Below are 88,750 nucleotides of genomic sequence, written 5' to 3'. Positions count from 1 at the left end.
CAATTATCACTCCAAGTAGTCGCTAAACTCGTTGGCCATGCTTCATTACATTCATCTAACTTATAATCTGGTATTGCTACAATGATTGGAGCCGTTTCATCAGGTGTAATAGTAAATGTTTTTTCACACACTTTTACTTGTTCACACTCATCAGAAACTTCGTATTTTAAAATTACACTGCCGCCACAAGTTAATGGAGCTGTTAAATTATTTATATTTATTTCAACTTCATCTATAAAATACTTTTCTACAACTGTTCCATTCCCCCCTGAATAAGAAAAACCTGCTAGCCAATTACTAAAAGCAGTATTTATATCTTCTTGAGAAGTACAAGCATCTATTATTTGATCACCTGGACAAACTTGATTTAAAGGAATTAATGGCTCTCCGTTAACTTCAAACACTTCTTCTGCAGTACACCCAACAACTCCAGGTGCAAATTGTAATGTAGCAGAAACTTTATAAGCACCTGCTTCTGTTACATCTAGTTGATTTGTTGTTTCTCCAATAATTTCAACTCCGTTTTTATACCATTTATAACTAAAAGTATTCCCTACTGGTGAAGCTGTTGCTGTTAATGTTATACTATCTTCTGTACAGGCTATATCTTCTCCTTCAATTACAACAGCAACTTCTGGAGTATCCGCCAAACTGAATGGCCCAGCTAAATCTTTTAACTCAGCTGTAAATGAATCTGAAGATCTAGTTTTTACAATTACACTACCTAATGGACTCACACAATCTATACCAGGTGAACTACTTGAATCAAAACCTAAAGCAGTAGAATTAATCGCTATTTCAGCAAAAGTAGTTTCTCCATAATTTGCAACTATATCACCACCTTTACTTATAGTTCCCCAAGGTCCTGCTGGAACATCCCCTCCATCATTTACTTGTGCAAATATTGCTTGAGAACCTGGTGGTAAATCACTTCTTAACTGTATTTCGGCATATCCATAATTCCCTGCTCCATTACCTCCTGAATACTGAACATATCCATTATTGTCCTGCTTAAATTCAAAAGGCCTAAATGGCAATCCATTATGAGTATCAAAATAACTATCAGGAACACCTACTAACTCTACCCAAACATAAAGTTTAATTATAGCATTCGCCCCCCCATTAGCATAATTAACAGATAAAATAATATCCCCATGTTGCTCTACAGAACCATCTGGCTTAAATAAATAAGGTGTACGACCGCCGGTTGCAGATAAATCTACAACTGATTCAATTGTACCTCCTACTAAATTAACTTTCTCTCTAAAATATTCAAAATCTAAATAACTATCACCACTATCATTTCTTGTTGATGCTCCTAATAAAGCCCATTGGTCAGTACCAACAGTCGCTCCTTCTCTTCTTAAATGCCCAAACACATCTATAATATCATTTTTTTGAGGTACGGAAGCGTCAGTAATTGTCCAAGTATCTGGATTATCATTATTTTTATCTGAACCTCCTGTAAATACATTTGAATCAGAATTATTACCTTGAGCATTTTGATCTCTAATAAACACTGCATCAATCCATAATCTACCATCTACCACCGAGTATATAGGAACACTCATTCTTATTTCTGCTGAAGCATTATCATCTACTAATAAAGCAGCAGTTGTAGCTGTTGGTGTTTCATCTATAACTCCTTTTCCTGAGGCACCGAGAAACCAATCATCAGTCGCAGAAGGAAAGACTCCTCCATTTGGAAATGAAACAATTCCAGAGAAAACATCTGCATCGATTCCGAAATTGGCATGTACAGATGTCTCTGTGTTTATATTTTGCGACTGCGCTACATTCATTGAAAATAAAAAAAGCACAACAAGAAAACCTGTTATACTTTTTAAGTATTCATTTTTATTTTTAACAATGCAGTCTTTTAACGTAATTAACGCTGTTTTCCCCAAAACAGCTTTTTTGTTATTAAGCAACATAATGTAATGTTTTACATACTATTATTTTTTTGATTTTTTATTAAAAGGGCTGACCTCATACTAACATAACATGTTAGCTGTAAAAACATCTAAACGAGAGATTAAAGGTAAGAGGTTAAAAACGAGAGGTAATAGTAGTAGCTATATAAATAACTTTAGTTCAATAAGAGGAAATCTTTTTAAGAGGTGAATTTGAGAAGTTTGATTAGTTAATTCACTTACACAAATTTAAGAAATTATTTAATACACAGAACATTAACCAAATACTAACAAAGTAAAAAGGGGGATTTTCCTTATAAATAAATGTAGCTTATTTTATGTTTTTATCTACCCAATTTTGGGTTCTTAAAAGGCTATTTTTTTTTATATCTAACCAAAATAAATTAATGTCACCAGCATGATAATTTTTAAGAAATGACATAAAGAAGCGTAGTGGAAATTGGGGATTAGTTGACCAAACTAATCCATCAGTAATTTGAACTTTTAAAGCTTGAGAATACATTTTACCATTGCTATATAAAAAGCCTTTATGTTGCTGTAACTCTGTTGTCGTTTTCTTATCCCATGAAATAGGATTATTCGTTACACTTCCATTATACCAATTTTTATTTTTAGGGGTATTCCCCTTTTTAAAAGTATTCCAAGCTACAAAACCTCCTGTTACATTAGGCGAATACATAGGTTTAATACTTTTAAACTCGTTTGGTTTTACTCTTATTCCTGGAATATAAGCTGCTATTAGTTTTTTAGCTAACGGTTTTTCATCAAAAAAATCTTTTACTAACTGAACTGCATGCCTTGTTCCTTGACTATGTCCTACAAGAATAATCGGACGCTTGTTATTATATTTTTTTAAATAAACTTTGAAAGCGTTTTTAACATCACTATAAGCTAATTTTAATGCTTCTTTACCTTCTTTTTTATACCCTTTAACAAAAGAGCGGTAATGTGCTTGTCTATAAAAAGGTACATACATTTTACCTGTTTCAGCAAATGCGGATGATTGATACAAAACTGCTTTAGCAAGTACCTTTTTATTTTGCTCAACATCATCTATCGGTACATTCCAGCGATTATCTTTTTTACTCGTATTTAATGTCGGATATACATAAAACACATCAGCCTTTAAAGTATCTGGTTTTAAAGATGCGTATTTCTTAAACTCATTCGTATATTTTGTAGGCAATACAGCCCATGAATTTTCTAATTCGTAATTAGGCTGTGAAGGAATTTTCTTAGATGAAAAAGATTGTGTTTTGTAGGTAGATTTACAATTACTTAATAGAATGAAAGCAAGGGATAATATTATAATTTTTAAAAACCTTGCTCTCATATTAACTATGTATTTATTCTCTTTTAAATCGAATATAAACTAAGCGAATCTTCTTTCAATAATTTCGAATAATCGTGTTTCGTATTCTTCTTTTTCAGTCCAATTATAGTCTGGTTTTATCATTTTATTGATAAATTTCTTCGCTTCTTTTTCTGTTTTAAAAGTATTTAACTGCGAAACCACTCTATTAAAATCATTTTGATCTCCATTAAATAAATGTTTTACAAAAGCAATTCTATCATTCAATCCTATTTGAATAGAATTTTGTAGTTTATCGTTTAATGATTTTTTAGATTCAACTTTCTCAAATAAATCAGCCATAACATCTACCGAAATAGTGTCTTGTAATTCATCTTCAAGCGTTGGTGTTTTTTTATCACCAACATCTTTTACATCGCTTTTAACATCATCTGAGTTTTCAAAAATTAATGATTCTAATTCATCAAAAGGTTGCTCGGTAATTTCTTCAACTACTTTTAAATCTATTTCTTCTTCGATTATTTCATTAATCACATCATCTGCAATATCTTCAGCTTCTAACTCAATTGCCTCCTCTAAATCATCTAATTGATGTACAACTTTAACCTCTTCTACTATAGGTTCTTCTATTTTGTTTTTTTCAATTCTATTTTCCTCAGCCAACAAAATATCTTGCAATAACTCATTCTTTGTCTTAGACGGATTCGGAGTGTTATTAATATACTCTTCTACATAAGCTAAAACCGAAAGCTTTTCATAAACCTCGTATGCTTTCTGTTTTAACTCAAACACATCTTCCTTATTTTTCATCTGTAAAATACTGTGTGCTAAACTGGTTAAATCTGATGCGAGTTTTTTGTGCATAAGTTGTTGTTTGATTTTAATTTTTGCTGCTAAATTTTAATAAATTTGTTCCTTGTTCGAAAGTAACACAAAAATCAATAATTAGAGCTTAAAATTACAAAATGTTTCTTGAAAATACAGTAAATCATACAGAACAATTTGGTTGGATTGAGGTAATTTGCGGCTCAATGTTTTCGGGTAAAACCGAAGAATTAATTCGTAGACTAAAACGTGCGCAGTTTGCAAAACAACGCGTTGAAATTTTTAAACCATCGGTAGATACTCGTTACGACGATGAAGAAGTAGTATCTCACAATGATAGTAGAATTCGTTCTACACCAGTACCAGCATCGTCTAATATTCGTTTATTAGCCAATGATGTTGATGTTGTTGGAATTGATGAAGCTCAGTTTTTTGATGATGAAATCGTAGCAGTTTGTAACGATTTAGCCAACAGAGGCATTCGTGTTATTGTTGCTGGTTTAGATATGGATTTTAAAGGAAAACCTTTCGGTCCAATGCCGGCTTTAATGGCTACTGCTGAATATGTAACTAAAGTACATGCTGTTTGTACCCACACTGGTAACTTAGCACATTACAGTTATAGAAAAGCTCAAAGTGACGACTTAGTTTTATTAGGTGAAACTCAAGAATACGAACCTTTAAGTAGAGCTGCTTATTATAAAGCTATGCAAGAGCAAAACAACAAGAAAGAATCTTTATCAGATGAATAACCACGTAACTGTTTTAGAAATTAGCGCAGATGCTTTACAGCACAATCTTGATTATTTTAAACAAAAACTTGACTCTAAAACTAAAATTTTAGCAGTTGTTAAAGCTTTTGGATACGGAAGTGAATCTGTTGAAATTGCAAAATTGCTTCAAGATAAAGTTGATTATTTTGCTGTAGCATATGCTAATGAAGGAATTGTTTTACGTGAAGCAGGAGTTAAAACTCCTATCCTAGTTTTACACCCACAAATTCAAAACTTAAAAGAAATTGTAAAACATAGGTTAGAACCTAACTTATATAATTTTAAAATATTAGATGCTTTTTTACAATTAGCCGATGAAGCACCTTTAATGAACTATCCTGTTCATATAAAATTTAACACCGGTTTAAACAGACTAGGTTTTTGGCATACGGATGTACCTGTGCTTCTTACACAATTAAAGCAATCTAACAATATAAAAGTAGCCTCAGTTTTTTCTCACTTAGCTGCTAGCGAAGATGCTAATGAACAAGAATTCACCGTAGCTCAAATTAACAACTTTGCCTACATTGTAAAACAGATATATGAACATTTAGGATATGAGCCAATGATTCATATTTTAAATACTTCTGGAATTGTAAATTATCCTCAAGCACAATTTGACATGGTTCGTTTAGGAATTGGCTTATATGGTTTCGGAAATAACGAACAAGAGACATCTCAATTAAAAAATACGCATACATTAAAATCTATCATTTCTCAAATAAACATAGTTCAACCAGGAGAAACTGTTGGTTATAATAGAGCTTTTACCGCCAATAAAGAAACTCGTAGTGCAACTATACCAATTGGACATGCAGACGGAATATCAAGAAAACTAGGTAATGAAAATGGTTTTGTTATCATTAACAACCAAGCTGCTCCTATTATTGGTAATGTTTGTATGGATATGATTATGGTAGATGTTACAAAAATAGATTGCAAAGAAGGTGATGACGTAATTCTTTTCAATCATCAACAGCACATAGAATTTATGGCGCATAAATGTGAAACTATTCCTTATGAAATACTTACCGCCATATCGCAACGTGTAAAAAGATTGGTTAATAATTAATTTTTTTATATTTTTCAACTCAATTAACTATTAAAAATCAAATACATGGGAATGCTCAAAGAGTTTAAAGACTTTGCAATGAAAGGCAATTTAGTCGACATTGCAGTAGGTTTTGTTATGGGTGCTGCTTTTAACAAAGTAGTTGCTTCATTTACAGGAGGAATTGTTTCTCCTTTAATCGGACTTATATTTAACGCCGACTTTAAAGATTTAAAATATGTACTTAAAGAAGGTGTTGCTGATGAAGCTGGGAAAATTACTGGTGAAGTAGCAATGCTTTACGGTGAATTTTTAACTAACGTTATCGATTTTATTATCGTTGCTTTCGTAATGTTTATGGTAGTAAAAGCTGTTAACAAGATGAAGAAAAAAGAAGAACCTGCTCCAGAAGCACCAAAAGGGCCAAGTCAAGAAGATTTATTAGCTGAAATTAGAGATTTGTTAAAAAAACAATAACTAATTAATCTAATCGATTATAAAAAAAGGAGATGAATAATTCATCTCCTTTTTCTTTGTTTTTATTTTACATTAAATATGTTTTCCTTTTTCCCAACCGTGCTTTCCAAGGTACTGCTCTCCAGATTCTACTGCTCCATCTTCGATAGAAGTTCCCATAGAATCATTCCAACGATTCAAGTATCCAAAAAGAGAAATTACACCTAACATTTCAACAATTTCTCCTTCATTCCAATGCTTATATAATTCAGTTTTAATCTTCTCATCAACCATATTTGGTACCATTGAAGCAGCTAGCGAAAAATCTAACGCAGCACGTTCAGCATCAGAAAAAGCTGTATGCGTTTTATATTCCCAAATATTATCTAATTGTTCTTGTTCTGCTCCATAACGCTCAGCAGCTCGAATTGCATGTGCTTGACAATATCTACAACCTGTAGCATTACTCGACACCCAAGCAATCATTCTTTTTAAAGCAGAAGTTACTCTTCCTTCGTTTGCCATCACTGCTTTATTCAAATTAATAAATGCTTTTGAAATGGCTGGACGACGTTGCATAGTTAATACCGAATTAGGACAAAACCCTAATGTTTCATTAAAAAATTCTGCTAATTCTTTTGTTTCTAAATCATGATCTGCAGATAGTGGCGTTACTAATGGCATAGTTTTATATTTTAGTTTTTATTAATCGCTTTTTATAGTAAGTTTGTGTAAGTGTTCGATAAATTTTGTCGACAAACTCAAAACAACTTACGCAAGAAACAAAAAAAATATGGCATCACATACAGTTACCACAGTTTGGAAAGAAAATATGCAATTTGAGACAGACAATCCAAGCGGGCATAAAGTATTAATTGACACTTCTGAAGAAAACGGAGGAAACAATTCTGGCTTAGGACCAAAAGCAATGATGTTATCTGCGCTTGCTGGCTGCTCAGGATTAGATGTAGTTTCTCTATTTAAAAAGATGAGAATTAATATTGATGATTTTAAAATGGAAGCATCTGGAGAATTAACCGAAGAACATCCTAAATACTACCACACTGTAACTTTAGATTATCATTTCTACGGAACAAATTTAAACGAAGAAAAAATTAAAAAGGCAGTTGATTTATCCATAGAAAAATACTGTGGAGTAATGGAAATGTTTAGAAAATTTGCTGATGTAAAAACTGCAATTTATTTTCATAATAAATAAAGAGTTTAATTGCTATGCGCTGGAAATTAAAACCAGAACCCAATAAAGAAAAAGTAACTCAATTAGCTAAAGATTTATCGATCGATAAAACTTTGGCTAAAATTTTAGTGCAACGTAATATTGATACGTTTGATAAAGCAAAACAGTTTTTTCGTCCATCTTTAGAAGATTTACACGATCCATTTTTAATGAAGGATATGGATATTGCTGTAAGACGAATAGAAGAAGCAATTTCCAACAACGAAAACATTTTAGTTTTTGGTGATTATGATGTTGATGGAACCACAGCTGTTTCTTTAATGTCATCATATTTAAAAACAATACATCCAAATATAGCTACTTATATTCCGGATAGATACGAAGAGGGATATGGAGTTTCTTATATGGGAATTGACTACGCAGAAGACAATGATTTTTCTTTAATTATAGCATTAGATTGTGGTATAAAAGCAATTGATAAAGTAACCTATGCATCAGAAAAAAACATCGATTTTATTATTTGTGATCACCACAAACCTGGAACTGAAATTCCGAAAGCTATTGCGGTTTTAAATCCAAAACAAGCTGATTGTAATTATCCGTACGATGAATTATGTGGTTGTGGAGTTGGATTTAAATTGATTCAGGCTTTAGCTTCAAAAAGAAATCAAACTATAGATGATTTAACTGAGTATTTAGATTTAGTGGCAACAGCAATTGCCGCTGATATTGTTCCGATGACTGGAGAAAATAGAACACTTGCTTATTTCGGATTACAAGTTATTAATTCGCAACCAAGAAACGGAATTAAAGCTATTATTCATCAATTACAGAAAAAAGAATTAACGATTACTGATGTTGTTTTCATTATAGCTCCACGAATAAATGCAGCTGGTAGAATGAAGCATGGAAATTACGCTGTAGAACTACTAACAGAAATGGATTTTGACTCTGCAGTCGAATTTGCCTCCTCTATCGAAAAATTTAATTCTGACAGAAAAGAATTAGATAAAAAAATAACTCAAGAAGCCTTACTTCAAATTAAGAACAATGAAGAAACTGAAAAATTCACCTCAGTAGTTTTTGATGAGAGCTGGCACAAAGGAGTTATAGGTATTGTTGCATCAAGATTAATAGAAACTTACTACAGGCCTACGTTAGTATTTACTAAAAGTGGCGATAAATTAGCAGCATCAGCAAGATCGGTAAAAGGGTTTGATGTGTACAATGCTTTAGAACAATGTTCTGAGTTTATTGAGCAATTTGGCGGACACAAATACGCAGCAGGTTTAACCTTACTTCCTGAGCAATACGATAATTTTAAAAACAAATTTGAAGAAGTAGTTGCATTAACTATTGATAAACAGTTATTGATTCCTGAAATCACTATTGACACAGAAATAGATTTATCAGAGATTACCCCAAAGTTTTACAGAATTATACAACAGATGGCTCCTTTTGGTCCACAGAATATGAAGCCTACTTTTTCTACAACTTCTGTAAGAGATAATGGTTATGGAAAACAGGTAGGTGTTGATAAAAGTCATTTAAAACTAAATATCATCTATGGCTCCGATAGAAAAACATATGGAGCTATTGGCTTTGGACTAGGTAACAAAATTTCTTCTATCCAAAATGATTTTGACATCGCATATACTTTAGATGAAAATACTTGGAACAACCACACATCAATTCAGCTTTCTTTAAAAGATCTAAAATAACTATTTAGAATAAATCTAAATAATTTTTATATTTGTCTCCATATCAAAAACATTATGGAAGGCATTAAAAAAATATATTCTAATGGTATTGGAATTTCATTTGAATGGAAAAATTCAAGCTCTAATCTGACTCAAATTATTTTTAGAGATACAGGTTTTCATTTAAAAGAAAGTGAAATAGAAGAGTTTTTAGAAAAAATTTCTGATTCTAAAAAACAAAAAAAATGCGCCACTTGTACTAAGGGGGATGACTGCAAATCTATCTTATTACAAACCCCTTCAAATAAAGTGAGCATGGCAGTTTCTAAAGTAGAACTAGGTCAAATAGACGATTTAATAAAAGGAACTTTATTTCAAATAAGATTAAACAACTACTTAAATAGCTTGTGTAAAAATTAAAAGAGCTTGCATAATTTGCAAGCTCTTTTAATTTTATTTTTCTTTAATCAAATACATATAAACTGGATAGTGATCACTGTATCCTCCTGTATATTTACCCCATGAAAAACTTCTAAAGGGATACCCTTTATAACGTCCTTTCTTTTGAGTTAAAAAACGCTTGTTAAAGATTCCAGATTTAAACATTTTAAAAGAAGAAAAATCTTTTTCTCCTTTATCTAGTAATGGCGAAGTAATTAAAATTTGATCAAATAAATTGATATTATCTCTATATCCTAAAGTATTAAATCCACGACGAAACATGTTTTCATAAGGATTATAAATATCTCCTTCTTTTACATTTTTCTTTTTCGCTTTAGCTTTCAAAACAGTTTTAAAACTAGAGTTGATAGGATCATCATTAAAATCACCCATAACAATTACTTTAGCATTTGGATCATCTTCTTTGATCTTCTCGATAATCTGAGTAACCTTATAAGCTGCTTTTTCACGCAAAGGTCTACTTTTAGCTTCACCTCCTCTTCGAGATGGCCAGTGATTTACAATTACATGTACCAATTCGTCATCTAAGTATCCCGAAACCCATAAAATATCACGAGTATACACTTTTCTATTCTCACTATATATATTAGGATTGAAAGCTTCAAAATGAATTGGTTTAAAATATCTTTTCTGATATAACAATGCTACATCAATACCTCTTTTATCAGGAGAATCGAAATGAATAATTCCATAATTCTTCTTTTTTAACTTATCTGTAGCTATAAGATCTTCTAATACTTTTTTATTCTCTACTTCAACTACACCTAATAAAGCTGGACTAGTTTTAGCTTTATCTGAACCTAATTGAAGAATAACATTAGATAATTTATCCAATTTATCTTTATAAACTTTCTCTCTACCACTCTTCATTTCCATTATAGGACTTTTCTCATCCTCTTTTTCTGGATCATTTATAGGATCAAAAAGATTTTCTAAATTGTAAAACCCAACAGTTCTTATTTTATATTGCTTTTGTTGAGCGAATGATGAAAACACTACAAAAACCACTACTAAAATTGATATTACTTTTTTCATTTAATAAAATTTACGCGGCAAAAATAAAACAAAATTTAAGCCAAAAAATTATTACATGTTAAAATAACACATTTCATAATGTTAATTTAACATTGAATCAGTTAAAAATTTATTAATTTTGCGTCCCTTTTCTCATATATTGTTGAGAACAAGGATTAACTTAATTAAATATTTTATAAACAAACATTTATGAGAAATTTTACATTAACAATATTACTGATGTTTTCAAGCATACTTGCTATGAATGCGCAGAATATTGTAAAAGGAATCGTAATAAACAACGATTCTGAAAAACCTCTACCAGGTGTTTCTGTAAGTGTAAAAAGCGCCAATATTAATAGTACAACTGATGCTAATGGAGCTTTTACATTAAACGGTTTACCTAACGGAAGACAAGTTGTAGTTGTATCTTTTAATGGGTTTGAAATCCAAAATTTTCCAGTTCAATTATCAGGAAAGGAAGTTGATTTAGGGACTATCTTAATGTATGAAGATGTATCTGAAGACCAAGACTTAAGCACAATTACTATTACTGATGATGAATTAAGTGATGATGCAAGTGCTGCAGATAACATTTCTGGTCTTTTACAAGCCTCTAGAGACATTTACTCTAGAACAGCTGCCTTTGAATGGAGTGGATCTTTTTACAGAATTCGTGGTTTAGATTCTGAAAATGGTAAAGTTTTGATCAATGGTATTGAAATGAACAAATTATACAACGGTCGCCCACAATGGAGTAACTGGGGTGGTCTAAATGATGTATTAAGAAATCAAGAATTTAGCAATGGTTTAACTCCTTCTAATTATACTTTTGGTGGTGTTTTAGGTTCAACTAACATCAATACTAGAGCCTCTGAATATAGAAAAGGAGGAAGAATATCTTATGCTAGTTCTAACAGAAGTTATTCTCATCGTTTAATGGCTACCTACTCCAGTGGTTTATTAGAAAATGGATGGGCAATTACTGCATCAGGTAGTAGAAGAGCAGGTAACGAAGGTTATGTAGATGGAACTTTTTATGATGCAAATTCTATTTTCTTATCTATAGAGAAGCAATTAAACGACAAGCATGCCTTAAACTTAACTGTAATTGCTGCAGAAAACGAAAGAGGTAAATCATCTCCAAATACTCAAGAAGTTTTTGATATAAGAGATATAAAATATAATTCATACTGGGGTTACCAAAATGGTAAAATGAGAAACTCTCGTGTTAAAAGGTTATACGAACCTATTATCATGTTAAACCATTACTGGGACATCTCAGACAACAGCACATTAAACACCAATGTTAGCTATCAATTTGGAGAAATAGGAAATAGCCGTTTAGATTATAATGGTGCAAATAACCCTGATCCAACATATTATAGAAAACTTCCAAGTTGGGCTTTATCAGATCCTAATGGACCTGATTACGAAAAAGCATATAAATCTTTAATCAACTTCCAAGAGAATGGACAAATTGATTGGGATGAATTAATTATAGGTAACTTAGGTTCTCCTGAAAATGCTAGAGTTATTTTATACGAAGATAGAAATGACGATAAACAATTTACTGCTAACACTATCTTTTCTTCAGAATTAACAGATAACATTACATTAACTGCTAGTGCTGAATATAGAAAATTAGAGTCTGAAAATTTCGCAACTCCAATCGATATGTTGGGTGGAACAGGATATAGAGATGTTAATACATTTGGAAATACTTTCGATCAACAACAAAGTAACATTTTAACACCTAACAGAACTATAGGACTTGGAGATAGATTCAAGTACAACTATATTTTTGATTCTGAAATCTATGGAGGTTTTGCTCAATTACAATTTAAATACAACAAGGTTGATTTTTATGTAGCTGGTCAAGCAAGCCAAACAAGTCACCAAAGAGAAGGTTTATATCAAAATGGATATTTCCCAAATAACTCTTTAGGTAAATCTAAAAAATTAGACTTTTTTAATTACGGTGCTAAAGGAGGTTTAACTTATAAAGCTTCTGGTCGTCATTTAATTGATTTTAATGGAGCCTACATTACAAAAGCTCCTTCTTTAAGAAACTCATTTTCTAACTCAAGAGCTAACAACATTTCTGTAGCTGATGTAGCAGAATTAAATAGTGAAAAAATCTTAACTGGAGATATTAGTTATATTTTTAGAAGCCCAATGATTACTTCAAAAGTAACTGGTTATTTTACTGATATTTATGACGCTACTGAAATTTCTTTCTTCTTTGCAGATGGTATTGGTGGAGACAATTCTGCTTTTATCCAAGAAATATTAACTGGTATTGATAAAAGACACTTTGGAGTTGAATTAGGTATTGAAGCTAAAGTAACTTCTACATTAACTTTAAAAGGAGCTGCTAACATCGGTCAATATACTTATAACAATAACCCCAACTTGGTTATTACAACTGAAAACGCTTCTACTCCTGGTTTTACAAACGGTAAAAGAGATTTAGGTCAATCTTCTCTTAAAGATTATCGTTTAGCTGCTGGACCACAAAAAGCATATTCTTTCGGGTTTGATTATAGAGACCCTGACTACTGGTGGTTTGGTGCAACTGTGAATTATTTAGACCAAGCTTTTGTTGATGTTTCTCCAATTAGAAGAACAACAAACTTTATCGCAGATGTAGATGGACAACCTTTCCCTGGTTATGACCCTGTGGTAGCTAGACAATTATTGCAACAAGAACAATTTGATGACTACTTTGTTGTAAATGTTATTGGAGGTAAATCTTGGAAAGTAGGAAATAACAAATACATAGGCCTTTTCGCTAGTGTAACAAACCTTCTTAACGAAGAATATAAAACAGGTGGTTTTGAACAAGGAAGAAATGCCAACTATATTGAACTTCGTGATGACAACGCTAACGGTCAACCTTCTTTTGGTAACAAATATTGGCACGGAAGAGGAACAACTTATTTTATTAATGTAAATTACAGATTCTAAAAACTTTCTAAAATGAAAAAAATAAATTTATATAAAATATTTGCAATTTTATTTATTGCACTATCTACTGGTTCTTGTGTAGATAACAACGATTTTGAACTACCTATGGTAGGTGAAGATAAACAATACGAAAACTTAAAAACCTTAAGTGAAATTGCTGCTCTTTACAATGGAGACAATATCGTATTTAACGAAGAAATTAACACATTTGGTTATGTTATTTCTGATGATAGAGAAGGAAACTTCTTTAAAACATTAATCATTCAAGATAAACCTGAAGACCCAACTATTGGTTTTGAGATTAGAATAGATGCCACTAATGTAAATGCAATTTATAATGTTGGTAGAAAAGTTTATATTAAACTTAATGGGTTAGTATTAGGAAAATATTTCGAAAATTTCCAAATAGGCGCTAACGACAATGGAAATGTTGATAGAATCGATGAATTAGACTATAGAAAACACATTGAGCGTTCTTCAGAAATTGTTGATATTGTCCCTACAAAACTTACAATTGGTGAATTAACAGAAAGCCATATTAACACTCTTGTAGAGATTGATGATGTTCAATCAGAAGAAAGAGGTGTTAGTTACGCAAACCCAGACAATACTTTTTCTGTAAACAGAAATTTTAAAAGTTGTGCTACTTTCGAAACTATTATTATGAGAACTAGTGGATTTGCTAATTTTAAATCTAACTTAATTCCTGACATGAAAGGTAATATTACTGGTATTGTTGGTAAATTTAGAAACGATTATCAAATTTACATTAGAGACACTGAAGATGTAGACTTAACTCAAGAATACGGTTGTAACAACAACCCTACAGCTGCAACTTTAGCTGAAATTAAAGATTTATATACCGGAAGTGAAACTACAATTACTCAAAATTCTAAAATTAAAATTGTAATCACTTCAGATTTATCTAAAGCTAATACTTCAAACCAAAATGCTTTTGGACAAGATGCTACTGCTGGTATAGCTTTACGTTTTAGCAGTGCTTACGATTTAAACTTAGGAGATGAGATTGAAGTTGCTGTAGGAGGATTAAAATTAAGTGAGTTTAGAGGTTTATTACAATTAAACTTATCTACTAGCGATATTCTAGGTAAAACTACTGGTACTTTACCAACCCCAGAAGTTATTACAATTGCACAAGCGTTAACTGGAGATTACCAAGGTAAACTAGTTTCTATTGAAGGTGTACAATTTAAAGATATTACTAAAACATACTCAGGAAATAATGAATTAACTTCAGACTGTGATGATGTCTTAACTACATTTGTAAGTAGCTCTGCTACTTTTGCTGGAGATCAAGTAAGTGATAAAAAAGGTACTATAACAGGTGTTATGTCTGCATATAATACTCCTCAAATTTATATTAGAGATACTACTGATGTGAATTTTACTGAAGATTATGCTTGTGGTTCAACCACTCCTACAGGTCCAGTAAAATTATTCTTCTCTGAATATGCAGAAGGAAGTAGCAACAATAAGTATTTAGAAATTTATAATCCATCTACAGAAAATGTAGATTTAACTGCATACGCATATCCTAATGTTTCTAATGCTCCAACAACTGTTGGTGAGCATGAATTCTGGAATGAATTCCCAGCTGGGGCTACAATTGCTCCAGGAGGAGTTTATATTATTGCTCATGGATCTGCAAATGCTGAGATTTTAGGAAAAGCTAACCACACTTTTAATTTCTTAAGTAATGGTGATGATGGTTTTGCTTTAGTACATGGAACTGAAACTAGCTTTACTGTATTAGATAGAGTAGGTGATTGGAATGGTGATCCAGGTACTGGATGGGAAGTTGCAGGAATTGCAAATGCAACACAAAACCATACTTTAGTTCGTAAATCTTCTATTACTGAAGGAAACGCAGATTGGACTGCTAGTGCGGGTACTAATACAACAGATTCTGAATGGGAAGTAAAAGACATAGATGATTTTACTTCATTAGGTTCTAGATAATCTCTTGATTACAAAACATTAAAAACCCAAGTTTTAAAACTTGGGTTTTTTTATGCATCTTTATATCGTAAATAGTAATTATGTTTTCAAATAAGAGGATCACAAGAGCCTTCAATCAAGCAAAAAAACTTCCTTTAAATAAAGAGTCAAAATACATTTTGTTTTCTGACTGCCATCGAGGGGATAACAGTTTCGCTGATGATTTTTCTCATAACAGAAAAATATTTCATCATGCTTTATCTCAGTATCTTCAAAAGGGTTTTACGTATATAGAACTAGGTGATGGTGACGAGCTTTGGGAAAACAAATTCGCCAATATCTTTAATGCAAATAAAGATGTGTATTTATTATTAAAAGAGTTTCACGAAAAAAACAGATTACATTTTATTTGGGGAAATCACGATATGGATTATCGAAATCCAAAAAAAATTGCAAAAAACTTGCATTACTATTACGACACTGCAGATGGTAAAGAAAAAGAACTAATGATAGGAGTTTCATTTTCTGAAGCTATTCGATTAGAACAAGAAGATTGTAAATCAGTTTTTTTATTACATGGGCATCAAGCAGATTGGTTTAACTACATTTTTTGGCGTTTTAGCAAGTTTCTTGTTAAAATTCTTTGGCGTCCATTACAATTAATAGGAATAGATGATCCTACGAGTCCAGCTAAAAACTTTAAAGAATTAATAAAAGTTGAAGGTCGACTCGAAAAATGGATTAAAAACAACAACAATCAAATGATTGTTACTGGACATACACACCGCCCTCGTTTTCCTTCACCTAATGAGTTACCACATTTTAACGACGGTAGCTGTGTACATCCACGATGTATTACTGGGCTTGAAATTGAAAACAATAAAATAACACTTATTAAATGGCATGTAGTAACCAATGAAAACGGAACCATGCAAATAATAAGAAAAATTCTTGAAGGTCCTGAGGATATTTCTCAGTATATTTAATTTTTTAACACTTCATTAACACCTATAACCTTTAAGCATTGTTCCTTTCAAACGACAACATTTGTCAAATTACTTTATGAATGAAATTTAAACTATTCTCTTTACTTTTTACAATTATATCTTTTACTAGTTTTTCTCAAGAAAAAATAAATCCTAAATTCGGTAATGGCCTTTTTAATTTAATAGGAAAAGACAGTACTTGGTCTATGAATATTTCAGCGAGAATGCAGTTTTTAACGGTTGCTCAATGGGGTTCAGATTCTAACGGTTTATCAAACCCTTCCTCTTCTTTTTTAGTTAGAAGAGCTAGGTTAAAATTTAATGGTTTTGCTTTATCTCCTAAACTACAATATAAAATAGAATTAGGCTTATCAAATAACGATATAGGTAACCCTTCAGAACATACCAATAACGCACCAAGATATATTTTAGATGCTTTTATTAAATGGAATTTTCACAAAAACTTCGAACTATGGATAGGACAAACCAAACTACCTGGAAATCGTGAACGAGTAGTTTCTTCTGGAAATTTACAATTTGTCGAGCGTTCTTTATTAAATAGTGAATTTAACATTGATAGAGATTTAGGGATACAATTACGTCATCACTTTAATTTATCAGACAAATTTATCGTTCGTGAAGCTTTATCTATTGGTCAAGGAGAAGGAAGAAATATAACTACGGGTAATTTAGGAGGACATCAATATACTGGTCGAATTGAGTTTTTACCATTTGGTCTTTTTAAAGATTTTGGTGATTATAGTGGTAGTGACTTAATTAATGAGCAAAAGCCTAAACTTGCAGTAGGTTTTACATTTGATCTTAATCAAAACGCTGTAAAAAACAGAAGTAATCTCGGAGAATATATGAAAAGTGATGTTGGTTTTTATAGAACTAATATTTCTACTGTATTTGTTGATGCAATGTTTAAGTATAAAGGTTTTTCATTTATGGGAGAATATGCACATAGAGATGCTAAAGACCCTATTGCAAAAAACTCTGATGGGACACCAACTGGAGACATCGTACAGATAGGTAATGGTCTTAACCTGCAAACAGGATATTTATTCTCAAAAAAATGGGAGATATCTGGTAGATATACAAATATAAACCTTGACAAAAACATTACTGTAAAAGGAGCTGAGAATCAATACACATTAGGTTTATCTAAATACATTGTTGGTCATAAATTAAAAGTACAAACAGATCTAAGTTACTTAGATATAGTTAATAATACAAACGAATTAATGTACCGTTTACAGGTAGATATTCATTTTTAAAAAAATAACGTAAACCTAACATAAACACTCGAATAGTGTTTGTAGATTTGCAAATCTTAAACAAAACTATAAAATGGGAGATCCATATATTTTAATGCTTGTTGCCTTAGCTATTTTAGCCATTGTTGATTTAGTTGTAGGTGTTAGTAATGATGCTGTTAACTTTTTAAATTCAGCAATTGGTTCTAAAGCTATTAAGGTTAGAAACATCATGATAATTGCCAGTGTGGGTGTATTCTTCGGAGCAATTACATCAAGTGGAATGATGGAGGTAGCACGTAAAGGTATTTTTAATCCTAATATGTTCATGTTTCAAGACATCATGTTCATATTTATGGCGGTAATGATTACTGATATTTTACTATTAGATATCTTTAACTCGTTAGGGATGCCTACTTCAACTACGGTATCAATTGTATTTGAACTACTGGGTGCAGCTGTATGTATTTCTTTAATTAAAATATCATCAAACGATTCTCAGTCAATTTCAGACATTTGGAACTATATCAATCACAAGAAAGCTGTTGAAATTATAAATGGAATTCTACTTTCTGTTGTGGTTGCTTTTTCTGTAGGTGCTATTGTTCAGTTTATTTCAAGATTAATTTATTCTTTTAATTTTGAAAAAAGAGCAAATTATATCAATGCTTTGTTTGGTGGTTTTGCTATCACTGCAATTACTTATTTCATCATTATAAAAGGAATGAAAGGAACTCCTTTTTATAAAGACATTAAACATTTAATTGAAGGAAATACCTTAGCAATTATTACAGGAAGTTTTGTTGTTTGGAGTTTAATTTCTCAAGCATTAATCAGCTTCTTTAAAATAAATATTTTAAAATTAATTATTGGAGTAGGTACCTTCTCTTTAGCGATGGCTTTTTCTGGTAACGACTTGGTAAATTTTGTTGGTGTACCAATCGCAGCATGGAACTCATACCAAGCATGGGAAGTTTCTGGAGTATCTGCAGATGCCTTCTCAATGGGGATTTTAGCTAAAAAAGTACCATCTAATGTTTGGTTATTATTAATGGCTGGTGCCATAATGGTAGTTACTTTATGGACTTCTAGTAAAGCACAAAACGTAATCAAAACAGGTATCGATTTATCTCGTCAAGGTGAAGGTCATGAGAAATTTAAACCAAACCCTTTATCTAGAGTTGTAGTAAGAGCCGCTATGGGAATTAACGCTGGTATTAGCGCTATCGTTCCTGCAAAAACATTAGCTTTTGTAGATTCAAAATTTCAAAAACCAGTAATCGAGTTACCAAAAGATAAAACCTACGAAATGCCTGCTTTCGATTTAGTAAGAGCAGCTGTTAACTTAATTGTAGCCGGTATCTTAATTTCTATTGCAACTTCAATGAAATTACCTTTATCTACCACCTATGTAACATTTATGGTGGCAATGGGTACTTCTTTAGCTGATAGAGCTTGGGGACGTGAAAGTGCTGTATATAGAGTTGCTGGTGTAATTAATGTTGTTGGTGGTTGGTTCTTAACTGCTATTACTGCTTTTGTAGCTGCTGCTATTGTAGCTTACTTAATTAGCTGGAACATGGTAATGATTCCTGTAATGTTATTAGTAGTTGCATTATTAATTGGAAGAAATACTTTAATCCACAGAAAAAAATCGAAAGAAGTTAAAAAGCAAATTCATATTGAAAGAGCTGAATTAATTACGATTAATGGAGTAATTGAAGAAAGTGCTGATCATATTGCTGAAGTTGCAACTCGTGTTAACAAGTTATACACAAATGTTGTTAACGATTTAGCTAATCACGACTTAAATAAGCTACGTAAAACTGATAAACACGTTGGTAAGTTAAACGATGAAATTGATGGCTTAAAAGATGGTGTTTTCTACTTTATTAAATCGTTAGATGATACTTCTGTACAAGCAAGTAGATTCTATATTTTAGTTTTAGGTTACTTACAAGATGTTGCACAATCTATTAGTTATATTTCTAGAGCAAGTTTTAAACATGTTAACAATAACCATAAAGCTCTTAAAAAAGGACAATTAAAAGATTTAAAACATATTGATAATACTTTATCTAAATTATTAGAAGACATCAGTAGTGCATTTGAAAATAGAAGCTTCGATAATTTAGAAGATATTATAAACGAAAAGAAAGAATTATTAAAAGATGTTTCTGCTTCTATCGAAAAACAAGTTGCTCGTATTAGAACAGACGAAACAAGTCCAAAAAATACTACATTATACTTTAGTATTTTAATTGAAACACAAGATTTAGTTTCTGGTCTTATGAGTTTATTAGAAACGTATGAGGAATTTCATATTAGTACTAAAAACATTTAAGATTACTATATAAAAACAAAAACCGAGCTTTAAAAGCTCGGTTTTTTTTATACGTTATATTTTTTCTCCTTGACTATTTTTTCATTGGTCTCATTAAACCTTCTTGAGCAACCGAAGCAACTAATTTTCCATCTCTTGTGTAAATGTTTCCACAAGCAAAACCACGTGCTCCAAACGAGTTCGGACTTTCTACTGAAAATAACATCCAGTCATTAAAATCGAAATCACGATAAAACCACATCGAATGATCTAAACTTGCCATCTGTGTGTTTCCGAAATTGGCAACACTAGCATTCGGATTTAAACAAGCTGTTAAAATATTGTAATCAGATATATAGGTTAAAATTTGTTGTTTAATCGCTAACTCTAAATTTGAAGAATCTCCTTTTAATTTAAACCAAACATCAACAACTGGAGGCAAATCTTTCATATCTAAAGGATTTGCAATTTGCACGGGTTTAAAATCTATTGGACGCTCAATACTTAAAAAGGCTTTCATTTTCTTAGGTAGAAAATCGCCAAACTGATCTAACATATCTGTCCAACTAAACAATTCTTCAGGTTGTTTAATATCTTTTTTAATTGGCATTTGATGTTCGTGTCCTTCTTCTTTCTTATGAAAAGAACAAGCCAAGATAAAAATCGTTTTATCGTTTTGATGTGCCGTTACTCTTCGCGTAGAAAAACTGCCTCCATCACGAATTGTTTGTACATTATATGTAATCGGAATTTCAAGGTTTCCAGCCTCTAAAAAATAAGAATGTAACGAATGTAGTGTTCTTTCTTTTGGAACCGTTCTATACGCTGCATTTAACGATTGCGCCAATACTTGACCTCCAAAAACATTCGGACTACCAATATCTTTACTAACTCCGTTATAATTATTATCTCCTATATCATCAAGGGTGAGTATTTTTAATAACTCTTGTGTGTTTTTCATTTTTAACTAAGCTTTTTTAGTTTTAAAAGGAAGCTTCTGCTTAAATTCAGAAGGTTGAATTCTTTTTAAAAACAATTTTAAAATACCATTTGGTATCGATTTTTTATGACGTAAATAGATTGTTAAATCCTGAGGAATAGCGCCAACCGAACTTTTTATTTCGCTTGCAGTTCTACCAAAATTAATTGCTTTTACTTTTTTACTAATTCCTAAAGAAATATAATCATATAGCATTCTTTGGTACACAGCATAATCTCTGTTGTACTTATAATCTATACCTACAAAATGAGCATCTAACGAATTCTGATTAATAATTCCTGACAAGAAACCTACCACCTCATCTTCTAACCAATAAACTTTTAAAATATAATCTTCTCCTAAGTTTTCTTTTAACGATTTATAGGTTTGTAAATCAAAGTCTCCTAAATTAAAACTTGCTTTGTTAGACACCGTCTTATAAAGCTTCGTCATTTTAGGCAACAATTCGTCTAAGTTCTCTACTTTAATTTCTTCAATTCTTAAATGAGAACTTAGTTTTAAAGCTTTTCTTGCTTTTACTCTAAACTTTGTTTTAAGTGCAGCTAAATAATCATCAAAAGTATCCCAATCCTCATCTAAATGAAGCATCATGTTAGGTTCTACTTTAAACGAATTGTATCCTTCTTCGTAAAGTTCATCGGTAATGTAAAGTGACTCTTTTTCAAAATCTTTTAACATGAAGGCGTCTGCAGAATTTTGAATACTGGTATTAGAAAATTCTACAACAGCTTTTGCTATTTGTCGAATTACTTCTTTTTTATCTTGACCATCTTTAATAAAAACTCCGTGTTCTCCGCTTACAAAAGTGTTACCACAAGTAAGTACTTTAAATGGTTTTTCAGGAGAAATAATTCGTAGTTTTCTTCCCATACATTTCACCCATTCTACAATAGATTGCATGTCGTTTTGAACGCTATCTAAAAAGAAATTTACAATTTGAACTGTAGCTAAAGCTATTGCCTTATTATCTTCATCGAACAACACAACATAGGCAAATTGTATGTCAGAATTATGCTTTTCGAGCGATTTTAAATATTTTGGATGAAAGTATAAATTATTAATACAATCTAACTGAGTCCATACCGTATTGGGTATTTCTTGTATCGAAGAATAGTATTGAGTATTAAGTGTATGGTTATTACAAGATAAAAAATTCACAGATCCCCTTCTAATTTGAGTGTAAATTAGTGAATATTTTGCAATCTGTATAGTTATTCATCTTTTCATAAAAACAAAAAACCGACACCTAATTATAGGTGTCGGTTTTTATAATTGTTTTAAATTAAAAACTATCCTACAATATTGATAATTTTACCTGGTACAATAATTACCTTCTTTGGCTCTCGTCCAGCGAGTTGTGCCTGTGTTTTTTCATTCGCCATAACCACTTTTTCTATTTCTTCTTTACTCATATCTAATGGTAGCTCTAAGGTAAAACGCATTTTACCGTTGAATGAAACTGGATAATTTTTAGAACTTTCTACTAAATATGAAGCTTCAAACTTTGGAAAAGCTACTGTAGCAATAGACTCTGTGTGACCTAACTGACTCCATAATTCTTCTGCAATATGTGGTGCATATGGAGAAATTAACACTAATAATGGCTCTAAAACAGCACGTTTATTACACTTCTGAGCTGTTAACTCATTTACAGCAATCATAAACGTAGAAACTGATGTATTGAAAGAGAAATTCTCAATATCTTCTTCTACTTTTTTGATTGTTTTATGTAATGTTTTTAATTCTTCTTTTGTTGGTTCAACGTCAGAAACATTTACTCCGTTTTCGCCAATGTATAACTTCCATAATTTTTTAAGGAAAGAATATACTCCCGAAATACCTGATGTTTTCCAAGGTTTTGTTTGCTCTAATGGCCCTAAGAACATTTCGAATAAACGTAAACTATCTGCTCCGTATTCTTCACAAATTAAATCTGGATTTACAACATTGTATTTCGATTTCGACATCTTTTCAACCTCACGACCTACAATATATTTACCATCTTCTAAAATAAATTCAGCGTCTTTAAAATCTATATTTAAAGGATGGTTTTTAAATCCTTCAATATCTAATTCATCTGAAGCATTTACTAAAGAAACATCTGTATGAATAGGTTGTACCTTCTTATCCTCTATTAAACCTTTTGACACAAAAGAATTTGTTCCTTCTACTCTATAAACAAAAGCAGAAGTTCCTAAAATCATTCCTTGGTTAATCAGTTTTTTAGCAAACTCATCCACTGGTAATAAACCTCTATCAAATAAGAACTTTTGCCAAAAACGTGCATATAATAAGTGTCCTGTTGCATGCTCAGAGCCACCAATGTATAAATCTACTTCTTTCCAGTAATCAACCGCTTCTTTACTTACAAATTCTCCTTCGTTATTCGAATCCATGTAACGGTTAAAATACCAAGAACTTCCTGCCCACCCAGGCATTGTGTTTAGCTCTAAAGGAAAGATACTAGTGTCATTTATTAAATTATTTGAAACTACTTTACTATTAATGGTGTCCCAAGCCCATTCTGTTGAGTTTCCTAATGGTGGTTTTCCATCTTCAGTAGGCAAATATTTCTCTACTTCTGGTAACTCAATCGGTAAATGCTCTGCGTCAATCATTTTCGGAATTCCGTCTTTGTAATATACTGGGAATGGCTCTCCCCAATAACGTTGACGACTAAATACTGCATCGCGTAAACGATAATTTATTTTTCCAAAACCAAAACCTCTTTTTTCTAGTTCATAGATTACGGTTTTCATTCCCTTTTTATAATTTAAACCATCTAAGAAATCAGAGTTTACTAACTTAATTCCGTCTTTTGCATCGTTTGCTTTTTCAGAAATATCAACATCAGCAAAAATATTTGGAATCTCTAATCCGAAGTGTTTTGCAAAATCATAATCACGTTGATCACCGCAAGGTACTGCCATAACCGCTCCTGTTCCGTAGCTTGCTAATACGTAATCTCCAATCCAAATTGGTACTTGCTTACCTGTAAACGGATGTAAAGCATAGGCTCCTGTAAATACACCAGAAATGGTTTTTACATCTGCCATACGATCACGCTCAGAACGTTTTGAAGTAGCTTCAACATAAGCTTCTACAGCTTCTCGTTGTTCATCAGTTGTAATTTGCGCCACTAAATCATGTTCTGGAGCTAGGGTCATAAAAGACACTCCAAAAATTGTATCAGGACGTGTTGTAAACACATCTATTTTAGCATCGTAATTCTCAACATCAAAAGAAACCATTGCTCCTTGTGAGCGACCAATCCAATTGGTTTGAGAATCTTTTAACGGCTGTGGCCAATCTATATTTTGTAATCCATCTAATAAACGTTGTGCATAGGCAGAAATTCGCATAGACCATTGAGTCATTTTTTTACGAACCACAGGATGCCCTCCACGTTCTGAAACTCCGTTTACAATTTCATCATTTGCTAATACTGTTCCTAATGCCGGACACCAGTTTACTTCTGTATCCGATAAAAATGTTAAACGATATTGTAATAATATTTCTTGTTGTTCTTTGGTTGAAAAAGATTTCCATCCTTCTGCAGTAAATTCAACAATATCTTCATCAGAAACTGCATTTATGTTTGCATTTCCTTCTGCTTCAAATTTTGAAATTAACGTTGAAACATCTTCTGCCTTATCGGTATCTTTATTATACCAAGAGTTGAATAATTGAATGAAAATCCACTGCGTCCATTTATAATATTCTGGACTTGATGTACGTACTTCACGAGACCAATCGAAAGAAAATCCGATATTATCTAACTGACGACGGTATGTTTTAATATTTGTCTCTGTAGTAATTGCAGGATGCTGCCCTGTTTGAATCGCATATTGTTCTGCTGGTAAACCAAAAGAATCATACCCTTGTGGATGCAATACATTGAATCCTTTATGACGCTTGTAACGTGCATAAATATCAGAAGCAATATAACCTAACGGATGCCCTACATGTAACCCCGCTCCCGATGGATAAGGAAACATATCTAACACATAATATTTAGGTTTCTCAGATTCATTACTGGCTTTAAAAGTTTGGTTATCTGCCCAAAACTGTTGCCATCTCTTTTCTATCTCTTGATGATTGTATTGCATTGTATCTCTTTTAAGAAGCTGCAAATTTACGGTTATTGTTTGGAAGTAGAAAGCGTCGTTTATAGGAATTTACTGCCACAAAAAAGCCTCTTCAAATGAAGAGGCTTTTATAATATTTTATACTACTTTTTAAAATTGATATCCTAAAGATAATTGAAAGTTACCATTTCTCAAAACTGGATTAGAACTTAAAGTACTCGTGCCAAAAGTATATCTACTTTGTAAAAATAATCCAGATTTTAACTCATAACCTAAACCTACGTTAATTCCTAAATCAAAATTTTCTGCATCAGTATCTAAGTCTGACTTATTCTCATAATCATATACATCATTTACCAAAAATGAAAACTGAGGACCTGCCTCTATGCTAAAGCCTTCAATCAAGTAGTATTTAGCAGAGATAGGAAGAGATAAATAGTCTAATTTTATTGTAGAATAATCTTGAATTGTAGCTCCATTTGTAGAATATAACACCTCCGGTTGAACAGAGAACTTGTTGTTAATTTTAACGTCTATAACTACACCTAAATGAAACCCTATTCTAGAATCTGGATTTGAAATAACCTCTTGAGTTGGGTCAAAAAACTCTCCTGCTTTATTTCCTTTTAACGAGGAAATGTTTAAACCTCCTTTAACTCCAATTTTAACTTTTTGAGCATTTGCATTTGATAATAATGCTACACTAAACAATACTGTAAGTAATACTTTTTTCATAATAATAGTTTTTAGTTTTTATACTGTGGCGAATAAAAACAACCATTATGCCAAAAGTTATTTTTTTGTTAAAAAAATCAACATAAAAAAACAACTCACTGTATATCAGATAAATATTTCATAAAAAAACTACAATTATAACTATATCTTTTTTATTTATTATATTTTTTAATACTACTATCCTTTTACAGAAACAGATACAAGTGTATCTCCCCATCCTAAATACATCGTTGCATTGTTATCTTCACCATCAAAAGCAATTGAAAAAGCTTCAATAGGCTTTTCTGATTTAGATACTTTTCCAGTTACACGAACTACATCTTCAGAGTCTTTATAAAAATAAGAACCCCATACATTTTTAGCTGTACTTAAAATTACAGTCCATTCATTATCTCCAGGAATTGTGAATAATGTATAGGTTCCAGCTTTTACATCTTTACCTCCGAATTTTGCATCTTTATAAAATGTAATTTCAGCTGCTTCATTTGCTCCTGTTCTCCAAACTTTTCCAGCAGGTGCTAATTTAGCTACACTACGTCCTTTTAATTGCGGACGGCTATAGATTACTTTTACTAATTTATCTGAAACTCTATAACTACTAGGAAATGCAGCTGCATCCATAGGACTTTTATCTAATGGCTGAAATTTTTGTGCAACGATTTCATTCGAAAATAATACTGCTACCATTAAAATTGCTAACGCGAATATTCTTTTTTTCATTTTTATATTTCTTTTAAGTGAGTAATTAAACTTCTTCGTCTTTTAAATTACAAATCCTTACGCTAAACTTTATTAAAGTTATGTGAAAATCATTAAAAGCACTGTAATCCTATAGTAATTACTAATGTAGTTTCTCAAGCTATAACCTATTTAATTATCAGCAATTTACTTCAAGAAAATTAAAAAATTATTATTTTAATTTATTCTAAATAAATTATTATATTTGCCGCAGATTTTAGAAAAATGATTGTCTTTTACACTGAAAATAAAAAGATTACTCCTATTGTTCCTATACAAAAAGAAACTGTGTGTTCTTCTGTTTGTTCGTCAAATTGTATAAAACCAAAAAGTAAGTGCTGCAATAAATACCAAAAAAAAGGCATCAACTGTAAGCGATGCCCTTTAACTTTTGATATTAAAATAGCTTCTTAAGCTATTTTTAATAAGAAATAACTCTTTTTTCCGCGCTGTAACAATACATATTTATCAGCAATTAAATCTTTTGTAGTAATTACAAAATCTTCTTTTACCTTTTCTTTATTTACTGAAATTGCATTTTCTTTTAATGCTCTTCGTGCATCTCCATTAGACTTCAGAAAACCTGTTTTACCAGCTAAAGCATCAATCATAGTCAATCCTTCTGAAACATCAGACTGAGAAACCTCTGCTTGAGGAACTCCGTCAAACACATCTAAAAATGTTTGTTCATCTAAAGATTTTAAATCATCTGAAGTAGATTTTCCAAATAAAATATTAGAAGCTGCAATTGCTTTATCCAATTCTTCTTTTGAATGCACAAAAGTAATTACCTCTTCCGCTAACTTCTTCTGTAAAGCTCTTTGATGAGGAGCTTCTTTGTGTTCTACAATTAAAGCATCAATAGTTTCTTTATCTAAGAAAGTAAAAATCTTAATATATTTTTCAGCATCTTCATCAGAAGTATTTAACCAGAATTGGTAAAACTTATATACTGATGTTTTATCAGCATCTAACCAAACATTTCCACCTTCAGATTTTCCAAACTTAGAACCATCTGCTTTTGTGATTAACGGACAGGTAGCAGCATAAGCTTTCGCTTCTTTACCTACATTCATTCTACGCACTAACTCTGTACCTGTGGTAATATTTCCCCACTGATCAGAACCTCCCATTTGTAGTAAACAGTTGTGTGTTTTGTGTAGATGATAAAAATCGTACCCTTGAATTAATTGGTAAGTAAATTCAGTAAAACTCATACCTCCCCCTGATTCACCAGAAATACGTTTCTTAACAGAATCTTTTGCCATCATGTAATTAACCGTAATTCTCTTACCAACATCACGCGCAAATTCTATAAATGAAAAATCTTTCATCCAGTCGTAGTTATTTACTAAAATTGGAGAATTATCAGCTCCATTATCAAAGTTTAAAAAACGAGCTAATGTTCTTTTTATTCCAGCAACATTATGAGCTAATGCTTCTTCATTTAACAAATTACGCTCATCAGACTTTCCTGATGGATCACCAATCATTCCTGTAGCTCCACCAACTAATGCAATAGGTTTATGACCTGCTTTTTCAATATGAACCAATAAAATTATAGGAACCAAACTACCAATATGTAAAGAATCTGATGTAGGATCAAAACCAATATACGCCGGAGTCATTTCTTTTTGTAATTGCTCTTCTGTTCCCGGCATAATATCGTGTATCATACCTCTCCATTGTAATTCTTCTACTAAATTCTTAGTCATTTTCTTTGATTTTAAAGAGGCAAAGATAACTTTATCAATGAAAAAAAACTAAATTCGCTTTATGATTTTAGTTACCGGTGGAACAGGTTTAGTAGGCTCTCATTTATTATATCATTTAACTTTAAAAAATGATAAAATTCGAGCAATTTATAGAACTGAACAAAAACGTGAGCACGTAAAAAAAATATTCTCTTATTACACCGATGATGTTCTCCATTACTTCTCAAAAATTGAATGGATACAAGCCGATATTACTGATACCCCTTCTTTAGAACCTGTTTTTGATGCTATTTCAGAAGTCTATCATTGTGCCGCATTAGTTTCTTTCAATCCTAAAGATTATCGAAAAATGCGACAAGTGAATATTGATGGCACTGCAAATATTGTGAATTTTTCTATTGAAGCTAAAGTTAAGAAACTCTGTTTTGTAAGTTCTATAGCTGCTGTTGGTGACTCTATTAACGGGAAAGTAATTACTGAAGAAAATGAATGGAATGATAATGATGAAAATCATGGATATGCGATTACCAAATATGGTGCTGAAATGGAGGTTTGGAGAGGAAGTCAAGAAGGATTAGATGTCGTAATTGTAAATCCCGGAGTAATTCTTGGAAGTGGGTTTTGGCAGGAAGGATCTGGTAAACTTTTTACTCAAATTAATAATGGATTTAAGTTTTATACTGAAGGGGTTACTGGCTTTGTAAGTGTACAAGATGTTGTAAAGCCGATGATGCTGTTAATGAAGTCTGACATTAAAAACGAACGATTCATTTTAGTTTCTGAAAACAAATCATTCAAAGAAATTTTATTTGCTATTGCTGATAGATTAGGTAAAAAGAGACCTTCTATAAAAACAGGGAAACTACTAACTTCTATTGTTTGGAGGATCGATTGGTTTTTAACAAAAACTACTAGAAAAGAGCCACTATTAACTAAGAATTCTGCAAGGTCCTCACATAATAAATCGTATTATTCTTCTGAAAAAATCACTCAAGAATTAAACTTTAATTTTACGTCAATAAACGACAGTATTGAACAAATATCTAGAGAATATAAAAGCTAATTTACTTTCGTTCTTTTAACTCAATTTTTTTCTTCTACTGTAATTTTGTGTTTTTCCTTTCTAATTTTTCTATAATAATTTCATCATCTAATAATAGCTTTTTCTTTGAGTTAATTGAATCTTTTACCTCTTTTCTTTCTTCATATATCTCTTGAATAGAATCAATATTAGATTTAACTTTATTAAGCACCTCAGTATAATCTTCTATTTTTGAGGTGTAGTATGCGTTACTCACATCAAATCGTGCGCTATCAATTTTATACTTTTTATACACATACATTACATAATTTTTCTCTTTTCTTAGAAACTTATTCTTAATGTTTTTAGCAGAAGATGCAATATACATTTCTGTTAAAAAAGAAACCATTGTGTCTTTCGGAATTAAGTTTTCAGGCTTTTTGTACATAGTATTACTTGTACAAGAAACTAAAAAAATTAATACTGCTATTATGTATATGTGTTTTCTCATTTAACTATTAAAAAGTAGTCTTTCTCCTTTAACGCTCTCATTAAATTTTCCTTTATTATACATCAAGTTACCATTAACAAAAGTATGCGTAATTTTATTAGAAAATTCAACTCCTTCAAACGGAGACCATCCGCATTTGTATAACACATTTCCTTTATTTACCTCCCAAGAATCATTTGGATCTACCAAAACTAAATCTGCAAAATAACCTTCTTTTATAAACCCACGTTTTTCTACTCTAAATAACTTTGCAGGGTTATGACACATTTTCTCTACTGCTTTCTCAATCGGTAAAACTCCACCTTTTACCTTCTCTAAAACAGCAATAACTGCATGTTGTACTAAAGGGCCTCCACTTGGCGCTTTCGTATAAACATTTGATTTTTCTTCTAAAGTATGAGGTGCATGGTCGGTAGCAATTACGTCAATTCGATCATCTAATAAAGCTTTCCATAAACCATCTTTATCTTTTTGTGATTTCACTGCTGGATTCCATTTAATATGAGTTCCTTTTTTATCATAATCTGCATCAGTAAACCACAAATGATGTACACAAACTTCAGCTGTTATTTTCTTTTCTTCTAACGGAATATCATTTCTAAACAAATGCGTCTCTTTTTCTGTTGATAAATGAAAAACATGTAATCTAGCTCCAGTTTTCTTAGCTAACTCTATGGCTTTTGATGATGATAAATAACAAGCTTCTTCACTCCTAATGATTGGATGATATTTTACTGGAATATCATCTCCGAATTTAGCTTTATATTCTTCAGTATTCTTTCTAATGGTTGCTTCATCTTCGCAATGCACTGAAATCAGCATATCTGTTGATGAAAATATTTTTTCTAAAGTCTCCTCATTATCAACCAACATATTTCCTGTTGATGAACCTAAAAACAATTTTATTCCTGCTACGTTTTTTGGATTCGTTTTCAACAACTCTTCTAAGTTGTCGTTTGTTCCTCCAAACATAAATGAATAATTTGCATAAGAAGTCTTACTAGCAACCTCAAATTTATCTTCTAATAATTCTTGAGTAGTTGCTTGCGGAACAGTATTAGGCATTTCGATAAAAGAAGTTATTCCACCTGCTATAGCAGCTTTACTTTCTGTGGCAATATTGGCTTTATGAGTTAAGCCTGGTTCACGGAAATGCACTTGATCATCAATCATCCCAGGAATTAAGTATTTTCCTTCAGCGTTAATCACCTCAACATTATCAGTTACTGTAATCTCTTCAGAAATCTGTTTAATATACTTTCCTTCAATTAAAACATCGCCTTTAAAAACGTTGTTTTCGTTAACAATTGTAGCTCCTTTTATTAGTGTGTTGTTGTTCATTGTTATTTTGGTAAACCGTTTAATCGCATTTTAATTACTCCAAATATAGCCTCTTTTATGATTCCTGAACTTAATTTAGACTCTCCAAGAACTCTATCAGTAAAAATAACTGAAACTTCTTTTACATTAAATTTGTGTTTCCATGCTTTATATTTCATTTCAATCTGAAATGCATATCCCACAAATTTTACTTTATCTAATTGAATTGTTTCTAGAACTTTTCTCTTATAGCAAACAAAACCAGCTGTGGTATCGTGAATTGGCATTCTAGTGATGAATCGAACATATTTCGATGCAAAATACGACAACAACACTCTACTCATTGGCCAATTTACTACATTAACTCCCACAGAATATCGAGAACCTATAGCTACATCTGCTCCTTCTTTATCACAAGAAGTGTATAACTTAATTAAGTCGTTTGGGTTGTGAGAAAAATCAGCATCCATTTCTATGATATAATCGTACTTTTTGTCAATTGCCCATTTAAACCCGTGAATATAAGCTGTACCTAAACCATTTTTCCCAACTCTCTTCTCAATAAAAAGTTGATCTGGAAATTCGTTTTGCAATTTTTCTACAATCGTAGCAGTACCATCAGGAGAATTATCATCTACAACTAAAACATCAAATTCTTTATCTTGATTAAAAGTTGCTCGGATAATCGCTTCGATGTTTTCTTTTTCGTTATAAGTAGGAATTATAACTAAAGCGTCTGATTTCATTTAATTTTCATATAAAACAAAGCAAAGATACACTAAATTATCACTAATTTTGTGTTAATTAAAGCATAAACAAATTAGAATTGCAAGCAGTTGAGCGTATAATAAATTATGATAATTGGATTACACTTGTAGTTCTATTTTCTGTTATTTTACTAGCTATAATGAAGCTTATAAAGCCCAACAAATTACTTGGACATACTTTAGCTTTTTTTACTCCGGGTTATTTTCAAAAAAAAGCAGACGATAATGTTTCTTTTTATAGTCCTTTTAATCTGACATTGTTTTTATTCACTTCTATTACCATTTCATTATTTTTCTTTCTAACCTTCTTACCTAAATACTACGAAAAGAGTTTTTTTAATTACATCGTTATACTCTCTTCAATTATAATTTATTTGTTTGGAAGACAAGTATTAGATCGTACTTTTTCTAACATATTAGGACTATCAATTATCACAAACTACTTTGTTATATCAAAGTCTGGTTACCTTAGTTCGTTGAGTTTACTATTATTTCCTTTCATTATTTTATACCAATACGCAATTAATAACACCTCTTTTCTAATTAGTGTTTTTGCTATCTTATTTGTTTTCAGAGCCTTTTTAATTCTGTATAATAACAAAAAACTAGTATTAAGGAAGTTATTTTATTTTATTTTGTATTTTTGCACCCTTGAAATAGCACCGCTATTAATTCTTTACAAAACAACAACTACGCAATAAAGAGAAAGTTTATGAAAGTGAAAACTATTTTAGTATCTCAACCCGCTCCTAAAACAGAGACATCACCTTATTTTGATTTAGCCGAAAAACAAAAAGTAAAAATTGATTTTCGTTCTTTTATTCATGTTGAAGGGATTCCTGTAAAAGAAGTAAGGACTCAAAAAATAGATTTAAACAATTACACAGCAATTATTTTAACAAGTAGAAATGCTGTAGACCATTTCTTTAGAATCGCTGAAGAAATGCGTTTTACGGTTCCTGATGACATGAAGTATTTCTGTCAATCTGAAGCTGTTGCATTTTACTTACAAAAATATGTAGTGTATAGAAAACGTAAAATTTATGTTGGCAACAGAACGTTTCCTGAGTTAACAAAGTTAATTAAGAAGCATAAAGACGAGAAGTTCTTATTACCATCTTCTGATAAATTAAAACCTTTAATTCCTAATGAATTAGACAAGTTAGGAGTAGATTGGAAAAGAGCTGATTTATACAGAACAGTTGTAAGTGATTTATCTGATTTAGAAAATGTTTTCTACGATGTATTAGTATTCTTTAGTCCTTCAGGAATTGATAGTTTATTTAAAAATTTCCCGAACTTTAAACAAAATGATACTCGTTTAGCTGTTTTCGGAAACTCAACCATAAAAGCTGTTGAAGATAGAGGTTTGCGTGTAGATATTGCTGCACCAACACCAGAAACACCATCAATGACAATGGCTTTAGAAAAATATATTAAAGATGTAAGTAATAAAAAATAATTACTTTTTTATAAATTAAAACCGCTAATTAAATTAGCGGTTTTTTTATTTTATAATGTTACTCAAGTAACATTTCACAATACATTATTTAATTATTTTTACGTAAAAGATTAACGCTTACAAAATGAATAAATATTTAGACATTATAAAAAGCTCTTATTCCAATTATTGGAACTACATTAAACAATCTGTTTTAATGGAGTTAAATTGGGAGAATTATTTTTATGGCTTAATTATTATTTCTCTGATTGTTTGGGTATTAGAAATAATTTTTCCTTGGCGTAAAAATCAATCTATTTTTAGGAAAGATTTTTGGTTGGACACTTTTTATATGTTCTTCAATTTTTTCCTTTTAAACCTCATCGTTTTAATCGCACTTTCCAATACAGCTGCAGAAGTCTTTAACGATATTCTAGGAATAGTCGGTTTGTCAATTACCAACTTTAAAGTATTCGACATCAATACTTTTCCCTATTGGGCTAGACTACTTGTCTTTTTTATCATTATTGATTTTGTACAATGGTTTACGCATACCTTATTGCATAAATATGAATTCTTGTGGAACTTTCACAAAGTGCATCATTCCGTAAAGCAAATGGGGTTTGCTGCACATCTACGTTATCATTGGATGGAACCTGTGGTGTATAATTCTATGAAATATATTCCGTTAGCTATTATGGGCGGATTTACAGCACAAGATGTGGCTATTGTTCATTTTTTCAATATTACCATTGGTCACTTAAACCACGCAAATATTAATTGGGACTATGGCTGGTTAAAGTATATTTTAAACAATCCGAGAATGCATATTTGGCATCATGCAAAAGAACTTCCAAAAGAAAGGCAGCATGGTGTAAACTTTGGAATTACCTTAAGTATTTGGGACTACATATTTAAAACCATTTACATACCTCATAACGGGCGCGATATTGAAATTGGTTTTGAAGGAGACGAACATTTCCCAAAAGGTTTTATTGGTCAAGAAATGTATCCGCTTAACAAAAAATAGCTTTAGAAAAGCACTCACGTAGAATATCATTCCTATAAAGATAGGGACGATAAATTTTAAAATAGTTTTAACTTTCCTATTTGTATCTTTATCCGATAAATAACAAAATCAGATGAAGTATATAAAAATTCTATTCCTTTTTATTGTTGTCCAAGTTTCAGCACAGCAAGGCGGAATGTGGATTCCTTCTCTTTTAGAAGGAATGAACGAACAAGAAATGAAATCTTTAGGAAGTAAACTAACTGCTAAGGATATTTACGATGTAAATAATTCAAGCTTAAAAGATGCTATCGGGCATTTTAATGGTGGATGTACCAGTGAAGTAATCTCTCCTAAAGGACTAATCTTAACCAACCACCACTGTGGTTTTGGACAAATTCAATCACATTCTTCTTTAGAAAACGATTATTTAAAAGATGGTTTCTGGGCGATGAATCAAAATGAAGAATTACCAAACGAAGGATTATATGTAGAATTTATTGTTCGTATTGACGATGTTACCAAACATGCGTTAACAGGAGTTACTGAGGCAATGACAGAACGTGAAAAACAATCTTCGATTGACAAAAACATCAACGCCTTAAAAAAGACTGTAAAAAAAGAAGATTGGCAAGATGTAAAAGTACGTCCGTTTTATAAAGGAAATCAATATTTCTTATTTGTTACTGAAAAATTCGAAGATGTACGTTTAGTTGGAGCTCCTCCAAGTAGTATTGGTAAATTTGGTAGTGATACCGATAACTGGGTATTTCCACGTCATACAGGGGATTTTTCTTTATTCAGAATTTATGCTGATAAAAACAATCGTCCAGCTAAGTACAGTAAAGACAACGTACCTTACAAACCAAAGCATTTCTTACCTGTTTCTTTAGACGGTGTAGAAGAAGGAGATTTTACAATGGTTTTTGGTTTCCCTGGTCGTACAAACGAATATTTACCTGCAGCCGCTATACAACATATTACTCAAGAGTTTAATCCAAGTAATATCGCCATTAGAGAAGCTGCTTTAAAGGAAATAGACGCACAAATGAAATCTAGTGATGCGATTAGAATTAAATATGCTTCTAAACAAGCACGTATTGCGAATGCATGGAAAAAATGGATTGGTGAAAACTTAGGAATTAAAAAAAGTAATGCTATTGCTCAACGTAAAGCTTTTGAAAAGACTTTTAAGAAGGCTCTAAAAGAAAAAGGATTAGAAGACAAGTACGGTAATATCTTACCTGAATTTGAAAAGCTGTATAAAGACTTTGCTGCCATTAATATTAAAAGAAGAAACTTTATCGAAGCTTTCTTAGTTACCAATGAGTTAATGCAAATGGCTTTTAGAGCATATCAATTAGAGCAAGTAGCTTTAAACAAACCAGAAAATTTTGAAAAAGCTAAAACCTCATACATCGCTCGTTTGAAAAGAATACATAAAAACTACGATGCTGCTGTAGATAAAGGTGTTTTTAAAAATGTGATGCCTTTATATACCAATAAAGTAGATGCTACTATTTATGATAAAACTAGCTTTACTGATTTAGACAAAGCCTTAAAATTAGTACATGGTGATGCAAAACAAGTAGTTGAAAACTTAAATAAAGATGCCGCTTACCAATATGCTAAACCAATGGTCGAGGAATTTTACACAAAAATAAACCCTGAATTCCAACAAAAAAACCAGCCAATAATAGCTTTACAAAAGAAATATATGAAAGCTTTAATGGAAGCTTTACCTAACGCACGTTATTTCCCAGATGCTAATAGTACCTTACGTGTTACTTACGGAAAAGTACAAGGCTATTCTCCAAGAGATGCAGTGTACTACAACCCTGTAAGTTATTTAGACGGAGTTATTGAAAAATACGTGCCTGGTGACTATGAATTCGACGTACCTAAAAAACTACGTGACTTATATGACGCAAAAGATTACGGACAATATGCCGATAAAAACGGAAAAGTCCCTGTATGTTTCTTAGGAACGAACCATACAACTGGTGGAAATTCTGGAAGTCCTGCAATTGATGCAGAAGGAAATTTAGTTGGATTAAACTTCGATCGTGTTTGGGAAGGAACAATGAGTGATATTAACTACGATCCAGAAATTTGTAGAAATATTATGGTAGACCTTCGTTATGTTTTATTTATTGTAGATAAATATGCTGGAGCAAAGCATTTAATTGATGAAATGAAATTGGTACATCCAAAGAAATAATAATAAAAAAGGCGAGGAAAATTCCTCGCCTTTTTTACTAGAAGTATTGCCCTATTCCAAATACGAAACCTCTAGAAGCATTTTTGGTTAAACCATAACCATAATCGATTCTAAAAACAGCATTGAATATTTTTTTGCTAATAAATCGCAAGCCAACCCCAGAATATACTCTTGCGTTTTTACCGTCTATGAAATCGCTAAAACTTCCTCCTGGGTTTCTCCAAGTTCCAGCATCAACAAAAGCATTTCCTTGAATAACTAACCAGTTTTTTTCATACAAAGTATGTCGGTATTCGGTATTCCAAACAACACTTCCTGTTCCTCTGTCAACTAATATTCCTACTCCTCTTAAATTTACATTATTATCTAATGCAAATGGTGCAAATGGCGTATTATCATTAGAAGCCAAACCTATTCGTAAACGATTCGCCCAATTTCCCTTTTCACCTATTCGTTTATAATAAAAAAAATCGTTCCAAAAGATTAAAAAATCATCTTGATATTCATTTTCAGAAGTTACATACTGCCCATAAAACTGACTTTTAAACCCGTTTATATATTGATAGTAATAATCTAATTTATCGTACGTATAAACCAATTTTAATAAGCGCTTATTTACATTTAGCTTCTGTGGAATAGTAGGTGAAGTCGCTCCACTTAAATAATCGTATTTTTCTTTAAAAAAATTAATTCCGAATTGTAATTGGTGCTTAAAATTTATTTGATATAAAGCTAGAGCCTCGTATGAAATGTTCTGGTACTTATAATTTGCTGTTTGATTATCAAAATACAAAGGTTCTTCGCTCACCCAATTTTGATGATGTAATGCAATTCCCCATTTTCTTGAAAATAGTGTTGGAGCTCTAAAATTGATTCCATAAGAATCAAATCCATTATTTTGATAAAATCCTCCAAAAGCAATATTTCTTCCTAAAAAATTATAATCATTTAAACCTATTTTGTAAGCAAACTTCCTATTGGTTGTTGTCCAAAAATTTACTTCTGGTATAATTGTAAAGTTCTCTTCTACATTAATAAATACATTGTATTTGTTTTCATAAGAACGAAAAAATTGAAAATAGGCATGAGATATGGCCGGTAAACGTTTTAACCGTATAATATCATTTTTTAAAACTAAAGAATCTAAAACGACATTTTCTTTGGTTTCTATTATTTTCTTTATTTCAGAAGTCTTTGTTTTTTTTACACCTCTAATTTTTATAGCAACAACAATATTTTCTTGTGAAAAAGAAAAAATACTATAACTAGTTAATAAGATAAGTAATAGTATCTTTTTCATCTATTTTATCGTTAATGTTTTTTGTATCACCAAATTTACCCAATTATCTTCACTAACTCCCATCATTGTAAAATCGTAATTATTTTCTTTTATTAAATTTGGTGGTGTTTCTCTCGTTATATTTAAAACAACGTTCGATAATTTATAATATTGAAACCATTTATCATAAGTATAAGTTCCTGAAAGTAAATTATTATCAGCATCAGTGATTACTTGAAAATAAATTCTATTTTCTTTGACAATTCCATCATCCCATAAAAACTTTGGGGTTAGACTTTCTGATTCATCTATAGTAACTTTATCCGTCCACTCCGTTGGTTTCGATTGACTTTTTAATCGAATGGGATTCGATTTATGAAACTTTCCTGATGATTTGTAAGTAACAATACACCACACATCCTCTGTACTATTCCTCACAAATCTTCCTAAATAGCCATTAAAAAACATCTTCTTTTTCAAGGTTCTTTTCTTTATAAAAAGAATAATCATCCTTATCAATATCAATGCTTGAAGTTTCAAAATATCTTATATCAGTTGCATTAGGCATTGGGTAATAATATACAAAAGATGTATTTACATCTCCTTTCTTACTTGCAGCACAAGCAATCACTTCATCCAAATTTAAATTTGAATTAACCTTTATATAATCTTGTAACGTTTCTAATTGCTGTTCCTGTTTATCAGTTGCACAAGCTAAAAAGCAAATACATACCACGGCAAAAAGTATTATCCTATTGACCATACAACATTCGTATTAATTCTTCAGTTGGTTTATTCTGAGGAGTAAATCGATTATTATTGTTTCCTCCAACTTTTTCATGATCTACAAACCATTTCCAAATAAAACCACCAGCAAACCAATCTTCATTCCAAAACTGGTTGTATAATGCTTGAGTTGCATTCTTTTGATTTTCTAAATTCACATTTCCTTCTACTCTGTTAGAATCCCAAGGTTGCTTTCCTGTATAATGAACACTTCTATAACCGTATTCTGTAAATAAAATAGGTTTATTTACCTCGTTTTTAATTTTAATAATCTCTTGCTTGTGCTTTTGCCAACCTATTTCAAATTCTTCTTTAGTTGGTGATTTTTTATCACTCAAAGGAAAATATGCATCAATACCAATATAATCTAATTGGTTCCAAAAAGGCACGCGTTTGAATTCATCCCAGTTAGCAGCATAGGTTAATTTTCCTGAATATATTTTTCTTATTTTTTCAATTAAACTTTTCCAATATTCAGGGCGGTTTTCAATAAATTTTTCCAACTCTGTACCGATACATAAAATCGGTGCTTCTATAGTTTCTGCTGTTTTAGAAAAATTTAAAATAAATTCTTCATAAGTATCTTCTAGTATCTTCCAATTCTCTTCAGAAGTCATTTCGATTGTTCCCGTATATTCACCATTCCAAACCCAAATTTGAGGCTTCACCATTACTTTGATTCCTCCTTTTTCAAACTCACTAGCATATTGCTGTAACCCTTCATTGGTTTCCCCAAACCACTGTCCCTTCGCATTAAACCTTACTTCTGGTGATGATATGCTTTTTATAAAACCAAAAGGCATCAACGCAACATAGTTCGCTGATACCTTTTTTACAGGATTAATATGTTTTTCGTTTATTGCCTTTCCAGCAGCAACAAAACTAACACCGTTAATTTTTTTTGTTTGACTTGTACAAGAAAAACACAATAAGAAAACACTAAGGAGTTTAATTAATTTCATAACTCCTAATTTACATCTTTTTAAAATAATGCTCTTAAACCTAAATTAAAGCTTTGTCCTAAACCATTATCTGTTCCTCTTACAAATTTACTATATAACACTTCTAAGTTTAATACTTTTGACAGTTGATACTTCCCTCCTAACCCTAAAGCTGTATAATCTTGTGTGAATTCTCCGAAACGTTGAGAATGCTGTACAAAACCTAAGACCGTAGATTTATCAGATGGAAAATAACTTAAAAACAATCCAGGTGCTAATAAAAATGTATTGTTTGCAAAACTTGTTTCTTCACCAAAGCTATATTCAGTATTTAATTCTGTAAATAATTGCCAATCACCACTATCAAAAGTATAATCGTAGAAAAATCTATTTTGAAAGATCCAAGAAGATTGGTCTAAAAACACGCCATTCTCTGATTCATTTTCTACTAAAGGAATATGAACTGCAGATTGAATAGAAAAATTTGCTACATCCTTTAAAGGCTGGAATTTAATTGCCGGAGCAATAGAGGTAATTCCTTTTCTATCAGTATTTGTATCTTCTAAACTAAAAACCGATAATGCTTGTCTACCTCCAATTGTATTAGAACGAAACTCAATAATGGCTCCAACATTTATTCTGTTATTATCAGAAACTCCTGTAAAAGCTTCAATAGTAGAAGTGAAAAAGTTTTCTCTAGCTTTATCTTGAGAATCTCCATTACTATCAGCAAATTTTGTTTCTGTATATAAATTGTTAAAGAATTTTATATCCCATTGGTCTTTGTTTAAAAGCTTAGAAGGTGTATAAGTTTGAATATTTGATTTTTCTTCTGTTTTTTCTTCTTGAGCAGAAGAATTTAAACCAATAAATAAGGCTATAAAAAAAAGGCCTTTAAAATTATTTTTCATAATGATTAATTTTCGATTAAAACTTACGTCGATAAAAAGCAGAGAGACTTACTTTTCTTTTTTATTTAAAATGATTCTAAATTCATAACACCTCTTAAGTTCTTAACTTTAACAACGACATAACTCGCAAATCAACTTTTATGGAACACGTTGTTATTATTGGTAATGGAATTTCTGGTGTTACAGCTGCAAGGCATATCAGAAAATTATCAGATAAAAAAATCACTATCGTATCGGCCGAAACCGATTTTTTCTTTTCAAGAACTGCTTTAATGTATGTTTACATGGGGCATATGAAATTTGAACACACACAACCATACGAGCCTTGGTTTTGGAAGAAAAACAATATTAATTTAAAAAAGGGATACGTTTCTGAAATCAACACAGATAAAAAGGAGTTGTTTTTTGCTGAAGGAGACACACTTTCTTACGATAAACTAATCATAGCTACGGGTTCAAAACCTAATAAATTTGGTTGGCCAGGACAAGATTTAGACGGCGTTATGGGTATGTATCATAAACAGGATTTAGAAAATCTTGAAAAATATGCTCCAGATAATACAACATGTAAAAGAGCTGTAATTGTGGGTGGTGGATTAATTGGTATTGAATTAGCCGAAATGCTTCATAGTAGAAATATCCCTGTTACTTTTTTAGTTCGTGAAAGTAGTTTTTGGAATGGTGTTTTACCCGCCCAAGAATCAGCAATGATTAATCGTGAGATTATAGAAAATCATATCGATTTACGTTTAGGTGTAAACTTAAAAGAGATTAAATCTGATAATAACGGACAAGTAAAATCAGTTGTAATTGCAGAAACTGGTGAAGAAATAGAATGTAATGTAGTTGGTTTAACTACTGGCGTTTCACCTAACATCGATTTTATAAAAGATGCTGATATTGAAACTGGACGTGGTGTAAAAGTAAATCGCTATTTAGAAACAAATATTAAAGACGTATATGCTATTGGTGATTGTGCCGAACAACATGAAGCTATTGGTCAGCGTCGACCAATAGAAGCGGTTTGGTACACAGGAAGAATGATGGGAGAAACTGTGGCACAAACAATTTGTGGTAATAAAATTGAATACAAACCTGGACATTGGTTTAATTCAGCTAAATTTATTGATATCGAATATCAAACGTACGGTTGGGTTTGGGCACAACCTAAAGAAAATGAAGCTCGTTTTTATTGGGAACACGAAAGTGGTAAAAAATGCATTCATATCAACTACGATAAAAAGACGCACGAATTTATTGGAATAAATAATTTCGGAATTAGAATGCGTCACGAGTTTTTTGATAAAATACTCACAGAAAAAAGGTCGGTAGAATATGTTTTAGAACATTTAGCAGATGCAAACTTCGATCCTGAATTTTACAAACTTCACGAACCAGAAATCGTAGCGAAATTCAACAAAGAAAATAACACTAATATTCAACTTAAAAAGAAAAGCTGGAAACGAATTTTTAGCGCGTAAAATATATGAAAGCAATAAAACACACCGGTTTAGTAATCTTTTTGATTGGGTTATTAATATTTACAGCATCTATTTTTACAGGTAATTTCAGTTTAACTCAAACCGAAGTTGATAATTTCATAGCTGAAAAGGGCTATAAAAGTGAAATTATTAAAACAGAACTTTCTAAAGCTGTTGTAGGGAAAGAATTAAACATTTTTGAGTTTTCTTCTAACGTTAGAAATGCTTTTGATACATCAAACAAACATTATGATGATTTAATTGCTAAATACGATGCAGAAAAAAACTGGGATGCTAAAGGTCAGCAATACCAATATAAAATCTACGGGAAGCCACATACATTAAGCTACAATTTAGCTAAAAAAGCAGGTAGTGGCTTTATCAAAGAAAATGCAGGATTGATGTGGTTTTTAACCTTCGGACTAGGAATCATAGGTGCTTTATTATTTATAATTCCAAATCTTATTTTATTAGGACAACCAGGTATAAAAAATAACGGAATTTATTTAGAATCTCCTACCAATAAAGGTTTGATTGCTTGGTTAGTTTTAATCTTTTTAGTTTCTTTTTATTTGGTATTATATTTTATGCCAGATTACATTGTAAACTGGACTTATATTTTAGATCCAATTAGTAAAGCGTTAAACGGAGGAGAAGCATCGCAATGGTTTGTATACGGATTCTTGTATTGTGTTATCATGCTTGTTATGGGAGTTAGAATGTATATCAAATACAGGCACAATAAGTATCAAATTATAAGAACTACATCGGTTTTATTCTTCCAAATTGTATTTGCATTTTTAATCCCGGAAATCATGACCAGTTTAAACATGCCTGGGTATGATTTTAAAAATGCTTTCCCTTTAGATTACGATTTCTTTTTTGAATGGAATTTAGACAGCTTACGAAATAGTGGAGGAATTGGTTTATTTATTTTAGTATGGGGAATTGTACTTACCTTAATTATAGTTCCGGTAATGGTATATTTCTTTGGAAAAAGATGGTACTGTTCTTGGGTTTGTGGTTGTGGTGGATTAGCCGAAACTTTAGGTGATCCATATCGTCAACATTCAGATAAAAGTTTAAATGCATGGAAATTAGAAAGATGGTTAATCCACTCTGTTCTAGTATTCTCTTTAGTAATGACTTTGGTTACTTTGTATTGTTATTTTACAGGAGCAGAATCGTTTATTGGCATTAAATCTCAATGGATAAAAGACACATACAGTTTCTTAATCGGAGCGTGGTTTGCTGGAGTTATCGGAACTGGATTTTATCCAATTTTTGGAAATAGAGTTTGGTGTCGTTTTGGTTGCCCACTGGCAGCATATTTAGGATTAGTACAACGTTTTAAATCTCGCTTTAGAATTACAACTAACGGAGGTCAATGTATTTCTTGCGGAAACTGCTCTACTTACTGTGAGCAAGGAATAGACGTACGTGCTTATGCTCAAAAAGGAGAAAACATTGTTCGCTCTAGTTGTGTTGGTTGTGGAATTTGTTCTGCTGTTTGTCCTCGTGGAGTATTAAAACTAGAAAATGGTCCTGAAAAAGGGCGTATCAACCCTACAGATATTTTATTAGGAAATGATGTAGATTTGATGAAATTAGTCAATGAAAAATAGGTTATTTATAGTCATTTTTATTATTTCAACTTCTTTGTTTTCACAAAAAGAATATCATAAAGTATTTTTTGAAAATGGAAATTTAAAAGAAGAAGGATGGAAAACCAACAATCAAAAAAATGGTTACTGGAAGTTTTATTATAAAAACGGTCAACTAAAAAAAGAAGGTCGTTTTAAAAAGAATCTTCCCAATAAATATTGGTATTTTTATCGCAAAGATGCTTCTAAAGAAAAAGAAGGACATTTTGTTAACGGTAAACAAAACAAGTGGTGGCTGTTTTATGATAAAAAAGGAAACGTTAATCATAAATGTCAACTAAAAAACAACAAAAAAAACGGATATTGTTTATTGTATAAAAAACAAAAACTAATAAAAGCTGTTCGATTTAAAGACGGGAAAAAAATTAACGAATGGTCGAGTTTTTCCTCTTTTAAAGAAGAGAACAGTCTTAAGGATTTAAAATAACCAATGAGCCAAACTATTAAAGTTATTATTCCTGCTTACAATGAGCAAGATTCAATTGCTAACGTAATTAATGACATCCCCTCTATTGTAGATGAAGTAATTGTTATAAGTAATAATTCAACAGACAACACAGAGGTTAATGCTAAGGATGCTGGAGCTACTGTCTTACAAGAAAACAGAAAAGGTTACGGATATGCTTGTTTAAAAGGAATGGAATATATTTCTAAGCAAGAAAATAAACCAAATATTATTGTTTTTTTAGATGGCGATTACTCTGATTACCCTGAACAACTTACCGAATTAGTAGAACCAATTATAAATGATGATATCGATTTTGTAATAGGTGCTCGTGTAAAACGACTACGTGAGCAAGGTTCAATGACTCCACAACAAATTTTTGGTAATTGGTTAGCTACCTTTTTAATGAAGTTATTTTTTGGAGCTAAGTTTACAGATTTAGGTCCTTTTAGAGCTATAAAGTATGATAAATTACTAGCTTTAAACATGGAAGACAAAACCTACGGATGGACAGTTGAAATGCAATTAAAAGCTTTAAAACAAAAACTATCGTATACAGAAATCTCTATGAAATACAGAAATCGAATAGGTGTTTCAAAGGTTTCTGGAACCGTAAAAGGTAGTATCTTAGCCGGCGTAAAAATTTTAGGTTGGATCTTTAAATACAGTTTTAAATAATGGTGGTAGAATATATTATAATTGCAGTATACACAATATCATTAGTACTTATTTTACTATATGCATTAGCGCAATTAAACCTATTGTTTAATTACTTAAAGGCGCAAAAAAAAGAAGACAACTCACCTAAGTTCGATTTATTAAATCCACAAGAAATTCCATACGTAACCATACAATTACCTGTGTATAATGAGTTATATGTAATGGAGCGTTTGCTGGATAATATTTCAAAAATTGAATACCCCAGAGAAAAATTAGAAATACAAGTTTTAGATGATTCTACTGATGAATCTGTAGTTTCTACTCGTAAACAAATCGAAGAACTTCAAAAAACTGGATTAGATATTCAACATATTCGAAGAGAGAATCGTCAAGGTTTTAAAGCTGGTGCATTAAAAGAAGGTTTAAAAATAGCCAAAGGTGAGTTTATTGCCATTTTTGATGCTGATTTTTTACCTCAAACAGATTGGTTGTTACAAACAATACCATATTTCAAAGATGATGAAATTGGAGTCGTACAAACTCGCTGGGGGCACATCAATAGAAATTATTCTACACTAACTAAAATTCAAGCATTTGCTTTAGATGCTCATTTTACTTTAGAGCAAGTTGGTCGTAACAGCCAAGGACATTTTATCAATTTTAATGGAACTGCTGGTGTATGGCGTAAAGAATGTGTTTATGATGCTGGAAATTGGGAAGGTGATACTTTAACTGAAGACTTAGATTTAAGCTATAGAGCACAATTAAAAAATTGGAAATTTAAATATTTAGAAAATGTTGAAACTCCTGCTGAATTACCTGTAGTAATTAGTGCTGCAAGATCTCAGCAATTTCGTTGGAATAAAGGTGGAGCTGAAAATTTTCAGAAAATGCTTAGTCGTATTGTTACTAGCAATAACATCTCTTTTAAAACCAAGATTCATGGAGTTTTACATTTACTAAACAGCTCTATGTTTACTTGTATCTTTTTGGTAGCAATATTAAGCATTCCAATGTTGTATATAAAAAATGAGTATGCTCATTTAAAAATGTACTTTTTAGTGATGAGCTTTTTCATCATTAGTACATTAATATTCTTTATCTGTTATTGGTTTATGTACAAACGTACCTATGGTGGTGGTTTTGTTAATTTTATTAAATACATAGGTGCTTTTCTCTCTTTTTTCTCAATAGCAATGGGATTTTCTTTACACAATACAATTGCTGTTTTAGAAGGTCATTTTGGTAAAAAAAGTGAATTTGTAAGAACCCCTAAATTCAATATAAAATCATTAAAAGACGGCTGGAAAAACAACAAATATATAAACAATAACATTTCTGCAAACGTTATTATTGAAGGCTTGTTAGCTATCTATTTTGCTTTTGGTATGTATAGTGCTTTTATCGTTGGGAATCAAGGAGGTGACTTTGGTTTATTCCCTTTTCATTTAATGCTATTTGTAGGCTTTGGTTATGTGTTTTTTAAATCGATATTTTCAAAAGCTTAATGAGTTTCATTAGAAAATATAGCAATCCGTTAATCGTATTCTTTAGCTTATTACTATATTTTTATTTTGCTTATTTTCTAGAACGGACCGAGTTTTCAAAACTACTTTTCTTATGGTTTTCTCTCTTTGTTTTAGCTTACTTTTTATGGAAAAAAAATACTGACAATTTTAAGTTATTAGTTGGAGCTGCAATTTTATTTCGATTAGTTTTCCTGTTTGCAACCCCTAATTTATCACAAGATTTTTATCGATTTATTTGGGATGGAAGAATGTTATTTGAAGGATTTAATCCTTATTTATCTTTACCAGAATCTTTTATTGAACAACTTAAAAACCCCGTAAATCAATCGGTAGATTTATATAATGGTATGGGTAAAATGAACGGTAGTCATTATACTAATTATCCTCCTATAAATCAATTCTGTTTTTTTATTGCTGCATTATTTTCAAACAACAGTATTTTAGGTTCTGTAATAGTAATGCGAATTATTATCCTCCTCGCTGATATTGGAATTATATATTTCGGAAAAAAACTTTTAGAAAACTTAAACCTATCGGTTCATAACATCTTTTTATACGCTTTAAACCCGTTTATAATAATTGAAATGACAGGTAATCTACACTTTGAATCTGTAATGCTTTTCTTCTTATTATGGAGCTTATATAAACTTCATCAAGAAAAATGGATTTGGGCAGCAATATTATTAGCTTGCTCAGTATCTGTAAAATTGATTCCTTTATTGTTCTTACCACTGTTTTATCAACTGTTTATTAAAAGTGAACCATCTTTTTTTAAAGGGTTAAAAAAACTAATCAGTTTTTACGTAATTGTTTTCTCAACAATACTTTTGTTATTTCTTCCTTTTTACTCGTCTGAATTGATTGCTAATTATACTAATTCGGTCGGATTGTGGTTTCGTAATTTCGAATTTAATGCTAGCTTTTATTATATCGCTAGAGAAATAGGATACCTGTTTAGAGGTTATAACGAGATTGCTATTATTGGTAAAATAACACCAGTCTTAACCATCTTTTATTTAGCAGGAATTACATTTTTTAGAAAAAATAAGTCTATTAAAGAACTCATCACAGCTATGCTATTTGGGTTATCTTTTTATTACTTTACCACTACTACAATGCATCCATGGTACATAGCTACTATATTAATTTTATCTGTTTTTACTAAATACAGATTCCCTTTAGTTTGGAGTATTGTTATTATTCTAAGCTATCAAGCTTATGCAAATACTCCATGGAAAGAAAATTTATGGTTTGTAGGAATAGAATATGTTTTTGTTTACGGATTTTTAATCTGGGAATTATTCATAAAAAAACCCACTCAAAAATCTGAGTGGGAAAAATTGCTATGAAAAAGAAAAAGAAGTGGTTGAAAAACCACTTCTCAAATATAAATAACATTTTGTTATCTGCAAATAATCTTTAAAAAAAGATTAAATATTTTTTAACCTATTAGAAACGATTAGTTAACACCTAACTACTTTATTATCTTTTAATAAATATTTTTGATTGCTTTCAGCACAAGTTGCTTCTCCGTCCTCATCAAAATTTAAACGATGACCATACTCACTAACCCATCCTATTTGTTTTGATGGATTACCGACAACCAAGGCATAAGGCAGAATTTCTTTGGTTACTACAGCTCCTGCACCAACAAAGGCATATTCACCAATATTGTTACCACATACTATAGTTGCATTTGCACCAATACTTGCTCCTCTTTTAACGATAGTTTTTAAATATTGATCTTGTCTTTTTATTGCACTTCTGGGATTAATCACATTCGTAAAAACCATTGAAGGCCCTAAAAAAACATCATCTTCACAAATTACACCTGTATAAATAGAAACATTATTTTGAACCTTTACATTCTTACCTAATTCTACCTTAGGAGATATAACTACATTTTGACCAATATTACATTCTTCACCAATAACACTGTTTGGCATTATATGGCTAAAATGCCAAATTTTGGTTCCCTTACCAATAATACAATTTTCATCTATTACTGCTGTTGCATGTGCAAAAAACTCTTTTATTGTTTTATTCATAGTAAACAAAAATAAAAAACTCAACCTAAATGGTTGAGTTTTTAAAATTATTCTACTTTAAAAGTAATAGGTAAAGTATATTTAACCTTTACTGCTTTATTATTTTGTTTACCAGGAGTAAACTTTGGTATTTTATTTACAACCTTATTTGTTTCTTTTTCTAATCTTTTATGTGGGGCTCTAATTTTTATATCAGTTACATTTCCATTCTTATCGATTATAAACTGAGTTAAGATTCTGTATTTACCAGAATTTAACCCGACATCTTGCGCTAATTCTGAATCGAAATAACGCTGTACATGCTTTTGAATTTTCTCCTCAAAACAAATTCTATTTTCCTCTTCAGATAATCCTTCACAACCTTTAAAAACAGGTGTGTTCTGTACATTATTAATTGATATTGTAGTGTTATTTTCAACAATTACTGGCTCCTCCTTTTTTATTGGCTTATCAATTATTGGTTTATCATCAATAGGAGTTTTAATAATTGTTTCTGTAACATTATCATCATTCACAATTTTAGGTTTAATAATTGATGATGCAATTACTCTTTTCTTAGGTTGTTCAACTTTCTTTACTGGCTTTTCAACTCTTTTAACAACGATTGGTTTTGTAAAAGTAAAAACACATTCAGTCATATCATCATTGTACGGAACATCTATGGTCGCTAAATCTTTTTCTGTTGCATGCTCTAAAGAAATAAAAACGATGAATAGGGTAAGTACTAAACCTAATTGTGTGAAAATTGATGAAAATTTTTCTAGCTGTTTTCTTGGGTTCTTTTTTTGTGCTTTCATAGTAATTAATTTTTAAGTTAATACTATTTTTAAAAACAAGAAACATGCCAATAAAAAAAGCAATCCATTTTGGATTGCTTTTTTTATTTTTATAACTAAAGATATAAACTACTCTACATTAAAAGTAATAGGTAATGTATATCCTACTCTTACTGCTCTACCTCTTTGTCTACCTGGTTTCATTTTAGGAATTTTTCTTGCTACTCTAATAGCCTCCTTTTTTAACCTTGGGTGTGGTGCTCTAGCGTTTATACTTGTAATTGAACCATCTTTATCAATTTTAAACTGAACATAGATTCTTTTTTTACCAGGTGCTAAACCTAACTCATTAGCTAATTCTGAATCGAAATAACGTTGAACGTGTTTGGTTAATTTTTTATTTAAACACTCTTTTTTCTGAGCTTTTGTTCCAGTACATCCTGGAAAAACAGGAACTTCCTCAATAATAGCAAAAGGTACATCTTCTACTACTTCTTCCTCTTCTTCAACCTCAACGATCTCTTCAACTTCTACCGCTTCAGATTCATCAGTTTCTGTAGACTCAATAATAGTCTCTTCTACTTCTTTTTCATCTTCTACAACTTCAATTTTTTCTGGAGCTGGTGGTGGTGGTGTATTTGGTTTTGGTTTTGGTGGCTCTATTTGAAGCTCTATAGTCTCCTCATCAATATCAGAAGCCATATTAGCAGTTCCTAATTCACCATACTCTTTATCATATGTTTTATTTTCAATTGCAACATATGTTATAAATAAAGCTAAAACCAAACCTAACTGCATAAACAGTTTACTATAATTCTCTAAGTTTGATTTTGGATTTTTCTTAATTTCCATCCTAAATGTTTTTTAATAGTTCGCTAATTTAATTAATTTATTTCAACTTTTACAAGCTAATTCTTTAAATAGCTTCATTTTTCTTAAAAAAAGAAAGGTAACATATATAAGCTATTAAAATACCCGTCGTATTTGCGACAACATCTAAAATTTCACCTAATCGGTAGGATGTTGTTGTAACTTGAAGAGCCTCAATAATTATGCCGTAAAGAAAACAACATAAAACTATGAGTTTTGCATTAATCTTTGACTTTCTTAAGGCTAATAACCAAGCAAATGTTAAAACAAAATAAGCTATAGCGTGCTCTATTTTATCTAAACCATTTATTTGAATTGGTTGTTTTCCAACCTTCATTAAACTAAGAATAGCAATACTTATTGTTAGAAGTATTGCTATTATGTTTAAATTATCCTTTAATAAGTTCTTGATACGCTTCAGCACTTAATAAATCTGCTATTTGTGAATCGTCTGAAATTTGAACCTTAATCATCCATCCTGCTTCGTAAGGATCAGAATTTACTAATTCAGGTTCATCTTCTAAAGCTTCATTGAATTCAATTACTTCCCCTGATAAAGGCATAAAAAGGTCTGAAACTGTTTTTACAGCTTCTACCGAACCGAATACATCTTCGATCGCTAAATTTTCATCTAAAGTATCTACATCAACATAAACGATATCACCTAATTCTCCTTGTGCAAAATCTGTAATACCAATTGTTGCTACACCGTCTTCAATTTTTACCCATTCGTGGTCTTTAGTGTATTTTAATTCTGATGGAATGTTCATTGTATTGTTGTTTTATATTCTTTGTTTTAGTTTCCTAAGTTATATATTAAATTAATTCCTGCGTTAATTGATTGCCTTGGAAAAGTAGTAGAAACAGCATATTGGAATGTTTGATGATTGTAATAAAACGACGCAGTTAAATTACTACTCAGATTATAATCGGCAATAAACTTTAAACCGAATAATTTCTCTCCTCCTGTTATCTGGTTATTCTCTGTATCTACACTTCTTATTAAGGTTAAATTATCTCTTAACGAAATATCTGCTCTTAAATTAATATCTCCTTTTAACGTTTCTTTCTTTCCTGTAAAATGTGTTACAAATTTAACATCTCTAATTTTATATCCAAACCCTACAACATATTCTGTTCCTTTAATATCTGTTAAAGTATTGTTGTTAAAGTTTAATGTTAAACTTCGATCTCTTCTTATTTCTCCTTTAAAAGAAAAAGAATTCTTCATTCTGAAATCAACTTTCATTAATGGTGAAAACTCATCAATTAATGTTGCCGACGAAATTAAGTGTTCTGGTTGATAATTCCCAGAAGTATTTGTATTTGTTAAATTATCTGAATCATATTGTAAATTATTGGTGTAATTACCAATTGTATATGATGATTTATAACCGTGCGATAAAGTGAATGATGAGAAATTCTTTTTAAACCATTTATACTTCATTAACCCATTAAAACGTAAAGTCCAATTAGGAATTGGAATGTTTTTAAAGATTCCTGTATCTACAGAATTAGGACTATTACCTGAATAAGCTGCTATAAATGCTGGTAACATTACTTGCTGACCACTTTCTTTAAAACCAGCTATTGGTTGACTTGTTGTAGCCAATCTATTAGCGATTGTACTTCTGTAGTCTAAGAAATTCTGGTACAAAGTTTCATTATCAGTAAAAATAGTTCCTAACATAAAGTGGCTAATACTATAATTTCCTGTCTCGAATGGCTTTATAAAAGGATCTTGGTGATAATCTGTTGGATCGTTAGGATCTCCTCCAGTTTTTAAAATTACATCTAACTGTTGATTTAAGTTACTAGTTTGAATTCTAGTTCCTATTAAATCTATCGTTAAGCTTTTAAATGGTTTTACAGAGATATTATAATCTAATTTCTTATAACTAGTTTTCCCGTAATTCTTACTATAATAAGGTTGGTTTGGATCGTCTTGACTTGTTCTTGTAACTAACCAATTGTTTTCAATAGCTCTATTTAAAATATCTGTTTGACTACCAAATACAAATCCGAAGGTAGGTGCTAAACTTCCTGCCGAATTACTTCTTCCTAAGAAACCAACAGATGGTTTATACCCTTGTAATAAAGTTCCGTTATTTTGAGAATAGCTAATTTTTGCTCTTTTTACCGATGTTAGCACATCATAAAAACCTTTCATTACTTTTTGTCCGAAAGAAGCATTCTTTTTTAGTTTAGCTTTTTGAGTTCCTTTTTTAGCACCTAGAGCTACTGATCCTTTTTTAACTGGCTTCTTTCTTGTTCCTTTTAATAATAATTTATCAAGCCCTAAAATTTTATAAAAACGCCCAAAATCAATATTTGTATTTAAATTATGTGTGTTCGCATTCTGAATCATATTACCTACAGCATCGGTATAGCTAAGTTCTTCTCCGTTAGGTAATATTAAATTACTTTGCGCACTTGACTTCCAATCGAAATCTGCTGTATAACCATAATCAGCAGAGATAAAACTTAAGAAAGGAAATTTATTTAACGGCAACTTGTAGGTTGCATTTAACTTTTGATGATAATTATCTGGTCTACCAGTGGTAAAGAATTTATCATAAATTTCTAACTCTTCGTCCTGTCCAAAACTATCGTAAATATTATTATTTGTTGCGTTAAAGTTTAACTGTAATGACTTTGTTAAATCAAATCCAATTGTATAATCCCAATTAAACAAGAATCTTCTTTGAGTTAATTCTGGTTGTGCAACTGGTAAATCGATAAGGTTTCTTGACTGTTGCGAATTAAAATTTCTATTAATTCTTGAGTTAATTGCAATCGTTTTTGGTACCGGATTAATATTTAAATCTTTTATGAATTTTAAATATTTACTACTTAGTTTTTTTGATTTCTTAAATGGCTCAATAACAAATGGCTTAAAAGTAAAATTATAACTAGCACCAGCCATTACATTTTTATTTACATACTTCTGTATGTTATAATCTTTATGAAACTCTTCATTATGCGCATAAGAAACCGAGAAGTTTTCTACATCGTAAAACTTTGGTTTTTTCTTACTCTCCGGATTACGATTCTTCTTTACATTAATAAAACTAATACTCTTTCTACTTGTATAATCTTGAGCATTTTTGCTGTTTGGGTTTTTATCTAATGCATCCTTTAATTCAACATCCTGAAATTGAGGGTCGTACTTAGGATCTCTAAACTCTTCACCGTAACTATAGCTCATAGGCACTTGCATGTTCCATTTTTTAGGCATCATTTTACCTAATTGAACATTAGTTGCTACACTATATTGTTTTATTTCTTCTATACTTCTTTGCTGTACGCGATCTTCTACATTACCAAAACCAATGGTAGACATTCTACCAGCTATAGAAACATCCATTACATCGGCAAGATTTGCATCTGCGTTTAATACTGCCGCCCATCCTCCTTTATTATCAAAACCTACAGCACGTAACTCATTAAACCAAACCTCTATAGTATTTGTCTCTGTAGTAGAAGTGTTTTTTACCCCTAACATAACGGTGTTAATTTGGGCTAAAGTAGGATTCCCTCTAACAAAAATTTTAAGTCCGTTTGAGGTTTCTCCAGGAAATACTTCTGTAATACTTGTTCCTGCCCCAGTCGGTCTTTCTATTTTTAAGTTTGCTAGTTCTTGTAAAGGCACTTCTAAATCATTGGTTTCTGGCCAAACTTTTTCTCCTTGTGGAGTTTCTCCAGGATTCTGCACACTATAAGTTAATGGCTTGTGGATTTCGTAATAGTTATCATTTAAATCGGTTCCTAAACGAATAATTGCTACTGCGTTTGTTGGGTCTTCTTCTTTTGCAAGTCTTTCAGGATCTTCAGCATGCAAAAACATACGCATTTTTTTATACCTACGCATATCAATACTAATGTTTTTATAAATAGTTCTTATGTCACCAGCTGGTAAGTCTGTAACTTTTAATGTAACCGATTGTTCATTTTGACGCTGAATTCTATTTGTTCCTTGTAATTGTTCTCTTTGAATTCCTGGAGGAAGGGCGTATCGTTCTTGATTTTGCTCAATACTTACTACTCCTACTTCAAATTTATTTAACTCTTCTGGGTCTAAATTCACAGGAGTTGTCGTACTTGGCAACACTTTTGTATATCGTCTCCAATCACCACGCACTAATTCTAACTCTCCAAAACGTAATACAACTGGCATTTTAAACTGCGTAAGAAACATTCTGATAAAACGTATACTATTAAAATCAGTAATTCCATTAATTGCTTTAGCACCATTTACACCTACATTTCGAACAGGAATTCTAAACTGATACCATGTAGTATTTCTTGTTGCACCATTTGATAATGTTATTGGTGTGCTTTTTACATCAATAATATGGTTTTGACCTACTTGTAAATCTGCTTTATTAAATGAAACCTCGTATTCAAAATAGCTATTTACAGGATTCATGGTTTGATCCTTATTAATATCCTCTACATCTGGATATGCAGTTGAAGAGGTTGGGAAAGCTTCATTTGACTGACTTACTGTTGGCGAATTACCTTCTGTTCCGTTAAAATCTTTATAACGTGATAAAACTGATGGATTTGAATCCTCAATTGCTCCACCTCTAAAAAATTGAAAGTTATCTCCTGCAGGATCATCTAAAGATGCAAATGCTGGGTACTTTGCTCTTTCTTCCTCATCTGTTAAACCATCTAACCCAATATCTTGGTTTGTTCTTGCATCGTTGCTAGAATCGAAAGCATATAGTATTGATGGGTTAATTGGGATATTACCCCAATCAGTTGAATTAACATTAGTTCCGTCTATTTTATTACCATCAGCTGGTAAACCATTCTCATATTGTTTTCTACCATCCTTTAAAATATCCTCAGAAACATTACCTAAATTAATAAATAATTTCCCCACTTGATTTGATGGATCTTGAGGATTTAATCCTGCTGGTAAACCTTCAGCTTCTGTGATCGAATAATCTTCATAAGGATCCATAACCCAAAACTGAATATATTCTACATTGGCCTGTTCAAAATTATTTGTTGTTAAAGGACGCATTATACCTCCCCAACGTTCTTCAGGAAGAACTGTACTTGCATTCTGATTATAATTATAAGGTCCTCTTTCTGATGGATAATACGCTAAATCTAAAGTTCTAACTAAATTTTGCTGTGTAATATCTAGATCAGTATCTGGAAATAGTTCGTTATAACGAATTTGACGAACTTCGTTTCTTGACAATTCATTCTCATCAATATTACTAGGTCTATTACCTGTACCATAAAAAAGTTGATCGATATTATACCAAGCTATTTTCCCTCTTTTATAATTGTATGATAAATCAAAAGTTCCTCCATCAAACCCTTGAGATTCTGGCGTACTCGCTAAAAACCATTGCTGTGGTGAACTTAAGTTTATAGGTATTTGTGATGCTTCAAAGTCATCTAGATAAGAAGTGGCTGTACCATCTACATTAATTCCGCTTGGTGCTCCTGGTAACAGGTACGCAAAATCTGCTCTTACCGATACATTAGACGGCGCATCAGTTTCAACAAAAGGTAATTTATTTGCTAGCTTTGTTAAGTAAGGAACTTCGGCAGAATAATCTACATTTAAACCTAACATTACATTATCAATCGGTTCTCCTCCAAGATTTACTTTTGGTGTTATTGGTCTCTCACTTACATTTAAAAATGTACCTCCTAAAATAAACTTATCTGAAAAACGATGTTCTACATCAACACCAAAAAATGTTTTTCTTTGTTGATTAAAGAACGTATTATTCTCAACTGTTGCATTAATTGGAATACCAGAAGCTTCCAATCCTGGATCTAAAACTTGTACACGTCCTAGTTGATAATCTACAACGTAATCTATTCCCTCTACTAATTGTCTACCACCTGCGGTAACACGAACAGAACCTCTAGGCACATTAAATGCTCCTAAAGAAATACCTCTGCTTGTTTCAGATTTAAAGTATCCTTTTAAAAAGAACTTATCTAAATTTTGATATTCGTTTTTTGCTTGAATTTTAGTCGTTAAATATAGTTCTTCAAACACATATTTTTCCTCATCAGTAGCAGATGATAATTGACTTTTAAGATCTGCTCCAAAAGGTTCTGGCTCTGGAAATAACACATAACCTCTTTGAGAATTTACTGTAACTCCATCTACATAATCGAAAAAACCATCTCCATTAGGTACAGCATACTGACTCTGATCTAACTTATCAAGATTTAAAATTCGTAATAAAGGTTTATCTGCAATCCCCGGTGTTAAAGCATTCTGTAATGTGTTTAGTAATGTCCCTGTTTCATCATCTCTATATAATAACTCAAAACGAAAACCATCACGCTGTAATGGAAAAGCTCCTAACGCATACACATTTTTCATCATTAAACGCCATGTTGGAAAAGGTTCTCCAAGACTTGTTGGTGTGGAAGTATTTGGACGTACCGTATTTAAAATTTCACTGCGTAATAATTTTACTACAATGTTTGCTGGTGCTACAATACCATCATTCGAAAATTCTCCAACTTTAAATACCGTTTCACTATTTGACGCTCCAACCACCGTATATTCATAAGCTACAGCTAAAACTTCTCCATCATTTAACCTTCTATTTAAAGAAATAAATCCTAATTGTGGATGCAATGTAAATTCATTTGCTTGTAATTTACGAGCATTTTGCAAGTATGAATAATTAAACCCTTGTTGAGGCGGAACTTCTGTTCCAATAGCTGTATCTACAGATGCTACATCTCTAATACCTCCTACTGTCGCGCTTAATAAATTATTTAAGTTATTAACCTCATTGTATGGTAACCTCTTCATATTTACAGTTACCGCTCCTCCTACTGTAGTAATTTCTGTAGGGTTCACCTCATTTGTATCGCTAGACTCACCTAAATCGGCAAGTGCTACAATACTACGATAATCAGTTACATTTTGGTTTCTGTTAGTTACCCAAACTTCGACTCTTGTAATATTTATTGGACTATTAATTAAAGGGTAATTATTTAACGATTCTTTATAATTTTCTCTAAAATATTGTGATAAAAAGAAGTGACGATCATTATCATAATCAGATGCTCTTAATTCAAAAGGTTCAATAGTTGCGCCACCCTCTGCAATTACTGTTCTGGATTGAGAGTTTTGTTGAGAAAAAGCAGCGGTTATATATGTTTTTCCAAACTGTAATTCTGTTTTTACACCAAATAAAGCCTGTGCTCCATTAATTAACGAGTTTTTAATGGGCATACTAATATTACCTGCTTCAATATTTCTAATAATATCGTCTTCGGTAGGCGTATATTCTAATTTAATAATATTTTGAAAATCGAAAGTCGATTGTGTGTCGTAATTCGCAGTTACTTTTAGTCGTTTACCAACTTTAGCCTGTAAACTTGCACTTATTTGCTGATCAAAATCGAAAGTAAAACTACTTTGGTTTTCGATTGAAATTTGAGGATTCTCATTTTTCTGATAAATCCCTCCTAATTTAATATTTACTTGTCCTGAAGGAATAACTTCAACTGTATTTCCTCCAAAAACCGATTCGAAAAACTTAGAGTTTACATAATACTTCGGTAATAAATTTCTTTTGGCGTTTCTATTCCCTTTTTTCTTAGGATTTGAAGCATCTACCTTTTCTTTAAAATAGCCTTTTAAGTCGTTTTTTAATCGATACTTATCATACTCTTCTGGAGTCATAAAAATTGGCGTACCCACATAATAGTCTCCAATTTTTTCTACAAGAACAAATTTATTTAATGCTTTATCGTAGGTAACAACTTTCTCTGTTGGATTTTGTAAAAATAAGCTTCCGTTTTGGTTGTACTTAAAATTATATTTTAGAGGTGTTACGGTATCATTTTTTACAGCATTTACACTGTTAGTTTGCGTATTTTGTGAAAACGAAACAACACTTACTAAGATAGCAAGTGTTGTAAACAATTTATTCATAACTGTTTTCTCCAACCTTTTTATAAGTTTTTCAACGCCTGTTTTATTAGCTTTTCAACACTAGCATCAGGTGTTTCTTTTAGTATATTCCCTATTACTTTATCTGCTTGTTTACGAGCAAAACCAAGTACTTCTAAAGCAGATAACGCTTCTTCTTTATTTGTATTGTTTTGCACAACCGAAACTTCATCTAAATCAAAGGTTTTAAGTATTTTGTCTTTTAAATCAACTATTACTCTTTGAGCAGTTTTAGCACCAATACCTTTAACTGATTGAATTAGCTTTACATCTTCAGATGCTATTGCTTGTTGTATTTCTTTAGAAGTCATTGATGATAACATTGTTCGAGCTGTACTTGGACCAACTCCGGATACCGAAGTTAACAAACGAAACACTTCTCGTTCAATTTTATTTGCGAAACCAAATAAAGTATGCGCATCTTCTCTAACAGATAAGTGAGTGTACAACAATACACTTTCATCATCTGGTAATGCTGAATATGTATTTAAAGAAATATGCATTAAATATCCTACTCCGTTGCAATCAACTACTGCATAGGTAGGATTTTTCTCCACAAGTTTCCCCTTTATTTGTGTTATCATTTAATTGATTTTCTATTTGTCTAAAGTAGACAAAATATTTCTTTTCAAAAACCTAACTTAAAAGGATTTAAAAGGCGTATTATTTCTTTGCTTTTCTTGCTTTATTTTGCGCATCAACAACTGCAACAGCAGCCATATTTACCATTTCATCTACACTTGCTCCTAACTGTAAAATATGAACAGGCTTACTCATTCCTAATAAAATTGGACCAATAGATTCTACTCCATCAACCTGCTTCATTAGTTTATAAGTAATATTTGCTGATTCTAAATTTGGGAAAATTAAAATATTTGCTCTTTTACCATTCAGTTTAGAGAAAGGGAATTCTTTAGCTAACAACTCAGGATTTAACGCAAAATCTGCCTGTAATTCTCCATCTACAATTACATGAGGATGATGACGATGTATATAAGAAACTGCTTCTCTTATTTTTACTGAACTTTCAGACTTTGAAGATCCGAAGTTAGAAAAACCTAACATCGCAATGTGAGGTTTCATACCAAACATTTTTGCCAACACAGATGTTAACTGAGAAATCTTTGCTAAATCTTTCGCTGTAGGATTAATATTAATTGTAGTATCTGCTAAAAACATTGGTCCTTGTTTAGTCAACATCATATTTGTTGCTGCTACACGAGTAACTCCTTTGTCCTTTTCGATTAATTCTAACATTGGTTTTACAACCGATGGATAAGGTCTAGAATATCCAGTAATTAAAGCATCTGCTTCTCCAGTATTTACCATCATTGCAGCAAAATAGTTACGTTCACGCATCCATTTTTGAGACTCTAATAATGTAATTCCTTTTCTTCTTCTAGATTCCCAAAAAGTTTGTGCAAATCGTATTCTTCTTTCTTTTTCTTCAGAAGTTTTAGGGTCAATAATTAACACATCAGCATCAAATCCTAATTCTTCTTTTAACTCAAGAATTATCTCCTTTTTTCCTAATAAAATAGGAATCCCTATTTTCTCTTCATAAACTCTTTGAGCCGCTTTTAACACATCTAAATGATCTGCTTCAGCAAACACTACTCTTTTAGGGTCTTTCTTAGCACGGTTATGCAATAAACGCACCTCCTTGCTTCCCGTTCCTGAACGATCCATTAACTCTTCACGGTATTTATCCCAATCAGTTATTGGTTCTTTTGCTACTCCAGAATCCATAGCGGCTTTTGCAATCGCTGGTGGAATCTCATAAATTAATCTTGGATCAAAAGGCTTTGGAATAATGTATTCTTTTCCGAAAGAAAGACTTACCTCGTCATAAACAATATTTACTTGTTCTGGTACCGACTGTTTAGCTAGATCTGCTAAAGCATGAACGGCTGCCATCTTCATTTCTTCATTAATTTTTGTAGAACGTACATCTAATGCTCCTCTAAAAATAAATGGAAAACCAAGTACATTATTTACTTGATTAGGGTGATCTGACCTACCAGTAGCCATAATAATATCATCACGAGTTGCTATCGCTAAATCGTATCCTATTTCTGGCTCTGGATTTGCCATTGCAAACACAATAGGGTCTTTAGCCATCGACAACAACATCTCTGGTGTAACAACATTTCCTTTAGAAAGTCCTATAAACACATCTGCATTATGCATTGCTTCTTCTAAAGTATTTACATCTTTATCGGTTGCAAACTCTGCTTTTTGTGAAGTTAAATTATCTCTATCTTCTCTAATAACACCCTTACTATCACACATTACTACGTTTTCGCGTTTAGCGCCTAATGCTAAATACAAACGAGTACATGAAATTGCTGCTGCACCAGCTCCGTTAACTACAATTTGAACTTTAGAAATATCTTTTTTAATAATTTCTAATGCGTTTTTTAACGCTGCTGCAGAGATGATAGCTGTTCCATGCTGATCATCATGCATTACAGGAATATCTAATTCTTCTTTTAATCTTCTTTCAATCTCAAAAGCCTCTGGTGCTTTAATATCCTCAAGGTTTATTCCTCCAAAAGTGGGAGCAATTGCTTTTACCGTTTCAACAAATTTATCAACATCGGTAGCGTCAACTTCAATATCAAAAACATCAATATCTGCGAAGATTTTAAACAACAACCCTTTACCTTCCATTACTGGTTTTGAGGCTTCAGGACCGATATCCCCAAGACCTAAAACTGCTGTTCCATTAGAGATCACTGCTACTAAGTTACTTTTAGCTGTATATTTATAAACGTTGTTTTTATCTTTTGCTATTTCTAAACAAGGCTCTGCTACCCCAGGAGAATATGCCAACGATAAATCATGTTGTGTTGCATATTTTTTGGTAGGTACTACTGCAATTTTCCCTGGTTTTGGTTTTGCATGATATAGTAAAGCTTCGTGCCTCTTTCTAGAATCACTCATAGGTTTGTTGTTTGTTTGAACCTACAAATATACGCTTTTCATGGAAAGGATTTTCTTATGTTTTAATCTTGGAGAAATTGAATATTTCTTGTTAATCCAGAAAACTTAGTTCTTTTAACTGCCGATTTCTTAAACACCTTACTAAAAGTATCTTGCGTTAATTCTTGCCAATCTCTTTGTGTCATTTCTAACAAGTTTTCTTGTGGTTTAAACAACGGTTCTGAATGTGGTTTTGAAAAACGATTCCACGGACAAACATCTTGGCAAGTGTCGCAACCAAACATCCAATCGTCTGTTTTCCCTTTAAATTCAGTTGGAATAGCATCTTTTAATTCAATAGTAAAATACGATATACATTTACTACCATCAACAGTATTATTCGGTAAAATTGCTTGAGTAGGACAAGCATCTATACAACGAGTACATTCACCACAATGATCTGTTTTAAAAGGTTGATCATACTCAAGTTCTAAATCTATAATTAGCTCTGCTAAAAAAAAGAATGAACCTTGTTGTTTTTGTATTAACAGTGTATGCTTTCCATTCCATCCCAAACCTGCTTTTTCTGCCCAAGCGCGTTCTAAAACCGGTGCTGAATCAACAAAACACCTTCCTGAAACTTCTCCAATCTCGTCATTAATTAACTGTAACAACTCTCGTAGTTTTTCTTTTATTACATGATGATAATCTTGTCCGTAGGCATATTTAGAAACTTTATAAGTTCCTTCTTGTTGAACTTCTTCTGGAAAATAATTATAGGATAATGAAATCACTGATTTTGCTCCATCAACCAACAAACGAGGATCTAAGCGTTTGTCAAAATGATTTTCCATATAACGCATTTCGCCATGATAATCATTCTTTAGCCACTCCTCTAATCTAGGTGCTTCATCTTCTAAAAAATCAGCTTTTGCAATACCACATTCTAAAAAACCCAAACGTTTCGCTTGAGCTTTTATAAAACTTGAATATTGCTGTTTCTGAATCAAAACCTGTGTTTTTAGCAAAACAAAATTACCAAACTTTTATTTTATAATTTTATTCACTCTTACTTAACAAATAATTATAGAACTTTGTTCGTTAGTATATAAAGTTAACTTTCTTATTTCATGAAAAAGATTTACAAAATAGCCATTGGTATTCTTATCGCATTTTTTGTTGTATTAATAAGCGTGCCACTATTATTTCAAGATAAAATTATTGGTTTAGTAAAACAAACCATTAACAATAATGTAAATGCGCAAGTTGACTTTAGCGACTCTAACTTGAGTTTACTAAGAAATTTTCCTAATGCTTCGGTGCAATTATCAAATTTAACTTTAATTAACAACGAACCTTTTAAAAATGACACTTTGTTATTTGCAAAAGAAATCAACCTTAGCTTAAAACTCACCGAGCTATTTAAAAAAACTTCAGAACAATTAAATATAAAATCATTTGCTATTGATGAAGCTTTGGTAAATGTATTGGTTGATGAAAAAGGGAATGCAAATTATGATATTGCTAAACCTGAAGAGGTTAAAAAAGATGCAAATCTTGATGATGAAACTCCTTCTAATTTCGGATTATCAATCGATTCTTATGAAATTACAAACTCAACCATAAAATACAATGATAAAAAAGGTAAAACAAACCTTGTCTTAAACAACTTTAACCACTCTGGAAGTGGTGATTTTTCTCAATCTAATTCAGAACTAAATACTAAAACTTCTGCAATAGTTTCCTTTGGAATGGACGGAATTTCTTATGCTAAAAATCAAAAAATTGAATTGGATGCTATCTTAGGCATGAACTTAATAAATCAAAAATTTTCTTTCCTAAAAAATGAAGCAAAACTGAACAACTTACCTTTAGTTTTTGATGGCTTTGTTCAAATCAATGAAAAGAATCAAGAAGTACACCTTAATTTTAAAACTCCCTCTTCAGATTTTAAAAACTTCTTAGGGTTGATTCCTGAAACATATACTAAAAATATATCCAATGTAACTACCTCTGGTGATTTTAGTGTTAACGGGAAAATAGACGGGATTATTGACGATAATACGATTCCGAAATTAGATATTGCTGTTAAATCTAACAATGCTTCTTTTAAATACCCTGATTTACCAAAAACTGTTAGAAACATCAACATTAATGCACAGATAAAAAATACAACAGGAAAAACCGCCAATACTTATATAAATATTGCTGGTTTATCTTTTAAAATTGATGAAGATACTTTTTCTGGAAAAGGAACTGTTTCTAATATCACCACAAACCCTTTGGTAAATGCTAACGTAAACGGAACGCTAAATCTTGCCCATATAAACCAAGCTTACCCTATTAATTTAAAAAATGAGTTAAGTGGTATTTTAAAAGCTAATTTACACACCAAGTTTGATGTAAAAGCTATACAAAACAACGTCTTAAATCGTATAAAAAATGATGGTCATATTGAAGTAAGCGATTTTGTTTTTTCTTCTAAAGACATTGTAAACCCTATCAATATAAAAAACACTAAAGTAGATTTTACCCCATCAACTGTTTCGCTTACTAAGTTTAATGTCAAAACAGGAAAGAGTGATTTAAACGCTACTGGGAAAATTCAAAATTTATTAGGATTCTTACTTTCAAACAAAAAGCTTCAAGGAACATTTAACGTAAACTCTAATTCGTTTCATGTGAGTGATTTTATGCAAGAGAACACAAGCTCAACTGAAAATAAAGAAGATATTTCACAGCAAGAGCAACCAACTGAATCTTTAAAAATTCCTGCTTTTTTAGATTGTAAAATTTTAGCAGATGCTAAAACGGTGTATTATGACAATCTTACTTTAAAAAACGTAAAAGGAACTTTGTATTTAAAAGATGAAAAAGCAACTTTACAGAATGTAAATGCAGGTATATTTAATGGTCAAATCGCCATGAATGGTGAAGTGAACACCCAACAAAACCAACCAACCTTTGCGCTTAAACTTGGTATAAAATCGTTTGACATTGCACAATCTTTTAATGGCTTAGATTTACTGCAATCGTTGGGACCTATTGCTGGTGCTATGAACGGAAAACTAAATTCCGACATTAATTTATCCGGAAATTTAAATAAAGATTTTACACCTAACTTAACCTCTGTTTCTGGTAAAGCTTTAGCAGAATTATTAGCCACTAATATAAATCCTGAAAAAACTAAAGCCTTAGGCTTATTAAATAATAAACTTTCTTTTATTGACTTAACAAAGTTAGATTTAACAGACATTAAAACACATTTATCTTTTAAAGAAGGAAAAGTAGAGGTATCTCCTTTCAAACTAAAATACAAAGATATTGGTATTAATATCGGGGGTAGTCATGGGTTCGATCAAAGCATGAGCTATAATGTAACTTTTGATGTTCCTGCTAAATATTTAGGAAATGAAGTTCTAGGTTTATTATCTAAACTTAATACAAAAGACCAAAACGTTACAGTGCCAGTTACCGCAAACATAACAGGAAACATGTCTAACCCTTCTGTAAAAACAGACTTATCATCATCTGTTACTAGATTAACTCAAAAGTTGGTTCAACAACAAAAAGACAACCTTATTAAAAACACTTTAGGAGGTTTATTAGATAATAAAAAGAAAGACTCTACAAAGACTTCTAATAAAACTGAAAATACCGTGAAAAAAGTAACCGATGTTTTAGGCGGATTATTTGGAAAGAAAAAGAAGAAAACGGTAAAAAAAGACACTGTTCATTAAATAAAAAAGCAACCTTTTTTACTTTTTATTAGTCTAATGATTTAAGAATTCTTTGCAACTTATTTAACAGCTTTTAAACATTTATTACGATGTACTTGATTTATGTTTGTCTTTGAATATGAAAAACCAACTATGAAAAAAACAATTACGTTACTATGCTTCGTATTTACTACCATTAACTTTGCTCAAGTAAAAGGAAAAGTAACTACGAACAACAACAAACCATTATCTTTTGTAAGTATCTATTTAGAAAATAGTATTACAGGAACTACGACTAATGATAATGGAGATTATGAATTAGCAATAACTAAAAAAGGAGAGCACACAATTGTCTATCAAATTTTAGGATTTAAAACCGTAAAGAAAAAAGTTGACATCTCTTCATTTCCGTTTATTTTAAATGTAAGTCTTTCTGAAGAACAAGTTGCTTTAGATGAAGTTTTAATTTCTTCTAAAGAAAATCCTGCCAATGCAATTATTAGAAATGCTATTGCCAATAAAGCAAAAAACACAGATAAATTTGCTCAGTATAAAGCTGATTTTTATTCTCGTGGATTATTTAAAGTTAAAAACTTACCTAAGAAATTTTTAGGTCAAGAAATTGGTGATATGGGCGGTGGCTTAGATTCTACGAGAACCGGTATTGTATATCTCTCTGAAACCATTTCAAAGATCTCCTTTCAGAAAAAACCTAAAAACTTTAAAGAACATATTATTGCCTCAAAAGTTTCTGGTAGTGATAACGGAATTAGTTTTAATCAAGCAGAAGAAGTGGATTTTAATTTTTATGAAAATTCATTTAATCTAGCAGAGTCCCAAATGATTTCTCCTATTTCTAATGGAGCTTTTAGTTATTACAACTATAAATTAACAGGTACTTTTTACGACAAAAATGCTCGATTGATTAATAAAATTCAATTATTACCTAAACGAAAAAATGATCGCGTATTTAGCGGCTTTATTTATATTGTTGAAGATGATTGGGCTATTTACGGAGCTGATGTTATTGTAACTGGAAATCAAGTAAGCATGCCAATGATTGATACACTTCACATAAAACAAAACTATAATTTCTCTCCTAAAAACAAAGCTTGGGTTCCTGTTACTCAAACCATCGATTTTAAAGCGGGTATGTTTGGATTTAATTTTAATGGAAGATTCTCAGCCGCATATTCAAACTATAACTTCTCTCCTAATTATACCGAAAAATCATTTGGAAGTGAAATTTTATCATTCGCTGAAAATGCTACCGAAAAAGACTCTGTGTATTGGAATAAAATTCGTCCTGTAGCTCTAACTAAAGAAGAAGTTTCTGATTATAAATTGAAAGATAGTATTAAAACGGTAAGAAAATCTAAAAAATATTTAGACTCAATAGACAGCAAAAAAAATAAGTTTAGAATCATGGATATTGTTTCTGGTTACTCATACCGAGATTCTTACAATAAATGGTCGATTAACCTATCATCTCCTATAGAAGATTTAAGCTTTAATACCGTTCAAGGTTGGAATACTTCGGTAGGATTAAGTTACTACAAAACACTTAATAAAAAAGGAAAGAATTTTGGCTTTGGCACTAATGTAAACTATGGTTTTTCTGATAAAGAAATAAGACCTACAGGTTATTTTTATTACAAATGGAATAATACAACAAGACCTATTTTAAATATATCAGGAGGTGTTACTACGGCTCAATTTAATGCAAAACAACCTATTTCAAAATTTTGGAACACTATAAGCTCTGTTTTATTTGAAAGAAACTATATGAAGATTTATGAAAAGGCTTTTGCTAAAGTTTCTTTTTCTCAAGAAGTAACTAACGGATTACACATGTCATCTTCTTTAGAATTTGCCGATAGAAAGCCTTTATTTAACACTGCAGATTATGTAATGTTTCCTAAAAAAGATGTAAGCTATACCTCTAACAATCCGCAAGAACCTAATAATTTCACCTCATCTTTTACACCTCATAAAATGTGGTCGTTTACTGTTGGTGCCAACATCAATTTTGGTCAAAAATATTTATCATATCCAAACGGAAAATATAACGTAGGTAATAAAAAATATCCATCATTATTTATCGGTTATAAAAAGAATTTTGGCTCTGGTAATTCTGAGTGGAACTCAGACGTTGTGTATTCTCAATTAAATCAACGTATTTCCCTCAGTAACTGGGGTGAATTCAAATACAAAGCCAAAGGTGGAGTGTTTTTAAAAAAGAAAGATATTCCTTTTATAGATTATGCGCACTTTAACGGAAACCGTTTATTAGTTGCTCCAAAAGATAATTATTTAGACAATTTTTATATGCTGCCATACTATCAATTAAGTACAAACGATAAATATGGCGAATTGCATGGAGAGTATAATTTTAAAGGAGCTCTTTTAAGTAAGATTCCTTTATTAAATAAATTAAACTTTCATTTAGTTACTGGAGCAAAAGGGTTGTTTACTGTAGGTAATAAACCATACACTGAATTTGCGGTTGGTTTAGACAATATTGGCTTTGGTAAATGGCGTTTTTTACGTGTAGATTTTGCTCGTTCTAACTTTAACGGAAGAAATGAAAATCGAGTAGTATTCGGAATTAAATTGTAATTTCGTAGTATGAATATTAATGTACTGCTTTTTGGTATTGCAACAGATTTAGCAGGTAGTTCTTCTATTAAAATAGAACTACCTGTTAATTCTACTATTGCAAGTTTTAAGGAAATAATTTCTCAACATTCTCAATTGAAAAATATGAGCACTTATGCAGTAGCCGTCAACGAAAGTTATGCTACTGATGAGACTATTATCAATAAAAATGATGTAATTGCGATTATTCCTCCAGTTAGTGGAGGATAATATTTATTTTTTTAAATACTTCCCGACAAAGAATGTTCCGAATGGTAAGATTGATAGTAAACATACCATTCCAAAAGTTTTATTACTCCACTTAAGCTCATACTTTAACATGATAGCTAAAACAATATAGATTACGAATAAAATTCCATGAGGCATTCCTAACATTTTTACATACTCTGGGTTTCCTTGTAAATATTTTATTGGTGTAGCTATAAAAAGCAATAGAATGTAAGATATTCCTTCTAGCCAGCTAATTAGTTTAAAAAAATTAATCATGTTTGTATTTTAAAATTTGGTTATTAACGATACTGATACATTACGTCCTGGAGCAGATACTCCTGATGCAAATTCTCTGTAATGCTGATCGAATAAATTAGTTAATTGTGTTTGAACAGTGATATTAGAATTCACTTCATATTTTCCATACAATCCAAAGGTCATCCAACTTGGAGTTCCGTAATATTTATCAACATCATTTGTAGCATTTTCATCAACTATTGGAGTTTGTTGTTGATTGTCTATTCCTTCTATTAAATTATAATCTTTAATATCTTTTTTAGCATTGAAAACCATGTTAGCACCTGCTTCAAACTTTCCTTTAGAATAGTTTAAATCAAACCTACCAAATAACGGAGGAATAGAAGATAGTGGTCCGCTTGATATTTCATCTTTATCAAAAGTATGTCCTTTAGTATAGGTAACCGTACCCAAAGCTTTCCAGTTTTTATGCAATCTCCCTTGAAAACTAGCTGTAAAACCAGTTATATATGCCCTTCCTAAGTTTTGATTTGCTAAAATCTCGTTGTTAGCAGCCGAATAATTCTCTCCATCGTAAGCAATTATATTAGTACCTAATATTGGAGTTTTAACAATTATTTGATCTATAATTGTGTAGTAAGCGTTTACACCAACTCTAAACTTTCTATTATTAAAATATTTCTGTAATCCAACTTCAAAATTATAAGCAAACTCAGGTCCTAAATCGGTATTTGGTATCGTTAACTCCCCGTTTTTCTCTCTTACTTTACCAACATCATCTATATTTGGAGATCTAAATCCTGATGAAATTACACTATTAAATTGCCAAGTTCTATTAGGTTTATATACATAACCAATGGTTGCTGTTAATGACTGGTTATCTACATGAATATCATCTTCGTCTAAACTAATAAATGTATTATCAATCCATTTTGCTTTTAAAACAGTATGCGTTGCTCTAACACCTGTATTTAAAGTAGACTTATCATTAATATCTTGACGATAATCAGCATAAATAGCAGAACTTAAGTAACTACTTCCACCATCTGGGTAACGAGATTGCACAGGGAAACTTCCATTAAACCCTATTATTTTCCCGTTCTCAACATTTAAAATTTTTCCTGAAGGCATTGAAGCTACATCGTTATATGCTACTTCAAAACCATAACCTAAATTCCTTTTTTTAGCCAATGGTACAGTGAAATCACCATTTAAGCTAAAAACATCCACTTCTTCTTCTCTATATGTTCTTTCTAAGCTTCCAAACTTTCTTTGAATACGGCTTTCTTTAACGTTTTGATATGCAAAAGTAATGGTACCCTTATCTAACCATTTCTTCTTCGGATTAATTTCTAATTGAGGTGAAATTAGCAAACGTTTTTGCGGACCGTAATACCATTCTGCAAACTTTAAGTTTCCATTTTTAAGTTCCGTTAACCTATCAAAACGAGGAACATTAGAAGATGTAGAATATTGAATATTTACTTTTAGATCGGTACTTTTTGATAACGGAACATAAAACTTCTGCAAAACATCTGTTTGACTAAACCCTGTATTTCTTTGAAGATTAACATCTTTATTTAAGGTAGGATTCTCATTATAGTTTCCGTTTAAATTATCAGAATAAAAATATACTTTTCCCCAGTCATCAAAACCATGAGAACGATTTTTACCCATTTTTAAATCTCCAAAATTACTATGCGATATACTCGTAAAAGAAGCCCACTTTTTAAATTGAAGTTCTGTCGAAACAGTATTTGTAACTTCATTGTTTACTGAGCTGTATCGTAAAAAATGACTTCCCTTAATATTATTCTTCTCCGACAACTTTGGTGTTTTCGTGTAATAATGAATCACACCACCTAGTGCATCAGAACCATAAATAACTGATGATGGTCCAAAAACAATTTCGGTTCTATCTAGTAAGTTAGGACTAACTGTTATAGAATTTTGTAGATGTCCTTTTCTATAAATTGCATTATTCAATCTTACCCCATCAACAACTAATAAAACACGATTACTCTCCATACCTCTAAGTACAGGGCTACCACCTCCAAATTGAGATTTTTGAACTTTAACCCCTGGAATATTAGCTAATAAATCGGCAGAAGTTTGAGGAGATAATTTTTGTATTTCTTTAGCAGAAACTACCGCTATTTGTTCAGCAATTCTATTGGTTTTTGCTTTGTTTTTAAAGACGGATACAACAACCTCATCTAACTGCTCAGAGTGTTTAGATAAATAAACTTGGTAATCATTTTTCTTAAGTGCAGATTTTTTTTCTTGAAACTCAGCATAAGTAACATGAGAAAAAACAAGAAGTTCGTCTTTCTTAAAAGCAGAAATATTTACAACACCACTACCATTACTAATTGCCGAAGTGGTTTTGGTTTTATTAAACACCGCCACACCTTCAATTGGCTTACCTGTTTCGGCATCAATTACAGTAAGGTTTTGCGAAAAAATAGAGGTGATTATCAGTAAAAAAAATACAGTTACAACTTGCTTCATATATCAACTAAACACGGTTTCTAAAACGTCTAAAGATTTAGGTTTTCTAAAACCCTCCAAATGTAATTCAAAATATTGAATTATAGTTCGCAGGATTATTTGTCTTTCATTTTTATTGTATAAAACTGTATCTATTGCATCAAAATTTATGCCTAATAGCCTTTTAAAAAGAACTAATTCATTTCCGGCTACTGTTAATCTTTCATATTCAACATCAGTAAACCTTCCTTCCAATAAATTAAATGCTTTTTTTTCAGGCTCAGAAACATCAGGATAGAACCCTAAATACCTTGATAAATTCAACAAAAAAAGCAAATGGAAATTAGCAATATTATCATGAGTATCTAGCCAAACCAAGCCAGCTTCTATATATTCATATAAAGGTGAGTTTTTTTCTTCTTCTTGAATAATACTTGACAATACTTCTGACAAAAAAAGCACTATTGTCTGTTTTATTACCGAAGTATGGATATTCTCATAAGGATGAATAACCTGAATCTCTTTAATAGAATTTAATGTATTCTTATTATTATGATTTGCAGTAATTAATAATTGATTTAAAGACTGAAAGTGTGCAGCTTTTAACTTACCTCTTTTAGCCTTTAAAACTCCTTTTAACATATACGATTTAACTCCATCTTCTAAAGTAAAACACTTAACTATTAAACTTGTATCGCTATATTTTAAGGCACTTAAAACAATTGCTTTAGTAGTAATTAATGCCATCCTAAATTTTCAAATCAATTATTAATACTTATCAAAGATATTTAATATTAACGACAAAAAATTGATACTTTCGTATAAATTAGACCACGGAATTTATGGCGTTAGAAATAGAAAGAAAGTTTATCGTAAAGTCTACTGACTTTAAAGTATCTGCATATAAAAAACACTTTATTAAACAAGGTTTTTTAAACTCTAATAAAGAGCGCGTTGTTAGAGTTCGTATAAAAGATGAAAATAGTTTTCTTACTATTAAAGGAAAATCAAATAAAACTGGAACTACTCGCTATGAATGGGAAAAAGAAATTGACATAAATGAAGCTAATGATTTACTTAATTTATGTGAAGAAGGAGTAATTGAAAAATATCGTTATTTAGTAAAGGTTGATGACCATACTTTCGAAGTAGACGAATTTTTAGGTGATAATAAAGGATTACTTATAGCAGAAGTAGAATTAGAAAATGAACATGATACTTTCACTAAACCAGATTGGTTAGGAGAAGAAGTTACTGGAATAAATAAGTATTACAATTCTAATTTAAGTAAAAAACCTTTTTTAAAATGGTAATAAAAAGGTTAAAGCAATGCTTTAACCTTCTTTCTTTACCCCTAAAGAACGTGAGCCCCCCAGATCACAATTCCTTTTCTATGTGGCTAAATTATATAGGTTTTTTAAAAGTTTTGAAAGATTTAAACAATTGGTAGTAAAAATTAAATATTACGTTAAAAAAACACAATAATTGACATTATAAATTATACGGAAAACGAATAAAAACCTGAGTTCCTGTTGCTTTTTCATCAGATACATCTTCAATATCAACTTTAATTTCTTGACCATACATTAACTCTAATCTTTCTTTGACTAAGTTAATCCCGTAAGATTTTTTATTTAATAACTGCTTATCTTTTTTCCTTTGAGAAGCATTTAAGCCTATACCATTATCAACAACTTTAACAACAATATCTTTTTTCTCCAACTGTACACTTAAAATTAACTTATTATCACCTTTTTTTAAACTCAATCCATGCCATATGGCATTTTCTACAAAAGGCTGTAAAAAAAGAGGCACTACTTTTAACTCTTGAATATTAATATTATTACCTATCTCTTTTTCAAAAACAAAGCTGTTTTTCAACCTCATTTGTTCTAACTTTATATAAATAGATAAAACATCTAATTCTTCTTTTAATGAAATTGAATTTTTATTAGTTGCTCGAAGTACTTTTCTAATTAAAGATGAAAATTTAGTAATGTAATCTGAAGCTTCATCTACTTTATTCTGAATTACAAAATTATTTATCGAATTTAAGGAGTTAAATAAAAAATGAGGGTTCATTTGACTTTTTAAAGCTGTTAACTTTAATTCAGAAATTTGATTTCTCTGTTTTAATAAGTAAATCTCTACTTTATTTTTTTGCTTAATTATTTCTCTAAAATAATTTCCGATTAAAATTGCAAATATGGTACTTTGAATAATTGCTCCAATAAAATAATAAAACATTCTGTGCACCTTGAAATCAATTAAATATAATTCACCTTTAACCATTTTAATTGAACTAATATTTGCCAATATTAAAAATAAAATAGACCCTAATAATAGATAAAAAACTTGTTTTGATTTCTTTTTTGAAACAACAAAAAATATATAAAACGCGCAAAAAGAAGTAAAAGGAACAGACCAAGCAACTGCCAATTTCTGAACTTCGTAACCCCATAAAAATTGAATTACAACTAAAAAAAATGCTAGCAACAACAATCCCTTCGAAAGATTAACCGCTCCTTTATCTAACTTTGGAAAGTTCTGCTTTGTATCTACTAAACTTCTGCAAAAATGTATAAAATAAGCATAACCTATATACTGTATAGAAAAACTAATGTATTGATAATAATACTGAACTGTTTCATTTGTAAATGCATCTCTTACTAAATAAACAGTTAAGCAAAAAAGATAAATACTATAATACCTATGCAAAACATCTCGGTTTTGAACATATATTATAAAATGATACACAAAAAGAACCAGTAGTCCTCCTCGTATCCAAGAATAAAACGGAGATGTAATATCCTGTAACACTATTTATCTAAATGCAGTTTTTTTATCAATTCTGTTTTTTTACTTCTACTAACACTAACAATTGTACCATCTAACATTGTTAATTCATTCACTCCTTTATTATATTCCGTAGCATGATTTAAGTTTACTACATAAGAATTATGAACTCGAACAAACTCAGGGCAAGGAAATTTTTTATGAATTTCTTTTAATGTTTTAGTCGCAATAATTTTTTTACCAGAAGTTAAACTAATTGTTGTATAACTTTTATCTGATTTTAAATAAAGTACAGTTTCTTTATCTATAAGATACACTTTACCATCAGCTGAAATATTTATCTTAGGCGATAAATTTGCCGGTATAGTAACTTGTTTTTCTTCATTTATAATTTTCTTTATCGCCAAGTTGAGCTCATCAACATCTATTGGTTTTAAAAGATAGTCAAATGCTTTTGCTTTAACTGCCTTAATTCCATATTCATCGTAAGCTGTAGTAAAAATCACTTTAAAATCCCTATCAGGAAACTTTTCTATAAAAGAAAAGCCATCCATTTCTGGCATTTGAATATCAAGAAATAAAATATCAGGTTCTACTTCCTTCAATAATTCTATACCAATTAAAGGCGAACTACATTTAGTTATCGAAATTTCTTCTTTTACATATTTATTTAATTTCCATTCTAATACTTCTAAAGCATCTTTTTCATCATCAATTATTAATATCTTTAACATATACCATTGTTTTAACTTGTTTCTTTAGGAAACTTTATTAACACTTTTGTGCCAATAGTTTCCTCATCACTTATTTTAACAAAATTGCTCTGGGGGGTATAAATTAAATTTAATCTACTCTTTATGGTGTCAATACCGAAAGATTTTCGTTGAATATTTTGAGAGTTTTTTCTGTTTTTAGACTCTTCAAAACCTATTCCATTATCAATTACTTCAGTAAAAATATAATTCTCTTTCTCTCTAATATTAATTGTTAGTTTTTTTTCTCCTTCTTTTAAACTTAGTCCATGCCATATAGCATTCTCAACAAAAGGCTGTAAGTAAAGAGGTACAACTTTTAATTCTTCTACATCAATATTTTCTTCCACATTAATTTCATACAAAAAACTATTTCTTAGTCTAGCTTGCTCAATATTAATATATAATTCTGAAATACGTAACTCTTCAGCTAAAGAAATTGAAACTTTTTCTGTTGTTTGAAGTACTTTTCTAACTAACGATGAAAATTTAGTTATATATATTGATGCCTCTTCTTTTTTGTTTTGAAGTACAAAATTATTTATTGAATTTAATGAATTAAATAAAAAATGAGGGTTCATTTTATTTTTAAAAGCTGTCATTTTCAACTTATATAACTGTGATGATTTCTCTAATAAATCATATTCAATTTTACTCTTTTCTATTTCAATTTTTTGCAAAGCATCTGCTAGTAAAAAAGCATAAATTGTGGTTTGAATTAATATTCCAATAAAATAATAAAACATACTATGTACTTTTAAATTTATTAGAAAAAACTCCCCTCTAATCATCTTAATTACTGTAATGTTTGCGCATATTAAAAGGATTACTGATCCCATTAAAGAATAGATTCCTTCTTTCGAAAAAATCACTTTAACATAAGATAATCTTATTATAAAAATTATTGAAAGTAATGGCGCTCCATAAATCAGTACTTGCTTTTGAAATTCAAATCCAAAAAAGAATTGAACTATTAAAAGAACAAATCCCATAACCAATAATGATTTTGCTATAAAACTCGCCTCTTTATCCCATGCTGGATAGTCTCTTTTTGTATCTAACAAACTTCTAGTAAAATGAATGTAAAAAGAAAATGCTAAGAATTGAATTGAAAACATTAAATATTCATAAACCTGAACCATAGATTCAGACCGAAAGGCATCTTTAATCAGAAAGATAAAAACCCCTAAAAGGTATATTGAATAGTATTTATAAACATCTTCTTTGTGTTTTAAATAAAACACAAAATGATAAAGTAATAAGAGGAATACTCCCCCTCTAATCCAAGAATAAAATAATGAATTAACGTCTAACAACATTCCTCTAAATATAGAGAAATATGGTTAAAAAATGACAAAAACTACCTAAAAGAACAAAAACATGAAAAATTACGTGATTGTATTTAATTTTTCCAATAGAATAAAAAATAGCTCCAATTGTATAAAATAAACCTCCAGCAATCAAATAAATAAGTCCTTCACTAGATAAATTATTCACGAGTGGCTTAATCAAAAAAACTACTTGCCACCCCATAATTAAATATAATGCTGTAGATAATTTATCAAATCTTCCTGTAAAAAAAAGTTTTAAAATAATTCCAGTTAAGGCAAATAACCAAACAAAAATAAACATATACCAACCTGTTTGTTCTGGTAGAACCACTAAACAAAAAGGCGTGTAACTTCCTGCTATTAAAACATAAATTGCAGCATGATCAAAAATATTTAGCTTTCGTCTAAGTTTGGGCTCTTTAGCTGCGTGGTAAAAAGTAGATGCGGCATACAAAACAACCATACTTATTCCGTAGATAACAAAACTTATTTGTTGCCAAAAACCTAAATAGCTTAATCCTTTTTTTAATAAAAAAAACACTCCTATTAAACTCATTAGCAGCCCAAAGCCATGAGTTAAAACGTTTAATCGTTCTTCTGTATCGCTATAATGGTGATTTAAATTCTCGCTCATTGTTTGGTCGGTTAGTATCTTTCATGTACAACTCATCATTTATTAACTCATTATACACAATATCAAAGGTTTTCTTTTTTAAGTGGTCTTTGTCTTCTATTGTTAAACCTTCTGTTTGAATAAAAGTACATTGTTTATTCCTAAAAACACCTGGTCCTCCTTTAAAAAAATCCCAAGAAAACAAGCGTTTTGCATCGTAATATACTTGAGTAACAATTGACATTTGATATTGTATAGCCAAACTAAATGCGCCATTTGTAAATGGTGCTAAAACAACATCCTCAGTTGGCACCAGTCCCTCTGGAAAAATGGCAATACTTAATCCTTTATCTAATCGTTTCTTTATACGTGTGTATACTTCTTTTCTACTTTTAGGATCACTTCTATCTACCATTACTACTGCTTTCTTATAGAAAAAACCAAATATTGGTAATTTTACTAATTCTTTTTTTCCTACAAATAAAAGCGGATTCTTATTCATTGCAATCATAATCCAAGGATCTAATAATGATGCGTGATTTGCTATAAATACATAGCTTTTATCTGGATCCGTTTCTTGCTCTTTATCTATTTTTAATCGAAATCCCATTCCGTAGATTAAATAAAACGACCAAGCTCTCATCAACTTCCAAAAAGTACCATAATACTTTTCATCAGATAAAAGCACCAATAAAACCGGAACCATTAAAAGTACCGATACTATAATTAAAAAATAAAACCAAATTCGCCAAATTAGACGGAAAGGAAAAAGTAAATATTTCATAACTGCGAATGTAGTAATTTCTTTTGTTTGATGAATTTTAAGCTTATTTTTGCTTACTAAATTTAATTCTGATCAATGTCAGAATAAAACATTTCAAAGTAGAAATATGTCAAGAGTTTTAACCGGAGTACAAAGTACTGGAACCCCACACTTAGGAAATTTATTAGGAGCAATTTTACCAGCCATCGAAATGGCTAATGATCCTAAAAATGAATCGTTTTTATTTATTGCTGATATGCATTCTTTAACTCAAATTAAAGATGGTAAGCAATTACGTGAAAACACCTATAGTACTGCAGCTACTTGGCTTGCTTGTGGAATTGACATTAATAAAACAGTTTTTTATCGTCAAAGCGATATTCCAGAAGTTACTGAGTTAACTTGGTATTTAAGCTGTTATTTTCCATACCAACGTTTAACCTTAGCACATAGTTTTAAAGACAAAGCAGATCGTTTATCGGATGTAAACTCTGGTTTATTTACATACCCTATGCTAATGGCTGCAGATATTTTATTATACGATGCTGAAGTTGTTCCTGTAGGAAAAGACCAGTTGCAGCATTTAGAAATGACTCGTGATGTAGCTAGTAGAATAAACAACGTAATTGGTGATACTTTAATTTTACCACAAGCAAAAGTAAACGAAAACACAAAGCTGGTTCCTGGTACCGATGGTGAAAAAATGAGTAAATCGAGAAATAATTTTATCGATATCTTTTTACCAGAAAAGAAATTGCGTAAGCAAATTATGGGAATTCAAACGGATAGTAAAGCTTTAGAAGACCCTAAAAATCCTGATACTGATAATGTTTTTGCATTATATAAATTATTAGCTTCTGAAGAACAAATTGCTAAAATGCGTGCTAATTATGAAAATGGAGGTTATGGTTACGGACATGCAAAACAAGCTTTACATGAGTTAATTCTTGAAAAATTTGCGGATGTTCGGGCTAAATACAATCACTATATGGAAAATCGTCATGAAATTGACGAAGCCTTAGCTATTGGTGCTGAAAAAGCACGTGTAATTGCAAAAGACGTATTAAAAAGAGTACGTGATAAGGTAGGATATTAATAAAAATGGATTTCAATCTAATTGGTTATTTTCTATCGATAATAATTTGCTTATTTATTTTGTACAATAGAAAGAGTAAATGGCTTAATGTTAAATCTGTTTGGTTGTTATTTTCCTTATTTTTCTGTTTAGGTCTTTTGATATTAAAGCTATCAAATAATATTAATTTAAAAAATGTTCTTTTTGGTTTATGTCCTCCAATAGTTTATTGGGCTTTTGATCGATTATTTAAATTTCTAAGTATAAAAATTCACGATAGAGATTTCTTTCTTTACTTGAGAGGTTCAAACGATATTGATGATTCTTTTTGGGGAAGAAATCCTCATGTAAAAACAACCGATTTTTTATTTTCTTTTTTATTATTAATAATAATTATAGTCTCATCTTTATCAAAACATTTCATTTTAAAACAATTATGAAAAACCTATTTATTTTAAGCAGTATTGTATTATTTCTTTCTTGTACTCAACCAAAAGAAAAAACGTTTATAACTGATGCTTCTTGCGGTCAATGTCAGTTTGGATTAAAATCTCAAAAAGGGTGTGATTTAGCGATTAAAGTTAATGATAAAGCATATTTCATCGATGGGGCTCATATTGATGATTTTGGGGATGCTCACGATGAAAATATCGGATTTTGTAACGTAGTTAGAAAAGTTGAAGTTACAGGTAAAGTAGAAGATGGTAGGTTTAAAGCTACTTCTTTTAAAATAGCGAAGAAATAAACATAACATTTTAAAAAAAAACCGAAGTAAATATTTACTTCGGTTTTTTTTATAAATAACGATTAAAATTTAAGGAGCTGGATTAGGTATCACAGCATGAATCCCTTCTATTTCTTCTAAAATTTCTTTACTCAGTTCTATATTAATTGAGTTAATATTTTCTTTTAATTGACTCAATTTAGTAGCTCCGATAATATTACTCGTTACAAACGGTAATTGGTTGATATACGCTAATGATAATTCAGCTAAGGTTAATCCGTGTTTGTGGGCTATTTTTTGATATTCTTCAACAGCTTTTAAAGAACCTTCACTCATATAACGAGCTATAAAACGCGGAAATAATGTTCCTCTCGCTCCTTCTGGTTGTCCTCCTTTTAAATATTTACCAGATAACACACCTTGTGCTAATGGAGAATAAGCTAACAACCCAACATTTTCACGCATTGAAACCTCGCTCATTCCAACTTCATAACCTCTATGGATTAATGAATATGAATTCTGGATTGTAGCCACTCGTGGTAAATTATGTTGATCTGACGTTTGTAAATACTTCATCGTTCCCCAGGGAGTTTCATTAGACAAACCGATATGCTTTATCTTTCCTTGTTTTACTAGAGTATTTAAAGTTTCTAAAATTTCCAAATGATTTTCAGCCTCTTTTGAAGAGTATTTATAAGGGTAATCACGAACTCCGAAACAATTTACTCCTCGATCTGGCCAATGCAATTGGTACAAATCGATATAATCAGTCTGTAGTCTTTTAAGGCTACCTTCAACAGCGTCAATAATATTTTGTTTTACAAAACCTCCTATTCTAATATGTTTTGTATAATCACCTCCACCAGCAATTTTAGATGCTAGAACCACCTTCTCACGATTTCCATTTTTTTTAAACCATGAACCAATAATTTTTTCGGTTGCTCCGTAAGTTTCTGGAGTTGCAGGAACTGAATACAACTCAGCAGTATCCCAAAAATTCACACCTTGCTCTAAAGCATAATCCATTTGTTCATGACCATCAGCCTCTGTATTCTGATTTCCCCAAGTCATGGTTCCTAAACATATTTTAGAAACTTTTATATCTGTATTTGGTAGTGTTGTATATTTCATCTTTAATTGGAATTTTATGCTATAATTGTTTGGTGAAAATCCAGTATTTCTTCCCTAAACGTTGAATTTCTTTTACTCTTTCAAATCCTTTTTTTTCATACATTACTCTAGCTGTATCCATAAATTCAGAAGTATGTAAAGCTATTGTTTTTTCTTTAGTTTCTTTTGCATAATCAAGACACATATTGGTTAGCTTATTTCCTATCCCTAAACCTCTATATTTCGGATTTACACCTAAAGATCTAAAATAACACCATTCAGATTTATACAGTTCTGTTGGATTATTTTTAGAGAAAAAATAAACTGCGCCTGCTATTTCATTATCCTTTTCACAAACAAAAACGGTGCTTTTAGAAATGGTGTTTTTTAATTTCTCATCATCATTTAAAATTCCTTTTAATTTCTTCCAATTTTCTGCATCTAGAGTACTTGAATATTCAGAATAAGATATTATGCCTAACTCTTTTAATTGCTCAAAATCAGCAATACTTCCTTTTCTATAAATCATTCTATTTTAAAATAGCTTCAATACCAGGTAAAGATTTTCCTTCTAACATTTCTAACATGGCTCCTCCACCAGTAGAAACATAACTCACTTTATCTCCGAAACCAAACTGTTTTACTGCTGCAACCGAATCTCCACCTCCCACTAAAGAAAATGCTCCATTTTCTGTTGCTTTGGCGATAGCATTACCTAGTTCGATAGTACCAGTTGCAAATTTTTCCATCTCAAAAACCCCTAAAGGACCGTTCCATAAAATAGTTTTCGATTTTGCAATTACTTCTGCAAATTTTTCTGATGTTTTTGGTCCACAATCTAAACCCATCCACCCATCAGAAATTTTAGTTGTATCAACTATTTGTGTATTTGCGTCGTTTGAAAAAGCATCTGCGATTACTGCATCAACTGGTAAATGAATCTCCGTATTTTGTTCTTTTGCTAATTTTAAAATTGATAATGCCAATTCTAATTTATCATCTTCAACTAACGAATTTCCAATAGTTCCTCCTAAAGCTTTAATAAAAGTAAAGGTCATACCTCCACCAACAATAATATGATCTACTTTTTCGATAATATTTTCAATCACACCAATTTTAGACGACACTTTTGCCCCTCCCAAGATAGCTGTTACAGGCTTCTCTGAATTGTTTAAAACCTTATCAATACTTTCAATTTCTTTAGCTAATAAGTTTCCAAAGCATTTGTTTTTTTCGAAAAACTGAGCAATTACAGCTGTAGATGCATGCGCTCTATGTGCAGTACCAAAAGCATCGTTTACATATACATCTCCCCATTTAGATAGTTGCTCTGCGAAAGCAATATCTCCAGCTTTTTCTTCTGAATAAAAACGTAAGTTCTCTAATAATAAAATTTCTCCGCTTTTTAAATTTGAAACTGCTTCTGAAACTTTATCGCCTATACAATCATCAACAAACTTAACTTGTACTCCTATAACCTCGGTTACCTTATCTACAATATGTCGTAACGAAAATTTTTCTTCTTTTCCTTTCGGACGTCCTAAATGCGACATTAACACACAGCTCCCACCGTCTTCTAAAACTTTAATAATAGTTGACTTTGCTGCTTGAATTCTTGTATCATCCGTTACCTCAAAAGTTTCATTTAAAGGCACATTAAAATCTACACGAATTAATGCTTTTTTATTTTCGAAATTAAAATCGTTCAATGTTTTCATTTGTGTTGTTATCTCTATTTAGGTGAACAAAAATAATTATTTAAATCCGATTGGTTTCTATTCCTTTTACCCTTTCAATATTATATCTTTGTTAAACTTATGAATACTTCTATTAAAATATCTTCAGAAAAACTCAATTTACAAGAATGTTATGACTTTGTTGCTGACCCTTCTTGTGGTGGAATTGCTGTTTTTGTAGGAACTGTTAGAAACGCTACTCAGAACAAGAGTGTTACTCAGTTAGATTTTTCTACTTACAGACCAATGGCTATTAAAGAAATGCAGAAAATTGCTGATATTGCTTTAGAAAAATTCGGAGTAAAAAAAATTGCAATCCATCATGCTGAAAGAATGTTGCAAATAGAAGATATTCCAGTAATAATCACTGTTTCTTCTCCTCATAGAAAAGCTGCTTTCGATGCTTGTCAATACGCTATTGATACATTAAAGGAAACAGTACCTATTTGGAAAAAAGAATATTTTGAAGATGGAGAGGTTTGGGTAAACGCGCACCCTTAATAAGGTAAATCTGCTGGTTCAACAAAACTAGCCTCAGAATTGTATAACTCTTTTAACACTTCTTTTATCTCGTTCATAAACTCATCTAGTTTTTCTTGAGTTACCTGATTATCTGGAGCTCGATAATTCGATGAAAAATTCATCTTTAAAAATCCACTTTTTAGGTTTTTAAACGAAATTATACCAGCTTCTATACTCTTAGAAAAATCAAAATTTGTGTTTTGCGTATATAAATACGCATATAACATTACTTGAATTGCTTTATGATATTTCAACTCTCTGATCTCATCAAAATCAACTACTTTTAAATTTGTAGAACTTACCATTCCTGTTTTATAATCGATAATTCTAGTAACACCATTTAACTCGTCGATTCTATCAACTTGTCCGTGAATTTTAATTGGAAAATCAATTCCTTCAATTGCAATTTCAGCTGCTAAATTTTGTTCTGTAGCAATAATTTTCAACTGATTGTTTTCATCTTTTAGCAACTCCTTTTCTTTTGCTAAAAAATTTTCTACAAAACGGTTTGCAACTTCAAAAACTAATCTGTTTTTTCCGGTAGAGATATCTCCGTTTTTAAAATGCTTCGAAAAATAGTTTTGAACTAAATCCTTTGATTTTTTCTGCATTTGAGTAACATCAGCTACAGATAAAAAACTGTCAATAAAAGGTTTGTATAATTCTTCTAAAGTGTCATGAACCACAGTACCCATTGTATTTGCAGCTATAGTTTCTTCGACGTTCTCAAACTCATTAATCTTTAAAATTTTCTGTTTGTAAAACGCAATCGGATTGTATAAATAGTTAGTCAATGCAGATGGTGATATTCCTTTTTTAGCCAATTCGCGTAAACGCTCTAAAACATTTTTGTCTTTTTGAATCTCCTTTAATTTCTTAGGAGACGTTACTACTTTTGGACTAATGATTTTCTCAGTGATATCGTCACGCATCATTTCTAATTGCGTTACAAAACGACTTCTTTCTCCACTACCAAAAACGTCGTGCTCTGTATTATATAAAATGTAAATATTTTTGGCTCTCTGTAATAATCTAAAAAAGTGGTACGAAAATAATGCGTCTTTTTCTTTGTATGTTGGCAAACCAAACGCAATTTTTACATCGAATGGGATAAATGTATTTTGCTGACTACTTGCAGGCAATACACCTTCGTTAACTGAAGTAATTATTACATTTTCAAAATCTAAAACACGGGTTTCTAAAACTCCCATTAATTGTAATCCTTGCAATGGTTCTCCTTGAAATGATAAGCTTTCAGATTGAATTAATTGCCTAAAAAATTGATGCAATGTTTTTAAGTCTTGCACGTAATTAAATTCGCTATGCAAATTTTGCAATTGTGTGAAAGCTGTGTAAAAACGAAATAAATATTCTTTTTCTAAATCATTAACTTTATCTTTTAAAGCATTAATTAAATTTAAAATTCTAGATAAAAACTCGCTTATATCTGAAAATGGATTAAAAACTGCTCTTATAACTTCCTTTACTTCACCACCTAAATCAACCAAAAAACTGTTGATTTTTTCTTGACTGGTAAATGTATTGTTCTCTTTTACTATCGCTAAAGAAATTACATCGGCGAGATTTTGAGTATCATCAATTTGTAATAATCGATATATCGAAACATCTTTTATAAAACGAACTAAATCTTTATGGTAAAAAAGATTTGTTTCTTTTTTCTGTAATTTTTCTTGACTGATAAACAATTGAAAAACTGAAAAAATTAAACTCGTTGTAGGAATATCTTTTAAAGGATACCCCATAGTAATATTAACAGAATCAACATTTTTTGGTAATGAATTTAATGTTATTGGCAATAAACTTTCGTCAGCCAAAACCAATGCTGTATTATTATAATCTGGTAGTTTCGATAAAATTTCACCAGCATATTTTATCTGAGTAATGTTTTTAGAAGCACCTATTACTTGAATGTTTTTTGGCTCATCAAAATATTCTTTAATCGTTTCTATCGAATTCTTTTCGTAATATTTCCATTTAGATTTATACTTTCTTAAAAAGCTCCCTGCTTGATGGTTACTCTTGTAAAATGTTTTTTCGATGTCCCAAAAAACTTCAGAATTTCCGTTAGATAAAAATTGTTGAAACAAAAACTCTTCAGCACTATTTAGGGCATTAAATCCTATGAAAAAGTATTTTTTATCTTGATTATTACTAATAAAAGTATCAACCTTTTTAGTTGCTTCACGATACAATACTCCTTGATACCCAATTTTTCGTTCTAATAAAAACTTGTAAAAAGCATCATAAAATTTATTTAGTTTTTCCATAAAGGAAAAATGATCTTTAATCAACTCTGTTTCGGTAAACTCTCCTTTTACAGACCATTTTTTTAAACGATGTACATCTCTTAAATACACAAAAATTTCACGAGTATTTATTAAATGCTGATCTATCTCATTAAAGTCTTGTATTACCGTAAATGCCCAAGACGAGAAAACATCAAACGTATCTGGGTCTTCTTCAATCTCTTTATAAATTGTATAAAAATGAAATAGCAACTGTACTGAGTCTACTTTTTTAAGTTCAGATACTTCTTCAACAAAATCTCCTATATTAACTATTCGTGGTAAAAAACCTGCTGAGATTTTATTTTTAAATATTTGTTTAACAAATACTCCTGCTCTTTGCGATGGTAAGACAAAAACAACATTTTCAAACGATTTAGTTGTTTTTAAAATAGTATCTAAAGTTTCTGAAATAAAAGACTGCATAGGTTAATTTTCTACTAAGCAAAGTACAATTTTTATCTTATTTTTGAGATTAATAACGACTTCATTTTTTAATAATGAGCACAACCAACAAACTAAAAATAGCACTCATTCAATCGGATTTAATTTGGGAAAATCCTGATGAAAACAGAAAATTGTTTGAAGAAAAAATAAACAACCTACCTACTGATATTGATTTAATCGTTTTGCCAGAAATGTTTACCTCTGGATTTACAATGAATGCCAGTAAATTAGCTGAAGAAATGGATGGGACAACTGTAAATTGGATGCTGAAATTAGCTAAAGTGAATCAGTCAGCAATTACAGGAAGTGTTATTATTAAAGAAAATGACCACTATTTTAATCGCTTGTTATTTGTACATCCTTATGGAGAAATTGATTTTTACGACAAAAAACATACGTTTACTTTAGCTGGAGAACATGAAGTATTTTCTTCTGGAAATAACAAGACTTTTGTTAGTTATAAAGGTTGGGAAATTTGTCCGTTAATTTGTTATGATTTACGCTTTCCTGTTTGGGCAAGAAATACAGACGATTATGATTTATTATTATATGTTGCAAGTTGGCCTAAACCACGAATTGAAGCTTGGGATGCCTTATTAAAAGCCCGTGCAATTGAAAATATGAGTTATACTATTGGTGTAAATAGAGTTGGAACTGATGCTAATGGATATGAATATAGTGGAAACTCTGCTTGTTATGATTCTTTAGGAAACTGCTTAGCAAAAAATGACTTGGGGTCTGAGGAGGTTCTTATTGTTCATCTTGACAAGGAAAGTCAAAATAAAACCCGTAATAAATTTCGTTTTTTAGAAGATAGAGATCGTTTTAAATTCCAATAAAAAGAGCCTTTTAAAAGGCTCTTTTTATATTATGCTGGAATCATCCATTTGAAATTAAATTTAGTATCAGGTACTACAATACGCTCTGTAATACGATACATTCTATCTGGTAATTTCATTAAATAGTCTCTAGCTTTTTCTGCTTCTGGAGTTAAGTTTGTAATCTTATCGATTTCCCAAGCTGTATTTAACTTCTTTAAAATATCAACATAATCGAAACCAGTGTACACACCTACCCTTTGAGCTACCGTAGAAAAATCATCAAATAAATTTCCTTTCTCTCCAAAAGAGTCTCTTAAGTGCATTGCAGGCATCACAATTTTATGCTTCATCATATGCTGAAAAGCTAACATCATTTCGCTAGGATCAATCTTAAATATTTCTCTAACAAAATCTGTATACGCAATGTGATGACGCATTTCGTCTCCTGCTATAATTTTAGACATTTTTGCTAATGCTTTATGTCCTTTTTTCTTAGCAATCTTTGCTACATTATTATGAGAAATGTAAGTCGCTAATTCTTGAAAACTTGTATAAATAAAGTTTTTATAAGGATCAGTTGCGGTACCAATATCAAATCCATCAGCTATTAAGTGCTGTGTAGATATTTCAACCTCACGCATATTTACTCTTCCTGATAAGTATAAATACTTGTTTAATACATCTCCATGACGATTTTCTTCAGCTGTCCAAGCTCTAATCCATTTTGCCCAACCATTATCTGGTTGTTGCGTTATTCCGTCTAAATCTAATAACCAAGATTCATAAGTTGGTAAAGCTTCTTCAGTAATTGTGTCTCCTACTAAAACTACCCAAAAATCATCATCAAGCTCTTTTGAAAGTTCTTGAATTTCTTTTACTTCATCTATAAAAGTATCTTTTTGTGAGTTTGGTAAAAAATCGGTTGGTTGCCAGATTTTTTCTACCGGTATTAAGAATTTGTCTACAAAACTGTCAATATTTTTTTCCAGCGTTTGCATTACTTCCTTTCGAATGTTTTGTAATGACATGATTAATTTATTTTATTGTTGTTTGTTTTCTTTTTAGATAATAGATTCTTTTATGGTAGTTTCAACCTTCTCTATTAATTCATTAAACGGTAAACTATCAATCTTTATTGGTTGATGTGTCTTTATTTTAATTGGGCTTCCTAACCCTAATGGGAATTTACCGTATTTAAAGACTTTCCACGAGTTGTTTATTGTTAGTGGTACAATATACGCCTCTTTATTGTACTTAGTTATCATTTTTAAGCCATTTACAGAAAATGACTTAGGTTTTCCTGTTCTGCTTCTTGTTCCTTCAGGAAAAATAGCCGCAGACCATTTGTTTTTGTTTATTGTCTTTGCAAACTTCCCTAACTCACCCAAAGCTTGTTTAGGGTCTTTTCTATCAATTAAGGCTGCTCCTCCATGTCTTAAATTAAAAGAGATACTTGGTATACCTTTTCCTAATTCTTTCTTAGAAACAAATTTTGGATAATGCTTTCTGAAATGCCAAATAATTGGAGGGATATCAAACGTACTTTGATGATTTGACACAAAAATTAATGTTGTGTTTTCAGGTAAGTCTTGATCGTTTTCTACTTGAACTCTAATCCCTAAAATCAATAACGACTTTATTAAAAACCAGTTCATGATATCTACCACATTTTGATGACCATTTTGACCAAATAGTTTTAAACCAATCCACTGTAAAGGGTGGAATACTAATAGTAAAGAAAAAAATACTACTGCAAATATTGACGATAAAAAGTAACTTAATATTTTCATTTCTAAAATAATAAAGTGGCAAAAATAAAAAATCCCGCGAGAGCGGGACTATATATTTGAATTAAAACCAATTATTCCACGGAATTCGTGCTAGTATCAATACTAATGCTAATCCGTAAAAAATTGCAAAGGTTTTAAATTTTGCTTCGCTTTTAACTTGTTTTTTGTGTTTAGACCAACCAATGGTAATTAATGTAATCGCAATAATCATCATTAAAGGATGTTCTAAAGCTAATAATCTAACAGCGGAGTCTTTCATCTCTCCTAACCCTTTTTGGTACCCTCCAATAAAGTATACTAAAAAACCTACTAGTAACTGAATATGAGCTGTTATTAAAGTAAACAATCCTAAACGGAATTCTTTATGTGTAAACTCCTTTTTTTGCACTAGACCTATAATAGCATTTATTACGGTAAAAATTAATACTGCTAGTACAATATAAGCCCAATAAGAGTGTAATGTTTTCATCATGATTTGTTAGTTTTTGTTGAATACAAACTTACTGAATTTTATGCATAAAAAAACCACCTCAAAAGAGGTGGTTTATAATTTATTATTCTAGTATACTAGAAGTTTATTCTCATAGATGCATTCCAAGTGATTCCGTATCCGAAACGACCTTGTAAACGTCTATTAACACCTTTCCAAGTATCATTTGGGTGATTTGCTAAATCAGCTAAATCTCTATTAGATGTAGTAACATTTTCTAAATATAATTCATCAAATACGTTATCTACGTTTACTCTGAATTCAATCCCTTTGATATAAGTTCTTTCTTTTAATTTAGGTCTAAAGCTTAAACCTAAATCCATAGTGTTGTATGATGGTAATTCAACTGCTATAGTTCCTTCTGAGAATAAATTAGCATAATAGTTCCAATTAGCATCTAACGTTAAACTAGGGAAAACTTTATAACTAGCAAAAACTCCTGCAGTAGTTTGAGCAGCTCCACCTACTTCTTGTCCATCTCTACTAACAACTTGACCTGAACTTAACTCACCTCCGTTTTGATCAAAAGTAAAACGAGTAGCATCACCGTCAAACTTCCAGTCACCAATAGATGCAAAACCATTTAACTTAAGTCCTTCTATAGGTTTAGTAAATATTTCTAATTCTAATCCTTTATGTAACTGAGTAACATTTCTATCTAATGTTAAAACAAATGAATTTGTATCAGGAGTACCAGTTGTAGAAATATCAGTTCTATTACCCCATCTAGTATAATAAGCATTTAAATTAATATCTACTTTATCACTACCAAATTGGTAACCAGCTTCTAAACCTAAAACATCTTGATTATCTACAGCAGGATCTACTAATGAATTTGAGTTTCTATCGTTATTAAATAAATCTGAGTGAAATGGTTGACGTGAATAGAATCCAGCATTTACAAATACTTTATGTTGATCATCTAAAAGATAAGAACCTCCACCTTTTACATTAAATCCAAAATTAGATACTTTTTTAGATTTTTCAGATACTCCTGGCTGTTGTGTAAAGTAGAATTCTTCTCTTTGGTGATCTTGATTAGAGATTGCTCCTTGTACAAATGCAGAGAAGTCATC

Annotated in this window: 73 protein-coding genes and 1 pseudogene (1 of these 74 cut by a window edge); 30 read left to right on the top strand and 44 right to left on the bottom strand. The window is 30.9% G+C overall.

Annotated features, from left to right (window positions below; all coding sequences use genetic code 11):
- From H3Z83_RS10430 to H3Z83_RS10420, 3 genes and pseudogenes are all read right to left on the bottom strand, one after another.
- A pseudogene (locus H3Z83_RS10430) lies at positions 1–1,934 on the bottom strand (hypothetical protein); the annotation flags it as partial.
- Positions 1,935–2,244: 310 nt separating this feature from the next.
- Entirely contained in the window at positions 2,245–3,267 is a 1,023-nt protein-coding gene (locus tag H3Z83_RS10425) for a DUF3089 domain-containing protein (protein WP_182125430.1), read from the bottom strand.
- Positions 3,268–3,306: 39 nt separating this feature from the next.
- Positions 3,307–4,110 carry a hypothetical protein gene (locus tag H3Z83_RS10420; RefSeq protein WP_182125429.1) on the bottom strand — a complete coding sequence of 268 codons (804 nt, stop codon included), beginning with the start codon at positions 4,108–4,110 and terminating at the stop codon, positions 3,307–3,309.
- Positions 4,111–4,211: 101 nt separating this feature from the next.
- Here H3Z83_RS10420 and H3Z83_RS10415 point away from each other — a divergent pair, with 101 nt between their 5' ends.
- The 3 genes from H3Z83_RS10415 to mscL are packed head-to-tail and all read left to right on the top strand — an operon-like array spanning position 4,212 to position 6,372.
- Positions 4,212–4,823: a thymidine kinase gene (locus H3Z83_RS10415; protein WP_182125428.1), complete on the top strand. Its 612-nt coding sequence runs from the start codon at positions 4,212–4,214 to the stop codon at positions 4,821–4,823.
- Entirely contained in the window at positions 4,816–5,916 is a 1,101-nt protein-coding gene (alr, locus tag H3Z83_RS10410; protein WP_182125427.1) for an alanine racemase, read from the top strand. The genes H3Z83_RS10415 and alr overlap by 8 nt, the downstream gene beginning before the upstream one ends.
- A gap of 51 nt (positions 5,917–5,967) precedes the next feature.
- Entirely contained in the window at positions 5,968–6,372 is a 405-nt protein-coding gene (mscL, locus tag H3Z83_RS10405; RefSeq protein ID WP_220455467.1) for a large-conductance mechanosensitive channel protein MscL, read from the top strand.
- A 72-nt stretch (positions 6,373–6,444) separates the two neighbouring features.
- Here the strand turns inward: mscL and H3Z83_RS10400 are convergent, their stop codons facing one another.
- Complete coding sequence (locus H3Z83_RS10400; RefSeq protein ID WP_182125425.1) at positions 6,445–7,035, bottom strand: carboxymuconolactone decarboxylase family protein; 591 nt, start codon at positions 7,033–7,035, stop codon at positions 6,445–6,447.
- A gap of 109 nt (positions 7,036–7,144) precedes the next feature.
- On the opposite strand from H3Z83_RS10400, the gene H3Z83_RS10395 reads away from it, so the two are divergent.
- Genes H3Z83_RS10395 through H3Z83_RS10385 form a run of 3 tightly spaced genes read left to right on the top strand, consistent with a single transcriptional unit; the run spans position 7,145 to position 9,669 of the window.
- Entirely contained in the window at positions 7,145–7,570 is a 426-nt protein-coding gene (locus H3Z83_RS10395; RefSeq protein WP_182125424.1) for an OsmC family protein, read from the top strand.
- A 14-nt stretch (positions 7,571–7,584) separates the two neighbouring features.
- Complete coding sequence (gene recJ / locus H3Z83_RS10390; protein ID WP_182125423.1) at positions 7,585–9,270, top strand: single-stranded-DNA-specific exonuclease RecJ; 1,686 nt, start codon at positions 7,585–7,587, stop codon at positions 9,268–9,270.
- A 54-nt stretch (positions 9,271–9,324) separates the two neighbouring features.
- On the top strand, positions 9,325–9,669 hold the full coding sequence (locus tag H3Z83_RS10385; RefSeq protein ID WP_182125422.1) for a hypothetical protein: 345 nt from the start codon (positions 9,325–9,327) through the stop codon (positions 9,667–9,669).
- A 33-nt stretch (positions 9,670–9,702) separates the two neighbouring features.
- On the opposite strand, the gene H3Z83_RS10380 is transcribed toward H3Z83_RS10385, so the two are convergent.
- Positions 9,703–10,746, bottom strand: coding sequence for an endonuclease/exonuclease/phosphatase family protein (locus H3Z83_RS10380; RefSeq protein WP_182125421.1), 1,044 nt, complete (start codon positions 10,744–10,746; stop codon positions 9,703–9,705).
- Positions 10,747–10,935: 189 nt separating this feature from the next.
- Here H3Z83_RS10380 and H3Z83_RS10375 point away from each other — a divergent pair, with 189 nt between their 5' ends.
- The 5 genes from H3Z83_RS10375 to H3Z83_RS10355 all read left to right on the top strand — a co-directional run bounded on the left by H3Z83_RS10375 (position 10,936) and on the right by H3Z83_RS10355 (position 20,243).
- Positions 10,936–13,695, top strand: a complete 2,760-nt coding sequence (locus H3Z83_RS10375) for a TonB-dependent receptor (RefSeq protein WP_182125420.1) — start codon at positions 10,936–10,938, stop codon at positions 13,693–13,695.
- A gap of 12 nt (positions 13,696–13,707) precedes the next feature.
- Positions 13,708–15,675, top strand: coding sequence for a DUF5689 domain-containing protein (locus H3Z83_RS10370; RefSeq protein WP_182125419.1), 1,968 nt, complete (start codon positions 13,708–13,710; stop codon positions 15,673–15,675).
- Between the two features lie 80 nt (positions 15,676–15,755).
- Positions 15,756–16,640, top strand: a complete 885-nt coding sequence (locus H3Z83_RS10365) for a metallophosphoesterase (protein ID WP_182125418.1) — start codon at positions 15,756–15,758, stop codon at positions 16,638–16,640.
- A gap of 80 nt (positions 16,641–16,720) precedes the next feature.
- The gene (locus H3Z83_RS10360) at positions 16,721–17,920 is read left to right on the top strand and encodes a porin (protein WP_182125417.1); all 1,200 of its coding nucleotides are present in this window, start codon (positions 16,721–16,723) and stop codon (positions 17,918–17,920) included.
- 73 nt (positions 17,921–17,993) lie between these two features.
- Positions 17,994–20,243 carry an inorganic phosphate transporter gene (locus H3Z83_RS10355; RefSeq protein ID WP_182125416.1) on the top strand — a complete coding sequence of 750 codons (2,250 nt, stop codon included), beginning with the start codon at positions 17,994–17,996 and terminating at the stop codon, positions 20,241–20,243.
- A 73-nt stretch (positions 20,244–20,316) separates the two neighbouring features.
- Here the strand turns inward: H3Z83_RS10355 and H3Z83_RS10350 are convergent, their stop codons facing one another.
- From H3Z83_RS10350 to tyrS, 6 genes are all read right to left on the bottom strand, one after another.
- A complete protein-coding gene (locus H3Z83_RS10350) occupies positions 20,317–21,183 on the bottom strand; it encodes an acyl-CoA thioesterase (RefSeq protein ID WP_182125415.1) in 867 nt (288 codons plus the stop codon).
- Positions 21,184–21,189: 6 nt separating this feature from the next.
- Positions 21,190–22,380: a GNAT family N-acetyltransferase gene (locus tag H3Z83_RS10345; RefSeq protein WP_182125414.1), complete on the bottom strand. Its 1,191-nt coding sequence runs from the start codon at positions 22,378–22,380 to the stop codon at positions 21,190–21,192.
- A gap of 131 nt (positions 22,381–22,511) precedes the next feature.
- The gene (leuS, locus tag H3Z83_RS10340) at positions 22,512–25,331 is read right to left on the bottom strand and encodes a leucine--tRNA ligase (RefSeq protein WP_182125413.1); all 2,820 of its coding nucleotides are present in this window, start codon (positions 25,329–25,331) and stop codon (positions 22,512–22,514) included.
- A gap of 129 nt (positions 25,332–25,460) precedes the next feature.
- Complete coding sequence (locus H3Z83_RS10335; RefSeq protein ID WP_182125412.1) at positions 25,461–26,045, bottom strand: porin family protein; 585 nt, start codon at positions 26,043–26,045, stop codon at positions 25,461–25,463.
- 177 nt (positions 26,046–26,222) lie between these two features.
- The gene (locus H3Z83_RS10330) at positions 26,223–26,765 is read right to left on the bottom strand and encodes a DUF2911 domain-containing protein (protein ID WP_182125411.1); all 543 of its coding nucleotides are present in this window, start codon (positions 26,763–26,765) and stop codon (positions 26,223–26,225) included.
- 428 nt (positions 26,766–27,193) lie between these two features.
- Complete coding sequence (gene tyrS / locus H3Z83_RS10325) at positions 27,194–28,498, bottom strand: tyrosine--tRNA ligase (RefSeq protein WP_182125410.1); 1,305 nt, start codon at positions 28,496–28,498, stop codon at positions 27,194–27,196.
- A 61-nt stretch (positions 28,499–28,559) separates the two neighbouring features.
- Here tyrS and H3Z83_RS10320 point away from each other — a divergent pair, with 61 nt between their 5' ends.
- Positions 28,560–29,561 (top strand): SDR family oxidoreductase, encoded by a 1,002-nt coding sequence (locus H3Z83_RS10320; RefSeq protein WP_182125409.1) that lies wholly within the window; start codon positions 28,560–28,562, stop codon positions 29,559–29,561.
- Positions 29,562–29,595: 34 nt separating this feature from the next.
- On the opposite strand, the gene H3Z83_RS10315 is transcribed toward H3Z83_RS10320, so the two are convergent.
- From H3Z83_RS10315 to H3Z83_RS10305, 3 genes are read right to left on the bottom strand one after another with little or no spacing between them, the layout of a single operon-like run.
- Positions 29,596–30,030, bottom strand: a complete 435-nt coding sequence (locus H3Z83_RS10315; RefSeq protein ID WP_182125408.1) for a DUF4296 domain-containing protein — start codon at positions 30,028–30,030, stop codon at positions 29,596–29,598.
- The gene (locus H3Z83_RS10310; protein WP_182125407.1) at positions 30,031–31,371 is read right to left on the bottom strand and encodes a dihydroorotase; all 1,341 of its coding nucleotides are present in this window, start codon (positions 31,369–31,371) and stop codon (positions 30,031–30,033) included.
- 2 nt (positions 31,372–31,373) lie between these two features.
- The gene (locus H3Z83_RS10305) at positions 31,374–32,096 is read right to left on the bottom strand and encodes a polyprenol monophosphomannose synthase (RefSeq protein WP_182125406.1); all 723 of its coding nucleotides are present in this window, start codon (positions 32,094–32,096) and stop codon (positions 31,374–31,376) included.
- 80 nt (positions 32,097–32,176) lie between these two features.
- Here H3Z83_RS10305 and H3Z83_RS13025 point away from each other — a divergent pair, with 80 nt between their 5' ends.
- From H3Z83_RS13025 to H3Z83_RS10285, 4 genes are all read left to right on the top strand, one after another.
- On the top strand, positions 32,177–32,818 hold the full coding sequence (locus tag H3Z83_RS13025; protein WP_182125405.1) for a DUF4271 domain-containing protein: 642 nt from the start codon (positions 32,177–32,179) through the stop codon (positions 32,816–32,818).
- 11 nt (positions 32,819–32,829) lie between these two features.
- Complete coding sequence (locus H3Z83_RS10295; RefSeq protein ID WP_182125404.1) at positions 32,830–33,579, top strand: uroporphyrinogen-III synthase; 750 nt, start codon at positions 32,830–32,832, stop codon at positions 33,577–33,579.
- A gap of 124 nt (positions 33,580–33,703) precedes the next feature.
- Positions 33,704–34,588 carry a sterol desaturase family protein gene (locus H3Z83_RS10290; protein WP_182125403.1) on the top strand — a complete coding sequence of 295 codons (885 nt, stop codon included), beginning with the start codon at positions 33,704–33,706 and terminating at the stop codon, positions 34,586–34,588.
- Between the two features lie 112 nt (positions 34,589–34,700).
- Complete coding sequence (locus H3Z83_RS10285) at positions 34,701–36,788, top strand: S46 family peptidase (RefSeq protein WP_182125402.1); 2,088 nt, start codon at positions 34,701–34,703, stop codon at positions 36,786–36,788.
- A gap of 37 nt (positions 36,789–36,825) precedes the next feature.
- Here H3Z83_RS10285 and H3Z83_RS10280 read toward each other — a convergent pair whose 3' ends face one another.
- From H3Z83_RS10280 to H3Z83_RS10260, 5 genes are read right to left on the bottom strand one after another with little or no spacing between them, the layout of a single operon-like run.
- Positions 36,826–38,088 (bottom strand): BamA/TamA family outer membrane protein, encoded by a 1,263-nt coding sequence (locus H3Z83_RS10280; protein WP_182125401.1) that lies wholly within the window; start codon positions 38,086–38,088, stop codon positions 36,826–36,828.
- Entirely contained in the window at positions 38,089–38,547 is a 459-nt protein-coding gene (locus tag H3Z83_RS10275; protein ID WP_182125400.1) for a hypothetical protein, read from the bottom strand. It lies immediately after the preceding gene.
- Positions 38,525–38,830: a hypothetical protein gene (locus H3Z83_RS10270; RefSeq protein ID WP_182125399.1), complete on the bottom strand. Its 306-nt coding sequence runs from the start codon at positions 38,828–38,830 to the stop codon at positions 38,525–38,527. Before H3Z83_RS10270 ends, H3Z83_RS10275 begins: the two co-directional genes overlap by 23 nt.
- Entirely contained in the window at positions 38,820–39,815 is a 996-nt protein-coding gene (locus tag H3Z83_RS10265) for a glycoside hydrolase family 113 (protein ID WP_182125398.1), read from the bottom strand. The genes H3Z83_RS10270 and H3Z83_RS10265 overlap by 11 nt, the downstream gene beginning before the upstream one ends.
- Positions 39,816–39,835: 20 nt before the next feature.
- Positions 39,836–40,705, bottom strand: coding sequence for a transporter (locus tag H3Z83_RS10260; protein ID WP_182125397.1), 870 nt, complete (start codon positions 40,703–40,705; stop codon positions 39,836–39,838).
- 140 nt (positions 40,706–40,845) lie between these two features.
- On the opposite strand from H3Z83_RS10260, the gene H3Z83_RS10255 reads away from it, so the two are divergent.
- From H3Z83_RS10255 to H3Z83_RS10230, 6 genes are read left to right on the top strand one after another with little or no spacing between them, the layout of a single operon-like run.
- The gene (locus tag H3Z83_RS10255) at positions 40,846–42,186 is read left to right on the top strand and encodes an NAD(P)/FAD-dependent oxidoreductase (protein ID WP_182125396.1); all 1,341 of its coding nucleotides are present in this window, start codon (positions 40,846–40,848) and stop codon (positions 42,184–42,186) included.
- A 5-nt stretch (positions 42,187–42,191) separates the two neighbouring features.
- On the top strand, positions 42,192–43,811 hold the full coding sequence (locus H3Z83_RS10250) for a 4Fe-4S binding protein (RefSeq protein ID WP_182125395.1): 1,620 nt from the start codon (positions 42,192–42,194) through the stop codon (positions 43,809–43,811).
- Positions 43,801–44,277, top strand: coding sequence for a toxin-antitoxin system YwqK family antitoxin (locus H3Z83_RS10245; protein ID WP_182125394.1), 477 nt, complete (start codon positions 43,801–43,803; stop codon positions 44,275–44,277). The genes H3Z83_RS10250 and H3Z83_RS10245 overlap by 11 nt, the downstream gene beginning before the upstream one ends.
- Before the next feature lie 3 nt (positions 44,278–44,280).
- Positions 44,281–44,973, top strand: coding sequence for a glycosyltransferase family 2 protein (locus tag H3Z83_RS10240; protein ID WP_182125393.1), 693 nt, complete (start codon positions 44,281–44,283; stop codon positions 44,971–44,973).
- Positions 44,973–46,463: a cellulose synthase family protein gene (locus tag H3Z83_RS10235; RefSeq protein WP_182125392.1), complete on the top strand. Its 1,491-nt coding sequence runs from the start codon at positions 44,973–44,975 to the stop codon at positions 46,461–46,463. The genes H3Z83_RS10240 and H3Z83_RS10235 overlap by 1 nt, the downstream gene beginning before the upstream one ends.
- Complete coding sequence (locus tag H3Z83_RS10230; RefSeq protein WP_182125391.1) at positions 46,463–47,833, top strand: mannosyltransferase; 1,371 nt, start codon at positions 46,463–46,465, stop codon at positions 47,831–47,833. Before H3Z83_RS10235 ends, H3Z83_RS10230 begins: the two co-directional genes overlap by 1 nt.
- A gap of 114 nt (positions 47,834–47,947) precedes the next feature.
- Here H3Z83_RS10230 and H3Z83_RS10225 read toward each other — a convergent pair whose 3' ends face one another.
- The 9 genes from H3Z83_RS10225 to queG all read right to left on the bottom strand — a co-directional run bounded on the left by H3Z83_RS10225 (position 47,948) and on the right by queG (position 62,073).
- Complete coding sequence (locus tag H3Z83_RS10225; RefSeq protein WP_182125390.1) at positions 47,948–48,532, bottom strand: acyltransferase; 585 nt, start codon at positions 48,530–48,532, stop codon at positions 47,948–47,950.
- Positions 48,533–48,579: 47 nt separating this feature from the next.
- A complete protein-coding gene (locus H3Z83_RS10220) occupies positions 48,580–49,329 on the bottom strand; it encodes an energy transducer TonB (protein WP_182125389.1) in 750 nt (249 codons plus the stop codon).
- Between the two features lie 108 nt (positions 49,330–49,437).
- Positions 49,438–50,160, bottom strand: coding sequence for an energy transducer TonB (locus H3Z83_RS10215; protein WP_182125388.1), 723 nt, complete (start codon positions 50,158–50,160; stop codon positions 49,438–49,440).
- A 64-nt stretch (positions 50,161–50,224) separates the two neighbouring features.
- The gene (locus H3Z83_RS10210; protein ID WP_220455464.1) at positions 50,225–50,515 is read right to left on the bottom strand and encodes a VanZ family protein; all 291 of its coding nucleotides are present in this window, start codon (positions 50,513–50,515) and stop codon (positions 50,225–50,227) included.
- A gap of 52 nt (positions 50,516–50,567) precedes the next feature.
- Positions 50,568–50,948, bottom strand: coding sequence for a glycine cleavage system protein GcvH (gcvH, locus tag H3Z83_RS10205; RefSeq protein WP_182125386.1), 381 nt, complete (start codon positions 50,946–50,948; stop codon positions 50,568–50,570).
- A gap of 26 nt (positions 50,949–50,974) precedes the next feature.
- The gene (gene sov, locus H3Z83_RS10200) at positions 50,975–58,120 is read right to left on the bottom strand and encodes a T9SS outer membrane translocon Sov/SprA (protein ID WP_182125385.1); all 7,146 of its coding nucleotides are present in this window, start codon (positions 58,118–58,120) and stop codon (positions 50,975–50,977) included.
- A gap of 20 nt (positions 58,121–58,140) precedes the next feature.
- Positions 58,141–58,722: a Holliday junction branch migration protein RuvA gene (gene ruvA / locus H3Z83_RS10195; RefSeq protein ID WP_182125384.1), complete on the bottom strand. Its 582-nt coding sequence runs from the start codon at positions 58,720–58,722 to the stop codon at positions 58,141–58,143.
- A 79-nt stretch (positions 58,723–58,801) separates the two neighbouring features.
- On the bottom strand, positions 58,802–61,084 hold the full coding sequence (locus H3Z83_RS10190) for an NADP-dependent malic enzyme (protein WP_182125383.1): 2,283 nt from the start codon (positions 61,082–61,084) through the stop codon (positions 58,802–58,804).
- 62 nt (positions 61,085–61,146) lie between these two features.
- Entirely contained in the window at positions 61,147–62,073 is a 927-nt protein-coding gene (gene queG, locus H3Z83_RS10185; RefSeq protein ID WP_182125382.1) for a tRNA epoxyqueuosine(34) reductase QueG, read from the bottom strand.
- Between the two features lie 120 nt (positions 62,074–62,193).
- On the opposite strand from queG, the gene H3Z83_RS10180 reads away from it, so the two are divergent.
- The 3 genes from H3Z83_RS10180 (at position 62,194) to moaD (ending at position 67,650) form a co-directional block, all read left to right on the top strand.
- Positions 62,194–64,803 carry an AsmA family protein gene (locus tag H3Z83_RS10180; RefSeq protein ID WP_182125381.1) on the top strand — a complete coding sequence of 870 codons (2,610 nt, stop codon included), beginning with the start codon at positions 62,194–62,196 and terminating at the stop codon, positions 64,801–64,803.
- Positions 64,804–64,935: 132 nt separating this feature from the next.
- Positions 64,936–67,401 carry a DUF5686 and carboxypeptidase regulatory-like domain-containing protein gene (locus tag H3Z83_RS10175; protein WP_182125380.1) on the top strand — a complete coding sequence of 822 codons (2,466 nt, stop codon included), beginning with the start codon at positions 64,936–64,938 and terminating at the stop codon, positions 67,399–67,401.
- A 9-nt stretch (positions 67,402–67,410) separates the two neighbouring features.
- Complete coding sequence (gene moaD, locus H3Z83_RS10170; protein WP_182125379.1) at positions 67,411–67,650, top strand: molybdopterin converting factor subunit 1; 240 nt, start codon at positions 67,411–67,413, stop codon at positions 67,648–67,650.
- A 3-nt stretch (positions 67,651–67,653) separates the two neighbouring features.
- Here moaD and H3Z83_RS10165 read toward each other — a convergent pair whose 3' ends face one another.
- From H3Z83_RS10165 to recO, 3 genes are read right to left on the bottom strand one after another with little or no spacing between them, the layout of a single operon-like run.
- Positions 67,654–67,926: a DUF3817 domain-containing protein gene (locus tag H3Z83_RS10165; RefSeq protein ID WP_182125378.1), complete on the bottom strand. Its 273-nt coding sequence runs from the start codon at positions 67,924–67,926 to the stop codon at positions 67,654–67,656.
- Between the two features lie 9 nt (positions 67,927–67,935).
- A complete protein-coding gene (locus H3Z83_RS10160; protein ID WP_182125377.1) occupies positions 67,936–70,419 on the bottom strand; it encodes a TonB-dependent receptor in 2,484 nt (827 codons plus the stop codon).
- A gap of 3 nt (positions 70,420–70,422) precedes the next feature.
- A complete protein-coding gene (gene recO / locus H3Z83_RS10155) occupies positions 70,423–71,145 on the bottom strand; it encodes a DNA repair protein RecO (protein ID WP_182125376.1) in 723 nt (240 codons plus the stop codon).
- A gap of 95 nt (positions 71,146–71,240) precedes the next feature.
- Here recO and H3Z83_RS10150 point away from each other — a divergent pair, with 95 nt between their 5' ends.
- A complete protein-coding gene (locus tag H3Z83_RS10150) occupies positions 71,241–71,711 on the top strand; it encodes a CYTH domain-containing protein (RefSeq protein WP_182125375.1) in 471 nt (156 codons plus the stop codon).
- A 178-nt stretch (positions 71,712–71,889) separates the two neighbouring features.
- Here H3Z83_RS10150 and H3Z83_RS10145 read toward each other — a convergent pair whose 3' ends face one another.
- Genes H3Z83_RS10145 through H3Z83_RS10125 form a run of 5 tightly spaced genes read right to left on the bottom strand, consistent with a single transcriptional unit; the run spans position 71,890 to position 76,674 of the window.
- On the bottom strand, positions 71,890–73,218 hold the full coding sequence (locus H3Z83_RS10145) for a histidine kinase (protein ID WP_182125374.1): 1,329 nt from the start codon (positions 73,216–73,218) through the stop codon (positions 71,890–71,892).
- Positions 73,218–73,928 (bottom strand): LytR/AlgR family response regulator transcription factor, encoded by a 711-nt coding sequence (locus H3Z83_RS10140; RefSeq protein WP_182125373.1) that lies wholly within the window; start codon positions 73,926–73,928, stop codon positions 73,218–73,220. The genes H3Z83_RS10145 and H3Z83_RS10140 overlap by 1 nt, the downstream gene beginning before the upstream one ends.
- A gap of 11 nt (positions 73,929–73,939) precedes the next feature.
- Positions 73,940–75,265, bottom strand: coding sequence for a sensor histidine kinase (locus H3Z83_RS10135; protein ID WP_182125372.1), 1,326 nt, complete (start codon positions 75,263–75,265; stop codon positions 73,940–73,942).
- Positions 75,266–75,269: 4 nt separating this feature from the next.
- Entirely contained in the window at positions 75,270–75,911 is a 642-nt protein-coding gene (trhA, locus tag H3Z83_RS10130) for a PAQR family membrane homeostasis protein TrhA (protein WP_182125371.1), read from the bottom strand.
- A complete protein-coding gene (locus H3Z83_RS10125) occupies positions 75,883–76,674 on the bottom strand; it encodes a lysophospholipid acyltransferase family protein (protein WP_246337530.1) in 792 nt (263 codons plus the stop codon). Before H3Z83_RS10125 ends, trhA begins: the two co-directional genes overlap by 29 nt.
- Positions 76,675–76,780: 106 nt before the next feature.
- Here H3Z83_RS10125 and trpS point away from each other — a divergent pair, with 106 nt between their 5' ends.
- The gene (gene trpS / locus H3Z83_RS10120) at positions 76,781–77,749 is read left to right on the top strand and encodes a tryptophan--tRNA ligase (RefSeq protein WP_182125370.1); all 969 of its coding nucleotides are present in this window, start codon (positions 76,781–76,783) and stop codon (positions 77,747–77,749) included.
- Positions 77,750–78,164: 415 nt separating this feature from the next.
- Positions 78,165–78,473, top strand: coding sequence for a DUF6370 family protein (locus H3Z83_RS10115; protein ID WP_182125369.1), 309 nt, complete (start codon positions 78,165–78,167; stop codon positions 78,471–78,473).
- A 69-nt stretch (positions 78,474–78,542) separates the two neighbouring features.
- Here the strand turns inward: H3Z83_RS10115 and H3Z83_RS10110 are convergent, their stop codons facing one another.
- The 3 genes from H3Z83_RS10110 to H3Z83_RS10100 are packed head-to-tail and all read right to left on the bottom strand — an operon-like array spanning position 78,543 to position 81,280.
- Positions 78,543–79,583, bottom strand: coding sequence for an NADP(H)-dependent aldo-keto reductase (locus H3Z83_RS10110; protein ID WP_182125368.1), 1,041 nt, complete (start codon positions 79,581–79,583; stop codon positions 78,543–78,545).
- A 19-nt stretch (positions 79,584–79,602) separates the two neighbouring features.
- Complete coding sequence (locus tag H3Z83_RS10105) at positions 79,603–80,091, bottom strand: GNAT family N-acetyltransferase (protein WP_182125367.1); 489 nt, start codon at positions 80,089–80,091, stop codon at positions 79,603–79,605.
- Position 80,092: 1 nt separating this feature from the next.
- Positions 80,093–81,280 (bottom strand): phosphoglycerate kinase, encoded by a 1,188-nt coding sequence (locus H3Z83_RS10100; protein WP_182125366.1) that lies wholly within the window; start codon positions 81,278–81,280, stop codon positions 80,093–80,095.
- A 99-nt stretch (positions 81,281–81,379) separates the two neighbouring features.
- Here H3Z83_RS10100 and H3Z83_RS10095 point away from each other — a divergent pair, with 99 nt between their 5' ends.
- Positions 81,380–81,799: a molybdenum cofactor biosynthesis protein MoaE gene (locus tag H3Z83_RS10095; protein WP_182125365.1), complete on the top strand. Its 420-nt coding sequence runs from the start codon at positions 81,380–81,382 to the stop codon at positions 81,797–81,799.
- On the opposite strand, the gene H3Z83_RS10090 is transcribed toward H3Z83_RS10095, so the two are convergent.
- The gene (locus H3Z83_RS10090) at positions 81,796–84,552 is read right to left on the bottom strand and encodes a PD-(D/E)XK nuclease family protein (RefSeq protein ID WP_182125364.1); all 2,757 of its coding nucleotides are present in this window, start codon (positions 84,550–84,552) and stop codon (positions 81,796–81,798) included. The genes H3Z83_RS10095 and H3Z83_RS10090 overlap by 4 nt on opposite strands.
- 74 nt (positions 84,553–84,626) lie before the next feature.
- Here H3Z83_RS10090 and H3Z83_RS10085 point away from each other — a divergent pair, with 74 nt between their 5' ends.
- Complete coding sequence (locus H3Z83_RS10085; RefSeq protein ID WP_182125363.1) at positions 84,627–85,412, top strand: amidohydrolase; 786 nt, start codon at positions 84,627–84,629, stop codon at positions 85,410–85,412.
- Positions 85,413–85,441: 29 nt separating this feature from the next.
- On the opposite strand, the gene H3Z83_RS10080 is transcribed toward H3Z83_RS10085, so the two are convergent.
- The 4 genes from H3Z83_RS10080 to H3Z83_RS10065 all read right to left on the bottom strand — a co-directional run.
- Entirely contained in the window at positions 85,442–86,422 is a 981-nt protein-coding gene (locus H3Z83_RS10080; protein WP_182125362.1) for an acyl-ACP desaturase, read from the bottom strand.
- A 33-nt stretch (positions 86,423–86,455) separates the two neighbouring features.
- Positions 86,456–87,184 carry a lysophospholipid acyltransferase family protein gene (locus H3Z83_RS10075; RefSeq protein ID WP_182125361.1) on the bottom strand — a complete coding sequence of 243 codons (729 nt, stop codon included), beginning with the start codon at positions 87,182–87,184 and terminating at the stop codon, positions 86,456–86,458.
- A gap of 61 nt (positions 87,185–87,245) precedes the next feature.
- On the bottom strand, positions 87,246–87,653 hold the full coding sequence (locus tag H3Z83_RS10070) for a hypothetical protein (protein ID WP_182125438.1): 408 nt from the start codon (positions 87,651–87,653) through the stop codon (positions 87,246–87,248).
- 98 nt (positions 87,654–87,751) lie between these two features.
- Positions 87,752–88,750, bottom strand: partial view of a TonB-dependent receptor gene (locus H3Z83_RS10065; protein ID WP_182125360.1) — the end only. The gene runs 1,578 nt beyond the window's last position; the window shows 999 of its 2,577 coding nt (coding positions 1,579–2,577); its start codon lies off the right edge, out of view; the stop codon is at positions 87,752–87,754.

Origin of the sequence: Tenacibaculum pelagium (genome assembly GCF_014062345.1) — a bacterium.
GTDB lineage: Bacteria > Bacteroidota > Bacteroidia > Flavobacteriales > Flavobacteriaceae > Polaribacter > Polaribacter pelagius.
This window is presented reverse-complemented; position numbering and strand designations above follow the sequence as displayed.

Bases quoted from the DNA above. Each gene is read 5' to 3' on its own strand.
- H3Z83_RS10150 (WP_182125375.1), top strand. From the start codon at position 71,241: ATGGCGTTAGAAATAGAAAGAAAGTTTATCGTAAAGTCTACTGACTTT.
- H3Z83_RS10330 (WP_182125411.1), bottom strand. From the start codon at position 26,765: ATGAAAAAAAGAATATTCGCGTTAGCAATTTTAATGGTAGCAGTATTA.
- H3Z83_RS10280 (WP_182125401.1), bottom strand. From the start codon at position 38,088: ATGAAAAAGATACTATTACTTATCTTATTAACTAGTTATAGTATTTTT.
- H3Z83_RS10220 (WP_182125389.1), bottom strand. From the start codon at position 49,329: ATGAAAGCACAAAAAAAGAACCCAAGAAAACAGCTAGAAAAATTTTCA.
- H3Z83_RS10355 (WP_182125416.1), top strand. From the start codon at position 17,994: ATGGGAGATCCATATATTTTAATGCTTGTTGCCTTAGCTATTTTAGCC.
- H3Z83_RS10105 (WP_182125367.1), bottom strand. From the start codon at position 80,091: ATGATTTATAGAAAAGGAAGTATTGCTGATTTTGAGCAATTAAAAGAG.
- H3Z83_RS10235 (WP_182125392.1), top strand. From the start codon at position 44,973: ATGGTGGTAGAATATATTATAATTGCAGTATACACAATATCATTAGTA.
- recJ (WP_182125423.1), top strand. From the start codon at position 7,585: ATGCGCTGGAAATTAAAACCAGAACCCAATAAAGAAAAAGTAACTCAA.
- H3Z83_RS10380 (WP_182125421.1), bottom strand. From the start codon at position 10,746: ATGAAAAAAGTAATATCAATTTTAGTAGTGGTTTTTGTAGTGTTTTCA.
- H3Z83_RS10115 (WP_182125369.1), top strand. From the start codon at position 78,165: ATGAAAAACCTATTTATTTTAAGCAGTATTGTATTATTTCTTTCTTGT.
- H3Z83_RS10360 (WP_182125417.1), top strand. From the start codon at position 16,721: ATGAAATTTAAACTATTCTCTTTACTTTTTACAATTATATCTTTTACT.
- H3Z83_RS10335 (WP_182125412.1), bottom strand. From the start codon at position 26,045: ATGAAAAAAGTATTACTTACAGTATTGTTTAGTGTAGCATTATTATCA.
- H3Z83_RS10255 (WP_182125396.1), top strand. From the start codon at position 40,846: ATGGAACACGTTGTTATTATTGGTAATGGAATTTCTGGTGTTACAGCT.
- trhA (WP_182125371.1), bottom strand. From the start codon at position 75,911: ATGAGCGAGAATTTAAATCACCATTATAGCGATACAGAAGAACGATTA.
- H3Z83_RS10175 (WP_182125380.1), top strand. From the start codon at position 64,936: ATGAAAAAAACAATTACGTTACTATGCTTCGTATTTACTACCATTAAC.
- H3Z83_RS10070 (WP_182125438.1), bottom strand. From the start codon at position 87,653: ATGAAAACATTACACTCTTATTGGGCTTATATTGTACTAGCAGTATTA.
- H3Z83_RS10285 (WP_182125402.1), top strand. From the start codon at position 34,701: ATGAAGTATATAAAAATTCTATTCCTTTTTATTGTTGTCCAAGTTTCA.
- H3Z83_RS10085 (WP_182125363.1), top strand. From the start codon at position 84,627: ATGAGCACAACCAACAAACTAAAAATAGCACTCATTCAATCGGATTTA.
- H3Z83_RS10305 (WP_182125406.1), bottom strand. From the start codon at position 32,096: ATGAAATCAGACGCTTTAGTTATAATTCCTACTTATAACGAAAAAGAA.
- trpS (WP_182125370.1), top strand. From the start codon at position 76,781: ATGTCAAGAGTTTTAACCGGAGTACAAAGTACTGGAACCCCACACTTA.
- H3Z83_RS10295 (WP_182125404.1), top strand. From the start codon at position 32,830: ATGAAAGTGAAAACTATTTTAGTATCTCAACCCGCTCCTAAAACAGAG.
- H3Z83_RS10400 (WP_182125425.1), bottom strand. From the start codon at position 7,035: ATGCCATTAGTAACGCCACTATCTGCAGATCATGATTTAGAAACAAAA.
- H3Z83_RS10370 (WP_182125419.1), top strand. From the start codon at position 13,708: ATGAAAAAAATAAATTTATATAAAATATTTGCAATTTTATTTATTGCA.
- H3Z83_RS10265 (WP_182125398.1), bottom strand. From the start codon at position 39,815: ATGAAATTAATTAAACTCCTTAGTGTTTTCTTATTGTGTTTTTCTTGT.
- H3Z83_RS10375 (WP_182125420.1), top strand. From the start codon at position 10,936: ATGAGAAATTTTACATTAACAATATTACTGATGTTTTCAAGCATACTT.
- alr (WP_182125427.1), top strand. From the start codon at position 4,816: ATGAATAACCACGTAACTGTTTTAGAAATTAGCGCAGATGCTTTACAG.
- H3Z83_RS10080 (WP_182125362.1), bottom strand. From the start codon at position 86,422: ATGTCATTACAAAACATTCGAAAGGAAGTAATGCAAACGCTGGAAAAA.
- H3Z83_RS10240 (WP_182125393.1), top strand. From the start codon at position 44,281: ATGAGCCAAACTATTAAAGTTATTATTCCTGCTTACAATGAGCAAGAT.
- H3Z83_RS10110 (WP_182125368.1), bottom strand. From the start codon at position 79,583: ATGAAATATACAACACTACCAAATACAGATATAAAAGTTTCTAAAATA.
- H3Z83_RS10190 (WP_182125383.1), bottom strand. From the start codon at position 61,084: ATGAGTGATTCTAGAAAGAGGCACGAAGCTTTACTATATCATGCAAAA.
- H3Z83_RS10290 (WP_182125403.1), top strand. From the start codon at position 33,704: ATGAATAAATATTTAGACATTATAAAAAGCTCTTATTCCAATTATTGG.
- H3Z83_RS10225 (WP_182125390.1), bottom strand. From the start codon at position 48,532: ATGAATAAAACAATAAAAGAGTTTTTTGCACATGCAACAGCAGTAATA.
- H3Z83_RS10315 (WP_182125408.1), bottom strand. From the start codon at position 30,030: ATGAGAAAACACATATACATAATAGCAGTATTAATTTTTTTAGTTTCT.
- H3Z83_RS10320 (WP_182125409.1), top strand. From the start codon at position 28,560: ATGATTTTAGTTACCGGTGGAACAGGTTTAGTAGGCTCTCATTTATTA.
- H3Z83_RS10310 (WP_182125407.1), bottom strand. From the start codon at position 31,371: ATGAACAACAACACACTAATAAAAGGAGCTACAATTGTTAACGAAAAC.
- H3Z83_RS10270 (WP_182125399.1), bottom strand. From the start codon at position 38,830: ATGGTCAATAGGATAATACTTTTTGCCGTGGTATGTATTTGCTTTTTA.
- H3Z83_RS10180 (WP_182125381.1), top strand. From the start codon at position 62,194: ATGAAAAAGATTTACAAAATAGCCATTGGTATTCTTATCGCATTTTTT.
- H3Z83_RS10135 (WP_182125372.1), bottom strand. From the start codon at position 75,265: ATGTTGTTAGACGTTAATTCATTATTTTATTCTTGGATTAGAGGGGGA.
- H3Z83_RS10260 (WP_182125397.1), bottom strand. From the start codon at position 40,705: ATGAAAAATAATTTTAAAGGCCTTTTTTTTATAGCCTTATTTATTGGT.
- ruvA (WP_182125384.1), bottom strand. From the start codon at position 58,722: ATGATAACACAAATAAAGGGGAAACTTGTGGAGAAAAATCCTACCTAT.
- H3Z83_RS10230 (WP_182125391.1), top strand. From the start codon at position 46,463: ATGAGTTTCATTAGAAAATATAGCAATCCGTTAATCGTATTCTTTAGC.
- H3Z83_RS10125 (WP_246337530.1), bottom strand. From the start codon at position 76,674: ATGAAATATTTACTTTTTCCTTTCCGTCTAATTTGGCGAATTTGGTTT.
- recO (WP_182125376.1), bottom strand. From the start codon at position 71,145: ATGGCATTAATTACTACTAAAGCAATTGTTTTAAGTGCCTTAAAATAT.
- H3Z83_RS10415 (WP_182125428.1), top strand. From the start codon at position 4,212: ATGTTTCTTGAAAATACAGTAAATCATACAGAACAATTTGGTTGGATT.
- mscL (WP_220455467.1), top strand. From the start codon at position 5,968: ATGCTCAAAGAGTTTAAAGACTTTGCAATGAAAGGCAATTTAGTCGAC.
- H3Z83_RS10095 (WP_182125365.1), top strand. From the start codon at position 81,380: ATGAATACTTCTATTAAAATATCTTCAGAAAAACTCAATTTACAAGAA.
- H3Z83_RS10215 (WP_182125388.1), bottom strand. From the start codon at position 50,160: ATGGAAATTAAGAAAAATCCAAAATCAAACTTAGAGAATTATAGTAAA.
- H3Z83_RS10090 (WP_182125364.1), bottom strand. From the start codon at position 84,552: ATGCAGTCTTTTATTTCAGAAACTTTAGATACTATTTTAAAAACAACT.
- H3Z83_RS10350 (WP_182125415.1), bottom strand. From the start codon at position 21,183: ATGAAAAACACACAAGAGTTATTAAAAATACTCACCCTTGATGATATA.
- H3Z83_RS10210 (WP_220455464.1), bottom strand. From the start codon at position 50,515: ATGAAGGTTGGAAAACAACCAATTCAAATAAATGGTTTAGATAAAATA.
- H3Z83_RS10420 (WP_182125429.1), bottom strand. From the start codon at position 4,110: ATGCACAAAAAACTCGCATCAGATTTAACCAGTTTAGCACACAGTATT.
- sov (WP_182125385.1), bottom strand. From the start codon at position 58,120: ATGAATAAATTGTTTACAACACTTGCTATCTTAGTAAGTGTTGTTTCG.
- leuS (WP_182125413.1), bottom strand. From the start codon at position 25,331: ATGCAATACAATCATCAAGAGATAGAAAAGAGATGGCAACAGTTTTGG.
- tyrS (WP_182125410.1), bottom strand. From the start codon at position 28,498: ATGACTAAGAATTTAGTAGAAGAATTACAATGGAGAGGTATGATACAC.
- H3Z83_RS10165 (WP_182125378.1), bottom strand. From the start codon at position 67,926: ATGATTAATTTTTTTAAACTAATTAGCTGGCTAGAAGGAATATCTTAC.
- H3Z83_RS10245 (WP_182125394.1), top strand. From the start codon at position 43,801: ATGAAAAATAGGTTATTTATAGTCATTTTTATTATTTCAACTTCTTTG.
- H3Z83_RS10075 (WP_182125361.1), bottom strand. From the start codon at position 87,184: ATGAAAATATTAAGTTACTTTTTATCGTCAATATTTGCAGTAGTATTT.
- H3Z83_RS10425 (WP_182125430.1), bottom strand. From the start codon at position 3,267: ATGAGAGCAAGGTTTTTAAAAATTATAATATTATCCCTTGCTTTCATT.
- H3Z83_RS10250 (WP_182125395.1), top strand. From the start codon at position 42,192: ATGAAAGCAATAAAACACACCGGTTTAGTAATCTTTTTGATTGGGTTA.
- H3Z83_RS10385 (WP_182125422.1), top strand. From the start codon at position 9,325: ATGGAAGGCATTAAAAAAATATATTCTAATGGTATTGGAATTTCATTT.
- H3Z83_RS10160 (WP_182125377.1), bottom strand. From the start codon at position 70,419: ATGAAGCAAGTTGTAACTGTATTTTTTTTACTGATAATCACCTCTATT.
- H3Z83_RS10140 (WP_182125373.1), bottom strand. From the start codon at position 73,928: ATGTTAAAGATATTAATAATTGATGATGAAAAAGATGCTTTAGAAGTA.
- gcvH (WP_182125386.1), bottom strand. From the start codon at position 50,948: ATGAACATTCCATCAGAATTAAAATACACTAAAGACCACGAATGGGTA.
- moaD (WP_182125379.1), top strand. From the start codon at position 67,411: ATGAATATTAATGTACTGCTTTTTGGTATTGCAACAGATTTAGCAGGT.
- H3Z83_RS10100 (WP_182125366.1), bottom strand. From the start codon at position 81,280: ATGAAAACATTGAACGATTTTAATTTCGAAAATAAAAAAGCATTAATT.
- H3Z83_RS10395 (WP_182125424.1), top strand. From the start codon at position 7,145: ATGGCATCACATACAGTTACCACAGTTTGGAAAGAAAATATGCAATTT.
- H3Z83_RS10365 (WP_182125418.1), top strand. From the start codon at position 15,756: ATGTTTTCAAATAAGAGGATCACAAGAGCCTTCAATCAAGCAAAAAAA.